The sequence below is a fragment of the Pseudoduganella sp. HUAS MS19 genome (assembly GCF_053615455.1).
Genome location: NZ_CM132133.1, coordinates 3,806,377 through 3,921,044 on the forward strand (window position 1 = coordinate 3,806,377; position 114,668 = coordinate 3,921,044).

General features: G+C 60.6%; 104 protein-coding genes and 1 pseudogene (2 of these 105 only partly in view). 47 read left to right on the plus strand and 58 right to left on the minus strand.

Annotated features, from left to right (window positions below; translation table 11 throughout):
- Positions 1-1,977, minus strand: the 5' portion of a protein-coding gene (locus ACWBU6_RS17190) for a sensor histidine kinase (RefSeq protein WP_452644634.1). Its footprint begins 969 nt before the window's first position; the window shows 1,977 of its 2,946 coding nt (coding positions 1-1,977); the start codon lies at positions 1,975-1,977; its stop codon lies off the left edge, out of view.
- A 401-nt stretch (positions 1,978-2,378) separates the two neighbouring features.
- Between ACWBU6_RS17190 and ACWBU6_RS17195 the strand changes: the two genes are divergently transcribed.
- Together ACWBU6_RS17195 and ACWBU6_RS17200 are read left to right on the plus strand one after the other, a co-directional pair.
- Complete coding sequence (locus ACWBU6_RS17195; RefSeq protein WP_452644635.1) at positions 2,379-3,260, plus strand: extracellular catalytic domain type 1 short-chain-length polyhydroxyalkanoate depolymerase; 882 nt, start codon at positions 2,379-2,381, stop codon at positions 3,258-3,260.
- Positions 3,261-3,403: 143 nt separating this feature from the next.
- Complete coding sequence (locus tag ACWBU6_RS17200) at positions 3,404-6,157, plus strand: TonB-dependent receptor (RefSeq protein WP_452644636.1); 2,754 nt, start codon at positions 3,404-3,406, stop codon at positions 6,155-6,157.
- 151 nt (positions 6,158-6,308) lie between these two features.
- On the opposite strand, the gene ACWBU6_RS17205 is transcribed toward ACWBU6_RS17200, so the two are convergent.
- On the minus strand, positions 6,309-6,449 hold the full coding sequence (locus ACWBU6_RS17205) for a hypothetical protein (protein ID WP_452644637.1): 141 nt from the start codon (positions 6,447-6,449) through the stop codon (positions 6,309-6,311).
- A 488-nt stretch (positions 6,450-6,937) separates the two neighbouring features.
- Between ACWBU6_RS17205 and ACWBU6_RS17210 the strand changes: the two genes are divergently transcribed.
- Positions 6,938-9,238 carry a hypothetical protein gene (locus tag ACWBU6_RS17210; RefSeq protein ID WP_452644638.1) on the plus strand — a complete coding sequence of 767 codons (2,301 nt, stop codon included), beginning with the start codon at positions 6,938-6,940 and terminating at the stop codon, positions 9,236-9,238.
- Positions 9,239-9,354: 116 nt separating this feature from the next.
- Positions 9,355-11,892 (plus strand): discoidin domain-containing protein, encoded by a 2,538-nt coding sequence (locus ACWBU6_RS17215; protein WP_452644639.1) that lies wholly within the window; start codon positions 9,355-9,357, stop codon positions 11,890-11,892.
- 23 nt (positions 11,893-11,915) lie between these two features.
- Here the strand turns inward: ACWBU6_RS17215 and ACWBU6_RS17220 are convergent, their stop codons facing one another.
- Together ACWBU6_RS17220 and ACWBU6_RS17225 are read right to left on the minus strand one after the other, a co-directional pair.
- Positions 11,916-12,647, minus strand: coding sequence for a substrate-binding periplasmic protein (locus tag ACWBU6_RS17220; RefSeq protein WP_452644640.1), 732 nt, complete (start codon positions 12,645-12,647; stop codon positions 11,916-11,918).
- A 159-nt stretch (positions 12,648-12,806) separates the two neighbouring features.
- A complete protein-coding gene (locus ACWBU6_RS17225) occupies positions 12,807-13,124 on the minus strand; it encodes a hypothetical protein (protein WP_452644641.1) in 318 nt (105 codons plus the stop codon).
- Between the two features lie 389 nt (positions 13,125-13,513).
- On the opposite strand from ACWBU6_RS17225, the gene ACWBU6_RS17230 reads away from it, so the two are divergent.
- Complete coding sequence (locus ACWBU6_RS17230) at positions 13,514-13,741, plus strand: hypothetical protein (RefSeq protein ID WP_452644642.1); 228 nt, start codon at positions 13,514-13,516, stop codon at positions 13,739-13,741.
- Between the two features lie 102 nt (positions 13,742-13,843).
- Here ACWBU6_RS17230 and ACWBU6_RS17235 read toward each other — a convergent pair whose 3' ends face one another.
- The 3 genes from ACWBU6_RS17235 to ACWBU6_RS17245 all read right to left on the minus strand — a co-directional run bounded on the left by ACWBU6_RS17235 (position 13,844) and on the right by ACWBU6_RS17245 (position 19,182).
- The gene (locus tag ACWBU6_RS17235; protein ID WP_452644643.1) at positions 13,844-14,530 is read right to left on the minus strand and encodes an alpha/beta hydrolase family esterase; all 687 of its coding nucleotides are present in this window, start codon (positions 14,528-14,530) and stop codon (positions 13,844-13,846) included.
- Positions 14,531-15,298: 768 nt separating this feature from the next.
- Positions 15,299-17,086: a thiamine pyrophosphate-requiring protein gene (locus ACWBU6_RS17240; RefSeq protein WP_452644644.1), complete on the minus strand. Its 1,788-nt coding sequence runs from the start codon at positions 17,084-17,086 to the stop codon at positions 15,299-15,301.
- A 365-nt stretch (positions 17,087-17,451) separates the two neighbouring features.
- Positions 17,452-19,182: a cation:proton antiporter domain-containing protein gene (locus ACWBU6_RS17245; RefSeq protein ID WP_452644645.1), complete on the minus strand. Its 1,731-nt coding sequence runs from the start codon at positions 19,180-19,182 to the stop codon at positions 17,452-17,454.
- 2 nt (positions 19,183-19,184) lie between these two features.
- Here ACWBU6_RS17245 and ACWBU6_RS17250 point away from each other — a divergent pair, with 2 nt between their 5' ends.
- Positions 19,185-19,778 carry a hypothetical protein gene (locus ACWBU6_RS17250; protein WP_452644646.1) on the plus strand — a complete coding sequence of 198 codons (594 nt, stop codon included), beginning with the start codon at positions 19,185-19,187 and terminating at the stop codon, positions 19,776-19,778.
- Positions 19,779-19,844: 66 nt separating this feature from the next.
- Here ACWBU6_RS17250 and ACWBU6_RS17255 read toward each other — a convergent pair whose 3' ends face one another.
- Entirely contained in the window at positions 19,845-21,098 is a 1,254-nt protein-coding gene (locus tag ACWBU6_RS17255; RefSeq protein WP_452644647.1) for a putative Na+/H+ antiporter, read from the minus strand.
- A gap of 286 nt (positions 21,099-21,384) precedes the next feature.
- Here ACWBU6_RS17255 and ACWBU6_RS17260 point away from each other — a divergent pair, with 286 nt between their 5' ends.
- The 8 genes from ACWBU6_RS17260 (at position 21,385) to ACWBU6_RS17295 (ending at position 29,411) form a co-directional block, all read left to right on the plus strand.
- Complete coding sequence (locus ACWBU6_RS17260; RefSeq protein WP_452644648.1) at positions 21,385-21,993, plus strand: thermostable hemolysin; 609 nt, start codon at positions 21,385-21,387, stop codon at positions 21,991-21,993.
- Positions 21,971-23,443 (plus strand): AMP-binding protein, encoded by a 1,473-nt coding sequence (locus ACWBU6_RS17265; RefSeq protein WP_452644649.1) that lies wholly within the window; start codon positions 21,971-21,973, stop codon positions 23,441-23,443. Before ACWBU6_RS17260 ends, ACWBU6_RS17265 begins: the two co-directional genes overlap by 23 nt.
- Positions 23,440-24,114, plus strand: a complete 675-nt coding sequence (locus ACWBU6_RS17270) for a TenA family transcriptional regulator (protein WP_452644650.1) — start codon at positions 23,440-23,442, stop codon at positions 24,112-24,114. The genes ACWBU6_RS17265 and ACWBU6_RS17270 overlap by 4 nt, the downstream gene beginning before the upstream one ends.
- Before the next feature lies 1 nt (position 24,115).
- The gene (locus ACWBU6_RS17275) at positions 24,116-24,910 is read left to right on the plus strand and encodes an SDR family oxidoreductase (RefSeq protein WP_452644651.1); all 795 of its coding nucleotides are present in this window, start codon (positions 24,116-24,118) and stop codon (positions 24,908-24,910) included.
- A 21-nt stretch (positions 24,911-24,931) separates the two neighbouring features.
- Positions 24,932-25,570 carry a tetratricopeptide repeat protein gene (locus tag ACWBU6_RS17280; protein ID WP_452644652.1) on the plus strand — a complete coding sequence of 213 codons (639 nt, stop codon included), beginning with the start codon at positions 24,932-24,934 and terminating at the stop codon, positions 25,568-25,570.
- A 16-nt stretch (positions 25,571-25,586) separates the two neighbouring features.
- Positions 25,587-26,252, plus strand: coding sequence for a response regulator transcription factor (locus ACWBU6_RS17285; RefSeq protein WP_452644653.1), 666 nt, complete (start codon positions 25,587-25,589; stop codon positions 26,250-26,252).
- Positions 26,249-27,643, plus strand: a complete 1,395-nt coding sequence (locus ACWBU6_RS17290) for a sensor histidine kinase (protein WP_452644654.1) — start codon at positions 26,249-26,251, stop codon at positions 27,641-27,643. The genes ACWBU6_RS17285 and ACWBU6_RS17290 overlap by 4 nt, the downstream gene beginning before the upstream one ends.
- 100 nt (positions 27,644-27,743) lie before the next feature.
- Complete coding sequence (locus tag ACWBU6_RS17295; protein WP_452644655.1) at positions 27,744-29,411, plus strand: L,D-transpeptidase family protein; 1,668 nt, start codon at positions 27,744-27,746, stop codon at positions 29,409-29,411.
- Positions 29,412-29,668: 257 nt separating this feature from the next.
- Here the strand turns inward: ACWBU6_RS17295 and ACWBU6_RS17300 are convergent, their stop codons facing one another.
- A complete protein-coding gene (locus tag ACWBU6_RS17300; protein ID WP_452644656.1) occupies positions 29,669-30,742 on the minus strand; it encodes a diguanylate cyclase domain-containing protein in 1,074 nt (357 codons plus the stop codon).
- 19 nt (positions 30,743-30,761) lie between these two features.
- On the minus strand, positions 30,762-31,010 hold the full coding sequence (locus ACWBU6_RS17305; protein WP_452644657.1) for a hypothetical protein: 249 nt from the start codon (positions 31,008-31,010) through the stop codon (positions 30,762-30,764).
- Between the two features lie 335 nt (positions 31,011-31,345).
- Between ACWBU6_RS17305 and ACWBU6_RS17310 the strand changes: the two genes are divergently transcribed.
- Both ACWBU6_RS17310 and ACWBU6_RS17315 read left to right on the plus strand, forming a co-directional pair.
- Positions 31,346-31,570: a hypothetical protein gene (locus ACWBU6_RS17310; RefSeq protein WP_452644658.1), complete on the plus strand. Its 225-nt coding sequence runs from the start codon at positions 31,346-31,348 to the stop codon at positions 31,568-31,570.
- A 275-nt stretch (positions 31,571-31,845) separates the two neighbouring features.
- Positions 31,846-32,055, plus strand: coding sequence for a cold-shock protein (locus tag ACWBU6_RS17315; RefSeq protein WP_452644659.1), 210 nt, complete (start codon positions 31,846-31,848; stop codon positions 32,053-32,055).
- Positions 32,056-32,461: 406 nt separating this feature from the next.
- Here the strand turns inward: ACWBU6_RS17315 and ACWBU6_RS17320 are convergent, their stop codons facing one another.
- The 3 genes from ACWBU6_RS17320 to ACWBU6_RS17330 all read right to left on the minus strand — a co-directional run bounded on the left by ACWBU6_RS17320 (position 32,462) and on the right by ACWBU6_RS17330 (position 34,979).
- Positions 32,462-33,646, minus strand: a complete 1,185-nt coding sequence (locus ACWBU6_RS17320) for a DesA family fatty acid desaturase (RefSeq protein WP_452644660.1) — start codon at positions 33,644-33,646, stop codon at positions 32,462-32,464.
- Positions 33,647-33,672: 26 nt separating this feature from the next.
- Entirely contained in the window at positions 33,673-34,311 is a 639-nt protein-coding gene (locus ACWBU6_RS17325) for a hypothetical protein (protein ID WP_452644661.1), read from the minus strand.
- A 350-nt stretch (positions 34,312-34,661) separates the two neighbouring features.
- On the minus strand, positions 34,662-34,979 hold the full coding sequence (locus ACWBU6_RS17330) for a hypothetical protein (RefSeq protein WP_452644662.1): 318 nt from the start codon (positions 34,977-34,979) through the stop codon (positions 34,662-34,664).
- A 492-nt stretch (positions 34,980-35,471) separates the two neighbouring features.
- On the opposite strand from ACWBU6_RS17330, the gene ACWBU6_RS17335 reads away from it, so the two are divergent.
- The gene (locus ACWBU6_RS17335; RefSeq protein WP_452644663.1) at positions 35,472-36,002 is read left to right on the plus strand and encodes a hypothetical protein; all 531 of its coding nucleotides are present in this window, start codon (positions 35,472-35,474) and stop codon (positions 36,000-36,002) included.
- Between the two features lie 196 nt (positions 36,003-36,198).
- On the opposite strand, the gene ACWBU6_RS17340 is transcribed toward ACWBU6_RS17335, so the two are convergent.
- Positions 36,199-37,500, minus strand: coding sequence for a cation:proton antiporter (locus ACWBU6_RS17340; RefSeq protein ID WP_452644664.1), 1,302 nt, complete (start codon positions 37,498-37,500; stop codon positions 36,199-36,201).
- 210 nt (positions 37,501-37,710) lie between these two features.
- On the opposite strand from ACWBU6_RS17340, the gene ACWBU6_RS17345 reads away from it, so the two are divergent.
- Positions 37,711-37,980, plus strand: a complete 270-nt coding sequence (locus ACWBU6_RS17345; protein WP_452644665.1) for a hypothetical protein — start codon at positions 37,711-37,713, stop codon at positions 37,978-37,980.
- A gap of 127 nt (positions 37,981-38,107) precedes the next feature.
- Positions 38,108-38,404 carry a transcriptional regulator gene (locus ACWBU6_RS17350; RefSeq protein ID WP_452644666.1) on the plus strand — a complete coding sequence of 99 codons (297 nt, stop codon included), beginning with the start codon at positions 38,108-38,110 and terminating at the stop codon, positions 38,402-38,404.
- Between the two features lie 456 nt (positions 38,405-38,860).
- Here the strand turns inward: ACWBU6_RS17350 and ACWBU6_RS17355 are convergent, their stop codons facing one another.
- Both ACWBU6_RS17355 and ACWBU6_RS17360 read right to left on the minus strand, forming a co-directional pair.
- On the minus strand, positions 38,861-39,070 hold the full coding sequence (locus ACWBU6_RS17355; RefSeq protein ID WP_452644667.1) for an ATP-binding protein: 210 nt from the start codon (positions 39,068-39,070) through the stop codon (positions 38,861-38,863).
- 107 nt (positions 39,071-39,177) lie between these two features.
- Positions 39,178-39,693 (minus strand): DAHL domain-containing protein, encoded by a 516-nt coding sequence (locus ACWBU6_RS17360; RefSeq protein ID WP_452649577.1) that lies wholly within the window; start codon positions 39,691-39,693, stop codon positions 39,178-39,180.
- A 363-nt stretch (positions 39,694-40,056) separates the two neighbouring features.
- Between ACWBU6_RS17360 and ACWBU6_RS17365 the strand changes: the two genes are divergently transcribed.
- From ACWBU6_RS17365 to ACWBU6_RS17395, 7 genes are read left to right on the plus strand one after another with little or no spacing between them, the layout of a single operon-like run.
- On the plus strand, positions 40,057-41,610 hold the full coding sequence (locus ACWBU6_RS17365) for a TolC family protein (RefSeq protein ID WP_452644668.1): 1,554 nt from the start codon (positions 40,057-40,059) through the stop codon (positions 41,608-41,610).
- A complete protein-coding gene (locus ACWBU6_RS17370) occupies positions 41,607-42,377 on the plus strand; it encodes an efflux RND transporter periplasmic adaptor subunit (protein ID WP_452644669.1) in 771 nt (256 codons plus the stop codon). The genes ACWBU6_RS17365 and ACWBU6_RS17370 overlap by 4 nt, the downstream gene beginning before the upstream one ends.
- A gap of 32 nt (positions 42,378-42,409) precedes the next feature.
- Positions 42,410-43,246 (plus strand): phage tail protein, encoded by an 837-nt coding sequence (locus ACWBU6_RS17375; protein WP_452644670.1) that lies wholly within the window; start codon positions 42,410-42,412, stop codon positions 43,244-43,246.
- A gap of 41 nt (positions 43,247-43,287) precedes the next feature.
- Positions 43,288-44,271 (plus strand): tetratricopeptide repeat protein, encoded by a 984-nt coding sequence (locus ACWBU6_RS17380; RefSeq protein WP_452644671.1) that lies wholly within the window; start codon positions 43,288-43,290, stop codon positions 44,269-44,271.
- Between the two features lie 45 nt (positions 44,272-44,316).
- Complete coding sequence (locus ACWBU6_RS17385) at positions 44,317-50,541, plus strand: Ig-like domain-containing protein (RefSeq protein ID WP_452644672.1); 6,225 nt, start codon at positions 44,317-44,319, stop codon at positions 50,539-50,541.
- On the plus strand, positions 50,538-51,896 hold the full coding sequence (locus tag ACWBU6_RS17390; RefSeq protein ID WP_452644673.1) for an efflux RND transporter periplasmic adaptor subunit: 1,359 nt from the start codon (positions 50,538-50,540) through the stop codon (positions 51,894-51,896). The genes ACWBU6_RS17385 and ACWBU6_RS17390 overlap by 4 nt, the downstream gene beginning before the upstream one ends.
- 9 nt (positions 51,897-51,905) lie before the next feature.
- The gene (locus tag ACWBU6_RS17395; RefSeq protein ID WP_452644674.1) at positions 51,906-54,008 is read left to right on the plus strand and encodes an HlyD family efflux transporter periplasmic adaptor subunit; all 2,103 of its coding nucleotides are present in this window, start codon (positions 51,906-51,908) and stop codon (positions 54,006-54,008) included.
- A gap of 47 nt (positions 54,009-54,055) precedes the next feature.
- On the opposite strand, the gene ACWBU6_RS17400 is transcribed toward ACWBU6_RS17395, so the two are convergent.
- Positions 54,056-55,090: a mechanosensitive ion channel family protein gene (locus ACWBU6_RS17400; RefSeq protein ID WP_452644675.1), complete on the minus strand. Its 1,035-nt coding sequence runs from the start codon at positions 55,088-55,090 to the stop codon at positions 54,056-54,058.
- A gap of 175 nt (positions 55,091-55,265) precedes the next feature.
- On the opposite strand from ACWBU6_RS17400, the gene ACWBU6_RS17405 reads away from it, so the two are divergent.
- On the plus strand, positions 55,266-57,497 hold the full coding sequence (locus ACWBU6_RS17405; RefSeq protein ID WP_452644676.1) for a family 1 glycosylhydrolase: 2,232 nt from the start codon (positions 55,266-55,268) through the stop codon (positions 57,495-57,497).
- Between the two features lie 523 nt (positions 57,498-58,020).
- On the opposite strand, the gene ACWBU6_RS17410 is transcribed toward ACWBU6_RS17405, so the two are convergent.
- The 4 genes and pseudogenes from ACWBU6_RS17410 to ACWBU6_RS17425 all read right to left on the minus strand — a co-directional run.
- Positions 58,021-58,398: a hypothetical protein gene (locus tag ACWBU6_RS17410; RefSeq protein WP_452644677.1), complete on the minus strand. Its 378-nt coding sequence runs from the start codon at positions 58,396-58,398 to the stop codon at positions 58,021-58,023.
- A 211-nt stretch (positions 58,399-58,609) separates the two neighbouring features.
- Entirely contained in the window at positions 58,610-58,741 is a 132-nt protein-coding gene (locus ACWBU6_RS17415; protein WP_452644678.1) for a hypothetical protein, read from the minus strand.
- Positions 58,742-58,847: 106 nt separating this feature from the next.
- On the minus strand, positions 58,848-59,648 hold the full coding sequence (locus tag ACWBU6_RS17420; protein WP_452644679.1) for a hypothetical protein: 801 nt from the start codon (positions 59,646-59,648) through the stop codon (positions 58,848-58,850).
- A 78-nt stretch (positions 59,649-59,726) separates the two neighbouring features.
- A pseudogene (locus ACWBU6_RS17425) lies at positions 59,727-60,035 on the minus strand (immunity protein Imm33 domain-containing protein); the annotation flags it as partial.
- Positions 60,036-60,141: 106 nt separating this feature from the next.
- Between ACWBU6_RS17425 and ACWBU6_RS17430 the strand changes: the two are divergent.
- From ACWBU6_RS17430 to ACWBU6_RS17440, 3 genes are all read left to right on the plus strand, one after another.
- Positions 60,142-60,399: a hypothetical protein gene (locus ACWBU6_RS17430; protein WP_452644680.1), complete on the plus strand. Its 258-nt coding sequence runs from the start codon at positions 60,142-60,144 to the stop codon at positions 60,397-60,399.
- 255 nt (positions 60,400-60,654) lie between these two features.
- A complete protein-coding gene (locus ACWBU6_RS17435) occupies positions 60,655-60,945 on the plus strand; it encodes an HU family DNA-binding protein (RefSeq protein WP_452644681.1) in 291 nt (96 codons plus the stop codon).
- Between the two features lie 128 nt (positions 60,946-61,073).
- Entirely contained in the window at positions 61,074-63,104 is a 2,031-nt protein-coding gene (locus tag ACWBU6_RS17440) for a TonB-dependent receptor plug domain-containing protein (protein WP_452644682.1), read from the plus strand.
- 223 nt (positions 63,105-63,327) lie between these two features.
- Here the strand turns inward: ACWBU6_RS17440 and ACWBU6_RS17445 are convergent, their stop codons facing one another.
- Positions 63,328-63,816, minus strand: coding sequence for a pyridoxamine 5'-phosphate oxidase family protein (locus tag ACWBU6_RS17445; protein WP_090437939.1), 489 nt, complete (start codon positions 63,814-63,816; stop codon positions 63,328-63,330).
- Positions 63,817-64,155: 339 nt separating this feature from the next.
- Here ACWBU6_RS17445 and ACWBU6_RS17450 point away from each other — a divergent pair, with 339 nt between their 5' ends.
- Complete coding sequence (locus ACWBU6_RS17450; RefSeq protein WP_452644683.1) at positions 64,156-65,295, plus strand: serine hydrolase domain-containing protein; 1,140 nt, start codon at positions 64,156-64,158, stop codon at positions 65,293-65,295.
- A 926-nt stretch (positions 65,296-66,221) separates the two neighbouring features.
- On the opposite strand, the gene ACWBU6_RS17455 is transcribed toward ACWBU6_RS17450, so the two are convergent.
- The 9 genes from ACWBU6_RS17455 to ACWBU6_RS17495 form a co-directional block, all read right to left on the minus strand.
- Positions 66,222-66,428: a hypothetical protein gene (locus ACWBU6_RS17455; RefSeq protein WP_452644684.1), complete on the minus strand. Its 207-nt coding sequence runs from the start codon at positions 66,426-66,428 to the stop codon at positions 66,222-66,224.
- 282 nt (positions 66,429-66,710) lie between these two features.
- A complete protein-coding gene (locus tag ACWBU6_RS17460) occupies positions 66,711-67,553 on the minus strand; it encodes a sensor histidine kinase (protein WP_452644685.1) in 843 nt (280 codons plus the stop codon).
- A 78-nt stretch (positions 67,554-67,631) separates the two neighbouring features.
- Complete coding sequence (locus tag ACWBU6_RS17465) at positions 67,632-69,200, minus strand: putative bifunctional diguanylate cyclase/phosphodiesterase (RefSeq protein ID WP_452644686.1); 1,569 nt, start codon at positions 69,198-69,200, stop codon at positions 67,632-67,634.
- 8 nt (positions 69,201-69,208) lie between these two features.
- Positions 69,209-70,690, minus strand: a complete 1,482-nt coding sequence (locus tag ACWBU6_RS17470; RefSeq protein ID WP_057262650.1) for an ATPase domain-containing protein — start codon at positions 70,688-70,690, stop codon at positions 69,209-69,211.
- Positions 70,687-71,148: a hypothetical protein gene (locus ACWBU6_RS17475; protein WP_452644687.1), complete on the minus strand. Its 462-nt coding sequence runs from the start codon at positions 71,146-71,148 to the stop codon at positions 70,687-70,689. Before ACWBU6_RS17475 ends, ACWBU6_RS17470 begins: the two co-directional genes overlap by 4 nt.
- 556 nt (positions 71,149-71,704) lie before the next feature.
- Complete coding sequence (locus ACWBU6_RS17480) at positions 71,705-72,508, minus strand: beta/gamma crystallin-related protein (protein ID WP_452644688.1); 804 nt, start codon at positions 72,506-72,508, stop codon at positions 71,705-71,707.
- Between the two features lie 225 nt (positions 72,509-72,733).
- Positions 72,734-72,955: a hypothetical protein gene (locus ACWBU6_RS17485; RefSeq protein ID WP_452644689.1), complete on the minus strand. Its 222-nt coding sequence runs from the start codon at positions 72,953-72,955 to the stop codon at positions 72,734-72,736.
- Positions 72,956-73,111: 156 nt separating this feature from the next.
- The gene (locus ACWBU6_RS17490; protein ID WP_452644690.1) at positions 73,112-73,291 is read right to left on the minus strand and encodes a hypothetical protein; all 180 of its coding nucleotides are present in this window, start codon (positions 73,289-73,291) and stop codon (positions 73,112-73,114) included.
- Positions 73,292-73,304: 13 nt separating this feature from the next.
- Positions 73,305-74,504, minus strand: coding sequence for a phospholipase D-like domain-containing protein (locus ACWBU6_RS17495; protein ID WP_452644691.1), 1,200 nt, complete (start codon positions 74,502-74,504; stop codon positions 73,305-73,307).
- Positions 74,505-74,753: 249 nt separating this feature from the next.
- On the opposite strand from ACWBU6_RS17495, the gene ACWBU6_RS17500 reads away from it, so the two are divergent.
- The 4 genes from ACWBU6_RS17500 to ACWBU6_RS17515 all read left to right on the plus strand — a co-directional run bounded on the left by ACWBU6_RS17500 (position 74,754) and on the right by ACWBU6_RS17515 (position 79,770).
- On the plus strand, positions 74,754-75,890 hold the full coding sequence (locus ACWBU6_RS17500; RefSeq protein ID WP_452644692.1) for a sensor histidine kinase: 1,137 nt from the start codon (positions 74,754-74,756) through the stop codon (positions 75,888-75,890).
- 38 nt (positions 75,891-75,928) lie between these two features.
- A complete protein-coding gene (locus ACWBU6_RS17505; RefSeq protein ID WP_452644693.1) occupies positions 75,929-76,375 on the plus strand; it encodes a hypothetical protein in 447 nt (148 codons plus the stop codon).
- Positions 76,376-76,703: 328 nt separating this feature from the next.
- On the plus strand, positions 76,704-78,020 hold the full coding sequence (locus tag ACWBU6_RS17510) for a hemolysin family protein (RefSeq protein WP_452644694.1): 1,317 nt from the start codon (positions 76,704-76,706) through the stop codon (positions 78,018-78,020).
- A gap of 271 nt (positions 78,021-78,291) precedes the next feature.
- Complete coding sequence (locus ACWBU6_RS17515) at positions 78,292-79,770, plus strand: RNB domain-containing ribonuclease (protein ID WP_452644695.1); 1,479 nt, start codon at positions 78,292-78,294, stop codon at positions 79,768-79,770.
- Positions 79,771-81,103: 1,333 nt separating this feature from the next.
- Here ACWBU6_RS17515 and ACWBU6_RS17520 read toward each other — a convergent pair.
- Positions 81,104-81,529: an SET domain-containing protein-lysine N-methyltransferase gene (locus ACWBU6_RS17520; RefSeq protein ID WP_452644696.1), complete on the minus strand. Its 426-nt coding sequence runs from the start codon at positions 81,527-81,529 to the stop codon at positions 81,104-81,106.
- A gap of 750 nt (positions 81,530-82,279) precedes the next feature.
- Here ACWBU6_RS17520 and ACWBU6_RS17525 point away from each other — a divergent pair.
- Positions 82,280-83,158, plus strand: a complete 879-nt coding sequence (locus tag ACWBU6_RS17525) for a slipin family protein (RefSeq protein ID WP_452644697.1) — start codon at positions 82,280-82,282, stop codon at positions 83,156-83,158.
- A 756-nt stretch (positions 83,159-83,914) separates the two neighbouring features.
- On the opposite strand, the gene ACWBU6_RS17530 is transcribed toward ACWBU6_RS17525, so the two are convergent.
- Positions 83,915-84,196 carry a hypothetical protein gene (locus tag ACWBU6_RS17530; protein WP_452644698.1) on the minus strand — a complete coding sequence of 94 codons (282 nt, stop codon included), beginning with the start codon at positions 84,194-84,196 and terminating at the stop codon, positions 83,915-83,917.
- Between the two features lie 778 nt (positions 84,197-84,974).
- On the opposite strand from ACWBU6_RS17530, the gene ACWBU6_RS17535 reads away from it, so the two are divergent.
- From ACWBU6_RS17535 to ACWBU6_RS17545, 3 genes are all read left to right on the plus strand, one after another.
- Entirely contained in the window at positions 84,975-85,490 is a 516-nt protein-coding gene (locus ACWBU6_RS17535) for an extracellular catalytic domain type 1 short-chain-length polyhydroxyalkanoate depolymerase (protein WP_452644699.1), read from the plus strand.
- Positions 85,491-85,523: 33 nt separating this feature from the next.
- Positions 85,524-85,853, plus strand: coding sequence for a hypothetical protein (locus tag ACWBU6_RS17540; protein WP_452644700.1), 330 nt, complete (start codon positions 85,524-85,526; stop codon positions 85,851-85,853).
- A 157-nt stretch (positions 85,854-86,010) separates the two neighbouring features.
- Positions 86,011-86,220 (plus strand): hypothetical protein, encoded by a 210-nt coding sequence (locus tag ACWBU6_RS17545; protein ID WP_452644701.1) that lies wholly within the window; start codon positions 86,011-86,013, stop codon positions 86,218-86,220.
- Between the two features lie 556 nt (positions 86,221-86,776).
- On the opposite strand, the gene istB is transcribed toward ACWBU6_RS17545, so the two are convergent.
- The 3 genes from istB to ACWBU6_RS17560 all read right to left on the minus strand — a co-directional run bounded on the left by istB (position 86,777) and on the right by ACWBU6_RS17560 (position 90,170).
- Positions 86,777-87,571: an IS21-like element helper ATPase IstB gene (istB, locus tag ACWBU6_RS17550; protein WP_452644064.1), complete on the minus strand. Its 795-nt coding sequence runs from the start codon at positions 87,569-87,571 to the stop codon at positions 86,777-86,779.
- Positions 87,564-89,075, minus strand: a complete 1,512-nt coding sequence (gene istA / locus ACWBU6_RS17555) for an IS21 family transposase (RefSeq protein ID WP_452644063.1) — start codon at positions 89,073-89,075, stop codon at positions 87,564-87,566. The genes istB and istA overlap by 8 nt, the downstream gene beginning before the upstream one ends.
- Before the next feature lie 75 nt (positions 89,076-89,150).
- Positions 89,151-90,170 carry a S49 family peptidase gene (locus ACWBU6_RS17560; protein ID WP_452644702.1) on the minus strand — a complete coding sequence of 340 codons (1,020 nt, stop codon included), beginning with the start codon at positions 90,168-90,170 and terminating at the stop codon, positions 89,151-89,153.
- 125 nt (positions 90,171-90,295) lie between these two features.
- Between ACWBU6_RS17560 and ACWBU6_RS17565 the strand changes: the two genes are divergently transcribed.
- Together ACWBU6_RS17565 and ACWBU6_RS17570 are read left to right on the plus strand one after the other, a co-directional pair.
- Positions 90,296-91,383, plus strand: a protein-coding gene (locus ACWBU6_RS17565) for an IS3 family transposase (RefSeq protein WP_452644703.1) whose coding sequence is annotated in 2 segments (ribosomal slippage) — positions 90,296-90,548 and positions 90,548-91,383 — 1,089 coding nt in all. Because the reading frame shifts where the segments join, the coding sequence is not laid out codon by codon here.
- A 386-nt stretch (positions 91,384-91,769) separates the two neighbouring features.
- Positions 91,770-92,024 carry a helix-turn-helix transcriptional regulator gene (locus ACWBU6_RS17570; protein WP_452644704.1) on the plus strand — a complete coding sequence of 85 codons (255 nt, stop codon included), beginning with the start codon at positions 91,770-91,772 and terminating at the stop codon, positions 92,022-92,024.
- Here the strand turns inward: ACWBU6_RS17570 and ACWBU6_RS17575 are convergent.
- Complete coding sequence (locus ACWBU6_RS17575) at positions 92,011-93,204, minus strand: tyrosine-type recombinase/integrase (RefSeq protein ID WP_452644705.1); 1,194 nt, start codon at positions 93,202-93,204, stop codon at positions 92,011-92,013. The two genes, ACWBU6_RS17570 and ACWBU6_RS17575, sit on opposite strands and share 14 nt — an antisense overlap.
- A gap of 93 nt (positions 93,205-93,297) precedes the next feature.
- Between ACWBU6_RS17575 and ACWBU6_RS17580 the strand changes: the two genes are divergently transcribed.
- Positions 93,298-93,591 carry a hypothetical protein gene (locus ACWBU6_RS17580; protein ID WP_452644706.1) on the plus strand — a complete coding sequence of 98 codons (294 nt, stop codon included), beginning with the start codon at positions 93,298-93,300 and terminating at the stop codon, positions 93,589-93,591.
- An 8-nt stretch (positions 93,592-93,599) separates the two neighbouring features.
- On the opposite strand, the gene guaA is transcribed toward ACWBU6_RS17580, so the two are convergent.
- Positions 93,600-95,201 carry a glutamine-hydrolyzing GMP synthase gene (gene guaA / locus ACWBU6_RS17585; protein WP_452644707.1) on the minus strand — a complete coding sequence of 534 codons (1,602 nt, stop codon included), beginning with the start codon at positions 95,199-95,201 and terminating at the stop codon, positions 93,600-93,602.
- Between the two features lie 54 nt (positions 95,202-95,255).
- Positions 95,256-96,716 (minus strand): IMP dehydrogenase, encoded by a 1,461-nt coding sequence (gene guaB, locus ACWBU6_RS17590; protein ID WP_452644708.1) that lies wholly within the window; start codon positions 96,714-96,716, stop codon positions 95,256-95,258.
- A gap of 150 nt (positions 96,717-96,866) precedes the next feature.
- Here guaB and ACWBU6_RS17595 point away from each other — a divergent pair, with 150 nt between their 5' ends.
- Together ACWBU6_RS17595 and ACWBU6_RS17600 are read left to right on the plus strand one after the other, a co-directional pair.
- The gene (locus tag ACWBU6_RS17595; protein ID WP_452644709.1) at positions 96,867-97,427 is read left to right on the plus strand and encodes a gluconokinase; all 561 of its coding nucleotides are present in this window, start codon (positions 96,867-96,869) and stop codon (positions 97,425-97,427) included.
- Positions 97,428-97,458: 31 nt separating this feature from the next.
- Positions 97,459-97,983, plus strand: a complete 525-nt coding sequence (locus ACWBU6_RS17600; protein WP_452644710.1) for a DUF4124 domain-containing protein — start codon at positions 97,459-97,461, stop codon at positions 97,981-97,983.
- On the opposite strand, the gene ACWBU6_RS17605 is transcribed toward ACWBU6_RS17600, so the two are convergent.
- The 3 genes from ACWBU6_RS17605 to ACWBU6_RS17615 all read right to left on the minus strand — a co-directional run bounded on the left by ACWBU6_RS17605 (position 97,964) and on the right by ACWBU6_RS17615 (position 99,045).
- A complete protein-coding gene (locus tag ACWBU6_RS17605) occupies positions 97,964-98,257 on the minus strand; it encodes a hypothetical protein (protein ID WP_452644711.1) in 294 nt (97 codons plus the stop codon). The genes ACWBU6_RS17600 and ACWBU6_RS17605 overlap by 20 nt on opposite strands.
- A gap of 82 nt (positions 98,258-98,339) precedes the next feature.
- Positions 98,340-98,621, minus strand: coding sequence for an RnfH family protein (locus ACWBU6_RS17610; RefSeq protein ID WP_452644712.1), 282 nt, complete (start codon positions 98,619-98,621; stop codon positions 98,340-98,342).
- Positions 98,614-99,045 carry a type II toxin-antitoxin system RatA family toxin gene (locus ACWBU6_RS17615; protein ID WP_452644713.1) on the minus strand — a complete coding sequence of 144 codons (432 nt, stop codon included), beginning with the start codon at positions 99,043-99,045 and terminating at the stop codon, positions 98,614-98,616. The genes ACWBU6_RS17610 and ACWBU6_RS17615 overlap by 8 nt, the downstream gene beginning before the upstream one ends.
- A gap of 67 nt (positions 99,046-99,112) precedes the next feature.
- On the opposite strand from ACWBU6_RS17615, the gene smpB reads away from it, so the two are divergent.
- Complete coding sequence (gene smpB, locus ACWBU6_RS17620) at positions 99,113-99,562, plus strand: SsrA-binding protein SmpB (RefSeq protein WP_130312176.1); 450 nt, start codon at positions 99,113-99,115, stop codon at positions 99,560-99,562.
- A gap of 66 nt (positions 99,563-99,628) precedes the next feature.
- Positions 99,629-100,171, plus strand: a complete 543-nt coding sequence (locus ACWBU6_RS17625) for a FlgO family outer membrane protein (protein WP_452644714.1) — start codon at positions 99,629-99,631, stop codon at positions 100,169-100,171.
- Here the strand turns inward: ACWBU6_RS17625 and ACWBU6_RS17630 are convergent.
- From ACWBU6_RS17630 to ppsA, 7 genes are all read right to left on the minus strand, one after another.
- Complete coding sequence (locus ACWBU6_RS17630; RefSeq protein WP_452644715.1) at positions 100,152-100,997, minus strand: NAD-dependent protein deacetylase; 846 nt, start codon at positions 100,995-100,997, stop codon at positions 100,152-100,154. The genes ACWBU6_RS17625 and ACWBU6_RS17630 overlap by 20 nt on opposite strands.
- On the minus strand, positions 100,975-101,223 hold the full coding sequence (locus tag ACWBU6_RS17635) for a DUF1272 domain-containing protein (RefSeq protein WP_452644716.1): 249 nt from the start codon (positions 101,221-101,223) through the stop codon (positions 100,975-100,977). The genes ACWBU6_RS17630 and ACWBU6_RS17635 overlap by 23 nt, the downstream gene beginning before the upstream one ends.
- A gap of 11 nt (positions 101,224-101,234) precedes the next feature.
- The gene (locus ACWBU6_RS17640; RefSeq protein ID WP_452644717.1) at positions 101,235-102,308 is read right to left on the minus strand and encodes a hypothetical protein; all 1,074 of its coding nucleotides are present in this window, start codon (positions 102,306-102,308) and stop codon (positions 101,235-101,237) included.
- Positions 102,305-102,727, minus strand: coding sequence for a DUF4259 domain-containing protein (locus ACWBU6_RS17645; RefSeq protein ID WP_452644718.1), 423 nt, complete (start codon positions 102,725-102,727; stop codon positions 102,305-102,307). Before ACWBU6_RS17645 ends, ACWBU6_RS17640 begins: the two co-directional genes overlap by 4 nt.
- A 135-nt stretch (positions 102,728-102,862) precedes the next feature.
- On the minus strand, positions 102,863-103,783 hold the full coding sequence (locus ACWBU6_RS17650; RefSeq protein WP_452644719.1) for an SPFH domain-containing protein: 921 nt from the start codon (positions 103,781-103,783) through the stop codon (positions 102,863-102,865).
- Between the two features lie 13 nt (positions 103,784-103,796).
- Entirely contained in the window at positions 103,797-104,216 is a 420-nt protein-coding gene (locus ACWBU6_RS17655; RefSeq protein WP_452644720.1) for an NfeD family protein, read from the minus strand.
- 75 nt (positions 104,217-104,291) lie between these two features.
- Positions 104,292-106,718, minus strand: coding sequence for a phosphoenolpyruvate synthase (ppsA, locus tag ACWBU6_RS17660; RefSeq protein ID WP_452644721.1), 2,427 nt, complete (start codon positions 106,716-106,718; stop codon positions 104,292-104,294).
- A gap of 153 nt (positions 106,719-106,871) precedes the next feature.
- Between ppsA and ppsR the strand changes: the two genes are divergently transcribed.
- Entirely contained in the window at positions 106,872-107,717 is an 846-nt protein-coding gene (gene ppsR / locus ACWBU6_RS17665; RefSeq protein ID WP_452644722.1) for a posphoenolpyruvate synthetase regulatory kinase/phosphorylase PpsR, read from the plus strand.
- Between the two features lie 8 nt (positions 107,718-107,725).
- On the opposite strand, the gene ACWBU6_RS17670 is transcribed toward ppsR, so the two are convergent.
- From ACWBU6_RS17670 to bamA, 9 genes are all read right to left on the minus strand, one after another.
- The gene (locus ACWBU6_RS17670; RefSeq protein WP_452644723.1) at positions 107,726-108,925 is read right to left on the minus strand and encodes an EAL domain-containing response regulator; all 1,200 of its coding nucleotides are present in this window, start codon (positions 108,923-108,925) and stop codon (positions 107,726-107,728) included.
- Between the two features lie 27 nt (positions 108,926-108,952).
- Positions 108,953-109,738, minus strand: a complete 786-nt coding sequence (locus tag ACWBU6_RS17675; protein ID WP_452644724.1) for a TrmH family RNA methyltransferase — start codon at positions 109,736-109,738, stop codon at positions 108,953-108,955.
- Positions 109,735-110,352 carry a ribonuclease HII gene (rnhB, locus tag ACWBU6_RS17680; RefSeq protein WP_452644725.1) on the minus strand — a complete coding sequence of 206 codons (618 nt, stop codon included), beginning with the start codon at positions 110,350-110,352 and terminating at the stop codon, positions 109,735-109,737. The genes ACWBU6_RS17675 and rnhB overlap by 4 nt, the downstream gene beginning before the upstream one ends.
- Before the next feature lie 66 nt (positions 110,353-110,418).
- Positions 110,419-111,573 carry a lipid-A-disaccharide synthase gene (gene lpxB, locus ACWBU6_RS17685; protein WP_452644726.1) on the minus strand — a complete coding sequence of 385 codons (1,155 nt, stop codon included), beginning with the start codon at positions 111,571-111,573 and terminating at the stop codon, positions 110,419-110,421.
- Positions 111,557-112,348, minus strand: coding sequence for an acyl-ACP--UDP-N-acetylglucosamine O-acyltransferase (gene lpxA, locus ACWBU6_RS17690; protein WP_452644727.1), 792 nt, complete (start codon positions 112,346-112,348; stop codon positions 111,557-111,559). The genes lpxB and lpxA overlap by 17 nt, the downstream gene beginning before the upstream one ends.
- 4 nt (positions 112,349-112,352) lie before the next feature.
- Positions 112,353-112,814 carry a 3-hydroxyacyl-ACP dehydratase FabZ gene (gene fabZ / locus ACWBU6_RS17695; RefSeq protein WP_055924214.1) on the minus strand — a complete coding sequence of 154 codons (462 nt, stop codon included), beginning with the start codon at positions 112,812-112,814 and terminating at the stop codon, positions 112,353-112,355.
- A complete protein-coding gene (lpxD, locus tag ACWBU6_RS17700; RefSeq protein ID WP_452644728.1) occupies positions 112,811-113,866 on the minus strand; it encodes a UDP-3-O-(3-hydroxymyristoyl)glucosamine N-acyltransferase in 1,056 nt (351 codons plus the stop codon). Before lpxD ends, fabZ begins: the two co-directional genes overlap by 4 nt.
- Positions 113,867-113,886: 20 nt before the next feature.
- The gene (locus tag ACWBU6_RS17705; RefSeq protein ID WP_452649578.1) at positions 113,887-114,342 is read right to left on the minus strand and encodes an OmpH family outer membrane protein; all 456 of its coding nucleotides are present in this window, start codon (positions 114,340-114,342) and stop codon (positions 113,887-113,889) included.
- Positions 114,343-114,443: 101 nt separating this feature from the next.
- Positions 114,444-114,668, minus strand: partial view of an outer membrane protein assembly factor BamA gene (gene bamA, locus ACWBU6_RS17710; RefSeq protein ID WP_452644729.1) — the 3' end only. 2,109 nt of this gene lie beyond the right edge of the window; the window shows 225 of its 2,334 coding nt (coding positions 2,110-2,334); its start codon lies beyond the right edge, outside the window; it ends in the stop codon at positions 114,444-114,446.

Below are 114,668 nucleotides of genomic sequence, written 5' to 3' on the forward strand. Positions count from 1 at the left end.
CCGGCCCGGGTTAGGCGGGATCGGGGGCACCGTATCCTTCGACCACTTGAAGGTAGCGCCGTCCACGTTAATAGCCCGGACATGAACTTCGGGCGGGGTCTTGTTTGTCATCGGCCTTTTGGCATCCAGCCAGAAAATGCCCGCAGCAGTGGAAAACCACAGCTTGCCATCGGCGCCGGCGACCGCGGTCGGTACCGGGAACGAGTTCGTTGCGGCACCGCGCAAGCCATCAAGATGGTTGACGCGCCTGAATCTTATGCGTCGATTCACGTCCGACCCGGCATGTTCCAGCTCAGCCTTGGCAATGACGGTAATACCTGCCGCTCCATTGAGCCAAAGCGATCCGTCGTAGTCAACGATTCCCGACACTCCGAGGAAGTGATCATCCCCTTCGCCGACAAGCCGGTGGAATCTGCTGCCGTCGAAATAATAGAAGCCGTCCGAGCCGCCAACCCACATACGCTTTCCATCGCCAAGAATCTGCAGGGTCGATCCAAGTGCCAGCCCGTCTTCCGGACCATACGATCGAACAGTGTTTTTGTCGAGCAGGCGGATGCCATTATTCGGGTATCCGAACCACATCCTTCCATGACGATCGCGCGAAATCGAACTCGCATACGTTTCCAGTTCCCGAAATCCGCCGCCCCGCTGCCAGGCACCATCCTTCAAACGTATGACGCCGGCCCCACGAACCGAAACCCACAATCCGCCCTCCGTATCCCGGGCAATTGCATGGAACTGCATCACGCTAACGTAATCGGGCAGAGGAACGCGCGTCCGGATACCAGCAGCGTAGTGCCAGATGCCATCGCGTCCACCCGTCCAGACATCTGCGCCATCCTTGTAGACGACACTCACCGCTGTCGCCGAATTCTGGGTCGGAAGTGCGCCCAATGTGCGAATATCGGGCGACTTCACCTCCACGCCGCCAACCCACAGGGCCCCGTCCTCTCCTGGAGCAATAGCTTCCGCATCCCAATAGGCCGGCGGCAAGGCCACTCCTGACAATGCAGTGCTCCTGAAGCGATCCAGGCCGTTTTCAGTGCCAACCCAGATATTTCCTTCGTCATCCTGATAAAAACAGTTGGCCAGACTTCCACTCAGACCATTCGCCACGCCAAACGGTACGCCTTTTTCGGCTGGCCCGTGACGGATTACGCCAACAGGCTGAGAAGACCAGACATGCTTTCCGTCGCGTTCAAAGAGCATGGGACCATTGCCACCTCTTGGGCGCGGCCATTCCGGAACTGGCTTGTCCTTACCGGGCCCGGCCAGCGGGATCAGTTCATTTGCCGAGCCTCCGGTCGCCCAAAGCGTTCCGTCGGGAGCCAGCGCCAAACGGCCGAAGCTCAGATGACGAATCCTTGCGCCAAACGCATCAGCGCCCTTCGCCAGCGCGTACACGCCCGTTTCACATCGAGCCCAAATGGTGCCACCGAAGTCCTTGGCCAGGAAACATGAACCGGTGCGGCCTGAAACGCTTTCATCCGCAGTAATCCAATGCTCCCCGTCGAAAACGCGGAAGCCGCGCGCCGTGGATGCCCATACGCGGCCACGTGTATCCTGCGCAAAGTCCAGGACACTTGTTCCGCTGAACCCCTCGGCTGCGCCAAAGCTTTGCAGGCGTCCATTGCGCAAAACGCTTGCTCCGCCAAAACGGTACCCAATCCATAGGTCGCCGTTCTCCAGGACCCTGATTCCCCAGATGTCGCTTCTCGGGCGCGCGCCGCTTCCCGTAGTGAAGCGTTCGAACTCGTTGCCATCAAAGCGGTACAAACCGCCCAATGACGCGACCCACATCCACCTATCGGGTGTTTGAGCAATGCCGATAATCGAGGAAGGCGCGCCGTCCTTGGCGGTCCAGCTCCTTTGGTGCAGATTGATCGGACTAAAACCTGCCGTGGCTGCGCCGGAGTGCAGCGGCGAAATCAACAGAAACAGAATGAGGCCATTCCGAATAAGATGCAATATCCGCATGGGGGGTAAATTCAGCTAAGGAACCCGCCATTTTACGTGGTGCAGTGCGATTGCGTGGCTTACCGAACTTCGTGAACGGCCGCCCCAAGGTAGCATTCCGCTGTGCATCCCCAATTCTTGCGGAGTTCCTTATGGCGAAGGCGGGTTCCATATCGCGATTGCTGCGCAGCATGGTGCGGGCCGGCAAAGCACAGCAGCGGCTAAGTTCGAGGCTCATCGCCGCAGCACTGCCCGGTTCGACTAAACGTCCCACCCGACCAGGCAGGAAGGCGCCGCCACGGACACGCAAGGCACCCGACGTCCGCCAACCCGATGGGCCGAATGCCTCCCCGCCGCCTGGCAAGTGGACTACCGGCCAGTTCCCCTACTCCCCGGAACCACATGGTGGCCAACGCCTGCGCATGCACTACTGGCTTTACCGTCCCGATCACATGCCCAATACGGTAGTGCGGCAGGGCTGGCCCCTGATCGTGATGCTGCACGGCTGCCACCAAAGCGCCACGCAGTTCGCCAAAGGCACCGGCATGAACCGTTTAGCTGAAAGCAAAGGATACGCCGTGCTCTATCCCCAGCAGCCGCTACGCGCGCATCCTCACCGTTGCTGGCGATGGTACGCCCCTCCTGTGCAGCATGGAGGCGGTGAGGCCGCGGCCCTGGTGGGGCTGATAGAACTGGTCTGCGCGGAACACCTGGTAAACCGTCGCCGCATCTACGTTTGCGGCATTTCGGCGGGTGCGGGAATGGCCGCCATACTGGCCCTGAACCGCCCCGATTTGTTCGCCGCGGTCGGCCTGCATTCCGCGCCCATCTTCGGAGCCGCCCGCAGTGCCCTCGACGGACTGCGTGTGATGCGGCATGGTTCGGCAAGAACGCTGCAAGTTGCCATCGACCAGATGGTGGATCTTCACGCAGCACGGGCGCCGCTCGCAGCAACGGTTCGCTTCCCGTCGATCCCGGCCATCCTGATCCACGGAGATGCCGACAAGGCGGTGCACCCGGTGAACCAGGAACAGCTCACGCAGCAATGGCTCAGCATCAACGGCATCTTTCCCGATGCGGCCAATCAGTGTGTGACGCGCAAGCCAGCTGGCCGCGGCGGCCGGAAGAATGCGCATGAAATTCACGACTATCTGGTTGGCGGTAAACCGGTCGTGCGCGTGGTGCGCATTAACGAACTTGGCCATGAATGGAGCGGCGGCGACCCTTCGGAACGCTTCAATGCACAAGCAGGTCCAGACGCTAGTCACATGATAGTAAATTTCTTCAGCAAGCACCGGCGCTAAGTGGCATGCGCCCGCCCCTTCCTTGCCGCCTAACTGCGCGCGCAAGCCGAAACGTTGCACAGACTGAAACTGATCCATAATCAAACCGGATCGGCGCAAGCATGTCGCTTGCATATCAATATAAACTTTAGAGGACTGATCGCATGAAGATACCTGGCACGCACAAGGCGTCGGCATTCCGCCGCTCCCACTGCACCCATGCTGTATTGCTCGCGCTTGGCAGCATGAGCCTGAATGCTTACGCGCAAACCATGCCGCGCGTGGAGATCACCGGCTCCAGTATCAAGCGCATTGAAGGCGAAGCAGCCCTGCCAGTCGAAGTCATCAAGAGGGAAGATATCGAAAAGACCGGCGTGACCACGGCTGCCGAACTGCTGCAAAAGATCTCCTCCAACGTGGGCGGCCTGACCGACGGCACCAGCGTCAGCGACGTCATGGGTGGCCAGCGCGGTTTTAATGGCGCCAACCTGCGCGGCCTGGGTGTCTCAAGCACGCTGGTGCTGCTGAACGGCCGTCGCATGGCCAACTTCGCCAGCCCTGGCGACAATTCCGGCGTCGACCTGAACAACATCCCCGCCGGCGCCATCCAGCGTGTGGAAGTCCTCAAGGATGGTGCATCGGCGATCTATGGTACCGATGCCATGGGCGGCGTGATCAACTTCATTACCCGCAAGGATTATCAGGGGGGCGATGCCGGCGTGTATGCGCTGGCCACGGACGAAGGTGGCGGCGGCAAAAAGTCGGCCTCCCTGTCCGGCGGCTTTGGCGCACTGAGCACCGACCGCTACAACGTGTTCGGCGCACTGGATGTGCAGGAAACCGCCCGCCTGGCCAGCTCGCAGCGCAAGTTCATGCAGGAGTACAGCCTGCCCGACCGCCTGTCTCCCCAGCTTTCGAGCTACGCTTTCCCAGCCAACGTCGACCTGACTTCCGCCCAGCTGGCGACCCTGAACCAATCGGGCTACCTGAAAGGCTCCGGCCCCGGCGGCACATGGGCGCCATCGCCGGGCCGGCGCATCAACTTCGGCAAGGACTCCTGCGTGAACGGCAGCCCGAACGTGGTGCGCCCGCTCGGCCCGGGGGGGACGGAAGGCTGCTCCTTCAACTACATGGGTGACTCGGAAGTCTATCCGGAATCCAGGAAGCAAAGCTTTATCGGCCGCGCCACTTTCCAGGTGGCGGAAGACCATCAGGTTTTTGCGGAAATCCTGTTGAGCAAGGCCAGGACCAGCTATGCCGCCTCGCCCGCAACTTCGGGTGCCATCAATGGTACCAGTACCGGCATTTTCCTGCCAGGCAGCCTGCAAGCCCAGACCGGCATCACGACCCCGGTCAATTTCCGCTTCCGCCTGTCGGACGCGGGCCGCCGTACGTCTGAAGTGACCAGCAAGGCGGCGCGCTTCGTGCTGGGCGCAAACGGCAAGGCCGGCGACTGGGAATACGATACCGCCTACAACCACAGCGTCAACAAGGCCACCGATCTGGATATCGATGGCTGGGTTTCGCGCACCAGGCTGCTCGCCGGTATTGCCAGTGGCCAGTACAATCCGTTTCTCCCGGCCACGAACGACTCGGGCCGCCAGTTCATGGACTCGATCAAGATCCATGGCGCAGCGCGTATTTCAAAAGGCACCAGCGACAGCGTGGACGGCAAGCTGACCCGCAAGATGATGGCCCTGGCGGGGGGCGATGCCATGCTGGCAGTAGGCGCCGAACTGCGGCGCGAGAAAACCGAGTTCAGCTCCACGGAAGCGCTGCGCAGCAACGATGTGCAAGGTGACCGTGCCAGCTCCGACGAATTACTGGCCGATTCCTCGAACTCGCGCGACATCGCCGGCATCTACGCGGAGCTCAATGCACCGTTCAGTAAGGAATGGGAAGTCCAGTTCGCCATCCGCCACGACCGCTACAAGGGCGTGCACGATCCGCTGACCAATGTCACCACGCCGAAACTGACGACCACCAATCCGAAGCTCGCTGTCAGCTACCGCCCGAACAAGGAGGTACTGGGCCGCGCTTCCTATGGTACCGGCTTTCGCGCACCTTCGATCGCCGAACTGTTCCTGCCGGTGCGTTCCGGTACCACGGCCAGCTTCGTCAATGACCCGGTCTCCGGTGAAATCGCCCAGTTCGATCTGGACCGTTATGGCAACCCTCAACTGAAACCAGAAAAATCAAAGCAGTTCTCGGCTGGCCTTGTATTGCAGCCTAATAAAAACTGGGATGGCAGTCTCGACTACTGGATCATTCGTAAAACCGACATCATCTCGGAGATCGGCGAGCAGACCGTGTTCGACAACCCGATCTACTACAACGATCCGGAGATCGTGGTGCGTGACGAAGATGGTTTTGTCTCCTTCCTGCAGTTCAAGAAAGAAAACCGGGGCAAGCTGAACACTTCCGGTTTCGATATCGCGCTGAACTGGCACGGCGATGCCAATTCGCTGGGCCGCTTCAGCGCCAACCTGAACGGCACGCTGATCACCAGGTACAAGTTCCAGTCCGATCCACATTCGCCCATGACGAATGGCCTGGGCGTATTCCGCGACGACAAGGCCGTGCAGCGCTGGCGCCACAAGCTCAATATCGACTGGGACCAAGGCCCGTTCAACGTAAGCCTGGGCCACACCTTCTTCTCCAGCTATCGCGATCAGAACATCGCGGGCCTGGCTGATCCGGGCTGGAACGACCGCGACGTCAAAGCCTATTCGCTGTGGGACCTGACGGGCAGCTATGCCTTCAGCAAGAACCTTAAGCTGCGCGCCGGCGTGATCAATGTGTTCGATACGCCGCCGCCATTCACCAACCAGTCGCGCTACTTCGAGGTGACCTGGGACCCAACCTACGGCGATCCGCGCGGCCGCTCAATGTTCGCCAACCTGCAGTACAAGTTCTAGGTGAATGGATCCCGCGCGCATGACAGGAAAACGCGGCTTTGGGCTCGAAGCGGAGTTCACAGCCGCGGAGCTCCGCTGCTCATTTTCAACAACGCGGCCCCTTCCTCCGCTCACCGCTGTTGCGCTGAAATTCGGGCTCTGCCAGCACGCATCAAGCAACGCCGTCAGCGACGCCGTGCTCATGCAAATATTCGATCGCGGTGCCGATACCTTCATGCGAGGCCATCCAGATTCCCTTTTCCACCGTCATCGCCTGGTTGAATGCGCTCCGCCTGTCTTTGATATGCGTCATCCGGAGTTCCTCCCTCAAATGGCAACGCGAAAAGTTGCGTTTGCCCGGTTGATGAATGAACGATACTGCGCCGGGCGCATTTTTCCTGTGCGCAAAGTAACTATTGTTCGCTCACCCCGCGGAGTGCGCAGCTGACGCTGCGCGCTGCCCTGGCAAGGCGCAGCCTACGAGCTGAAGGCAGGAATGCTCGCATACGCCCCGCCCCTTCAGATCAGAGAGGAGCCGGCCACAAGCCCGGCAGACCTGTCCACATAAGCGAGCCAATGCAACCGCGTTGGCAACCGGCGCAAGCATCGTGCCTGCCGCAGTTCTGCAAATGTCGGCGCAACGCTGCCACCATTCGGTCGCGTGAGTCCTGCCACGCCCCTTGCGTTTCACGAGCGCCCGCCCGCTCAGCAAAATCATAAAAGCCCTTGGCATTTTTCGTAATTGCCCAAAAGCAATACTACAAGCAAGATACCGGCCTTAACATTGCCAGCAACACAACAATGAACAAACCAGTACATCCTGCTTTCCTGAGCCTTTTTTTGCTGCCGCTCTTGCTGACTGCCTGTGGAGGCAGATCAGCAGGCAACCCTGCCGCTACTACGACAACGCCATCCAACCAGATGGCGCCACCGTCCAGCGGAAACGTGGTCCCGCCGACGGATGCGGCTACCGTCCCGCCACCGGCGGGAAATGCGGCGACGCCAGCCGCGCCAAAGACCTATGCCTGGTCGACGGCGCTGTTCGGCGCGGGCGGCTATATCACCGGTATCGTTTATCATCCTTCGGTACCGGGACTGGCGTACATCCGGACCGACGTCGGCGGCGTCTACCGCCGCAATCCCGGCAGCCTGGCATGGGAACCGCTCAATGACGACCTGAACCGCGACGATAACCAGTTGGCAGGCAGTCTATCCCTGGCAGTCGATCCTAACGATCCGCAAAAGCTGTATGTGGCGGCCGGCATGTACCTGCCAACGTGGGGACGCAATGCCGCCATCCTGCGCTCCAGCGACCAGGGCGCTAGCTGGGCGCGTACCGAACTGCCAATCCGCCTGGGCGGCAATTCGGACGGCCGCGGCACCGGCGAGCGCCTGCAGGTGGACCCCAACAAAGGTTCTATCCTGTTCCTCGGCACTAACGAAAACGGCTTGTACAAATCAAGCGATGGCGGCGTCAGCTGGTCGCAGGTACCGGGCTTCCCGACCTCCGCCGGCACCACTTTCGTCCTGTTTGACAAGTCCAGCAGCAGCGTCGGCACCGCCACCAAAACCTTGTACATTGGCGTGGCAGCGACAAACGGCGAAACGCTTTACCGTTCAAGCGATGGCGGCACGACCTGGGCGCCGGTGCCGGGCGGCCCGGCTGGACTGATGCCAGTGCAAGGGGCGCTGGACGGCAAAGGTCGCCTGGTGTTGACTTACGCTAATGGCCTGGGCCCCAATAACATCACCGCAGGTGCCGTCTACAGCCTGACGACGGCAAGCACAATCTGGAACAACATTACGCCGGCCACGCCGAGCGGCAGCTTGCCATTCGGTTACGGCGGCCTGGCTGTCGATTCCCGCAATCCCGACACAATCGTCGTATCGACAATCGACCGCTGGTCCACTGGTGACGACCTGTACAAATCGACCGACGGTGGCGCGACCTGGACCGGGCTAAAGGCCATCAGCACGCGCACAGCGCCCGGCAATCCATGGTTGACCGCGTATTACGGCGGTTCGCTGGCGGGCAAGATGGGGCACTGGATCAGCGACATCGACATTGATCCGTTCAACTCCGATAACATCATGTACAACACCGGCTACGGCCTGTGGGAGAGCAATAACCTGCGCAGCGCAAGCGTGGCCTGGCGCTTCAATGTCAGCGGCATCGAGGAAACCGTGCTCACGGCGCCGCTGGTTTCCCCCAGCACCGGGGCGCACTTGTTCACCGCGCTGGGCGACGTGGCCGGCGCACGTTACGACACGGACTTCAATAGCATCAGCGGCTATTTCAGCGCCCCGAATAGCACCAACTACAGTGTCGATGTAGCGGACCTGAACACCAGCGTGGTGGCACGCACCAGCAGCAATGCGCTCATGCTTTCATCCGACAATGGCGTCAGCTGGCGGCAGGCTGCCAGCATCGTCGGCCACGATGCCGGCCGTGTTGCGGTATCCGCTGCCGGAACCGCCCTGCTTTGGGTGCCGGGCGGAATGTCTGCTCTCTATTCGACCAATGGCGGCGCCAGCTGGACCGCCGCGACCGGCTATCCGGTAACGGGCGCTGTGCAATCGGGCGCCTTCTTCAACCCAGTCGCGGACAAGGTCGCGAACGGCTATTTCTACACCTACGACTTCTCAGCCGGCACGATCCTGGAAAGCGCCAACAGTGGCCAAAGCTTTGCACCGATCTATACCGGGCTCGACGTCCTGCCTTCCTGGTCATCGCATCACCAACTGGCGTCTGTCCCTGGCTCGGTACGCCGCGACCTGTGGCTGGCGACGCCGAACGGCCTCTGGCACATCAACGGCGCCGGTGCTGCGCCAGCGAAGATCGCCAACGTGCAATCGGCCTACGGGGTTGGCTTTGGCATGGCCGGCGCCGGCAAGACCTACCCTGCAGTGTACGTTTCGGCCAAGATCAACAACGTGTTGGGCATATACCAGTCACTCGACGCGGGAGCGACTTGGACCAGGATCAATGACGACCAACACCAGTGGGGCGGCGTCAATTATGTCACTGGCGACATGCGCGTCTTTGGCCGAGTCTATATCGGCGCAAGCCGGGGCGGTGTGATCGTCGGCGAACCCCGCTAAGGCCATGTCACGATGCCGATGGGCCGGCTGCCATTCTATGTGAGTGACATGCTCTGGCCACTTCGCGGCCGCCCTGACAATTATCTCAAAGAAACTCAACTCCTTGGAAGGTTGGCATGAAAACTAGTATGCGGGCGATCGCCCTGTCCGTCATCGCAGGGAGCCTCACTGTGGGCTGTGGCGGCAGCTTCGAAGGCAGCGGCAATACGGCTGCACCAGACAACACCAGCAATACACCAGCTCCAAACGGAACTGGCGCCAGTCCGGACACTGGCACACCCGACGCCGGTGGCACGGTTGCCCGCATTTTCAACCACCCTGGCGCCCCGCTCACCCGCTCGGACCTCAACACACTTAAGTCCTACGTCGATCAGGGCCGGGAACCATGGAAATCCGCCTACGACCTGCTGGCAAACGAAGGCCGCTCCAGGCTTACTTATGCCATGCTGGGGCCTTACGCAAAAGTCAGTCGCGCGCCCGATGAAAATCTCTGGGCATGGCGCAGCGACATGATGGCGGTCTGGAATCTCTCGCGCATGTGGCATTTCACCGGCAATCAGGAGTACGCAAAGAAGGCGCGCGAGATCCTCATGGCCTGGGCCACAACCCAGCTCGAATTTTCCGGCCGCGAGTCCATGCTCGACCTGGGCGACTATGCCTACATGTTCGTGGGCGGCGCCGATATCCTGCGCGGCACATGGTCGGGATGGACGGAAGACGACACTGCTACAGTGAAGAAGTACTTCAAGAACGTCCTGATGCCAGCATCGAACCCCTATGGCGAACATCAGTTCGGCGCAGCCAACAAGGGAGCATTGGCGCTGGTTGCCCTCGGTTTGATGGCTATCTTCAACGACGATGCCGAAGCGCTGGACAAGGTCGTTTACCAGGTTCGCACACTGGCCCACATCGGACTGCGCAATTCCAACGATATCGGCATGCTCGGCGACTCCCTGCGGGACCAGGGCCACTTCCATGGGCAGCTCAAATCGCTGACCATGCTCGCCGAGGCGCTCTGGAAGCAAGGCATCGACATCTACTCCGATCTGGACGACCGCCTCTTGGCGGCCGGTGAATATTTCGCACGGGTGAACGAGCTCGAGCCAACCGCTGCACTCCCGTTTGGCACCACCGATGCCTATTACACGGCTGACGTCACCAACCGCGGATGGGACGGCGGCGGGGGCGGGAACGTAGTGCTCAACCAGATCCATGCCGCCTACGTTTTGCGCAAGGGCGTGCAGGCTCCCTTTATCGCACAAAGGCGTCTCTGGATGCCGGTGGACGGCAATAGCTTCATGTTTGTGAAGGAGGCCGACGCCTCCCTCGCGGCGCCCGCGCCACAGCTCACCATACCATCCACCGCCTCGCTCACAGCAGGGTTGAGCGGCATTGATATCGGCGGCGCGACCCCAGCCGGCAGCGCCAGTTACGCCGACGGAAAGTGGACCGTGACGGGCGCCGGGAGCGAGATCTGGGGCACAAACGACAGCTGCCACTTTGCCTACAAGGCACTCGTCGGCGATGGCGCCATCGTCGCCAAGGTTGAATCCATCCAGGATACCGGTCCGTCTGCCAAGGCGGGCGTGATGATACGCACAAGCCTTGACCAAGGCGCCCCGCGTGCGTGGATGGCCGTCGCCAATCGCGTCGCAGCCGAGCAGAATATGCGGAATCTCACCGTGTATGGCGGCAGCTATTACGCGAACAAAGTTCTGCCTATTGCGAACACTGCGGCCTCGTATTGGCTGAAGCTCGAACGCATTGGCAACGTCATTACCGGCTACCTGTCTCCCGATGGCACCAACTGGGCTGCAACGGACGTCGGCCGCATCGACGGCCCTCTTCCGAACACGATCTATGTGGGTCTGCTTGTTGCTTCGACCGCCAACGGCACAGCAAACCGCTCGGTCTTCAGCAACGTCCAGATCACGGGAGGAGACGGCAAGGCACCGGCCTTGATCCCGGCAGCCCCGGCAGCACTGCTTGCCGCGCCAGGCGATGGCGCCGTTCCGCTGCGCTGGCAGCGCTCGTTCGGCGCCACGCGCTACGTCGTCAAGCGCGCCACATCCAAGGGCGGTCCATACGCAGCCATCGCGTCGGATGTCAGGGGCGGCAGTTACACGGACCGCTCGGTGATCAATGGCAAGACCTACTACTACACCGTTAGCGCGGCGAATTCCGCCGGCATGAGCGCCAATTCCCCTGAAGCCGAAACCACACCGGAACAAGCGCTGGTCAATGTCGCCACCGGTGGCACTGCCAACGACAGCGCGAACGATGCAGCCAACGCCAAGCGCGCCTTTGACCGCAATTCGGCGACGCAATGGTTCTTCAAGGGTGTGCAGGGCTGGTTGCAGTATGACCTCGGACACAAGGAGACAGTCCAGCGCTACAGCGTCATCAGTTCCAACGATAAGATTCCGCGCGATCCGAAAAGCTGGGAACTCCTGGGTTCCAACGACGGCTTGACCTGGCAAACACTCGACGCGCAGAATAATCAGCTGTTCTCCCGACGCTTCGCGCCGAAGAACTACCTGCTCCCGAGACCCGGCTCCTATCGCTACTATCGGCTCAACATCACGGCCAATAACGGCGACACCGCCTTTACCGACCTCGCCGAGTTCGGACTATTCGCTTCCAGGCCCCGATGAGTATTCGATGTTACCGAAACTGATCAGAGACTCACGCCGTACTTGGCGTAGATTCTGGCGATGGCTCCCGAACGTTTCATTGCGACGATGGCTTCGTCCAGCTCCGGCAACAAGGCTTTCTTGCTGGGGTGGACGCGCATCGATACATCAAACGAACCCAACACGTCGCCGAGCACCAATTCACGGTACTTGGGCACCAGAAGCATATTGTATTGCGCGACCGCCTTGTTGATCAAAATCTGATCGATCCGTCCGGCAGCGAGCATGGTCATGAGTTGCGTCTCGCTGACGGCATCGGCGCGATGCACTGCGCCACTGTCAAACAGCTCGCGTAAGTCCGGATAGGCGTACCCCCTTACCAATCCGAGCGTTCTGCCACTCAGATCCCTTGGTGTATGCACAGGAAAATGTTTGCCAGGGGCGAAGACGAGTACGTCGACCACCCTGCCAAACGGTACTGAAAACTTGCCGGGTACCCTTTGCTGCCTTACCCAGCCGGGAAACACACCTGGCTCGAGGTCGATCCGCCCCACGTCGAACTCTTTGGCTAGGCGTGCATAAGGAAAGTACTGGACTTGAAAACGATGCCCCGTAATCTTGCTCAGCTCATCGAGGAGTTCCTGATATATCCCCGTCCGTTCGCTCTCGATCATCATGGGCGGGTAATTGTAGAAGCCGACCTTGAAAGTGTCAGACCGCGCTTCCACACACCAAACGGCGAACATCAGGCAAGTCGCGCAGAGAAGGCTTTTCATGATTGGTCCAAGTAATGCGGAACCAGGGCAAACGCCGCATCACGACGATTGCGACGCGTTAGCATTCCGCATCAATAGCGCAGCCAATTAAGCCTGCTACCGGGCCTTCACGCCCGACGCTTCAACCGGCTTGCACATATCCAGCGCAATGCCGGCCCGTTAGAATGCACCGGTAGTGGCCACCGACTCGTAAGCGGTGCGGAAAGTATCGTCCGACCGTCCGGGTTCAATCAGCTTTGTTCCGGCCTTTGCAGAAGCAATCACGTGCGTCGCATTTCCCTGGTGGCGCAATACGAAAGGCCTGTCATAGGCCGGCGCACGCAGGAAGGCCAACGCTGCAAGCCGGGCATCACTGAACTCGATTCCACGCTGGCCACTCTTGCAAATTACGGTATACATCTCATGCCGAACACTATGTGACCCAAGCCCTTCCGTCGTCGAGCGCATCATCACCTCCTGCTGGTCATAACGATTCATCAACAATCTTGCGACTGGGAACCGCTGAGACCCATTATTCCATTTCAGATCGAAATCTCAAAGGCCACTGTCGTTTTCCAGGCAATGTATAGGCGTCTCGCTAAAATCGGACCTTGCTTCGAATGGTGGTCCCCCGGCGCATCTCGCCACCAACAGGTTTTGCCGGACAGTCGTGGTCCAACGTCGAGCTAGTGACGCAGGGGATACCTTATGCCCGGCCACGGGCGCCGGACAGACTACCGCGTCCTACTGTCCCGCATGCTATCGGGCTACTTCTGGCGCGCCCATCCTGCCCAATCCATCTAGCGCCATCATTATGTCGATGAAAGTTCGGTCTATCGGTGCTGCAATTAACGATGGTGCAAGCTATCAGAGGTTAGCCTGTCATTATGACTCGCAGAACCGACCTCGATACCTCTGAGAAAGTTTCCATTGCGCTGCTGACGCGGGCGGCGTTCGGGACAGATGCGGGTCTGCGCAACGCACTCTTTTCAGGCCTGGATGCCAACTTGATCGCCGGTATATTCGCACGGGACAAAGACAGCATCCGCAAGGATGTGCAAGGCGTGCACGTGTTGCCTGACCGGCGAGGCCTCAGACGGGACCCGGAACTGTAGGCATTAAGCTGCCCCGGAAACCGGATCCACTTCGTAGAGAATCAGCTTGGCCACCAGTGGAGCGGCCGGACCATCTTTCTGCGCGCCCTTCTGCGCGCGCAACTACTTGAACCGGTCAAAGAAGGCTTTAGACTCTTGCGCCGAAAAATTCGGGTACCAGTGCCCGCCCGTCTCCGTGCCGCACCAAGCCACGGGTTTGCCGCTCTCGCAGCCTTGGTACTCTACGCAGCCATTACTACCCAGGGGTACTGTGGTGGCGCTACAGCTATTGCGCTTAAGGAAAAGGTCGCGCGCCTCCATCCCCGCTGAGTAGGGCACGACGTTATCGTCCTTGGCGTGCACGAACAGGGCCGCCACCTTGTTGGTCGAATTGGCACAGCCACTCCAGAGCGAACCGGCCATGGGCGCGATCGCCCGCACGACGTCGCCCATCTGGCATCCGATGGCGTTGGACATCATGCCGCCAAAACTGAAGCCGGTAGCGAAAACACGCCGGGCGTCGGTGCACGCGCCCTGCTGTATTTCGCTGATCATGGCGCGCAAGAAGCGAATGTCGCGGTCACCAGTGTTGGCCCAACCCTTATCCAGGCCCTGCGGGGCAACGAAGATGGCATTGTCGCCGTACAGATTCTTCAGCCCGAAAAAGCCGCTCCAGCCATAGACATCGGCGGCGCTGCCATCGCGCCAGTGCAGTCCGATGATCACGGGATAGGCCTTGTTGCGGTCATAGGCGGCCGGCATCTCGATCCAGTAGCTGCGCTGGGTCCCGTCACTGGTGAGCGAACGCATGCCGGTGCTCATCTTGGAACCGCCACCACAGCCCGCGTTGCTGGTAACTGGCGGGGCGACGGGCGTTGGGGATGTTGATCCCAACGCAGGTGTTACCGCTGAACTATTGCCGGTACCTGCCCCACCTCCGCAAGCGACGAGCGTGGTGAAAAGTAGCGCGGGCCATATATGTCTCATAACTTCTCCTTGTAGGGATTCACTTCCGGAACACACCGAGCAAGCCATGGATCATCTGGAGGATCAGCTTCGGCTGCGGCAGAACGACGACAGTACGGCGTCATGCCAAAGCCTTGGGTCGAATCGATGGCCGGATGCGACTGATAGAACTGGTACAGTTCGAACTAGCGAAAGAGGAACAGGCCGGTCAGGGCTAAGCGGTGGCGCATCGAGTCCTTCGAGCCACGGAAAGAATTCGATGATCCGGTGCGCACATGCGCCTCGTCTGCTTTTTTTCGCGCTCGATTCTAATGGCCGCGATGGCTACCGTGTTTTATGTTTTTCGCCAATACGCGACATGATTTTGACCAGCATACGCGCGCTATTGCTGCGGCAATTGCCGCTTGGCGCTGTCGGGATCCGGTTTGGGCGGTTGAAACTTTGGACTAGCCCCTTCTACCAGCCCACCAGCGGCCTGACTTGGGATGGCAGTTCGCGTGTCATCTCAGCGTACTGCGGACCGGTCGAATGGGCATCGCTGGCATCACCCGGCTGATGAGCCGATGCCATTGCGCGCACTCGACCGTCGGCGACCCATTCGCCGATTGCAGCTCAACGGCCCGCCGGGAACAAGTCGTCCCAGGTTTCCCTGATGGTCGAGGTAATGATGCCCATGGCATCTGCATCGCCCTGCAGCAAGGCGCGGGCATAGGCAAGTGCCTGTTTGCCCGATACGTGCGGCGGCAGCGGGGCAATATCGGGGTCGGTGACCATTTCCACCAGCGTGGGTACGTCGGCGCTCAATGTCGAATCCCACGCAGCCGCGATATCCTGGGGCCGCTCGACACGCATCCCGCCCAATCCCAACAACTCGGCATAACGCGCGTACGGGAAGTCCGGCAGGGATTGCGAAGGCGGATAGCGCGGGTCGCCCGCCGTTGCGCGCTGCTCCCAGCTGACCAGATTGAGGTCGCGATTGTTGAGCACCATGATGGTCATGCGCGGATTGTTCCACTCGCGCCATACCTTGGCCACGGTGATCAGCGCGTTGATGCCGTTCATCTGCATCGCGCCATCGCCAACCAGCGCGATGACGTGCCGGTCGGGGTGCACATACTTGGCCGCCAGGGCGTACGGGATGGCCGAACCCATGGTGGCCAGGCCGCCAGAAAGCGATGCCTGCATGCCGCGCCTCAACTTCAGATCTCGCGCGTACCAGCCCGTGCTGGTGCCGCAATCGCAGGTGATCACGCAGTTCTCGGGCAGCCTCGGCGACAGCTCCCAGAACACGCGTTGCGGGTTGATGGGTTTCGCGCCATTCATGGCGCGCGCTTCGAGCACGCGCCACCAACGCGCCACTTGTTCCTCGATATGGCGGCGCCAGGTATCGTCGGGCTTGGGTTCCAGCAGCGGCAACAGCGCCTGCAATGTGGCAGCGCTGTCGCCGACCAAACCAACTTCGACGGGATAGCGCAAATTCAGCATGCGTCCATCAATATCGACCTGCACAGCGCGCGCCCGGCCTTCCTTGGGCAGGAACTCCGAATATGGGAAGCCCGTGCCGACCATCAGGAGGGTATCGCATTCATCCATCAGATCCCAGCTGGGTTTTGTTCCCAGCAAGCCGATGCTGCCCGTCACATAGGGCAGGCTGTCCGGCACGCAAGCTTTACCCAACAGGGCTTTGGCGATGCCCGCGCCAAGTCGCTCGGCGACGGCGATCAGTTCATCGGTCGCCTGCAGCGCCCCTGCACCAGCCAGAATGGCTACTTTCCCACCTGCATTGAGCACGGCCGCGGCGCGCTGCAATTCGCCTTCCGGGGGCACCAAGGCATGTCCGGTGAAGCCAATGCCGGTATGCACAGTCCCATGCTCATGGGGAGGCGTTTCGACCGCCTTGAGCTCCTGCAGGTCGTTGGGAACGATGATGCATGTGACCGTGCGCCGCTCCCGCGCGATGCGCATGGCCCGGTCGACCAAGTGCCGCACCTGCGCCGGATGCGTGGCCATATGCACAAAATCGCCGGCGACGTCTTTGAACAGGGACAGCAAGTCGACTTCCTGCTGGTAGTCCCCACCCAACGCCATGCGGCTCTGCTGGCCGACGATGGCAACTACAGGCTGGTGGTCAAGCTTGGCGTCATACAAACCGTTGAGCAGGTGGATGGCGCCTGGGCCGGATGTGGCCAGACAAACGCCCACCTCGCCACTGAACTTGGCATGAGCACATGCCATGAAGGCGGCCAGCTCTTCGTGCCGTACCTGAAAGAATTCAATGCCGGACTTGCCGCGCCCGAAAGCGCCGAGAATGCCGTTGATGCCGTCGCCCGGGTAGCCGTAGATACGTCGTACGCCCCATGCGGCAAGGCGCTTGAGCAGGAAATCGCTGACGGTACTCATGTGTTGCCCCATTGAGTGAGTGCAGTGCACAGACCCGCGTCATTATGGACGCACGCGCCAAGCGGGCGCGCACGGTCGGGGCCTGTCAGCGAACAGCTTTTGCGAATCGTGGTTGCGAGACAACCCCAGGCGATGCATCAGTTCACGCTGGAGGTATCATGCCGCGCGCGGCAAGTGCGCGGTGAAGACCACCGAGACGACCAGGCGCAGTACGAAATCTAAGATCGCGGCGGAAGTGGCTCGCCAGGAGCCGCTCTATGCCGAACTGGCCGCGGCCACACGGCCGGCACCGGCGTCAATCGGTAGGCCGGTGTGCACCAGGATGATCTTGTACGGCGTCATGCCGTTCCTTGGCCGTTATCGATTCATCGCGGGGCGTCGATCTTCGCGCGCAGTTCCTCGCGCTCGCGGTCCACGTGGAAATCCGCCGCGCCAATTGGCATCCCGGCCGCCGTCAGCGCGGAGCAGGCCAGTTGCAGGCCGGACTCCACTGCTTCTGACACCACCTCGGTCGCCCCGGCCGCTTTCAGCGCACGGGCATGGCGCTCATCGCGCGCCCGCGCCAGCAGACATAGCTCCGGGTAGTGGCGCCGCAGCACTCCAACGGCATGCAAGGCGGCGCGTGGATCGTCCATCGTCAGCACCACGCAGGCGGCGTGCGTGACGCCCAGTCGCTGCAGCATTTCAGGCAATGACGCATCGCCGGTGAACACGCATTCCTCGTGGCGCTCGCGCCGTGCCACTTCCACCAGGTGCCGGTCGCGCTCCACCGCGACGTATCCGAATCCCTGCTTCCGCAGCACGTCCGCAACCAACTGCCCGACACGGCCATAGCCGCCGATGATCACGTGATCGCTCAATCGCGCCACCGGATCGCCGGCCAGCGCGGACGCGCTGTCGTCGCCGCGCTCGCCACGCCGCACCAGCATGCTGCCCGCCGCCGCAGCCATGGGGGCCAGCAACATGCTCAAGCCCACCACCAGCAGCAGAAACTGGCTTCCCTCGCGCGTCAGTACCTGCGTGCTTACCGCGTAAGCGAGAATGATGAAGGCGAACTCGCCGCCCTGCCCCAGCAACAAACCGCCGTGCAGCGCCCGGCGCCAGCCCAGGCCGCGCAGCAGCAGCGCCACCACCGAGGCCTTCAGAGCCAGCAGCGCAAACACCGAGGCCGGGAGCAGCAGCGGATAGGCGGCTGCCACGCGCAGGTCGATCTCCATCCCGACCGACATGAAGAATAGGCCCAGCAGCAAACCCTTGAAAGGCTCGACGATGATTTCGACCTCGTACTGGAACTCGCTGTCGGCCAGCAGCAGCCCTGCCAGCAACGCGCCCAGCGCCAACGACAATCCACTCCACGCCGTGAGGGCGGCGATGCCAAGGGTCAGGAGCAGGATCAATGCCACAAACACTTCCGGTTGGCGCTGCACCGCTGGCGACGCAAACAGCGGTTTGGTCACGCGCTTGCCAAGGTAATACAGCACGCCGATGGTTGCCGCCGCCTGCAGCACGGCCAGCAGCAGCGTCAGCCACAAGGCCTGGCCCGTGTCTTTGCCCAGTCCCTCGACCAGGATCAGCGCGGGTACCACCGCCAGATCCTGCAGCATCAGGATGGCGAAGCACTTCTGGCCCAGCGTGGTGCGCAAGGTATGCTGGCGGCTCATCAGGTCCATCGCCACTGCGGTACTGGACATGGCCAGCGTGATGCCAATGGCGACGGACGCGGCGCCGCTGTTGCCGAAGGCGAGAGCGGACAGGGCGATCAGGGCGCCCGTCACCGCGACCTGGGCCAGGCCAGTGCCGAAGACATCGCGGCGCAGCGCCCACAGGCGAGCGGGGGAAAGCTCCAGCCCGATCATGAACATGAGAAATACGATACCAAGTTCCGCCACCGGCTTGATCGCTTCCACGTCCTGGAAACTGGCCCAGGCCAGCGTGGGTACCGCCGGCAACCAGCTGGCAAAGCCGTGCGGCCCAAACAGGATTCCCACCAGTAGGAAGCCGACGATCTGGTTGACGCGCAGGCGCTGCAAGAGCGGCACCAGGATGCCGGCCAAGCCCAGAAACAGCAACGCTTCACGCAAATGATGGACGGACATACGTGCCTTCAGCTAATGTAGAGTTCAATTATGCGCAACTTTCTGACGTCCTCCAACTCGGCGTGCTCGACGAACTGTTCAATTCCTTTGACCCTGCGCCGTTTTTTACGCAGGAACTGGACCACGCGGCCGAGCAGTACATCGAAAAATGGGCGATGCGCTATCCCGCCCACAGCCAATTGCACCTTTCCGTCCACCTCGACACAGCCCCGGCCGACGCCGGCGGACCTGCGCGCCTGTCCAAGGCGGTACATGACCATTTTTCGCTGCGCGCCCAAAGTGCGCGCGCCGACCTGTCCGACCTGCTGTGGCAGGGACGCCTCAGCCTCGTGATCGGCTGCTGCTTCGTCGCCGTCTGCATTCTCTTCGCCGACCTGCTGCGCACCTACGCCGCCGGACCGGTAGCGGCCATCTTCCGGGAAGGGCTCACCATCATCGGCTGGGTCGCCCTGTGGCGCCCGGTCCAGATTTTCCTATATGAGTGGTGGCCCATCTGGCGGCGCATCCAGGTGCTCACCAACCTGCAGCACATGCGCGTCGAGCTGCTGGTCAACCACGTTTCGCTATCCCATACCGCCGGCGCTGCCGGGCCATAAAGCTAGCTCACGCATATCCAGCCAGATCCGCGGCGTCGGAGCAAGTCCCTAAGGTAAATGCGACAGTCACAGCAAGCGGAATGCGCAAGCCGCGACGACTGTCGGCAGCAGCGCACCCAGCAACAGATATTCGGCGCGGATTGCGCCGTCGTCAAATCCCTCGCGCAAAATTGCCGCGCCGGCCGGATTCGGGGCATTGGCGATCACCGTCAGTCCGCCCCCCGTCACCGCACCGGCCACCAGCGCAGCCTGGAATTGCGGCGACAAGCCGTCTACCAGCGACGCAAGGTAGGTCAAAGCGGCGTTGTCGGTAATTGCCGTCAGCGCAGTGGTACCGTAGAACACCGCGTCCTCATTCAATCCCAGCAAGAGCGGCTCCAGCCACCAGGCCTGTTGGCCGCCGAGCACCACCAGACCGCCCAGGAAGAAAGCCACCAGCAGCGCTTCCTTCAGGATCAGCGGGTCCTGGTAGCGCCCGTAGGCCTGAGCAAAACCCAGGAAGAACAGGAATGCACCCATGAACACCGCAGGATGATGCGAGAACATCACCACCAGCACCAGGAAAGCAAGGTGCACCGCCACCATCGGGAACGGGACTGGATCCACACGCTCCGGCGCACTGGCGATGGCCGTGAGTTCGCGCCGGAACCAAAACGCCGCAATGCCCGTATTCAGGATAACGGCAACTGCGGCTTTCCAGCCAAAGGTAGTGAGCATGAACGGTACGTTCCAGCCCCAGACACCGGCCACCATCAGCACCGGCGGCGCGGCGAAGGTTGTCAGCGTACCACCAATGGAGACGTTCACGAACAGGGTGCCGAGTGTGACGTACTTCAGCTTTGCGGACAGCGGATGACGGTAGATATTCTCGCGCAACATCAATGCCGCCAGGGTCATCGCGGCAGGTTCGGTGATGAAGGAGCCCAGCAACGGCACCAGGGTCAGCACCACGATATACAGGGCAATATTGGGATTCAACGGCAGGCGGCGCGCCAGGAAAGCCACCACGCGCGCGGCAAACTGCAAGATGGGCCGCGTGCCGGCGATCACCATGATGGCAAACACGAACATCGGCTCGGTAAAGTTGCGCCCCTCAATGTAGCGCGTGGCATCCTCCTTGCCATCGATGACGAACATGAACAACACCAGCACCATGGCCCAAAAGCCGAACACCACTTCGACCTCGCCCAGCAGATGCCAGATACCGGCATGGCGCGGATGACGGTGAGCCATGCGTTCGAACCAGCCAGTGGAGAATGTGTGCAGGACGGCGACAGCGAACAGCGCAGCGCCAATGAGTTGGAGGGAAGTCGGATGCATCAGGGATACGCACGTGAATAGCCACGCGTGGCGGCCCGACCATCGCGAAATCCTGTCGTACGAGACCGTGCGATCACCCTTTTTCGCGATTATAGCAGTAGTCCCCGTATCGCGAAGTAAATATTGCAAGCACATCAAGTGGCCGAGCGTTTGGACGCGAACCCCGACGACTGGCTCGCACCACCCTGGCTCATACTCACTGCCAGCCGCAACTATCCGCCGCTTAATCTGGGGATAATCTTCCTTGCATACAGTCGTCCCCATCGGAAGTTCGTTGAGGGATATCATGTTGAGCGCCAACGCAGAATCGGCAACCGGCCCCGTCCGCCACCTAACGGCAGAAAGCAGAATTGAGCATTTCCCGCGCGGCGCGCCCAAGCGCCGTGAGCTGGAAGACTTCATTGCGAACTCATTTCGCACCAGTTACGGCGCCGAAGTGGACCACTTCGGCGAAGTGCTGCTTGGCGTGCGCGACAAGGACGGTAACTGGATTGCGGCTCTCGGTTATACGCCGGCAGCGCTGGGGCCGCTGTTCCTCGAGCATTATCTCGATGTGCCGGTCGAAGCGGCTATCGGCGCCCACGCACGCTGCGCCGTCGGTCGCGCCAGCATTGTCGAAGTAGGCAACCTGGCGGCGCACCACCCTGGCGCAGCGCGCGCCCTGATCGTCAGCACCACCCAGTTCCTGAACAGCCTTGGCCTGCGCTGGGTGGTGTTTACCGCTACCGTCAGCCTGCTCAATTCCTTCAGCCGCCTGCGGCTGCAACCGCATGTGCTGGCGCCGGCCGACCCGGCCCGCCTGCCCGATGGCGCCCAGCGCTGGGGCAGCTATTACGACACCCAACCCAAGGTCATGTTCGGCGATATCCACTATGGTCACACACAACTTTCATGAACTCTTTCCGGCCGGACGCCCTGTCCTGTATGACGGGAGAACCCTGCTCGATAGCACCGCCGTCGCGGCCCGCGTTTCCAGCCTGCGCAGCGCCCTGCAAGCTCGCCGCGCGCCGCGTGCGCCGGTTGCCATCCTTGCCGACAACAGCCCCGAATGGCTGGCGGCCGATCTGGCCACACAGGAGTTGGGCCTGACCCTGGTGCCGCTTCCGCTGTTCTTCACGCCCGCTCAATGGGCGCACGTATTGCGGGAAAGTGGCGCCAGCGCAGTGCTGGCCCCTCACGGAGCACCACTGGGCGCTCTCGGTTTCGGCGCCCCGATCGACTGCGGCGGTCTGCTACAGCTGTACCAGTCCGCCATAGCCCCTGATTGTTCGGGGCCGGCCGATACGCAAAAGATCACCTTCACTTCCGGCACCACGGCCGCCCCAAAAGGTGTCTGCCTGTCCACCGGCCAGCAATGGGAGCTGGCACGCACCCTGCAACAAGGCGTAGCGCCGCTTCGACTGGAACGCCATCTGTGCCTGCTGCCCTTCGCCGTCCTGCTCGAAAACATCGCCGGCCCCTACACCGCCATGTTGAGCGGCGCGATCACAATTTGCCCGCCGTTGGAGGAAGTCGGTCTGGCCGGGGCCAGCCGGTTTGACCCGCAGCGCTGCCTGGACGCCATCGAGCACTATCAGGCTCAAAGCGTCATCCTCTTGCCGCAAATGCTACAAGCCATGCTCGCAGTGATGACGCCTGCCGACACGCGCACCGCCAGCCTGCGCTTTATTGCCATCGGGGGCGCCAAGGTGCCTGCGCGCCTGCTGGCGGCGGCCCGCGCGCGTGGCTTGCCGGTCTTCGAAGGTTATGGCCTGTCGGAATGCTGCTCGGTCGTGGCGCTCAATCTGCCAGGCAGCGAACGCAGGGGCAGCGTCGGCAAGCCCTTGGCACACCGCCCGGTGCGCATCGCCGACGATGGTGAAATTGAGGTTGGCGGCGCATTGGCGCACTACCTCGGTATGGCCCCCACCACCTCGGGATGGTTCGCCACCGGCGACCTGGGTCACCTCGACCAGGACGGCTATCTCTACATCGATGGCCGCAAGAAGGACATCCTGATCACCGGTTTTGGCCGCAACGTCTCGCCCGAATGGCCGGAAGCGGCCCTGATGGGCACCGGCGCACTCGCCCAGGCGCTCGTTGTAGGCGACGGCCGGCCTTGGCTCTCGGCACTGCTGGTGCCAGCCAAGCCAGACGTCACGCCGCACCAGGTCCAGCAGGCTGTAGACCTGGCCAACCAGGAGCTGCCCGATTACGCCCAAGTGCGGCGCTGGACCCTCGTGCCGCCCTTCACAACAGACAACGGCCAAGCGACTCCCAATGGCCGCCCGCGCCGCGCCACTATCCAGCAACAGCATGCCGCGCTGATCACTTCACTGTATGACACCCAGGAGCAACCCGCATGAACTTTTTCGAAACACTGAAAGCCGGCAGCGAAACCGAGCACCAGCAAATGTTCGCCATCCCGATCATCCAGGACGCGCTGCACGGGCGAGCCACAACGGCGCAGTACATTGCCTTCCTGACGCAGGCCTATCACCACGTGCGTCACACCGTGCCACTGCTGATGGCATGTGGCAGCCGCCTCGGTCCCGAATACGAATGGTTGCGCTCAGCCATTGCAGAGTATATCGAGGAAGAGGTCGGCCATCAGGAATGGATCCTGTCGGATATAGCTGCCTGCGGCGGCGATCCGGAGGCGGTGCGGCACGGCCAGCCGCATCCCAGCACCGAACTGCTGGTGGCCTATGCCTACCACCAGATCGACCGCGGCAACCCGGTCGGCTTCCTTGGTATGGTGCACGTGCTCGAAGGCACCAGCACCGCCCTTGCGACGCACGCCGCCGATACCCTGCGTGGCGCCCTGGGCCTGCCAACGGAGGCGTTCAGCTACCTGAATTCGCACGGAACCCTCGATATCAGCCACGTAGCCTTCTTCGAAGGCCTGGTCAACCGCCTCGAGAGCGACGCGGACCAGCAAGCCGTACTGCACGTCGCGCGCATGATGTACAAGCTGTACGGTGACGTATTCCGCAGCCTGCCGCATGGTGCCGCCGTGTTCGAACAGGCGGCGTGATATGGGAAAACGCATACCGCAACGCTGGCGCGCCGTCCTGACAGGGGCTGGCGGCGGCATCGGCTCCGCCATCGCACGCCGCCTGGCGCCGCAAGCCGACGCTCTGATCCTGGTGGGACGGCAGCCGGCGCCGCTGGCCGCCCTGCGCGCCGAACTGGGCGATCACGTACAGGTGGTCTGCGGCGACCTGACCGCGCCCACCACGCTGACAGCCATCGAGCAAGCCGCCCACGCTTTGCATGGCATCAACCTTTTGGTCAATAATGCCGGCATCAGCCATTTCCACAGCTTTGAGACCCAGGCACCTGAGGCCATCCGCGCGATGCTGGAGACCAACCTGCTGGCGCCCATGCTGCTGACGCGCCAGTTGCTGCCGCTGCTGCACCGGGCGCCCTCGGCGCAGATAGTCAACATCGGCTCAGTACTCGGCCTGCTTGGCTATCCGGGCTTCGCGGCCTATGGCGCAAGCAAGGCCGGCCTGACAGGATTCTCCCAGGCGCTGCGGCGCGAACTTTCGGATAGCGCGATCGAGGTGCGCCATTTCGCACCGCGTGCTACACGAACCGCGATCAACAGCTGCGCGGTCAATGCCATGAACAGCGCGTTGGCAACGGCCGAGGACTCGCCGCAAGCCGTGGCAAACGCTTTCGCCGAGTTTTTGGACCGGGACACATGGCAAGCCACCATGGGCCGCAAGGAACGCTTCTTCGTCCTGCTGAACCGCCTGTTGCCATCCCTGCCGGACGACGCTATCCGCAAACAACTGGCCGTGATCCGCCAGTACCTGCCCAAGTAACCCCCCACCGGAGTCATCAACATGAATACTATCCTCAAAATTGCCACCGTCCTGCTGCTGCCCATCTCCCTTGCCGCTGCCGGCGTACCAGAGGACGTCGGTACCTTGCAGCAAAAGTGGGAACAGGTCCGCTACAAGACCCCTGCTCCAGCGCAGGAAGCGCAGTATGAGCAACTAGCGAATGAAGCGCAGAAAACCGTCGCCAGCAACCCCGGCAACGCCGATGTGCTGATCTGGTACGCTATCATTGAGTCAACTTATGCTGGCGCCAAGGGCGGCCTGGGTGCGCTGTCGCATGTAAAAAATGCCAAAAGGGCTTTGGAGCAGGCGATCGCGCTCAATCCCGACGCGCAATCCGGTTCGGCCTACACCAGCCTCGGTTCGCTGTATTACCAGGTCCCCGGCTGGCCGATCGGCTTTGGGGATGACAAGAAGGCATTGGAGTTTCTGAAGAAGGGGCTGGCGATCAACCCGGACGGCATTGATCCCAACTACTTCTACGGCGACTATCTGTTCCGCAAGGGCGACTACACGGAAGCGGAACGCGCCCTGAACAAGGCGCTCCAGGCCGCGCCGCGCCCGGGCCGCAAAGTGGCGGACGAAGGCCGGCGCGGGGAGATCGAGCAGTTGCTGGCGAAGATAGCCGCCAAGCGCAGGTAACAAGGAGGCAGCATCGTTGAAAGTCCTGTTAGTCGAAGACGATCCCCTATTGGCAAGCGGCTTGCTGACGGCGCTGCGGCGCGCAAGCTACAGCGTAGAACATGTCAACGATGGCGCCGCCGCTATCGGGGCCCTCACCCACACGCCGTTTGACATAGTGGTGCTTGACCTCGGCTTGCCAACCCTCGACGGCACCGAGGTGCTCAAGGCATTGCGCAGCAGCGACAACCCGATCCCGGTCCTGGTCTTGTCCGCGCGTGACTCCACGCGCGACCGGGTGCAGGGCCTGGACCTGGGGGCGGACGACTATCTGGTCAAGCCGTTCGAGCTGGACGAACTGCTGGCGCGCCTGCGCGTGCTGCTGCGTCGGCGCAGCGGCCGCCGGGTCAACCAGCTCACCCTGGGCCAGCTTACGCTCAACCCGGAAAGCCTGAGCGCGACCTGGCAAGGCCGTCCGGTCGCACTGCAACGGCTGGAATTCATGCTGCTGCTTCAGCTGGCAGAGAACCCGCAACGCGTCTTCAACCGCGCCCAGCTCGAAGAAATCCTGTATGGCTGGGGCGAAGGAGCGGAAAGCAACACCATTGACGTGCACGTGCACCACTTGCGGCGCAAAATCGTGCCATCTGTCATCAAGACGATCCGCGGAGTCGGCTATCGCATGGGCGACCTATCCATATGAAGACGCGCTCGTATTCGGTCCGCCAACGCCTGGTGGCCGCCACCTTGCTCTGCATGCTGCTGATCTTCCTCGGCATCGGCATCGGCGCACGGGCGGTGGCGCGGCATGAGTCCGACGAACTATTCAGCGCGCGCCTGGCCACGTCGGCGCGCGTGCTGGAGGCGCTGGTCGCGCGGCAACTGGAGCATGCCACGATCGCCCAGCCGATTGTCATCACCCTGCCGCACGAGCTGGAAACCACCCTCAGCGACGAACCGGAAGCCTTTGGCCACCGTTACGAGACCAAGATTGCATTCCAGGTCTGGAGCGCCGACGGCATGCTGCTCGCCAAGTCGGCATCAGCACCGAAAAAGGCGCTGGCGCCGCTCCGTGCCGGCTACTCCGAAAACCAGACGGACGGCGCCAACTGGCAAGTCTTTGCACTGCGGTCCGGCAATGTCTGGGTGCTGGCGGCGGAGAACGATGAGGTGCGGCAGGAACTCTCAAACGATATCGGCAAATCGATCCTGATTCCGCTGGCGATTGGCGGTTTGCTGATGCTGGGCACAGCCAACTTCCTGATCCTGCAGAATATGCGACCGTTGTACGAACTGGCGGCCCGCATTGCGGCGCGCGAGCCGGAATCGCTGGAGCCGGTTGTCCTGCCTCGGACACCGATGGAAATGGCGCCCATCGTCACCGAACTGAACCATCTGCTTGACCGCATCCGCGCCGCCTTTGAACGCGAACAACGCTTCCTCAATGCCGCCGCCCATGAAATCCGGACCCCGATCGCCGCACTGCAACTGCACCTCGAAAACGCCCTGCGCGCCAACACGCCCGGGCAACGCACGGCGTCCCTCGAACAGGCCATGGCCGGCGCGCGGCGCACCAGCAAACTGGCGGAACAACTGCTCACACTGAGCCGGATCGTGGCGGGTGGCGATCAAGTGCAAATGCAAAGCCTTTCCCTGCGGGCCCTGTGCCGCGACGTCATTGCCGGCATGGAGCCGCTGCTGGACCGGCGTGGCCAGAACATTGGCCTAGAGGTCGCAGAGGATGCCCGGGCCTGGGGCGATCCGACGCAGTTGCGGCGGCTACTGCAAAACCTGGTGGACAATGCTTCGCAACACGGGAAGCCGCATGGCGAGATCCAGGTCACATTGTCACGCGGTGATAACTGCGCTGTACTGGACGTCACTAATGATGGCGTGCCAATTCCTGAGCAAGAAATCGGCAAACTGTTTGTACCCTACTACCGCTTGCCAGGCGCGGTTCCGGAAGGCCACGGCCTGGGCTTGGCCATCGTGCAGGAAATCGTCGACCTGCATCACGGCAGGATCGAAATCCGGCGCAAGCCAGACGGCCAGGGAACGGTAGTACGCGTACAACTTCCTTTGTCCAGGACCTGAACGGTCCGATCCGGGGTCGCCCTTGACCCAGATCATGGTCCAAACGGCGGCGAGCCGCTACCTTCGGTCAGAATGCAGTCTCAACTGACCGGAGAAACCCATGTGCGACCGCCGAATCCTGGGCGCAGCCCTGCTGACAGCATCCCTGATCTTCCTGACGCCGCCGGCCTGTTTCGCTCAAGCCGGCCTTGCCGACCTGCGGGATAAGGGGGCAGTTGCCAGCCTGCTGGACGCCTATCGCACGCAACATCAAGGCGCCGGGCAGCGGGCTTGGAAGATTGCCGCCCTGCTTGACCGCTTCTACCGCCAGCACGATCACGCCCTGGCATGGCAAGGCGACGACCTCCGGCTGGCACGGCAAGCGTTGCAAATACTCGGCGGGGCTGCCGCTCAAGGCCTGGTGGCGGAGGACTATACGGTATCAGTTCCGCTGCCGGATGCCAACGCCCAAGCCGAGCAACAACAACGCTTTGACGTTGAGCTGTCCGCTGCCATGCTCAGCTTCCTGTCCGACCTTCATGCGGGCCGCACCGCCGCGGACTTCATCGCATTTACGCGGACAGTGGAAAGCGACAGCTTTGACGCCGCCGAGCTGCTTGGCACGGCGCTCAAGCAAGGCCAGCTTTCCGGCGCCGTCAGCGCAGCCGAACCACGTACTGCAGTTTACCAACGCGTCAAGCAGACTTTGGCACACTACCGCCTGCTTGAACCGCAATACCGGGTGCTCCCGCCGTTGCCGCCGCCACCTGCTGGCGTCAAACTCGTGCCGGGCATGCCCTACTCCGGCGCTGCCGGCCTGCGGCAACGCCTCATCTTGCTGGACGACTTAAGCGAAAACGAGGCGCCGCTCACCGATGGGGTATACAGCCCAGGCATCGAGACCGGTGTCAGGCGCTTCCAGCTGCGGCACGGCCTGGAACAGGACGGCATTCCCGGCAACGCCACCCTGTCTGCACTGCAGGTCCCGCTGGCGCAGCGCATCCTCCAGCTTGAACTGACGCTCGAGCGCCTGCGCTGGATGCCGCCGCTGCCGCGCGGCCCGCTCATCGTTGTCAACGTCCCATCCTTTCGCTTGTGGGCGCTTGACACGCGCATCGCGGCCAGCGCGCCACAACTTGAGATGCGCGTCATCGTTGGTACCGCCGGGCGCACGCCCACACCACTGCTCATTGGCGAATTGCGATACCTGGAATTCAACCCGGCGTGGAATGTGCCGCGCAGCATCGCGATGCAAGAGATCATGCCCAAGCTCAAGGATGACCCTTCTTACCTTGACAAGCAGGACATGGAACTGGTCGGCATCAATGGCCAGCCCATCGCTGCCGGGATGGCGCCGCTGGAAGCGCTGCGCTCCGGCACTGTGCGTGTGCGGCAGCGGCCGGGCACGCGCAATGTCCTCGGCGCCGTGAAGTTCGCCATGCCGAACCCTTTGAACATCTATCTGCACGCCACGTCAGCAACGCAGCTCTTTGCCAAGCAGCGGCGTGACCTCAGCCACGGATGCATCCGGCTGGAGCAGCCGGCGGCGCTTGCGCAGTTCGTCCTGCGCAATGAGGGAAGCTGGGATAGCGCCAGCGTCGAACAGGCAATGCAGCCAGGACCCACCAGGACAGTGACACTCCGGGCGCCGGTGCCGGTCGTCTTGCTGTACGCCACCGCCGTCACAGACCGCCAGGGGCGTGCCCTGTTCTTCCAGGATATCTACAAACTGGACCGGAAGCTGGCCCAAGAGCTTGCCCTGCCCCGCTCCGTCGGCGGCAAGGACTAATGCTCTGCATGACTCAAGCGCAAGGTGTTACCAATCACGTCGGTTCCGGTGCACTGCGCGCTATCGCAAGTTAATCGCAAAGTCATCATGCTTCGAGCGGAATGGCGATCCGTTCCACACCGCATAGCCGTGTGAACGGTCTTACTCCACTCGATGAATGCAGATAGAGCGCGCCTAGCGCCGCAGCCAGCGCAATTGCCGTGACCGAAAAATGGTTGCCATGACGCGGCGAAGTGTCGCCGCTGGAAGCCTTTGATTCAGTGCAGGCGGCTCCGCTTTTGCGCGTACATTTGTTCGTCTGCCAGGAGGACGTAGTGCGACAGCGTATTCTCGGCACTGGAATCGACCAGCACGACACCGGCGCTGATCGCAACGCAATACGGCCGCTCCTGCATCAAGTTGAAGGCGCGCAGATTGGCTTCAATACGGGCCAGGATGACCTCTGGCTGCTCGTCGTCCAGTGTATACGCGACAAATTCGTCGCCGCCAAGGCGTGCCACAACATCGGCATGACGAAACGACTGGCGGAACACAAGCGCTGCATCCCGGATCATGCCATCTCCGGCCTCATGACCCAGCTCATCGTTCACGCGCTTCAGGCCATCAATGTCGGCGAAGATCACGGCGCTCTTTGTGCGCTTGCGCCGCGCCAGCTTATAGATCTGTTCGGCCTGCAGGAAGAAGCCGCGCCGGTTGTATAGCCCCGTCAGCACGTCGGTCAGCGACAGCATCCGCATCTCGCTCACCGCCTCGTCCCTTTGCTTCAGTTCTTCGGCATGGGCCACTGACGTGTCAGCAATCTTCTGGCGCTGCTCGCGCAGAAGCTGCTCGAGTGAAGTCTGCGACTCGATTTTTCCCAGCGCTGCCCCAGCCAGCTGCAGAATGTATGAGAGTGCGCGTTTGTAGGCATCCTGCGTCGCTGAATCCACGTCATGATCCCAGCTGACTGCGAGTACCACCGCTGCGGCGTGCGCCGGCACGGCCAGCACCATCTGGCGCGCCCCTCCGTATTCAAGCTGCTGTTCGGCGTTGCGCTGCGCATCCACGCCGGCTACCGCGTCGGCAGTCATGCGCACGGCGGCGCGGTAGAGCGGATGGCCGGTACCTGCCGAATGCACAATACCGTGGCTGTCGAACTCAACGAGATCCATCCGATCGCTGCGCAGGAGCAGCAAGGCCGAGTCGAACCGCACCATTTCCGCCAGCGCGCGGCCGATCAGTGCCAACGAACCTTGCGCCTCGTCTGTCTGCAGCAGGTCGCGCGCCAATGTCAACAGTATGCGCAACTGGGCCGGCCCGAGCTGCCGCGTTTCCACCCGATGCTTTCTCATAGTGCGCCTCCCTATCGTGCTAGTCCTCTGCCGTGTCGGGCGTCGGCGAGGCGGAGGATGGCGTGATAGCCTCCGAGACCATCTGATCGGTACTGGGTGCCCGACGCAACAAAGGCATGTCAAGCACTCGCGCAATCACGCCCGGGGGAACGCGCCTGTATTCCATGTACTTCTGCGCCAGCGCCCGGTTGCGCACCGACTGGATGTTGACACCGCGCGCCACCGCCTTCGCGGTACCGGTGTCGGAGCGTCTTTGGCGTTCGTTCATTTCCGTCCCAGTTCGCTATGTTCGTTGATGCTTCATGGCGTCAGATTCCCCAGCCGCAAGGCGTTCTTTGCGTAGTGCGATCGGCCCGCCGCCGCTAACACCGTGCGGTAGCCCGAGCAAAGAAAGTTCCGGTCCAGCATTTCCATGCTGCTTCTCCTGATTTGCAGCCCTGCACTGAGTGTATGCCTATTCCCACGCACGCGTCGGCCTTCTTTCCTGGCCCGTATTGCCAACACCCGGCTCCGGGCCAGCCCACGATATGAAATCCCGATGGCCCGAGCATGCAGGACGTGCTACCGTCGTAGCTTGGAACTCTTCTTCTATGGGAGGAAATCATGGATAGCACCTGCGCCGACCGCCGGCTCGATCAAGTCCAGTTTCGCCATTTGCAGCACGCGCTCGACCTGCTGCGCACCCACGGCTGGCGCTATGCCGTCGTGTACTTGCGCAACCACCGGATCGCCGAATCCACGCTCCAGCGCGTGCTGTTTGGTGAATGGCAGCGCCATCGCGTATCGGACAACAAACTCATCATCCGGCAAAACGTCGCTGCCGGCTAAGCGCCTGCCCGACCATTCGGCACCGCTCGTCCCACAATGCCTCGGAGGCCGGGTTTTCGCCAGCAATCTGAGCGGCGTTCTGTAGAAATCGCTAGGGGTTCGCCGGAAAGGCATGTATATTAGCTTTACCGCGTTTCAAGCACTGCTAAAGAATTGCCGGTCTCGTACCTGTCTCGCCAACGCTGGCGACTCCCGTCTGATTCCCTCATTTGTTGACCCTGCTCGTTGCCGCGTATCGCCGGAAACGGCCGACCTACATCTTTCGAGGTACTATCATGACTATGCATACCGGAATCGTAAAATGGTTCAACGAAGCCAAAGGCTTCGGCTTCATCACCCCGGACTCAGGCGGACCAGACCTGTTCGTCCACTTCCAGGACATTCAGGCTACTGGTTTCAAATCGCTCGCCGAGAACCAGCGCGTCTCGTTCGAGCGCAGCCCGAGTCCCAAAGGCGAGAAGGCCACCAACGTCTGCCCTTCCTGACATCCGCAAGCCGAGGACTTGGCGCCCCCTCGTCTCGCCGGCTGGCGCAATGGTCCAGACCGCCCGATAAACCAAGCGCCAGCTCGAATGGCAATCTTGAAGAAGTCGAAGTCAAGGTGGGTTTCTGGAACGCGACTGCGGCGACACACCCGAGCGTGCCCGCATTGCCGTTTGCTTTCGACCGCGCGTGTGCTGGACCTTCAACCTTTTTTCCCACCAGCCATAGTCTGACAAGGTTTCCTTTGCCACTTCCACGCATCGCAGATAATCGGGAGAGGCCTTGGAGCATGGTGGGACCGGTGGTTCGATGCCCTGGGCCAGGCAATAGCGCACTGCGTCCTCCAGGTCTCCTTCGTTGAGCAATTCCCGGCACGCAGTCGAGTGTGTCAGTGCAAGGTTCATCTCGCTATCCAAAGCTCGCCAAATGCCTGGCAAAGCGCTGAAGGGGACGCGGACCGGAACGCTCAGCATTCACGCACCACGCCTGCAGGCCTGTCAAAAGCTCGTCCTGCGTTGCCGGCGAACGCTCCCATACCTTCTCCAGCGCCTGCCGCGCCATATGCATGGCATGGAGCCGGGCACTGTGCCCTATCACCTGCTCCAGCTCCGCCCTTTGCGCCTCCGTGAGCCGCCAGGGTGCATGGCGCAACAGACGCTTCGCCTGGATCAAGCTTGCATGCGGTACATGCCTCGCCAGGCCTGTGCGTTCAGCCCGGAATACATCCAGCGTCAGGACTGTCAGCTCGCGCGTCAATACCGCACGATTGCCCAGTACCAGCTTCAAAGTCGCCAAGGTCGGCACGAACTGTCCTGCGCAGCGCATCATGCGCTGTGGAGGGCACCGGAGCGATGCCAGCCGCAACCAGCGCAGTATGCTGATGTAGGTCCAGCCGATATCCAGTTCGAACCAGCGCACCGAAAACTTGGCCGAAGTGGGGAAAGTGTGATGGTTATTGTGCAGTTCCTCCCCGCCGATCAGCAGGCCAAACGGAACGATGTTGGTTGCAGCTTCCTTACAGTCGTAGTTGCGGTAGCCGGCAAAGTGCCCCAAGCCGTTCACAACACCGGCGGCCAGGAACGGAATCCACATCATCTGGCAAGCCCACAGCGTCAAGCCCGGCACCCCAAACAAGCCCAGTTCGATCAGCAACAGCAAACCCACGCCTTGCCATGTGTACCGGCCATAAATCCGCCGTTCCAGCCAATCTGCCGGTGCACCACGGCCGTAGCGGTCGACCAAAGCAGGGGCTCCTGTCGCGCGGCGGTACAGTTCGGCTCCGCGCCACAAGACCTGATTGATACCGAGCACGACCGGGCTGTGCGGATCCTTCGCCGTTTCGCAATGGGCGTGATGGCACCGATGCACCGCCACCCATTCCCGCGTCACCATTCCCGTCGTCAGCCACAGCCAGAAGCGGAAGCAATGTGCCACGATCGGGTGCAGTTGCAGGGAACGATGGGTCTGGCACCGATGCAGGTAGAGCGTTACCGTGACGATCGTCACATGCGTGCTCACCAGACCGAACAGCAATAGTTGCCACCAGCTTAACGCAAGCAGACCTTCAGCCGCCCACTGCAAATACTTCTCCATACTTGCGCTCCTTCCCGATCCTGGGCCTACAAGCTCGGATGGCTGGCGGCAAACGCGATCGCGTCACACAGCTGGTCATACCTGTAAGCGCCATAGAGAAAATGCCCTTCGACATAGGCGATGCCATGCAGTCTCATCACGCATTCTTCTTCTTCGCTTGGTTGATATGTAGCCGCCCAGCTCGGTTGGAACCCATCGTCGCGCAAAAAGCCTGCTTTGGCATATTCTGCGACTGCATATTCCAAGGCATCCCGGAAGACATCATAGTGGTGCTGTCGAAATGCGTACCGCCTCCCATCGAACGAGATCTCATATTGTGCCGCCAGGATTTCATCCGATTCCTGGTGCGCACTGGTGTCGCGCGTGCTTTCCATGACCTGTCCCCCTAACCTGTCCCTGTCCCCATTCATTCCGAGAATCTGACGCCGGGCTTTTGACATCGCATCGGTATTGGCGTCTTCCTGCGACTCGAATGCATCATCCGGAAAGACAATCGACCGCATCATCTTTTCCGGCCATTGAAGGCGGGTGCATTCCGATGATGTTGGCAAATGTTTGAGTATGGCGGTCGAGGCGTATTTCAGTGAGCCATCCTGACATCGGAACTCAGCACACCTGAGCAGGATATTCCACCCCTGGAACCACGTTGTTGAATGTTGGCGCATGGCGCACTCCTTCGCTCGTGTTCGGGGATAGGCTCGGGAAGGTGGCGACAACGAGCACGCCCGCCGTCCCGGCGCTGCACGTCAACGGCGTGCCAGACGCAAGTGCAATACCAGTTCACGACGATTATGGGCTGTGACACGATTGCGCTGCCACGCTGCAATGCTGAGGAAGACCGGCACAAACTCCGATGTTGGCTGGGTACCTGCTACCCCACTATACGCGCACAAGCCACATTAGCCTAATGAATTCGGCGTCGTGCGCAAGCGCTATCGCACGGCAGCCTCAATGCCGTCGTGCGTGCAGCGCAATGCCGATCCATCTCACACAGCGGAAGGCGGTGAACGAGCCCTTACGGCGTTGAATGCTTCATCGCTTCTGCCTCACGCGCAGCAGTGCGCTCTTCGCGCGCGGAGGTTGGATCGCCGCCGTTGTCGACCTGCCCGGCAGCGCGTTCCGCATCGCCGTGCGCGCTTTCGGCTTCTCCCCTCCCGCCAGGATTCTCGGTAGCGGGCGGCTCCAGCATATCCTGCACCATGGCGCGCAGCTCTTCAGCGTCGGGCGGCAAACCGCGCCTTTTCCGCATGTGGATATAGTGTTGAATTTCAGATTCCTGTTCGGCACTCAGAGGCAGGCCGCGGAAGGAGAATTCCGGTCCGTTATCTTTCATGACGGTTCTCCCGATTGTTGACTCATACTGAGTGTACGCCTAAATCTACGCGCGCATCGGCCTGCTGCAGTAATCGCTTGAGCCAGCCTCGACACACTGGAACGATGTCAAGGCTTATCGTGCGCCCGCTTAACCACCGGCGACTAGACTCACTGAAAGACCGACTTTGTCCGGTCGAAAACGGAACACCGGTTGGATAGAAGTTCTGTAGAGCATTGCTCAATCGCCAATAGTCAACTGGCTTAGCCCGCAACTGCGGGCACTTTTCCAACATGCACCGCACCTATCGTGGCAAATCGGCGAATCTGATGCGCTACCGCGCATCTGCTCGCACCATGTTTTCGCCAGCCATGTGCAGGCGCATTCCCACCTCGAAAGAAGCCAAGGCCTTCAAGCGGCAATGAGCGGTTCGGCGTACACTGAAACCACTGCTTCCTTTGCTACTGGCAGTTTAGGGACAGCGTATCAGAGATAACATACACGGGTATGGGCATGGCAAACTATCGCTACTATTGGCGCGCAGTAGGCACGTTTGGCTCGGGACCAAGTTCCATCTGGTTCAATGGGCGCAACTACCTATATCGGGGCTACGCATACGATAACTTTATCGATGCCTACAATTATGCGCAGCTCATGCTAATGCATCCTTCTCGCGCGCCGCCTGCCGCACTGACGTTGCTCGCAGGGCGGGTTCTGCCCCCTTCTGCCGACGAGTTTCAATCAATGCAGCGATTCGGGATCGAGTTCGTTGCAGGACATTACTTCTATGGCGTCTATCGTTACGATTGCCTGAAAGACGCCTGCGCCTTCGCAGCCCTTGCGCCCGGCCATGAAGTTTGTCGGCGCAACCTGCAGGTCGCGCACGCCGCGCATCACTTGAATCGTCTTCAAGAGCGCCACATGGTTGATGGGAGAAGTCAAGCCATGCAAGTCCGACCCGGCGGGAGAATCGGGCACTACGATATCTTTCCTGAAAATGGCCCCACCTTCCTCCGGTTCAGGCGCAGCCCGCTGAAAGCATGAACACCCCTAAGCCGGGGCCCATACCTCGTCGAGTGCTTCATAGCATCCGCCTCAGCGGCGGCAGTGCGTTCTTCGCACGCGGCGATCGGTTCGCCACCGTTTGCGGCCTGCCCAGCAGCGCGTTCCGCAACGCCGTGGGCACTTTCGGCTCCATATCCATTTCCCCTGCACGGAGGGCGCACCCGGAATTCCAAGCTCATTTCATTACACGCCGCTCATACCAGCTCATTAACGATGGCACCGTGATCCCATGGAACAGAATCGAGGCGACCACAGTCGCCAAGGTCAGACGCACCAACGCAGGCGCGAATTCCGCGGCGACGCCGTGGTTCAGTGCAAACATCAGGTAGTAAATCGAGCCAATCCCCCGGATGCCAAGCCAGCCGACCAGGACTTGTCTATACGGAGGACTGGCGGCGCCGATCATTCCGAACACCACCGAAGCCGGGCGCACCACAACGAACAGTGCCGGAACAAACCACCACAGGTCCATCGGGCTTCCGATAGCGGGTAACATGATGCCAATCATCATGACCATGCCGAGTTCGGCAATCCGTTCAAGCTGCTCATTGAAGCCAAGGACGGCCCGTGTCATGACACCACCGGCGTGGTGCGAATGGATGGCTGGATCCACAACGACGCGCTCGTGCGCACCGGGAATATGGGACAGTGGAGCGGTTCCCGCCAACGGAAAGTTGCGTGCCCGCCGCAACGCAAGTCCCGCGAAAAAAACCGACAAGAAGCCCGATGCCATACAGCTTTGTGCCGCGCCAAATGAAACGGCAATCACGCCTAGGGAGAGAAATTCATCCATGCCAATCGCACTTTGGTGCCTGGTGCGCAGATGGATGACCAGCTTCCCAAGCAACGCGCCGACCAGCGCACCGATCAGAACGCCACCGACTGTCGACCACACCACATCCACCACCCACCAGGACCACCCCCAATCGCCCAGGTCGTGCAATTGCAGAAGCCCTAGCCCCAACAACACCAACGGAAAGGCCGTTCCATCATTGAGCGCACCTTCTCCTGCAAGACTAAAGCGCAGGGGATTATGCCCCTCCCCTGGCCTTGACTGGATCGCCGAAGCCAATACCGGGTCAGTTGGTGCTAGGATTCCCCCGAGAAGAACCGCCACGCCAAGTGGCATCCCCAGCCCATAGACCGCAATCGCGGCAACCATCCCTACCGTGACCAACATCGACAGGAAGGCAAGCCGATACGGTGCGATCCATCGGCGGTCAGAGATAGGAAGCTCCAGTTTCAACCCAACAGAGAACAGGGAGATTAGCAGCGCAGCCTCTGCGACCAGCTCCAGTGATGGGGCATGTGCGATGGGGTCAAGCTCAATAACGCCGAAGCCGTATGGACTGAGCAAGACGCCGAGCCCCAGGTAAATCATCGCCCCACTGAGCGGCAAGCGCGCAACCAGCGTACCGATCAGCATCATCGCGATCAAGATCAGCCCGCCCAACAATACCCACGTTGCCATTGCCATCGTACCCTCCAGCGGAGCTTGCGCGCGCATCGCCCGTTCTCCCCGGTTCGGCCACTCCCCAGTCATCACACTCCGGGACGAGTCATTCAAATGGGCCATTCCTGGCTATACTGAAATGGCGGGTGCGGGCGCTGGGCTTGCACCATACTCCGATCCGGCCGCCTTTGCCAGCGCGCCGCTGACCACCAACCCTGGCTTCTGGAGGAATCGATGGAATGCATGCTTCAGTGGAAAGCCTCCTATCGCCGGTCAGATGGCAGCACCGGCCTGGTCTTCATCGGCTTGCCTGGCGAACCACTGTGTCCGGACTTGATGGATTCTATTCTTCGCTGGGATACAGATCACGAATTCCTTCGAATTGACGCGCCGCCGGAAACCGATCGGTTTGCACAAGCGATTGCGTTCTTTGAACTGAATCACATCACCAACATGCGTGTGAGGTCGCTCGATGATCAGATAGATGCTTCGTCGGACGCCTAGTGCACCGCCAACTGCGGCGCCGCTACTACGCGCCATGACGGTACAGGCTGGGCAGTGCGACCTGAGCCGACATGCCGCTTCGCTTAGGCATATACTGAAGGCGCAGCAACACTTTGGGGGAGGATGTATGGAACTGCTCGAAGCACAAGACATTGCCGAGTTTACGAAGATCTTACGCAGGAATCACTTGATCCGGGCCGACTTTTCTCTCAGCACTACGGACACAACGGATCCCAAGACCGATGAAGTGCCCGCATTGCAGGGCGAATTGACAGTGCGACGTAAATCGACGGGGCAATCCAAGCAATACCTGATCAGTGACAGCACCTCATGGCTCGACCTGTTCCGCAATGACATCAAAGGCGGAGCATTTGTTGCCCAGGACTCTTTGCAAGTGCGCTATCCGACAAGGCGGCCGCACTAAGAACAGGCATATACCGTAGGCTACTGCATGCCGCAGGCATCCCAGCTTCCAGTGCCCTGCGTGGCAAGTGACATGGTCCCGGACTTGGCGAGAACCGCCGGGTAGTAGAGCGTACCTACGACCGGGCCGATCATGGAAACCTCTTCCCTTGCTTCCGGCGATATCACAACCGGCTCGGTGAATTTGAAACACTATCAACTTCGCCGCTGAAGTGGAGCCGGCATGTTATAGGAAAGCCTGGGTTTGGCCTAATTGCGCACGGACCCGCTGCCCAGACTTCCTATCTGAATAAAGGCCAGTATTTCAGTTACCAACAGTCGCAGAGCGCACTTATGGCAAGACGCAGCCTTGCATTGCCACAATGATAGGCGGTATTGAATCCAGCATGCCCGCGCCGAACCCGGATTAGAGCTATGTATCGTAAGCTAAAGCTGGCGCTGAGGCAGTCTGCCCCATCTAGTGCCGCCCACCTCCTGGCGTAACGGAAGCATCACCCGGAACACACTGCCCCCCCCAAGCGTCGATGCAACTTCGATGGCTACGCACAATACCGTATGAGACGGACAGTTCCAAGCCTGTTCCTTCTCCGATTGGCTTGGTGGTAAAGAACGGGTCGAAAATGCGTGGCATATCGTCCGGCGCGATGCCGCGACCAGTGTTGGCCACTTCAACCCATGCCCGCTTGTCGGCGCTGCCACTGCGAATGGTGATTACGCCGGGGGGAGAGGAAGTGGCTTAGGCGGCATTGACAAGTAGATTGAGGAACACCTGGTTCAGTTCAGATTGGCGGCATTGCACCAACTATGGTAGGTGGCCAGAAGCGCAGCGGCCTGGTCAAGTTCAGCGGTGACTGGCACCGCGTCAAACTCTTGCAATATGTCCCTCACCGCCCGGTATTCACGCCCGACCGTCCGCACGTGGGCCAGGAAGATGGCAAGACGCTGCTGTGCGGACGCGGACAATGCCGCCCCAGCCGCCTTCAGCTGTGAAACACCTGCCTCGATCTCTTTTTCTTCGTTCACGTCACCGTTGACAGTAAATTCCAAACTATCCAGGAGCAGCTCGCGGCCAATTTCGCGAGTCGTGGGCGCCAGCAGCTTCTCCAGGTCATCGTGCGCCTGCGCCCAAGGAGTTCGAGCTGGCCGTCGGCGACCGTATCGTAGTTGAGCAGTGATCCAACGCGGGCACGGTAGATGTCGCGCTCCAAGTCCGCGCCAAATTGCCTTAGCTGGCGCTGCAACGACTGGCGCGCTCAGGGGTCCGTTGCCCCATTGAAGCGCACCACGGATCCCGACTTTGTTTGACGCGAGTGTGCCAAAAAAAAACTGGCGCTACACGTGGCCCTGAATTTTCAAATCAGATCAACATCTCGACAATCGCTGATAATCATTTTTAGAAATCAAAAGGAAGCATATTTTCACCTTTCTATTTAATACTCTCCAATAATCACGTATTGGATTATAAAAGTTTTATTTTCTTGCCTCCTGCCTCTCTCGAGAGTCGCAGAAATCCTACACTTTCGACTGACGCGCTGGGAGAAGTTTCTTTTATCGGAAGCAAATCCAAAATCCATGTAATGTAATCCCATACGCCGACAAGCAACCCTGGCTCCATCCGACAACCTGGCACCATTAACCCGAGAAATCAAATTAATGCGCTCCGTCGAAAACAAACTTCAGAATAAATACCTTCCCTTAAATAAAGTCGCACTCGGTGTCGCTAACCTGCTGCTCCTTTCAGGCTGCTCGACACTGAACGTCGACAGCGCCAGGCTGACGCTGCCGGAAGTGCGCGCCGCCCTGCAGGAGGACAAAACTGCCCTGACCAGCGGCGTCGAACCGCTGAACGGCCCGCTAACCTTGGACAACGCCATCGCCCGCGCCATCAAGTACAACGCTGAGCGCCGTTTGCGCGCCATGGAACAAGCAGTGGCGCAGGACAGCTTTGAAGCCGGGAAGTACGATATGCTGCCCAAGCTGGTAGCCGCGGCGGGCTACCGCGACCGCAACAACGACCTGATCACCCGCAGCACCGATTCGGTCACCGGTGCGCCGTCGCTGGCCCACCCGTATATCTCCTCCGAGCGACAGGTACTCAATACCGAGATTGGCATCTCCTGGAGCCTGCTCGACTTCGGCCAAAGCTACTACGCCGCGCGCCAGAACGCCGATCGCGTGTTGATCGCCGCCGAGCGTCATCGTAAGGCACTGAACAACCTGGCGCAGGATGTTCGCTCGGCCTACTGGCGCGTGGTGGCGGCGCAAAAGCTGTTGCCGCAGCTGCGCGCGACTATCGCCGATTCCGAGGCGGCGCTCAAGGATGCACGTAAGGCTGAGGACGACCGCATCCGCTCTCCGCTGGAACCGCTGCGTTACCAACGCCAATTGCTGGAAAACCTGCGCCTGTTGGAAACCATCGAACAGGAACTGTCGACCGGTAAGGTCGAGTTGGCCTCCTTGGCCCACTTGCCGCTCACGGCTGACTACACCGTAGTCGAGCCTGCCAATGAAGTCAGCACCGCCTGGCTGGATCAAGCGGTCGACCGTATGGAAGAATATGCGCTGTTGCGCAATCCCGACCTGCGCGAAGGCATCTACAACGCCCGCATCGCACAGCAGGAAACCCGGCGTGCAATGTTGCGTATCTTCCCCGGCCTGTCGTTCAACTATGGCGTCAAGCACAGTAACGACGACTACCTGATACACAAGACCTGGCATGAGGCAGGCGCGCAGATCTCGTTCAACCTGCTGGGCCTGCTCTCGGCCCCAGCTCAGATGCGTCTGGCAGATGATGGCGTTGCGCTGGCCAGCCAGCGCCGCATGGCGACGCAAATGGCGGTGCTGAGCCAGCTGCACATCGCCCGCCTGCAATATGCCAACACAATCCGCCAATATGAGCGCGCAGACACCATTGCCGGTGTCGACCACCGCATTGCGCAGCACATCGCCAACCAGGCCGAAGTCCAGAAGCAATCGGCGCTGGACCGCATTTCGCAGCAAAGCAGCGCCGTGCTGTCGCAGCTGCGCCGTTACCAGGCGCTATCCAACGCCCAGGCCGCTGCCTCGCGCCTGCAGGCGACACTGGGCATGGAGCCGGCAATCGCCGGCGCCGCCACCATGCCATTGGACCAGTTGACCGCCGCCGTCGGCCAGTCGCTGCAACGCTGGAACCAGGGCCAGTTGCCACCGCTTGAGGAAAGTAAATGAACGCTGTACGCGCTGCCCTGCCCAATCTGCTGGTACTCGCGCTGCCCCTGCTGAGCGCCCAGGCAGCAGCGCCGCCAGCGGCCAGCGCCACACTGGACAGTCGTGAGATCCGTGCCCAGCTGATGCCACGCCGCTATACCACACTGGCTGCCGAGATCGGCGCCAAGATCAATCGCTTGCCGCTGGCCGAAGGCGCATCCTTCAAGCAGGGCCAGTTGCTGGTCCAGTTCGACTGCTCGCTGCAGCAGGCCCAGCAGGCCAAGGCCCAGGCGGCGCTGATGGCGGCCGACACCAACTGGAAGGGCAACCAGAAGCTGGCGCAACTGAACTCGGTCGGACAGGTCGAGCTGGACGTGTCCAAGGCGGAAGTGCTCAAAGCCCAGGCGGAAGTGGCGGCCGCCCGCACGCTGCTGGGCAAGTGCCAGATCAGCGCGCCGTTTGCCGGCCGCATCGCCGAACAAAAGACCCGTGAGCAGCAGTACGTGCAGCCCGGCCAGCCATTGATGGAGATACTCGACGATAGCGGGCTGGAACTGGAATTCATTGTGCCGTCGCGCTGGCTCATCTGGGTGCGCAGCGGCAGCGCCTTCCAGGTCAACATCGATGAAACCGGCAAGACCTACCCTGCCAAGGTCCAGCGCATCGGCGCCAGGGTGGACCCGATCAGCCAGTCGGTCAAATTGACGGCAGTGATCGATGGCCGTTACGGCGAGCTGATCGCCGGCATGAGCGGCAAAGTGCTGATGACGCCGCCAGCGCAGAAGTGATTTTTTACCACAGCGAACAGAAAGGGGATCTAATGAAGCCGCGTTCTCACCGCATCACCCGTTGCCTCACCCTGGCTGCGAGCTTGGCTGCTGCCGCTGGCTGGAACAGCACGGCCTATGCCTGCTCGTCGGAACCTTATTTGTCGGCAGTCTGCATCATGGCTTGGAACAGTAATGACTTCCGCGATTTTATGCCAGCCGCCGGTCAGCTGATCAACGTCTCGCAAAACGCCGCGTTGTTCGCCCTGCTTGGCACTACCTATGGCGGCAACGGCCAGAGCAATTTCGCCCTGCCCGACCTGCGCGGCCGCGTCGTGGTAGGCGCGGGCACCGGCACCGACGGCATTACCTACAACGTCGGCCAGTTCGGTGGCGCTGCCAATACCACCCTGACGTCGGCACAAATGCCTAGCCACGTCCATACCGCCGGCGCAGTGAGCCTGAACGGCGTCGTGGTGGCGCTCGACCTGAGCAAAGTCACCGGCGCCACCGCCGCGCTGGGCAGCGCGACATTCACGGCAAACACCAGCGCGCTGACGCTGAAGGCGGTCAATGCCAATGGAACAGTCGCCGCCCCTACCGGTGCTTCACTGGCGATTGCGGCCGCCCCTGCCGGCCGTATTTACGCGACCGCCGCGCCTAATGTCGACATGGCGGCTGGCACCTTCGGCGGCAGCATCGCAGTGAGCTCCACCAGCACGGTTCCCGTTACCCTGCCGGCATCGGCCAGCGCCACGCTGAGCGGCTCCGCGCCCGGCAGCGGCAACACCGGACCGGCCGGCGGCAGCACGCCGTTCAGCAACATGCAACCTTACCTGGCGATGAATTACTTTATTGCCGTGCAGGGCGTTTTCCCTAGCCGTAACTAAAGCGATGCGGCCGCTCCGCAGGGAGCGGCCTTTGGAACGATATGCAGTCCATATGGATCTTTTTCCTGCTGCTGGCCGCCACGCTGTTGCCGCCGCCTGCAGCTGCCAAAACGGCAGCCGACTATGCCAAGCCGCTGCGTTCCGCCTATGCCTTGCTGGACAAGGGCGACTATGCGCACGCCTACCCGGCTTTCCGGCGCCACAGCGGCAAGAATCCACTGGCTCAGTTCACGCTCGGCCTGTTCCACCAGGTTGGCTGGGGCCGCCCTGTCGACCAGGATGCCGCCTGTGCCTGGTTTGCCAAGGCTGCCAAGGGCAAGATTCCGACCGCCCAGCACTACGCCGGCGACTGCCTGATGCGGTCGCCCGATGCGCCTGGGCACGCGCGTGCCGCCCTGGCCAATTATCTGGCCGCTGCCGAGGGCGGTCACAAGATCTCCCTGTGTTCGGCCGCCGAGTTCTACATCCGTGGCCGGTACGTGGCCCAGGATGTGGCGCGCGGCCTGAATCTCTGCAGCGAGGCCGCGATGGCCAATTCGCCGCCGGCCATGCTGTTGCTGGCCAATTATCTGCAGAACGATCCCGCCGTTTCGCGCGATCTTTCCGGTGCGCGCCACTGGTACCAACTAGCCGCCGGGCATGGCGTGCCGGAGGCACGGTATCAACTGGCCATCATGCAGTCCCAGGGTGACGGTGGCCCTGTCGATAGCAGCGCGGCGCTGGCCAACATGGAAGCCCTGGCCGCCGCCGGCTATGCTCCTGCCTACCTCCCTGCCGCCGTCCTGTATGCCCATCAGCCGGTGCAAGCCGATACCGGCGGGCCCAGTGCAGAAAACCTGGCCAAGGTCTACCTGTGGGCCAGCGCGGCCAAAGCTCGGCTTGCCGACCCGGGTCCAGCTGAAAAACTGCTGGCCAGTGTGCTGGCCGTCATGCCGGCCGAATGGCTCCCCGAACTGGATCGGAAAGTCGCCGACCATCTAGCCAAATTTGCCTCTCGCGCCACCGGCGCGCCCCCTGGAGTCTGACTTGACGCCCCGCCCTGAAGGTCGGGATTTCTCGGAGCACATCTGATGAACCATCCTTACTTCCCTGCCGATAAGCGCCGCCATACGCTGCGCCGTAGTTCCCAACTGCTGCCGCTGGAGCAGCGCTTCATGTTCGATGGGGCCGTTGCCGATGCAACGCATACCGCCCAAGCGCATGAAGTACCGCCGGCTCCGCCCGCAGTCACGGTGCGAGCGGCCGAACCGGCCAAGGATGGCGGCAAGAAGGAAGTGGCGATCGTCGACACCTCACTGGCCGGTTACAAGACGCTGGAAGCCGGCGTGCGCGCCGGCGTCGGCATCGTCGAATTCGATGGCAGCAAGGACGGCCTGGCGCAGATCGCGCAATGGGCTGCCACCCAAAGCAATTACGACGCGATTCACATCCTGTCGCACGGTGCGCAAGGCGTGGTGAACCTCGGCACCATGCACCTGAGCGAGAGCGCGCTGGCGTCGGCCCGGACCCGGCAGGACCTGGCGCAACTGGGCAAGGCGCTGACCAGCGACGGCGACCTGATGTTATACGGCTGCGATGTCGGCGCTGGTGCGCAAGGCACTGCACTGCTGCATGGCCTGGCACGTGCGACCGGCGCCGATGTCGCGGCCTCGACCGACGCTAGCGGCGCCGCCGCCAAGGGTGGCAACTGGACGCTGGAAGCAAATAGCGGCAAGATCGACACCCGGGCGCTGGGCATCGGCGATTACCAGGACTTGCTGACGGTGGTCACCATCACCAGCAGCGACGCCGACTATTCGAACTATCAGTTCACCAAGAGCGTCAATGGCGTGACCTTTACCTTTACCGGCGACCCTAACGCCGGGCTTGGCATGGATTCCACCTTCAGTGGGATGGATGGATTGTTTGCATACGATTCCACGACCGCGAACGGCGTCAAGCTGACCATCACCGCCCAGTCTGGTTATATGTTCGACCTCAGCGGCCTTGATGTCGGTACCTATTCGACAAACGGCATCACCATCCAATATACCGATGCCAGCAACAATACCGGCTCGGTATCACCGGCCGTGGCAAACGGAAGCTGGCAAACCCTCTCAGGTCTGGGCAGCACGGTCAAGAACGTTGTCAGCATCGTGCTTACTGCGGATGACTTTACCGATTTCCAGAATTTTGATTTCATTAACATCACAACGATCGCGCCGGCCGCCGTGGTCAATAGCGCCTCGCTGTCGTCCGATACCGGCACCAGCAACAGCGACTTCATCACCAACGTCGCCGGCCAGACGATTACCGGTACGCTGAGCAGCGCGCTGGGCACGGGTGAAAAGGTGCAGGTCTCTTACGACAATGGCAATACCTGGAGCGATGCGACCGGCTATACGGTCGGCTCCAGCAGCTGGAGCACCAGCACCACCCTATCCGGCAGCAATACCTTCCAAGCTCGCGTCACCAATGCCCTTGCCTCCAGCACCGCCTACTCGCACACTTACACGCTGGACACTACAGCGCCCAGCACCGTCTTCAGCAATACGGCGCTGTCGTCCGATACCGGGGACAGCAACACCGACTTCATCACCAACAGCGCCAGCCAGACCATCAGCGCCACCCTCAGCAGCACGCTGGGCGCGGGCGAAGTACTCAAGGGTTCGCTGGACGGTGGCAGCACCTGGACCGATATCACCGCAAAGGTCTCCGGTACCACGCTGACGTGGAACGGCGCCACGCTGGGCAGCGGCAGCAATACGCTGATGCTGAAGGTGACCGACGCCGCCGGCAATGACAGCAGCGTCTACAGCAGGAACTACACGCTGGATACCTCCGCGCCGTCCACCAGCATCAGCAGCATCGGCTTCTCCAGCGACAGCGGCAGCTCCGCCAGCGACTTCATCACCAACGTCGCGGCCCAAACCATCAGTGGCACGCTGTCGGCCAACCTGCAATCGGGCGAGACGGTGTACGTCTCCATGGACAACGGGGCCACCTGGACCGCCGCCGCCGCGACGGTCGGCACGAACACCTGGTCGCTGTCCGGCGTCACGCTCACCGGCAGCAATACCATGCGCATCAGGGTTTCCGACACTGCCGGAAACGGCGGCACCGTACGCACACAGGCCTATATCTACGACTCCACGGCGCCAGCGACCAGCTTCAGCGGCTTGGCATTCTCGAACGACAGCGGCATCGCCGGCGACTTCACCACCAACGCCGCGAGCCAGACCATCAGTGCCACCTTGAGCGGCGGCCTGGCGGCGGGCGAAATCTTATACGGCTCGCTCGATGGCGGCGCCACTTGGTCGGACATCACCAGCCAGGTCAGCGGCACCACACTGAGCTGGACTGGCGTTACTTTAGCCGGTAGCAACACCCTGCAGTTGAAGGTTGTCGACGCAGCCGGCAACCAGGGGGCAATCAGCAGCCAGGCGTATGCGCTGGACACCTCCGCTCCCGCCGGGCCGTCCACGCCAGTGCTGGTCAACGATAGCGGTCTCTCCGGCAGCGACCTGGTCACCAATGACAATACCCCTACTTTCACTGGAAGCGCGGAAAGTGGCAGCACGGTCAAGATCTACGATGGCGCTACCCTGCTGGGCAGCGTGACCGCCACTGGCGGTGTCTGGAGCTACACCTCCAGCACGCTCGCCGACGGCAACCATAACATCTCCGCGACAGCCACTGACGTTGCCGGTAATGTCTCGGCTTCCTCGAGTGCCATTGCGGTGACAATAGACACTGCAGCTCCCGTGGTCAATTCGGTATCCGTGCCGGCGAACGGAACCTACTACTCCGGCAATACAATGGACTTCACGGTCAACTTCAGCGAAGCCGTATACGTGGACTCCAGTGGTGGTACTCCCCGCATCGCGCTAGTGATAGGCGTCAGCACGCGCTACGCCAATTACGTTTCGGGTTCCGGCACCAGCGCGCTGGTATTCCGCTACAGTGTTGTCAATGGCGACAGCGACAGCGATGGCATCACGATTGGTGCCTTGACATCCAACGGCGGCACACTGTCCGACCTGGCAGGCAATATCGGCGTCAACACGCTTAACAGTGTCGGCAGCACGGCTGCTGTGCTGGTCGACGGCTCGCAGCCTAGTGTCACGAACATCAGTTCGAGCACCGCTGACGGCGCCTACCGTGCCGGCAGCACCATCACCATCACCGTCGATTTCAGCGGCGCCGTCAACGTCGACACCACCGGCGGCACACCAACCATGGCACTCAGTTCCGGCGGCACTGCTACCTATAGCGGCGGCAGCGGAACCAGCACCCTGACCTTCAGTTATACCGTGGGTGCGGGAGAAAATAGCGCTGATCTCGATTACATCAGCAGCAGCGCCCTAGCGCTTAACGGCGCGGTCATCATCGATGCGGGTGGAAGCGGCCAGAATGCTTCGTTGACGCTGGCCGCTCCAGGCGCTGCCGGTTCGCTCGGTGCCAACAAAAACATCGGTATCGACACCATTGCGCCTGCGATCACTAGCAGCACGGCCAGCTTCTCGGCCGACACCGGCATTTCCAGCGCTGACCTGATCACCAACGTGGCGGCGCAGAACATCAGCGGTACGCTCACCGGCAACTTGTCCGCCGGGGACAGCGTGCAGGTTTCACTGGACAACGGTAGCACCTGGACTGCGGCTACCGCAGCAGGCAGCAGTTGGTCGCTGGCAGCACCCGTCACCCTCACCGCCAGCAATACTTTGCAAGTGCGCGTCGTTGATAGCGCGGGCAACATCGGCAACGCCGCGTCCTATGCCTATGCCTTGGACACCTCTGCCCCTACTACCTCGTTCAGCAATATCGCCCTCTCCAACGACAGCGGCATCAGCAATAGCGACCTGATCACGAGCGTCAGCGCGCAAACCATCAGCGCAAATCTGGGCGGCGCGATGGCGAGCGGTGATCGGCTGTTTGGCTCGCTGGACAACGGCACCACCTGGACCGACATCACCGCCAAAGTCAGCGGCACTACGCTGAACTGGGATGGCGTCACCCTCGCCGGCAGCAATGTTTTGCAGCTGCGGATGGTCGATGCTGCGGGCAACGATGGCGCTATCACCAGCAAGGCCTATGTCCTCGACACCACAGCGCCAACCAACACGATTGCCAGCGCTTCCTTCTCCAACGATAGCGGTAGCAGCGCTAGCGATTTCATCACCAACGTGGCGGCGCAAACCGTCAGCGGAACGCAGTCCGCCAACCTGGCGGCAGGCGAAACCGTTTACGTCTCACTGGATAATGGGGCCAGCTGGCAAGCTGCCACAGCCAGCGTTGGCCAGAATAGCTGGTCGCTCGTTGGCACGACGCTCAGTGCCAGCAACACCCTGCTGGTGAAAGTCAGCGACATCTCCGGTAACGCTGGCCCGGTTTACTCGCAAGCCTACGTTTACGACGCCGCAGCACCTGCAATTACTGGCAGCACGGTCAGCTTCTCGGCCGATACCGGCATTTCCAGTACAGACCTGGTCACCAGCGTGACGACGCAAAACATCAGCGGTACCCTGCCTGCCAATCTGGCGGCAGGTGAAACTGTCTACGTCTCGCTGGACAATGGCGCCAGCTGGCACGCTGCCACAGCTGGCGTTGGCCAGAATAGCTGGTCGCTCGGCGGCCAGACGCTCGGTGGCAGCAATACCCTGCTAGTGAAAGTCGGCGACATAGCCGGCAATGAAAGCGCGATGCATGCGCAGGCTTACGCGTACGACACGACGGCGCCCGTTACGCCGTCCGCAGACACGCTGTTCAGTAGTGCATTGACGCCGGTACTGTCAGGCAGCGCCACGCTCGCAAACGGAGAAATGCTGACAGTCACTGTCGGCGGTGCACAGTACGCTGTCAGCGCCATTGCTGGCCACTGGACCCTGGACCTGTCCAGCGCCACGCCTGTCAGCGGAAGCCTGGCGCTTACTGCCAACAGTAGCTACGACATCATCGCCACTGCGATCGACCTGGCCGGCAACAGCAGCAGTGGCACTGGCCGCTTGACCATCAGCTCCATGCCACTGGTGACTGGCGTCAAGCTGTCGGATGACAGTGGCATCAGTAACAGCGATTTCATCACCAACATCGCTGCACAGACCGTTAGCGGCACCTTGTCTGAACCACTCGGCGACGGCCAAAAGGTGGAAGTGTCAGTGGACGGCGGCAGCACCTGGAGTCCGGCGACCGCCAGCGGCGAGACCTGGAGTGCCAATGTGACGCTCAGTGGCAGCAACACCTTGATGGCGCGCGTGGCCAGCGTCAACGGCAGCGGGAGCGGAACGCCACTACAGCAAGCATACGTGCTGGACACCACCGCACCAACTGCCATACCAACGCTCATCTCGATGAGCGCCAACGGTAACATCGACGGCGCGCTGTCGGCCCCCTTGAGTGCAGGTGAAACGCTGCTTGCTTCGTTGGATGGTGGAAGCAGCTGGTCCGCCATTGACGCCAATGGCCGAGCCTGGTCGTTGACCAGCAATGGCGCAGCCAGTGTACAAGTGGCCGTGCGCGATAGTGCGGGCAATCGCAGCGCCACGCTGGTGCTCAACACCACGCTTCCGCCCCCCATTCCATTGCCTGCAACCCCAATTGCGCCCGCTATCGCTCCCGCTACACCGTTCGCCGCCGTTCCCGAAGACCAGCCGGGGCGGGATCGCCCGGACATAACGGCGCCCCTGGTGTTGCCGCTGACCAGCGTGGGCGGCGACGTCGCCACGGGTTGGCCGGACGCCGCGCCTAAAGCAATGCTGGACATTCTGCCGGCTGCCGTCAACCTGCCACCGGTTCCAGGGTACGATCCGGGCCGTCAGGTAAGGGCCTTGACCGATGTACAAGGATCGGCCGGTGTCACTTTCCAGATCGTCACATTGCCGGAACTGCCGGCTGGCGACATATTGGTCGCATACCGGCCTATCCCGGACATCAGCAGCGCTAGTGGTCAACGCATCTCCGTGCAGGTGAGCAGAGACGCCTTTGCCCATTCCAGCAAAAACGCAAGTGTCGAGCTGAGCGCGCAATCGGCAGATGGTTCGCCGCTACCGGGCTGGATCAAGTTTGATGGCCGCACCGGGCGCTTCGAAGGCACGCCGCCGCAGTTCTTTGAAGGCACGCTGAGCTTCAAGGTGACAGCACGCGACAACCAAGGACACGTCGCAACACAGGTGTTCAAGATTGTCGTTTCAAAGGATGGCCAAGCCGGTAAGCGCAGTGAATCGCATGCAGAACCGGCCGGACGCTCCAGCCTGGGTGAACAGCTGCGCGCCGCGCGCAGCGCGGGCACGGCCCGTCTGATGGTGCTGTCAACATGAACGACGGCGCACTGCAGAACCCCTTGCTGCTCCTGCTGGAACTGGCCCAGGGAGCACGCGCCGCGGCGAGTGCCAACGAGCTGGCCTTCCTGGCGGTTAACGACAGCCGTGCTCTGGCGCCTTATCGCCAGGCTGCACTATGGTTCCAGTCCAGCGGCGTGCATACATTATCCGGCGTGGTCACGGTGGAAGCCAACGCGCCCTATGCGCAGTGGCTGGACCAGCTATGCCGCACGCTCGCCGAACAGCACAAGATGCCGACGCCGTTCGACGTCGATCCAGCCCAGCTCCCACCTGCCATCAAAGCCGAATGGGACGAATGGCTGCCGGCGCATGCTACCTGGCTGCCGCTGCCTGGCCTGCCCAATCCAGGCGGCCTGCTCCTGGCTGGTGATGCCGCCCTGCCGCCCCATCAACTCGCGCTGTTGAGCGAATGGATAGATATCTGGCAGCATGCCTGGCGTGCCGCGCATCCGCCGCCGCGCTGGTCGCTGGCGCGCATGCCGACGCTGCTGCGCAACTGGTGGCGTGGCGGTGCGCATGACAAGCGCTGGCGTCGCCGGCTGGCGACCATTACCGTGCTCCTGGCCGTGCTGCTGCTTCCGGTTCGGCTGACGGTACTCGCGCCGGGTGAACTGGTGCCGGCCAATCCGGCCACCATACGCGCGCCGCTCGATGGCGTGATCGCCGCATTCTCGGTACGTCCGAACCAGGTGGTGGCGGCTGGCCAGCCGCTGTTCTCGTTCGACCAGGCCCCTATTGGAAGCCGGCTGGATGTTGCGCGCGAGGCGCTGGCCACCGCGCAGGCAGAGTACCGCCAGAACGCCCAGCTGATGCTCAACGATCCGCGCGCCCGCGGCCAGTTGGCCGGCGCGCTCGGCAAGGTCGCGGAGAAGCAGGCGCAGGCCACCTTCCTTGAAGGCCAGGAGCAGCGTTCGCGGGTGCTTGCACCGAAGGCCGGTATCGTCTTGTTCGACGATCCATCCGAATGGATAGGCCGTCCGGTTCAAACCGGCGAACGCATCATGCAGGTGGCGGCGCCGGATGATATTGAGATCGAAGCCTGGGTGCCCATTGGCGACGCCATACCCTTAGCTGAAAACGCCCCACTGCAGCTCTACTTGGCCACGACGCCATTATCGCCACTTGGCGGTACGCTTCGCTACATGAGCCACCGCGCCGTGGCGCGTCCGGACGGAACCTACGCCTATCGTGTGCGCGCCAGGCTGGACGCCACTTCCGGCCAACGCATCGGCCTCAAAGGCACAGCCAAGCTGGGTGGAGAGCGTGTCCCGCTGATCTACTGGATGCTGCGCCGGCCGTTGGCCAGCATTCGCCAGTTCATCGCACTATAGGGGCGGACCATGTCGTTACGCCTGCCCCCCCTGCGCCAGGAACTATCGATCGCGGTCGGGCCGCGTCTGGCCGACGGCCAGCCCAGCTGGACGTTGCACGACCCGGTGCGCAACCTGTTCTTCCAACTGGACTGGCCCAGCTTTGAAATGCTGAGCCGCTGGGGCCTGCAAGAGCCGCAAGCCTTGCTCGAACAGATCAACCGCGATACCACCTTGCAGCTGGAAGCCGGGGACCTCGAACGCCTGTTGACCTTCCTCGGAAATCAGCAGCTTCTGCAGCCAGCGCGCGGCGCGGCTACGGAGTTGGCCGCCATGCGTGACCACCAGCGCGGGAGTTGGCACGAATGGCTGCTGCATAACTACCTGTTCTTCCGCATCCCGTTGGTCAAGCCGGATCGCTGGTTGGACAACATCACACCGCAGTTGGCTTTTCTTTTCTCGCCGCTGTTTCGTTGGTTGACGCTGGCCGCAGGCTTGTTCGGCCTGGCCGGCGCCTACCGCGAGTGGGACCGCTTTACCGCCACGCTGTTGGACACCCTGAGCTGGCAAGGTGCGCTTCTGTATGGCTGCGCCGTTACCTTCGCAAAGGTATGCCACGAACTTGGACACGCACTGACGGCCAAACGTTACGGCTGCCGCGTGCCGACGATGGGCGTTGCCTTCCTGGTCATGTGGCCGGTGGCCTACACCGACACCAACGAAGTATGGAAATTGCCTCGCCGTGGACAGCGCCTGGCTGTCGCCGGTGCCGGCATCGTGACGGAACTGACGATCGCCGCATGGGCCACCCTGGCATGGGTGTGGTTGCCGGATGGAGCACCGAAACAAGTAGCCTTCCTGCTCTCCACTACCACCTGGATTTCGACCCTGGCCATCAACGCCAGCCCATTCATGCGCTTCGACGGCTATTTCCTGCTGTCGGATTACCTTGGCATACCCAATCTACACCACCGGGCATTTGCGTTGGCACGCTGGGATCTGCGCGAGCGCCTGTTCGCGCTGGGCGAACCGGTTCCCGAAACCTTCTCGCCGCGCCTGCAGAGAGGGCTGATTCTGTTTGCCTGGCTGGTGTGGATTTACCGCCTGGTGGTGTTCTTCGGGATTGCCGTGCTTGTTTATCATTTCTTCATTAAGGCCGTGGGCATTCTTCTGTTCCTGGTGGAGATCAGCTGGTTCGTGGCGCTGCCAGTTTGGCGGGAGCTGCAGGCATGGCGCACACGCTGGCGCGTCCTGCGCCATAGCCGCCGCGCCAGACGCAGTGCGGTCATCTTCGGGCTAATGGCAGCCCTGTTCCTCATACCATGGCCGAACCGCGTGCAGACTTCAGGGTTGTTGCAACCGAGCCAGCGCCTGGCGCTGTATGCACCGCGAAACGCAGCCATCGAGGCGCTACCGGTAAAAAATGGAGAACAAGTCATGGCAGGCATGCCGCTGCTACGTTTGTCCACGCCAGAACTGGCGCTGCGCGAAGTTGAGACCAGTGCACGCCAGGATACGTTGTCCTGGCAGTCAGCAGCGGCAGGCCTCGACTCGGCAAGTCGCAAGGACTGGCAGATTCTGCATGACCAGCTGGTTTATGCCAATGCGGAAAGCGCGACTGTCAGCGCAGACCTGCAGCGCTACCGTCCGGTGGCGCCAAATGCCGGCGTGCTGGTCGATATCGACCCCGACCTGCGCCCTGGCGACTGGCTGAAGGGCCAGGAGTATCTGGGATCGCTGGTGGCGCCAGGACGCTGGCAAGTTGTCACCTATGTCGACGAAGAGTCCGTGCGACGCATTGCCAAGGGCGATCGTGCGCTGTTCATTGCCGAAGGGATGTCCGGGCCGATAGTGCAGCTGAGCGTGTCCAGCATTGACCGCGATGCCAGCCGTACGTTGGGCGAGCCAGAGTTGGCCGCCCTGTTTGGTGGCGACGTTCTGGTGCGGGAGAAGAACGGCGCGCTGTACCCTGAGCAAGCGGTGTACCGCGTGCTGCTCGATGCGGATGCCAAGCTGCCGCCAACGAGTCCGGAATGGCGCGGCCATGTTGCCATTGCCGGACAATGGGAAACGCCTGCCCTGCGCTTTCTGCGCACCGCAGCCTCCGTCGCTTGGCGCGAGGCGGGCTTTTGATTGGGCCTAGCCCGGTCTTGCCGGGACCAAGGCGAACACGCGTTGTGCTAGCGAGCAGCATTTGCGATGCGTGGTTGCGGGACTACCCCATCTGACGCATCAGCAGCCGGCGGTGGCATCATCAGCCGCATGGGAACCGCCAGCTCAATGCCCCGCGCAGCCAATGCGCCTACCACCCGCAGGTAGATCGCTTGCTGGGTGTCCATGAATACGAAATAGTCGGGCGACTTAATCCAATACACGGTTTCGAAATCAAACGACCACTCGCCCAGGCCAGAGAAATGCGAACGCTCAAAAGTCGCCGTTTCCTCCTGGGTCAGCACGGCCTCTTTCAATATCTGCGGGATCTCCCGCAACTGCTCTTCGCTGGTCCCCTGGCGCACCCGCAGAATGAAGGCGGCGCGGCGCATCTGCATGCGCGTCTGGTTCAGGATGCGTGCCTTCAGGATATCGCCATTGGAGAAGATGATCTGATCGCCGCCCAAGCCACGCAGGCGCGTGGTCTTCAAGCCAATGTATTCGACGCTGCCCATCTTGTCGTCCACGATGATGAAGTCGCCCACCACGAAGGGCTTGTCGAGCACGATCGAGAGCGACGCAAACAGGTCGCCCAGGATATTCTGCACCGCCAGCGCCACCGCAATGCCGCTGATGCCCAGGCTGGCCACGAGCGTGGTGATGTTAAAGCCCAGATTGTCCAGCACCATGAGGGTGAAAACGATCCAGACAGCCATGCGCAACACAAAGTCGATGATCGCGGCAGAGGTAGCAGAAGCGCCATTCTCATTGCGGGCACGGTAATGACCCCGCCACGAGCGTATCAGGCTGTCGCCCCAGACAGCGCCCTGGAACAGCAGCGTGGTGGCAGTGATGCGCCACATCCACGTCTGTTGTTTCGGCGGCAGGTCCAATATCTGGCAGCCCAGCCATGCACCGCCCACCACGATAGTCAGCAGCCACGTCTTGCGCAGCGCCCGCACCAGCCAGTCGTCGATGGCCGTATGGGTACGATCGGCGATCACCGCCAGCCGCCGCACGGCCAGGCATTTCACCAGGTACAGGACCACGACCGCCGCAGTCATGACAACCGCCGCCGTCCCCCATTCTTCAACTGAGTTTCCCAGAAAGGAATAACGCATCCGCGCAGTGTAGCGAAGGGGGAATGGCGGGTGCGCACGTATGCTTACAGGCAAAGTTGCGCCACCTGCGCGAAAACTTCGGGATACTTTTGCCACCTCGACTCGCAAGCCCAGAACAATGTCAACAAACACGCCAGGCACCTTGGAACTGTGGGGCGGGCTGGAAGGCACCGTCAACCGTGTATCCGATCAATACTTCAGCCAAATAGAACAGAATGGGCATGACAGACGGGAAGATGACCTGGACCGCTTTGCAGCGCTGGGCATCCGCTCCCTGCGCTATCCCGTACTTTGGGAACGGGTGGCACCGAATGGATTGGCCAATGCCGACTGGACCCAGCCGGACAAGCGCCTGCCGGCCTTGCAGGCGCTGGGTGTCACGCCCATCGTGGGCTTGGTACACCATGGCAGCGGCCCTTTGCATACCAGTCTGGTCGACCCGGCCTTCCCTGAGCAACTGGCGGGATACGCGGGCGCGGTGGCGCAGCGCTATCCCTGGGTGGAGTACTACACGCCAGTCAACGAACCATTAACGACGGCACGCTTCTGCGGCCTGTATGGCCTGTGGTACCCGCACGGCCGCGACGATCAGACATTCTTGCGCGCCCTGCTCCATCAATGCAAGGGCAGCGTGCTGGCCATGCGCGCCATCCGCGCTGTCAATCCGCATGCGAAACTGGTGCAGACGGATGACCTGGGCAAGACCTACAGCACGCCCGAGCTATCCGACTGGGCGGACTTCTACAATGACCGCCGCTGGCTGGCATGGGACCTGCTCTGCGGGCGAGTGAACCGCGAACATGCACTATGGTCCTACCTCACGGAACGCGGCGGGCTAACGCCGGAAGAGCTGCTGTGGTTCAGCGATAATCCCTGCCCGCCAGACATCATCGGCTTGAACTACTACATCACCAGCGAGCGCTGGCTCGATCACCGCGCCGAACGCTATCCGCAGCGTTATGTGGGCGTGGACGGCTTCGCCGACATTGAAACGGCGCGCGCACTGGCCGTTCCCACGCCCGGCATCGGCCCACTGCTCGAAGAAGTCTGGGAACGCTACAACCTGCCCATGGCGGTCACCGAGGCCCATATCGACGCCAACCGCGAAGACCAATTGCGCTGGTTGCTGGAAGTGTGGAACGCCGCGCAGGAGGTACGGCGGCGCGGCGCAGATGTGCGGGCGGTAACCGTATGGTCACTGCTCGGCTCCTTCGACTGGAACTGCCTGGTTACCGAGTGCAAGGGTTATTATGAGACAGGCGCCTTTGACTTGCGTTCACCTGTGCCACGCCCGACCGCCCTTGCGACGATGATGCGCGAACTGGCCACGGGGCGACCGCTATCGAGCCCCGTGCTGCAGGGCGCCGGCTGGTGGCGCCGTCCCGGGCGTTTCCTGTGTCCCCCTGCGGCCAGCAGCACCAGCCTGGCGGCGCTGCCGCCAGAGCGCCAGCTCCCGCCCCGCCGCGTGCAACCGATCCTGATTAGCGGGGCTACCGGCACCCTGGGCTCTGCCTTCGCGCGGATTTGCAAAGAGCGCAACCTGGCCCACCACGTACTGACGCGGCAGGAAATGGACATTGCCGATCCGGCTTCCGTCGTCGCGGCCATCCAGCGCTACCAGCCGTGGGCCATCATCAATGCCAGCGGGTATGTGCGGGTGCATCAGGCAGAGCAAGACGAGGCTTGCTGCCTGCGCGAGAACACGCATGGCCCGGCTGTGCTGGCCATCGCCTGCGCCCGTTACGCGCTGCGCCTGCTCAGCTTCTCGAGCGACCTGGTGTTCGATGGCAGCAAGGGTGCGCCATATCTAGAGAGCGACCGCACGGCTCCCCTTAACGTCTACGGCCGCAGCAAGGCGCAGGCCGAGCAGCGCATGCTGGCCGTCCACCCGGAAACCCTGCTAGTACGCACCAGTGCCTTCTTCGGCCCTTGGGACAGCCACAATTTCCTAACAATCGCGTTGCAGGCGCTAGCCGCCGGCGAGCGCTTCGCCGCTGCCGACGACCTGGTCGTCTCGCCAACCTATGTGCCGGACCTTGTGCAGACTTGCCTCGATCTCCTGATCGACCGGGAAAGCGGCATCTGGCACTTGTCGAACGGAGAAGCGCTCAGCTGGCACCAGTTGGCCCAACGCGCCTGCCTCCTGGCAGGCATCGACGCGCAAGGACTCGAAGCATGCCTGGCCACCGCCTATGACGGCCACGCAGCGCAGCCGCGCTTCTCGGCTCTCGGCAGCGAACGCGGCATTCTGATGCCGACGCTGGACGACGCCCTCTCCCGTTACCTCCAGCTGTTCAACGGATTGGACTCGTCGGGTGCCGCGCAACAGAAGCACTACGGCGGCAACTAGCCCGCCATCCGCTCGCTTGTACTTGCCAATTGTTGCCAGATTTAGCCGCCAGAAAAAGAAGAAGCCCCTGAAAATCAGAGGCTTAATCTTCGTTTAATGCCGAGTGCTGCGCGCTGCAGCGAGACGGGAAATTATTCCCACTCTATTATTTACGGCAGACCGAAGTCCTTGATTTGGCACTGCTTTTCGGATTCTTTCACAATCGATACCACCAGAAGTACCATCACCTATTGTTCGTTTAGAGCGCCCACTTGATCACAATTCACCGCAATTATATTGGACCTGCAAGATAATGTGATCCATGTCGCCAAGCGGAGCCAGAGTCGAGGCATCCATTATGCTATACCGGCATCGTCGCATACGCACGAACCGCGGCGCGGTACAGCAAGCAGCGTCAACACCGAATCTTCAAGCTACGTCGTCAAACTGATCTGTGCCCGCTCCTCGCAATGACACCTAGCCCGACACGCTCGGTGGCCGTCGGCTTCCGCCCCATTGCGGACGGTGGATCTTGCTGCGTGAATTAATCGCTGCCTAGCCCGGTATCCCATTCTGTCTTGCAATGAGCGCATATTGCGCTTTGATTGCCGGTGGATAGAAAAGACGATTTACATTTGCGTTTGCAATTAGGGCAGAGAATGTTTGTTGCGCACACATAAGTGGCAATCATAGCGGCTGGGACTGCGACAAACATTGCTAAGACTGCCAAAGAAAAAGCCTTTGGGTAGTCTGAACGATCAATAAGCAAGCAAGCGCCAACGGCTATTGCGCTGATGACGAACAACGGCGAAGCTGGCTTGAAAATTTCGAACAACGGCCGTGGATATTGTTTGATCTCATACCTATTAGCAGTGTCGACACCTTCCTGAGATTCCGGAACACTCACGTCCTTCTTTTCCATTTTTCAAGCTATTCCAAAATGCGCCGATCAAGGTGGCCGCACTTGGCCGCCCCCTGCACCACCAAGCGGGCCATCATTTAGCCCATGCTGTCACAAGACGAGCCGCCTCATTGACATGCAGAATGCTATCGATCGCGGACACTTTTCGAAGCGCAACACGAATGTCAAAGCTGCTGCCTTCCGTAACGGGCAACGCTTCATTATGCAATGCCTATGCGAGATGGGCGGCCATACGAACCTCCATAGGAGCATCGACTTCACTGCCTAGATAAGGGGTCAACAGCTGGCGTATCTCATAAAGCGCATTGGCAAGGAGTTTAGCTTGAGCGCTATCGATATTCATTCTTTTCTTTCTATCCGGTGACAGCTTTTGGCCGGTTAGAGCCGGAGTCATGACTACCGATTCCGCACTCAAAGGCGGACCGTCGATCCTGCCATGACGAATGGTGTTAGTGAGTTGGGCTCTCAACAAACTCAATGCGATATTGAACGTTAAGGACCGATGCTAATTGGCGAAGCTCGCTGGATAGATCGGCATCTTTACCTACAACAAATTCATACTTAGTATCGCTTTCGCGCATCAAACGTCTTGCCGCAGCCTTAAATGCAATACTTCTTTGATTGTGGGTCAGAGCGCGAAAATCAACTGATAACAGATTATATGGCCTCTTCTCTTTAATCCGCTGCACTCCCGCCGCTGCGACCTTAGTCTGAAAAACTTCATCATCAACCAACACGAACCAACGGTCCTCGATTCGTTTCAATCTCACGACGCTGCTCGTTTGATACTCTTCGCCCCGAATCCGAGCGCGTTCCCGAACGACAACGTTGGCAAGATCGGGGGCTTCCATGAAGGAATTGAGGATTTCGAAGCCAAGAAACTCAGTTAGGCCTGCGCGCCCCGATCTAGTTAGGTGCAGCACCGCCAAATAATCACCGATCAATTCACTTTTTGAAATTGAAAGTAATGTATCCGTAGTCACATCAGGGCCCACAAAATACTTTCGAAAGATATTCTTATTTGGCCCCTCGTCTTTGAACATAGTCACCACGTACGGATACAGCTTCGAGATGTGATCCGGGTATATGCTTCTAGCTGCCGCCTTCCAGTCTTCACTTTGCCGAGCTTGTAAATAAGTCGCTACAACCTCGCTTGGTCGTTGGGCCTCTTCGATGGGTTGCGCACTGACCTGACAAGCAGACTGCGCGGATACGATGAGCAAAAAGCAGATTGTTTTCTTGTAGATCATGGCGAAATATACTTGTGCAGGGTGACATTTTTGCAGTTTAAAGCACTGCTGAACCGATCGAGCGGCAGCTCCTGGCCGTTACGACCCGTCCGCTTCACTTTTCAGCAATTCGCCATCGAACCAAACATCTTCATAGTCTGGGGCAAGCAATATGCGCCAGCCTGGCGGCAATGCCAAATAGGGTACGATCTCCGGGCAAAGTTCAGGTAAGTGGTCAACGTGAAGTGCCTGGTAAAAATCAGTATCCGTTGAATGCTCGCCGCCGTAAATATACCAGCCGCACGTACGGCCTTTCGGGTGAAGCCGCACCGCGTGAAGCGGTATATTTCCAAGCGATCCTAGTGCAATCCCTACCTTCAGACCAGCATCGGGAGGCATGTATGTCGTGCCGAATCGACGTCAAATTTCGCTTGGATAGCCGCGCCATCATCGCGCCAATTCATGCGAGTACGGTGGTCCGGACATGACTCCCCGCGCACTGTTTCAGGCCCCCATGACAAAGACCGCACCGACAACCAAACCAACGCGGCATCACCAGACGAAGCGCGCTTCATTTCTGACGCCGTCGAACAGCCCTGATTCGTCGGTGAGTATCGGCTGCGGACAGCGGTCGCCGACAAGCAGCACGATTTCGCTGGGCAGCAACCTCGCCTGCGTTGGCAATCATCGCGGCGCGATGGCGGGTCCGTTCGGCATGGCCGCCGGAGCGGAGCCTAGCGTACGAGCCATTCTGCTGCAACACATGGGGTGAAGCGTGCACGATTGCAATTAGGGCGCAAAGCGATTTCCTCCATGACCGAACGGCGTGGCACGTCTTCCCCCTTGCGTGCCTTGGCGGCCCCTGGGATTCAGTTCCCTGTTGCGTTTCGAGCAGCTACGGCGCATAGTCCTCAGCGACAAACTTGTATTTCGCACTGCAGTTGCACTCGCAGTCGCCTAGTTGAAATGGCACCAGCACATCCTACGATCTAAGTCTCTCCGTAACGCGAACTCATTTGGGGGCGGCATGCATACGCTTACACGTGCCGAACTGTCTGCGTGTGTGCAGTCCACACCTGGCTTCGCGATCGCCAACGATGCACACGAATTTCTCGCGTGCTTCTTCGATGAGATTGCGTTCGCCCTTGAGCGGGGCGAAGAGGTCTCACTCCCAGGATTTGGCAAGTTCAAGGTCCTCGCCAAACATGCGCGGCCGGCCAGAAACCCGCGAACGATGGAGCCCTGCACCATATGTGCCAGGTGGGTGGTGACGTTTCATCCAGATCCCAGATTGATCAAGCAGTGCCAACCTGCTTAGTCAGGGTAACTCGCCATAGGGGAATAGACGCTTCTAACCGGACCTGGCCAGTGATAATTGGATAGAATTCCCATTACCAAATTGAGATAACGTAGTCGAAGCCCATCCTGTCACGCCTATCAGCCACCATGGCGATAACTCGCGCGTTGCCGATTGCTATCGCTGTTCTCGCTGCCTACACCGCTTGCGGACCGGCTTTGGCTGGCACATTGCCGGGAAATTTGCTGTCGATGTCGCTCGAGGACCTGGGCAACATCGACGTCAGCGCCAGTTCGTTGCTCCCTTCGACCTTGTTGTCCACGGCCTCGTCAATCCGCACAGTTTCCCGGGGCGAATGGGAGCGCAACGGCGCCAGGCGCCCTTTGGAAGCATTTGATGGCACGCCTGGCGTCTTCGTCATGCCGCATTCTAATGGCAATCAAGTGCTGGCCATTCGCGGCTATGCGCGCCTGACCTCCTTTACCGGGGTCGCAGTCACCCTCGATGGGGTGCCGCTCACAGACCTGTATCGATCATCCCCTCAGTACAATTTCCCGGGCATCAATCTTGGCGTCATGTCGCAGATGCAGTTGATTCAGGGGCCAGGATCCGCGCTCTACGGCAGTGATGCCTTCCATGGCGTATTGGCACTTCGTACTGCCGAGAGCGACGAGCCAGGTCAGCAGGTAGCAGCGACGGCGGGAAGCAAAGGATATGTCGAGGCGGCCGCACGCCACGCACAAGCGTTCGGCGAAGACAGCCACTGGAGCCTGGCATTCTCGGCGAATGGCCAGGGCGACCAGGCACGTACCGCAAGCCGTCCTGGCCCGACAGCTAGCACACCGATCTCGGTGACGCGCGAGAACCGCTTCCTGGCCCAGACTGCGGTACTCAAGGTATCAAGCGGCGCCGGGGCGGGATGGAAATTCAGTGGCGGACTCTACCTACATCGCTACGGTGCGGACAATTTCCAGGGCCTGGGTTCGCGCCTGGCCGGCGCGCAAGACCTGGGAGGCCTCGACACCCGCTTTGCCATGTTGCAGGCTGGCATCAAGAAGCAATACAGCGACCAGGGTTCACTCGAACTGAAGGCCTATGGCTGGTGGGTCGACAATGACCTCGCCGGCCGACTGCAACTGCCAACCGGCCCCGTGCAACGCGACCAGTATAGCCGGCAGGACCGCCTTGGCCTGCAGGCCATCTATCGCGATGCCGCCCCGGGATGGCGCACCGAATGGGCCTTGGCCTTAGCAACGGAACAGTTGAACGTGCGCGATGTCCATGTCGTGATGCATACGTTGACGGGGGCTTTGTTGAGTGACAAGCCCAATGCCGCGTCGGATGCGCGCCGCGACATCCACAGTGCGACCCTGGAATTGAACTCGCGCCTCGGACAGCATTGGAGCGCAGTGTACGGCGGACGGGTCGACCAATATTCTGATTTCGGTCGTCATGCATCACCTCGGCTTGGGCTTATCTACCGCCCCAATGATGACGCGGCACTGAAGCTGTTATATGGCCAGGCGTTCCGCGCGCCATCGGCGGCGGAGCGCAATGGCACGGCCAACACGGTGCTCGGCAATCCTGACCTGAAGCCTGAAGTGATCGACAGCGTGGAGTTGGTGGCAATCCAACAGCTATCCACGCTGCATTGGCAGGCCAGTCTTTTCAAGACCGCCTGGCGTGATGGTATTGCGATCGTTTTCCGACCGGAGATGCGCATCAATCAATTCCAGAACGTCGAGCGCAATCGTGCTCACGGTGCGACGGCCAGCGTCACATGGCATCACAACGACTGGCAGGTCGAAGCCGGCGGCGCATGGGTGGCAAGCCGAAACGCCAGCACCGGTGCACCGTATAGTATTTATCCTCAACGCTCCGTGAACCTTTCCGTCGCGAGAAGTCTGTTTGACGGCACAGCCCGCATCAGCCTGGCACAGAGATGGATGAACGGATTCAACGATATTCCCGCTGGTGACGTCTTTGCGCCAGAGCGCCTCCCGACATACGGGCGCATGGATCTGTCATACCGTCACGCTGTCTCGAGGTCACTGACGCTTACGGCGGTGGTGCGAAACCTGCTGGACCGCGATAGTCGCGTCCCATCGCCCCTCGGTTCAGTCGGCGGCATTCCAGATGACCGCATCAACGCCACTGTGCGTGCGGCCTGGAGTTTTTGACCTCTGGCCTTATCGGCTTTCGACCATCTCCTGCCCGCAGGGTTCAGAACGCCCAGCGGGGCTTGTTCACGCGCACGGAGACAGGGCACTGGTACGCTACGATGGTCACTTTTGTTGTGCAGTCACCAGGTCCGACAAGCGCTGCCCACTGCCAGACCAGCCTCCTTGCGGCACGACGGCGCGTTACCGAACAAGCATCCTGGTCGCGCGAGCTCATTTCGCGTCAATGCGATGCCGCGAATGGCCCTATTCCAAAGAGTTCGGTATGACCAAAGCAGGCCCTGTAGTCGATCAATGAAATGACGGAGGGATCGACGCGCAGAAACAGTACGCCTTGCCAGGGAGTCCGCCCCGTGCCCGTGAAAAACTCCTCCACTTCAGGAAACCGGTGCAGCAAGAGTTGGGCGACATGATCGATCTGCTCAATCCCCTGCACGAAAGTCGCCGTGCCGGCAAGCGATAGGCCCTGGATGTCTTTCCAGTCCGCATACGGTAAATTGATGGTGGCAGACACTTTGTCATTGTGTTGAATATTGTCTGCCTTCTGACTTCCCAGGCCGACCACTGCGTAGATCTTCAGCCCGTCATGCACATAGTTGACAGTAGTCGCTTGCGGATATCCGTCCGGGCGGATCGTCGCCAGTGTCATATCGCGGCCCTGCCGTAGGATGTCGAGCACGCGTTCGCGCGCTTCTGAAGTAAGTTGCTCCATATTGCCCTCCCGATGGTGTCTTGCCTGAAACACGAGGCACATGCATACCATGACGTTCTCTCCTCGCGTCTTTCATGCTACGCCTAATGCCACAAGGGCGTGGTAATCCCTGGCAACAAGGCGGGCGAAGCGAGATGTGCGTCGCCCGACAAGCCCGCCCACAGGAAGTCGGAAAGCGATCGTGCTTGCGCACCAGGTCTTGCCAAAGCACGCCCCGGGGCACCGGATTCTCAACGACGAGAATCATGAAGGCAGCCCTCATTGCAACAGACGTGTCTCTTCTTCGCCCCGGGGATTCGCGTGCGACAATAGCATTCGTACAAACCAAAGACACTGCTGATGATCAAACTTTTTGTCGCAATGACTGGAATCGGGCTCCTGCTGGCTGCCTGCAAACCTGCAGCCTCCACATCAGCACGCGATGTTCCCGCGGCGATCGAGCAAACTGCAACGACCTTGCTCCAATCAACATTGCTGCACGCCACCTCGATCGCAGTCGTCTATCGCGGCAAAGAATTCATCCTGCACGCTGGCGAACTGGAAACCGGCAAAGGGAACCGGCCCAATGACTCGACACTGTATGAGATCGGCTCGGTCAGTAAGACCTTCGCCGGGTTGATGCTGGCCAATGCAGTTACCGAGGGTAAGGTGACCATCGACGATCCACTCCAACGGTACCTGCCGTCCGACTATTCAAATTTACAGTACCGCGGCGAACCGATCCGCATACGCCACCTGATCACGCACACCAGTGGCCTGCCGGGAATGTTGCCGCTGCATGTGAATACGATATTGAGGGATTTCACGGAGCATTCGGCACCCGGGAAGCTCAATCTTGCTTACGCAAACTACGGGAAGCCGCAATTCTGGAACGACCTGCACGAGGTTCATGTCGAGGGCCCGCTCGGCAAGAACTATGCATATTCGAGTGCAGCGACTGAATTGATTGCACACACGCTTGAACGAATCTACGGCGAACCGTACGAATTACTGCTCGCGAAATTCCTGGCACGCGAAGCCAACATGCACGAAGTCTGGCTGCGCTTACCTGCTGATGCTGACCGTCGGCTGGCGCCTGGCTACCACAGCGACAACCCTGTCGCGACGACGCCGATGCCCCAACTTCCCTGGGGCGCGGCCGGTAACCTCAAGGCAACGATCCCGGACATGCTGAAATACCTGCGCCTGCAGTTGAGTTCACAACCAGCGGTTATCGAGTCGCACAAACCGCTCGTGCACTTCAAAGATGATTTCAGCATCGGCTACTTCTGGAACATCGGCCAGAATCGCCAACTGGGCACCCATTACGTCCACCACGGCGGCGTGCCGCGCGCCCAATGCTACATTTACCTCGTGCCCAAGTACGATCTGGGCGTCTTCATCATCACCAACCAAAGCGGCGACGCTACCGCGGATGCCATGGAAGGCGCGCTTGCCTACATCTTCGATACGGTGGAGTCATTAGAACGCAGCAAATAGTCGGCATTCAACCCGATCCTGCCCACAGTTTCACGACTTTTCGCGCTTCGCTGGACTCGTCCAGGCGCCTTCGCAGGTTGAGAATGCTCGTCGTTGTCCCCCGATAGAACTGGGGTATCTCCCTCAATCCGCTGGTGCAAGTTCGGTCGTCTGAACCAGGCCATCGTCAGCAACTGAAATGTCCAGCACGCGCGACCTGGCGTTTGCCCGTTGAACCATCTCGACCAGGACCACCTTGTTCGGGCCGCCCTCCACCAACCGGCGGATCGCACGTTGCGTCTCGACGTACTGACCACAGCTACCAGATCGACAGGTTACCCTCTGCCTGTTTCCATCGTCCGCGGTCGCGCCCTGCGCGCCCGGCGTCTCGCACAAATAACAATTCACTCTAGCCATTCCTTTACTGAAAACTTCTTCTGCATGCGGGTTCTCTTGCTCGCAACAACACGGCGTGACGGCGCAAAAGCGAGCTCAACCTTACAGCATCAGGCGCTAGGATACCTGACAAACCAAAACTTAAGGGAGCCGCTGCTGATGACGCTAACGCGACCGGTTCCCCGCATCAAAGCGGCATAATCGAAGGCATCCTTCTTCTGAATCACATTGAACCGGCTGCCAAACGCCGCGTCGGTCGTTACCTACGATCGACGCTGCCCTTTTACGGGATTCGTCGCATGATTGGCGAACTAGCAATATGGCGCCAATCCGAATGCGCAGCGCATTAAGCCGCGCTTAGCAAAAGCTGATGGACGCGCTCGATCAACCGAAGCTCACTGCACACGGCATCGCAGGACCCAGCCCCCCAGGCCAATGAACTCCCAGCAGGCAGACCGAATAGCTTCCTTGCCACGTCCACCAGCAAATAGCCGGCGCTTATGCAGCCGCTCCGAAACAGTCAAGGCTGAACACTGCAACCCGAAAGGAAGTTATTGCCTGAAGCACTCGATAGTCGCGTAGGCTGCTAGCATCTTCTCGTGCGCGATTTTCACGCGATCAAAAAGGTCACTGGCCACCAGGTTGTATACGTCGATCTTGGCACATTGAGCCAGTTCATGGACCACCTGGTGCTCCTCGGCAAGCGCTGCTTCGAATTCGGCATACGCGCGCAATCCTTCAGCGCGATAGATTGGCATATCACCTCCGTAGTAAACACCTGACTTCTGACACTCAACCAGCTTCGCTATTGCTCCCGATCCGACGTTCGACGCGGTCCGTAGTTAATCACGCGTACGACCACCTTCGGGGGAACACGATACGTCCGTAAGAACTCTCCACTGATCCGAAAGCCTCGGCTGAAGTTCAGCTCAAAGCCCTTTCTCACGACCTCGGCAAGCGGGAGGTCAATCCGGCGCTCAATGTCCATCTCGGATACACTTCGACGGGTGTTTGGTCATCGCTGCGGTTATTTTCATTATTTACGTGCCGCCTGATCGAGAGGATATGAGCGGCAGCAGGACGGTGGCAGTACAGCCTGCGCCGGGTGTTGGGCTGTCAATTCTCACTGTGCCGCCATGCATTTCCACCAGAGAACGGACCAGTGAAAGACCAATACCCGAACCCGCCCGCGAATGATTCTGCGGTGCGCCACTCTGCGCAAACATATCGAACATGAAGGGAAGAAACGCGGATGCGATGCCAGGGCCGTTATCCTGGATCGCAATACTGGCGCAATCGCCACTACGCTTGACGAGCACCGAAATCAGTCCCTGCGAGGGCGTGAATTTGACGGCGTTCGATAAGAGATTAAAGAACACCTGAACCAGTCGTTCATGGTCGCCGCATACCAGCAGTGGATCCTGCGGCACTTGGGCAGTCAGTTGTTGCTGCCGGGCTTCGGTCAACGGTCGCACCATTTCCAGTGCTGTCACCAGCGCGTCGGACACCCTAACATCATGCAGGTCGAGCGCCAGTTTCCCATTCCTGATGCGCGTGACATCATCCAGTCCGTTGACCATGTGTACCAGGTAGTCAAGCTGCCGGGTCAGTGTCCGGCGCAGCCGCGGTAAGCTATCGTCGCTTGCCGCCAGCGCACCTAGAGCCGTGGCGACCAGCTTGATCGGGGCCAACGGGGCACGCAGTTCATGGGCCAGCACGGCAAAAAAGTGGTCCTGATTCGTCAGGGCAACTTCCGCCTCGGCCTGCAAATCACGTGCGCTCAACGCGGCACACAGGAGATGCAGGTTTGCCTCGCGCAGACTCGCGATCAGTGCGCTGTCGCTGGGTAGTCCAGTACCAGGCTCACCATCACGCGGTTCCATCCGAGTCCCCGATTGGCGCTAGCGAACTAGCATCCTGCCACGATATTCCTCCCACAGTGGAAGTCAAGCGCTATTCCCTTACCTGTTGCCAGCCAGCGCCTGCGCGAACTCCGCTGCTGGCAACGGGGGCGACAGGTGAAATCCCTGACCGGTGTCACAAGCGTGCTCCCTCAGGAAGTCCAGTTGCTCCACCGTTTCAATGCCCTCGGCAACGACATGATGGCGCAACCGGTTGCCAATACTGATCACCGTATCGACCAGCACATCGTCGGAACCGGGATGGATGTCCGCGACGAACGTCTGGTCGATCTTGAGGGTGTCGATCGGAAAGCGCCGCAAGTAACCCAAACTGGAATAGCCGGTGCCGAAATCGTCGATGGCAATGCGGATCCCGGCCGCACGCAAGGTCTCGAGTTTCTGGATCGTCGCAGCACTATCGCGCATCAAGGTGCCTTCCGTGAGTTCCAGTTCGAGCGATTGAGGAGGTAACCCGCTCTGGTTCAAGGTCGAAAAGACCGTCTGCAGAAAGTCGGCGGATTCGAATTCCTGCCCCGAGATATTGACACTGATGGTCTCCAGCGCATAGCCGGCGTCCTGCCACGACTTGGCTTGCAGGCAGGCTTCACGCAGCGCCCAGCGATCGATCTGCTTGATGATGCCGCACTCCTCGGCAATACCGATGAATGCCTTGGGCAGCAGCAGCCCCTTGGTTGGATGGTGCCAGCGAATCAAGGCTTCTGCGCCGGCCGTACGGCTGCTGGCCAGATTGACCTGTGCCTGGTAATACAACACGAATTCGTGTCGCTCCAGGGCATTGCGCAGGCTGACCTCCATGTGATGCCGCGCCATGGCACGCACATCCATGGGGGGCTCGAAGAACGCAAAACTGTTGCGGCCATGTTCCTTGACGCTATACATCGCAATGTCGGCACTGCGCATCAGCGCCTCAAGATCCGCGACGTCGTCCGGATAGATGCTGATGCCAATGCTGGCGCCAATGTATAGCACGTGCTGCGCAATGGTGTACGGTGCAGTCAACAGGTGATGGATATGGGCGACGCGGGCCGAAACATCCTCCGCGTGCGCCACATCGGCCAACATGGCGACAAACTCGTCACCGCCTTCGCGGCATACGGCGTCCGTGCCGCGCACGCTGGCAGCCAGGCGCTGTGCAACGGCTTGCAGCAACAGGTCACCCACGCCATGGCCGAGGGAATCGTTGACCACCTTGAACCGGTCAAGGTCAATAAAGAGCAAGGCCAGCTTACAGCCATGCGCCCCAGCATGTGCAATGCGATCGGCAAGCTGCTTCTTGAACTGTCGGCGATTGGGCAGGGTGGTGAGGTGATCGTGATGCGCGAGATGCACCATCTCGGCCTGGGCGGCGTGCAATTGCTCCGCCAACTCTCGCGCATTGACACTCGAGATGACCAACTGTCGATTGGCTTCCTGCAGTCGGCCAATATGGTCGCGCAATTCATCTTGCAGGCGCGCGTTCTCGATCGCGATCAGGTCAGGCTTGGGAGATGCCTTGGATCGCCGTTGACGGCGTCCGGCCTGGGGTGGTGCTTGCGCGGCGACAACTGGCTCGCCGGTGTCTAAGCGCCGGTCTCGCCTGGTCTTCCGCCGTTCCTCCCAGTAGTCCATACCTCCTCCTATGGTTCGGAGGTATCAGTCCGCTGCGCCTTGATCGGGCAACCCGACAAGATGCCCTCGTATTCACTGAGCCCCGGACCGATCACAATCTTGTCGTCCGCAATATCAAACAGGCGTATGGCCTTGCTATGACCGCTTCCGCGCACCTTCACGACCGAGATCACGCGCCTGAATTCGCCCGCCATTTCAATATAGCGCTGCATGATGATCGCGTCCGCCAGGAACGCGTTGCCGTAGGGGCTGAAGCGCAGGTCCGTATAGCGGTCCTCCAATTCCGTGGTCATCAATACCGTCACGCCCATGCTGGTCAAGACAGCCACCAGGCGGTACAGCGATTCGCGGAAATCATCCTGGAATGCCGGCGCCAACGCGAGTTCGAACCCCGACAGCGAATCGATTACCACGCGCTTGGCGTCGAGCGCGCGGATCATGGTCACCATCTCGTACAATGTTTCATCGATCGAGAGGTCGAGCGAATGCGTATCGATGACGCCGATTCTACCTGCCTGGACCAGATCATCGAGTTTCTGGCTCAGCAACTGGCTGGGGCTTTTCTCGAAGGCAGCAATGACGCCGGTCTCGCCGTTGCGCACGCCCTCCGCCAGGAACTCGGTCGCCAGCACGGTCTTGCCAGAGCCCGACGGGCCCACCAGCAACGCCGAATAGCCGACCGGAATGCCACCGCCCAGCATCTGGTCCAAGTCGGCGACACCGGTCGACAGGCGCCGCTGTGCAGCAGGCGCATGGCGATCGCTTCTTGGCGCCAAGCTGCGCGAGACCACGGCGCGCGGGAAGATGTGCAGGCCGTCCTTACTGATTCGGAACGTGTGCGAACCTGGACTATTGGCCTGGCCCCGCATCTTGACGATCTGTATCTTGCGCACGACCGAGTTGCGCTGTGCACTTTGCGACAGCCAGAATATGCCGTCAGCAATGGTGTATACCGGGCCAGTCTGTGACTCGTTTTCGACGTACTCGCCAATCAGGAAGGTCGTCGCATGCCAACTGGTCATCTGCATCGACAGGCGCTGGACAAAATGCTGCAAATCGGCCGGCCCTTTGTCGTTGTAATCACTGGCCTGGACGATGGAGCGGAAGGAGTCCACGAAGATCAGGCTGGGCATAAAGGCCTTGGTTTCCTCCGCAATACGCGCCAGCACCAGGTCATAGTCGCCAGTCAGGATTTCATCTGCGAGGTTCACAAACTTGACGGCTTGCCCGGCCTTCTTCAGGTCAAAGAAGGAAAATTGCTGCTGGTAACGCAGCATCTTCATCGTAGGTTCCCCCAACACGGTGAAGAATATGGCGCGGCAATCCGGTCCCGCCAAGGAAAACATGAGTTGGTGCGCCAGCGTCGTTTTCCCGCATCCAGGTGCGCCTGCGATGAGGTTGAACGAGAATTCCGGGATACCACCTCCGAGCAATTCGTCCAGGCCGGGGATACCCGTTGCCAGGCGTTTGATGATTACCTTATTGCTCATGTTTGCTTATCCTCGCCCAAGGTGCCTAGGGCATCGCCCCCCCACGCCGCACGCAAAATGCCATCGGTCAGGGAGTCGCCAATTAAAGAAGCCACGAGGTCAACAAAACTCGACAGCAGGAACGTGCTCGCCGCCAGTGCGTCCTCGTGGGTACGGGTTGCCAGCTTCGCCCGTAAGGTGTCCAGTTCTCTCTCCGCGCTGGCGGCAGGTTCCGCGTTGATCCATTGAAATGATTGGCCAGTCAGGAAGACGGTTCGCTCAAAGAGGAAATTGAAGCCATCTTCGCTAACCAGCGACGCGACCTGTAGGCGCAGGGGGCGCAACAATGTGACAAGCGCACTGCCCGGCTCGCCCGCCGGCAGTGAAGAAAGTAAATCCTTGATCTGTTGGCGCCGAGCCCCAGGGTTTTCCATATCAATCTGAATACACAGCGAATTTGATCCAATCGGACATTGCATGCATTCAGGCAGGACAGCGCCAAATCAGTCCTGTGCAATTGGCTGGAAGTCATTCGAGAACGGTTGCAATGTTCAATCATATACCAATACCCACTGGACGCGATAGAGCAGGCTTGCGCGACGCCAGTTTGTGGTGGTGGCGAAGGTGCTGACCTACTTAACGATGGCACGGCCAATTTGCTTTCCTGTCGGTAAAATCCCCTCCGGTTAAGTACCGCATGGATAGTGCAATTTCCTCCGGGCACACTGACATCGGCGTGAATGTCGTCAAGCAGTGCCAAGCGCACCCCTGCTGCGCTGCCTGGACTCGCGCGGCATTCGCCGTACCACCAAGGCCCGCGCCACCGTGCCGCCCATGGAATCGCGGTCTTTGCGAGACCAACACGGCAGTATGCATCCTGGGCGACTAGAGCACCGCCAGCGATTGACCAACCAACAGACTGGTCGCCTGGCCCAGTTCATAGGATTCTGCCAGCACAGCGGCCAGGGCCGATGGTCGTGCCTGACGAATCATCCGCGGCTGCCATCTCATACCACTAGCCCCATCGTCCCGTCGCTACATGCGCGGCAGGCCGTCCTCGTTGACCTGAATGAACTCGCCCGGTTCCGTCGCCAACTGCACGCGATGATTGATGCCGCGATGCTGGTACGTGACATCCCAATATGCCGGCGTCGTGCTGGCGACTTCTTCGCAACGGCGCACATCTTGGCCATAGTTACCGCGGCCATCGCCTCCCATGTTCGATCCGATCGCTGCGCCGGCCAATGCACCGCCGACCGTCGCGATGTCGCGGCCCGTTCCTCCGCCAACCTGATGCCCCAAGACGCCACCAAGCAAGGCTCCCACGATGGCACCGCCGGCATTATTCATATCGTTTGACCTTGCAACCTGGCGCCGCTCTATCCAGCAACGTTGCTCAGGTGGCCCTACCACCGCACGTACTGAGGTGACTCGGGCGTCATACCTCCGCTCGTGCGGGCGCTGGCGGTACGCATAGTAAGGCTGCTGCAATGGTGTGGGCGCCATGCGGTCATCATGCGCGTAGCCCCGCACCGGCCGAACTGAAGAAATACGATCATTCAATCCCATGCCAGCAAGTGAATCATAGCTCCCTTGCTGCAAAACTCTACATAGCCCATGGAAGTCGGCATCTTCACAGACTTCCCAACGCCCGCGCTCAATCACGGCGGATGAAGCGCGATCATTGAAACCGACGCGACGCAAGTCGTCGGCAATGTTGGAAATGGAGACGGCGCGACCACGCCAGCCTTCGCCTTGATATAGCGTGATTTGCGCCACTGCTTGCGCGCAGATCATCAACCCGCAAGTTGCGAGTACGGTGTTAAGTAGGATGTTCATTGTCCTCTCCGGTTCAACGAAGCGAACGCCTTCGCTGTGGTCCATTTTGCCCAGCCAAGCAAGTCGACTGACCAAGCCAGATCGCGGCCCGCCTGCCTGCATGCAGTCAGCACCACGGAGCCGGTTGGCAAAGGCCAGCATGCATGTGCCTGGTAGCCCAAACCCTTGCAGTGATGGGTGACCGGGCCTGGCGCCCCATCGGCGGACCGCCCATACCGACGAAGATCATCCGATGCCAAATGCAGCGTCAATATGCTCACGCGCATACAGCAATCCAAGCATGCGTGCCGAGTCAATTGTCCACGTCGTCACCGTGACCTCATAGTGCTTGACCCGCTCTTCATCGACACGCCTGATGCTCAAATAGCACCGCCACCTTGCAGTGGGCTTTCCCAATGAAGATCGCTTGGCGGCACAGTTGATTTCATGGCTGCGATAGAGTTCCATGGCTGGCTCCCTTGTGGCGCTGCATTGCATTGCTTCTGGTATCTTTATGATAGTGGCGCGCCGATCGATCGTTGTAGGCGCACATGCCCTGCGCGTGTCAGCGAAGCAGCCCACGGTGCACGAGCTGGACGAAGCGCGGCTTGCCCCACGGGTCACCTAGAGCCAATACTTCAGCAGCTCTGCCAACCACTCCTGCGCCCGCTCCACAAGGGGACGCTGCTGCCATTGGCTAAGCGTCACTTCCTTGGAATTGCGCAGGTCTTCCTGGAAGGCGCTGGCCATCTCAGCACCAAGGGTATCGCCGATCACGATCACGTTCAATTCGTAGTTGTGCACGAAACTACGCTGGTCAGTATTGGTCGACCCCACCGTTGACCAGACGCCATCCACCCACTGCAGTCTTCGCATGCAGCACCGAGCGTTTCAGCTCGTGGATTCGCACCCCTGCTTCCAAGAGTTGTGTGTAGCTGGACCTGCCGGCGTGGCGCACGAGGCCGGCGTCTGAAATGCTGGGAAGCACGAGTTGCACATCCACACCCCGCCGTGCTGCGTTCGTCAATGCCGACAGCGTCTGCTTATCCGGCACAAAATAGGCGCTCGTGATGTGGATTGACTGCTTCGCCTCCTGCAACGCGAGCAGTAGCGCTTTGTAGATCTCAAAATGTCCATGCGGCGCGCTGGCGAGCACCCTGACGACCTTATCCCCCATCACGACCTGCTTCGGGAAATAATCCGCCCCCCTCAGCTCGTCAGCATCCTGTTCCAACCATGCTTGAACAAATGCCCACTGCAAGGCAGGTACGGCGGGTCCCTCGATCTTTAAATGGGTATCGCGCCAGCCTGAATCGTCCCTGTCGTTGGCACGCTGATCGAAGCGCGCACGAAATGGCGAGCTGTTGGCATAGGTGTCACTGATGTTGACCCCGCCGGTAAAAGCCACCTTGCCATCGATGATCAATAGCTTGCGATGACCGCGGTTATTCAGCTTCCAGCCACTGCCGCGCAGCTTCGCGGGATTGACGGGATTGAAGGCCAGTAAATGAATGCCGGAAGAGCGCATGCGCTCAAAGAACGCCTGCGGCACATTGATCGTTCCCACGCTGTCGTAGATCACGTTGACGACGACTCCTTCGCGCTGCTTCAGTATCAACAGATCGGCAAATCGTTCACCTTGCTCATCCTGATCAAAGACATAGGTTTCGAAATTGATGCTGTTCCTGGCAACCGCAATGGACTTTGCCATTTCGGCCATGGTCAGTGGCCCATCGAACAGAAGCTCAACTTTATTGCCAGCGATCAAAGGAACACCTGTGGCCGCCTCTTCCAGGATGGCCAGTGCCTTGCTGTCCAGTGTTGAAGACCAGCGCTTTTTCAGCAACCGCTCCGTGCCAGGACCGGGCAATCTGCCATGTGCGTCCCTGACCAGAGCCGCCTGGGCCGCCACCGCCTTGGCGTCGTCTAGTGAGACCGTGGGGAGTCCGGCACAAGCGGCCAGAGTCGCGCCCGCCAGCAGGGCCGGCAGGGCAATCCTTAGCGCATCGTTTTTCACATCCCCCCCTCTCCTGCAAGCAGGCTATTGTGTATCGCATCCATCCACTTCTCTGTTCGATTACCAACATATATCCGAAGGCTGGGATCATCGGCGAAGACGTCAATGCCATATCCGGATTTCTTCTCTATACTGGTAGAAGTAGGGATCACCTTTGAACGCTTGGCCATGGTCGTACCTGGCCAACTTGCGGCGACTCCGGGTAAGCATTGTCTCCAGTGCTCCAATGGCACGGTGAGGAAGGCCGCTATGTTGCATGAATTCCTGACGAACAATCGTACTGAGCTCATCGCCCGCTGCCGAGCAAAGGTTGCCATGCGAGAGCACTCCGCAACGGCCGAGCAGTTGCAAAACGGCGTGCCGATGTTTCTCGATCAACTGACGTGTACACTGCGGACGGAACAGGCGCACTGCGCACTCGAAGGCCAGGCTATGTCGGCCATCCCCGAGTGCGGCGTGGCCCGGGGAGAACTGGGTGCATCGGCGGCATTGCACGGGCAGGACATGCTTGCACTGGGTTTCACGATCGATGAAGTCGTCCACAACTATGGCGACTTGTGCCAGGCCATCACCGACCTTGCTGTCGAGCGCGACGCGCCGTTTTCCGTCGATGAATTCAGGACATTGAATCGTTGCCTCGACAATGCGATTGCCTACGCGGTGAGTGCCTTTAGCTCCCAACATGATTTCATTGAATCAGATCGCCACAATGCCGAAGAAAACAAGCGGATGGGTTTCTTTGTCCACGAGCTACGCAACTTGCTGGGCACCGCCAAACTCGCCTATACCGCCTGCCGGACGGGGAACCTCAACCTGGGCGGTGCCACTGGCGCTGTCCTGGGACGCAGCCTGGACGGCTTAACCAGCCTGATTCAGAACGCCGTTTCACTCGTGCGTCATGAACACATTGAAGGGGTGCGGGATATCTTCTCCCTGGCCGACTTTGTTGTGGAGATCGAAGCGGCAACGGCATTGGCGGCGGTGGCAAAACAATGCCAGCTGAAGATCTTGCCTGTCGACCCGCAATTGGCGATACGGGCCAATCGGCCGATGCTGCTCGCTGCAGTGGTGAACCTCCTGCAGAATGCCTTCAAGTTCACGCATCTACACACCGAGGTGACATTGGCGTGCCATGCTGTCGATGACAGTGTCCTGATCGAAGTCGCCGACCAGTGCGGCGGGCTAGGCGCCGACCTGGCTGCACGCATGTTCCAGCCCTTTGAGCAAGGCGGTGCCGACCGCTCGGGATTGGGACTGGGCCTGACCATCGCCCGGCAGTTTGTTGTCGCGAACGGAGGGCATCTGAGCGTACGCGATCTGCCTGAAGTTGGCTGCGTGTTTACGATTACGCTGCCTCGCCTTGCCATCCCTTCCATCCCCGAATAAGTAAAGAGCCACTACGCGAGCCGCGTTATTGCCTGAACATGAAACAGTACATTCGTTTAAGCAGTCCCATCGCCGAAGTCGTGGCCACGGGATTAGATGTCGACATGCTGTGGGGCAGCGTCAACGCCTGGGCACATTTGCGTCGGCACCATGTACCACCTGACGTTGCGTTGCGCATCCTCTCGAAAGCAGGCGCCCGGCGGGACTCAGATGCCTCACACCCGGCCCAGCCCAGCGAGCAACTCAGGGCTTTGAAGCAGATGGCGAATTCGCGCACAACCGGCACGACAACTCGCCGCAACAAGGCCATGTCCCAAGTTGTGGATGGAGCCATCCACTTATCCATCACCCGGGGCATCCAATATGCGGAGGCGCTTCTGAAACTCTATCCGGTCTCGTCCCATCTGATCATGCGCGTGCTGTTTGATGCCGAACACCGTCGCCGGCTCGCACCCCAGCCGCCGCCGGCGCCCGGAAAACCGTAACCGTCTAGACGCCGCGATCCCTGGTCTGCTCACGCGGCCCGTTCCCTGCTCCGGATGCCACCACGTCTCGTCAGGGCACCATTTGAAAGATCGTCAAGGACATCGCGTCGTGCTGGGACTTGCCAAACTCTGGGTGTGCCCAGCAATGCCACATCCATGTCGTGATGTCGAACACTCCGAAGCCCGGCGCGGATGATGGGAAGCTTGCGTGCCAAACGCGCTAAAATATCTCGTCAGAACGGAACCGGTAGATCTGACGTTGGTCCGGGCCGCGTTTCGTGCACCAGCAGGCTGGCTCAGTGCACGCATGGGCATGAAAGGGTTAACAATGGAAATTGCTGTCCTTTTCGGCCTCATCCTGCTCAACGGTTTGTTCGCGATGTCCGAGGTCGCCTTAATGACGGCCCGCAAGGCCCGGCTCGGCAAGCTTGCGGACAACGGTGACAGCGCAGCGGAGATAGCCCTGCAACTCGGCGCCGATCCCAACAAATTCATGTCCACCGTACAGATCGGTATTACGTCGATCGGTGTCCTGAACGGCATTGTCGGCGAAGCGACCCTTGCACGGCCGTTTGGCCAATGGCTGATATCCCTTGGCATTCCCCTTGGCTGGTCCCACAATGTATCAACGGCCCTGGTCGTCCTCACGATTACTTACTTTTCGATCGTGCTAGGCGAACTGGTTCCCAAGCGCTTAGGCCAACTGCATCCAGAATCGTTGGCGCGCATCGTTTCGCGTCCCATGGTGATTCTGGCAGGGCTTGCCAAGCCATTCGTCAAACTGCTGTCAGCGTCCACACAATTGGTGCTGCGCGCCCTTGGTGTGCGACAGACCGGAGCACAGCCGATCACCGAAGAGGACCTGCACATGATGCTGGAAGAGGGTTCCGAAACCGGCGTCATCGAGGTCCACGAACACCAGATGGTACGCAACGTGTTCCGGTTAGATGAACGGCAACTGGCGTCCTTCATGGTGCCGCGCAACGATGTCATCTACTTTGACCTGGACGACGAGCTGGCCACCAATATGGCGCGCTTCGACAATTGCGAGCACTCCCGCTTCCCTGTGCTTAGTGGTGGCTGGCATCAGGTAAAGGGTATCGCCAGCGCGCGCCAAATGCTGTCGCAAGCATTGCATGGTACCCCACTGGACTTGGGCACCCAGCTTCAGCAGCCCGTCTTTGTGCCGGAGACCTTGACCGGCATGGAGTTGCTGGAACACTTCAAGCAGACAGGGACTCATCTGGTCTTCATTGTCGACGAGTACGGCGAAGTACAAGGTATCGTCACACTGCAGGACGTGCTGGAGGCCATCACTGGTGAATTCAAGCCCTCGCGCGCCGAAGACGGCTGGGCGGTGATGCGAAAGGACGGCAGTTGGCTTCTTGATGGATTAATTCCGGTTCCCGAGCTCAAGGACCATCTGTCACTTCTGAGCGTTCCCGAAGAGGAAAAGAGCCGGTATAACACCCTCAGCGGCATGGTCATGCTGTTGCTCGGAACGCTTCCTCGAACGGGCGACATCTGTCACTGGCAGGGGTGGGATTTCGAAGTAGTCGACCTGGACGGTCTGCGGATCGATAAAGTACTGGCGACACGACACCCGCTCGAGTTCCGCGAAAGAACGGCTCAGACTAACGCTTGACTCAGCGCAAACGTTAGTGAGATTCGATCGTCGTGACGGGGCGACTCAGTAACTCAACAGCATGCCTCGCAGGGTGCAGCGTCCAGTGCCACCGACCGAGGCCGGCACACCGGTCGCTCCGCTGCTGCAAAAATCGGACTATGCTGGAGCCATGTAATCAGAGCGTCCTTGGGGCACATCCAGGTCCATCGAGACCATGGTCATACGGTGTACTGCCGCACACGCCTAATTCCCCAAGGCTGCCGGTTCGATCGACCGTCCGGGAGCGACCATGCGCAGTGCATTAAAGAATCAACGGGCCAATCTGGCAACGATCGCGGCGCTGGCGATGTTCAGCCGGGGACTGGAACCCGAGTTCCCTCCCCCTGTTCTCCAGCAGCTAGCCCACATTCCATTGGCGCCGCTCGAAGTCACCACCGGTATCGTCGACCTCTCAGACCTGCCTTGGTTCTCCATCGACAATGACGATTCACATGACCTCGATCAGCTGACGGTCAGCGCATCACTGCCACATGGTGTCATGCGCGTGTCCGTCGCCATCGCCGATGTCGACGCCCTTGTTGCCAAAGGGACGCCGATTGACCAGCATGCCCGTCACAACACCACTTCCGTCTATACGTCGGCCAGGATTTTCCCCATGCTGCCGGAGCTGCTCTGCACCAACCTGACCTCACTCAATCCGGACGTGAACCGGCTCGCGATCGTCAATCAAATGGACTTCAGTGCCGATGGCGTCCTGCTCGGATCAACAATCTTCCGAGCGACAGTGCGCAACAAGGCACAGCTTGCTTACGACGCTGTATCGGCGTGGCTGGAAGGGACCGAGGCCCTACCCGTGGCAGCACAACGTGTTCCAGCTGTCGCCAGCCTGCTGCGGCAGCAGGATGCTCTGGCACAAAAGCTGCGCCTGCTGCGGCACACCCAGGGTGCACTCGAGTTCGAGGGATTTCAACCGCATGCACTGTTTCATGGCGACCGGATCGCCGATATCCGCCTGCAACCTCACAACCGTGCACGACAGTTGATCGAAGAGTTCATGATCGCCACCAACGAATGCACTGCGCATTATCTCGCAGCCCAGGGTGGCGCCTCACTGCGGCGCGTGGTACGCTCGCCCGAACGCTGGGCACGCATCATCGAGGTGGCGCAAGGCTACGGGGCAACACTGCCGGCGCTCCCCGACGGCAAGGCACTGCAAACGTTTCTAGCGCGCCAGCATCAACGTGATCCCCTGCACTTTCCGGACTTGTCACTGATCATCGTCAAGCTGATGGGCTCGGGTGAATATGTCGTCGAGAAACAGCATGGCGCACCCATAGGTCACTTTGGACTGGCCGTGCAGGACTATATGCATTCGACGGCGCCAAACAGGCGCTTTCCCGATTTGATCACACTGCGCCTGGTGAAAGCGGCATTGGCGGGAATCCCCGCTCCGTACTCGGATGCTGAACTAGCCGAATTGGCCGCGCATTGTACGGCCCAGGAAGACGCCGCCAGAAAAGTGGAGCGGCAGGTACGTAAATCCGAGGCGGCCCTCTTGCTCCACTCCAGCGTTGGACAGCACTACAGTGGGATTGTCACAGGACTCAATAGCCAAGGTGCCTGGGTGCGGATCCTGGCCCCACCAGCCGAAGGCCGGCTGACGGGCGCATTACCCGAACTGAAGATGGGCCAAACAATTCGTGTGCAACTGGTGTCAACGTCGGTTGAACGTGGTTTCATCGACTTCGCCGTTGCCCACACGATGTAACCATGCTCTTCGGTAGGTGCTGCTTCGAATTGGGCACCTGCACGCAATCCGCTGGAACAATCAATCGGCAGCTCATCTCCACAGCAAGACAAGCAACTGCCAGTGTTGCCTGCTCGCGCGCGCTCGTCGAGCCCATTTGCGTGAGCAACATCTGCCGCACGCCCATCCTGATGCCAGGGCTGGCGTCGATTCCACGTGCTGTCGAGTTCAGTTGGCATTCATTCTAGTGGTCAATGCCGGGCTTGAACAAGGATTCCTATAATCCATCGCAAACCCGCTAAGATGAAAGTATGTCCGGTCATTCTCGTTGAAGAGGCTCCGATGATTCACCATAGCCCACTTGCACTGGTAGACCAGACCAGCATCATCGATGGCTATTCCTATCGCGTATCCACGAAAGCAGTGCTGGGTGGGGTTCGGGCACAGCTGGTCTGGATCGGTGTCCCCAAAAATCGACAACGCCCACCCGACGAAACCATCTGTACGCCCACGCTGCGCAACGCACGAGCAGCGATCCTTGAAGCGCACGCCCTGGCACTGGAGTATATCTTGGCATGGCGGCCTCCAGGTCCTGCATCGTGACAGGGATTCGCCACCGCACGAGCTTTCACGCCCCTCCCGCGACCGGCATAGCAGGAACAGGCACGGTGCATCCACCATCGCCGCGCGAACTAAGGCTCGCCAGTACCCCGACCGTGCCCCCCCCCAATTCAACGTGGCCAATCCGCGGCGCCAACTGGAGGCGGCGTCGGGAAGTTGCCGTCTCATCGCGGACATCCATTCTCTGTCACGATTGTCGATGTGGGCGATTGCCATGGGATGCCTTCGGAATGTCCGACGTTCGCCAAGCGGACTCTGGCGAGCGAAGAAGCCGCGTGCGCCAGGCGTGCCTGGGAATCTCCAGGGCGCTACCAGGCAAAATCCGGTTCGATGCCCCGGTCCAATTCGGGGGAGCGATCGTGCAAGGAAGCGATTCGTGCTATCGTGATGGTGTTGAAACCATCTGGGGCAGCGCCATGTCATTCTCTCCAGAACGCCGACAGCAGTGCGCGAAGGCAACGGCCATTGATCATGCCATTGACCTGGCCTGCACGCATGGCTTGTCTTTTGCCTCAGCGTACCTGCGTAACCAGAGGCTACGCAACGACACGATCGCTCGTGTCCTGTCTGGTCCCCGGGACCAGCATCGCCAGCATGAATGTGCCAGCATACCGCCCGAATTACCATATACATCAGAAGCCGGGGACACCAGCGAGACGCCTGTCCGACAGCTAAGTTACAGTTCGCGCCAAGAATTTGGGCACCTGCGTTGATGCGACGACCGCATGGCTGACTAAGAAATCAATGCCACACCATGCTTGCGAAACCATACGTCATCCGTCGAGCTGACATTGCCGCCAGTATGATTGTAATTAATGGTCAGTTCTTCATGGATTTCGATGTCTCGGGCGGCAATGAAATGGAGCTGCTGCTGTTCAGCAAGCGCAACGTACCTCAGATTTGCGGGATTGGCGTGGTTGTACATACTGCCCCAACCAAGGGCTAAGCAACCCGCGGGTTCCCCCTTTGTCAAATGTCCCCAATTGAACAACAAACGCTTTAGCTCCTCGGGAAACTGAGCCCAGTACGGGGAAAGCAGCACAACAGGGCAAGCTTCCACGAGTTCACCAGTCGATATCCGCCGACTAGCGAACACGCCCCTGCCTTTTGAAGAGCCCGTTTCCTTGATGTAGCCGAGACACGCCTTGATGTTCGTCATACCTGCATGACCTCCCGCTTTTCGTGAATCGCGCATGGACCGACAAGCCTCCGCCATAGAAAAAGTTCGGCGGTGACTCTGCTGCATCATGGCGCGTCGGCCTCGCAGTGATCTTGAAATCGAACCCCTATTATGGGCCTTTCGATCGGCGGCGCGTTGTCCACATCTCTTGAAGAATCAGTCTCCTTCGCTGCATCGCGCCAACCTGACCGCAATGCTGCACGCCAGGAAAGCGGAGCGTAATGAGCCATCCCGTTGATGAAACACTCGTCGAGCCGCTTCCAGGCGAACTCCCCTACTTGCGTGTCACCACCTCCCGGAAAAATCGAGATGTTCAGGTTCAAGAGGTTTGCGCCCTACGACATCAGGCACAGAATTCCAGTGTGATGCGTGAATTTCGATGACATGGGTACGCTTGCGTACCGACGACTTCGAACATTCGGCGCATAGTGAATTCATTGCATCTGACCGAAGTATTCGCCCTGTTGAATACACAGCCCGATTGGCTCTGCATATTCTTTGAAGGGAGTTTCGTATGGACGAATATTTGTCAGCGCCAGCTTGTGGCGACGCCGCTTTGCACAGCAATGATAGGGACGTGTCCGAACAGGTTCGTCTTGATGCAGCGCTGGACGAGGCATTGTGTTGTACTTTCCCGGCCAGCGACCCCGTTGCCCTGGACTTTGCCATGACCTCGCATGTCTCAGCACGAGCCGAACTCATTAGGCGGGCATTCCCACGGAGGCCATCATGAACCCGGTCACATCATTCTTAGTCGGCGTCTTCCTGCTGGCGAGCACCGGCGCCATTTACTTGGGGGCGCCATACGTTGCCTTGCTCTTCTTCGTTCTCGGCGTTCTCATCGCACTCTCACTGAAAATGGCGAATGTGTGGGAAAAGTATGTCATCTTGAGGCTGGGTAAGCTGCAGAGCGTCAAAGGCGCGGGCCTGTTTGCCATCATTCCGATCATCGATAGCGTGGTCGCGATCATCGACGTGCGTATTCAGACCACTGCCTTTAACGCCGCCGAAGCGCTCACCCGAGACACCGTTCCCGTCAATGTCGACGCGATCATTTTCTGGCATGTACACGACGCGGAAAAGGCGGCGTTGGCGATCACGCATTATCGGGAAGCAATCGATCGCGTCGCACAAACGTCGTTGCGCGAAATGATCGGTGCATCGATGCTGGCGTCACTGTTGTCTGAACGCAAAGAGGCTGATGCGCTGCTAAAGGATGTCATTGCGCGGAAGACGGCAGCATGGGGTATATCGGTCAGCTCCGTCGAGATCCGCGACGTAGCAATTCCCGTCGCTTTGCAAGACGCAATGTCTCGTCAGGCGCAGGCAGAGCGCGAAAAGCAGGCTCGTGTCATTCTCGGCTCTGCCGAAGTAGCGATTGCCGGCAAGTTTGTCGAGGCGGCAGACATGTATGCAGGGCATCCTGCAGCATTGCAGCTGAGGGCGATGAATATCATCTATGAGACAACAAAAGAGCGCGGCGCCACAGTCCTGATTCCGAGCACGATGATCGATAGCTTGAATCCGCCCGCAACCATGGAGCGGCCAGCAAGGGTTGAACGAAGGGCATCGGGTCCAGAGGTAGCTATGAGCAAAGTTGCGGCCTGATTCTAATGATCCCAGGCACACTCAGTACAAGTTCCTGAAGGAGCATGGCTCGGTGAATGGGCGCCAACTGCCCTCCGCCCCGAAAGTATCGACCAAGGATCGTTGCGCGGCCTGGCATCGGCAAGCCCGCTTACCGCGCACGTTGCTGCCGCCTCTGCCAAGTAAGCGCCGATTCTTTCGTCAACCGGATCGAAGTGATGACGGCGACATCTACCGCGCTTTGGAAGTCCTGCATCAAGCGGCGCCACAACCTCGCTACCCCGCCGTCCCGACCGTGGCCGCACATGCTGGTATGGCCTGGGGTTCTGCGCGCCGCATACCGTCTTGCCTTAAGCATCTGCGACCAGAAAATTCGTCCAAAGGAAGTACGGCAAGCATCGAATCGCCACATCGACGCCAACCCGTGCTCGCTGGCGTCGTGCCAATGCTATTTTCTGGCCTGTGATGCAGGGGGCACCGAATGCGGCCGCACGAGCGCCATGGCCAAGCATTCGACGACCGCGCCAGCCGACGGTCGCGCTATGCTCAGCATTCCGAAGGGAGGTGCACATGTGGATCTGCAAGCGATGCGCGGGCAAACTGCATCATTCGGAATACCAACCCGCCATTGACCACCTTGGCGCATACTTTCTTTGTCCGCGATGCGGATACCGCAATAGCATTGCAGCCATTCGTAGGCCTGGTGGGCCACTCAAGTTGGTCCTGGTGGGTGATTAGCCATCGCACTATTGCGCAGGAGCCCATCCTGACGCCGCGCTAGGTTCCTGTAGGCATGTCCTGATGCGCACTTGATGGTTCGCGCCATGCAAGGATGCGTTCCAGCGCCAGCGAGTGCGCCTCAACGATCGCTGCTCTCGCGCTGTGAAAGGTCGTGGTCGTCATGGCTTCGTCCAAGTGCTCCATTCGCTCGGCGGGCATGCTGATCCACACCAATTGCGCTTGAAATCCGTCAGGGACTTCCTTGACCGACACGTTATATACATAGCCATCGGTCGTCCTGGTCTCGTCCGCCGTCGCAAGTGAATATTGCTCTTGCATCTCAACCTCATGCTCGAAGATGACTGACCACTTATTCATCTTAGCGCGTTTGGGGCGGGCGCATTGGGCACCGAGGGCAAATGGCATCGCATGGCAACGGCCTGCTGCACGTTGAGAACGACATATCACTGAAAGTAATGCGCCAGAGTGTGAAATTCAGCACGGTTCGTCTCACATATCCGGTGTAAGCTCCATACAAAGATTACCGACTATTGTCTGGTTCAGAAGGAGCTTTACCTCCACATACCCAGCATTTGAAAATCCCGCTGGGATTCTTGACATGTTGCCCATCTTCGGGTTTGGCCAGCATTTGCGGGCCATTTTCCCGGCTAAGATTGGGTCCGACCGCTTTCAGAGTGCGAAGCCGCCGCAGTTTCGACGGCCGACCACATTCAGTGCACAATAATTGCCCCACTGATGCCCATCGCCTCCCCGCTTGTGTACCATCGCACGGGACGGGTTCACTAACACCGATAGATTACATTGCACCATCCAATACGGAGAGTGTCATGCCAAGCTTGCACCAGGCATACGATTGCTGCGCAGCCTGACCCGCATCGGCAAGTCGCAACGCTCCCTACTCACCAAACTTCTGGCCGCAACCGCGTCCCTACCTGCGAAGGCTCGGCGCAAGCCGGCCCCACAGCGCTTGGCCGCACCAATTTCGCCATTCGCCATCCGCCAGCATACGCGGCCAGATATTCAGCCGGCGCCTGGCAGATGGCTGGCTGGGCAGTTTCCGCTTTCGGGTCTCCTCGAAGCCACCAGCAGCCAGCGCATGGGCTACTGGCTATACCTGCCGGAACGCGTACCGGAAACAGTCGTGTGCGATGGCTGGCCGCTGATTGTCATGCTGCACGGTTGCCACCAGAGCGCCACCCAATTTGCCCCGTGCACCCGCATGAACCGACTCGCGGAAGACAAGGGTTATGCCGTGCTGTATCCGCAGCAGATGATCAGGGTACAGGCGCAGCGTTGCTGGCGCTGGTATGAACAATCCGTCCAGCACGACAACGGCGAAACAGCAGTCCTGGCGGCGCTGATCGGGACAGTCTGCAGCCAGTACGCGATCGACTCCCAACGCATCTATGCGTGTGGCATCTCCGCCGGCGCCGGCATGGCGGCAGTGTTCGCCTTAAACCACCCGGAACTGATTGCCGCTGTCGCCCTTCACTCGGCGCCGGTATATGGGGCAGGACGCAGCGCCGTGTCAGCGCTACGCGTCATGCGCCATGGTGCCGCCGCCCAGGCGGATGGTGCGATCCACGACTTGCTGCAGCGCTGCGCCCACTAGACCTTGCGCGCGACCACAGCCCGTACGCCGTACATGCCGACGCTCCTGATCCAGAGTGACGATGATCGCGCGGTGCACCCCGTGAACCAGCAGCAGTTGGTACGCCAGTGGCTGCTTGTCCATGGCTTGGCACCCGATGTTGAGGTCCGCGTGATGACAAAGCCCGCGGACAGGACGGGACGACGCAACGCCCATGAAATCCGCGACTATCTGGCCGGACGCAAGGTACTGCTGCGCGTCGCCCGCATCGCGGGACTGGGCCATGCGTGGAGCGGTGGCGATCCAGCGTTACGCTTCAACGCACATCCGGGACCCGACGCGAGTAGTATGGTGCTGGACTTCTTCGGGAGGCACCGTCGCTGACATTGGCAGCAAGGTGCAGCGCCGGTGCGGGTCAGCGATGCCGTTGGTGCCTCGACCCGACCTCCATTGCCCGAAGAAGTCAGCACAGGCGGTCTTCCAGTGCCAACCGTCGACAAGGCCCGTCTTTGCGCGAGAACAGAGTTTCAGGAGGAACACGATGTCTTATATTTCAACGCTGATCACGATGCGTCGCACGGGCAGGGAGATTTCGGTCATCTTCAACCATGTCATGTCCGAAGATGAAAAATCCCGCATTGCCACACTCTTGCTCGCGCTCATGCGCTCCACCGCCACCGACCACCCATCCCGCCTGATGGTGCTGGGCGCCCTCGCCGCCGTTGGGCGGGAAACCCAAGAAGCTGACTGAGCGACGTCTCTGACAGCCACCAGGTCTTGCAGTTGCCTGCGCAGTACCACGCAATGCCCCAGGCTCGTCGCGCACCGAACCTCCACATCCACGATTATGCAGCCGACCATCGGTGTATCTGCATACGCTCTCTTTCCGCTGATCTCACCACCCACAGGTGACAACTGGCGAAAGCTCCCTCACTCACTGATCAGTCGCAGTCCTTGCAGGGATGAAGATGGTAGCACCGCACGATTGACCAACTGTTGCGCAGTCATTACGCTCGCTCTATGCTGTCAATGCGAACCTGGTCGCACCCTAGCGCTGGCGTCTTCGCTAGCCAGAACCCCGACGATGAGAGGCGAATGTTGGCGCCGACTGAATTTTGACCCACCCTGCCGATTGAATTTTGACCCAGGGCGGGACGCTGCTTTGGGAGCCGGCGTCTGTGGATAAGTGTACCAAAGACAGGGGGGATTCGCGGTGGGCGCAGCCCGCCGTGAATCCCCCCTTAGTCAGTTCAATAGTTAATTAACGGAGTAAACGATTTATATCGTTATACATCCTGTCTTCAAAGCTACACCGGAAAGTCCGCCTTCCCGGCCTTCTGTTTTTGCTCCCGCGCCTTGATCCGCCCCTTGGCCGCCATACTGCTGTGCTGGAAGCGGTAGGAGTCGTTGCCAGTCTCCACGATGTGGCAGTGGTGCGTCAGCCGGTCTAGCAGCGCCGTGGTCATCTTAGCGTCGCCGAACACGGCGGACCATTCAGCAAAGCTCAGATTCGTCGTGATGGCCACGCTGGTATGTTCGTACAGCTTCGAGAGCAGGTGGAACAGCAGCGCGCCGCCGGCCTGGCTGAACGGCAGATACCCCAGTTCGTCGAGGATGACCAGGTCGATCCGCATCAACGACTGTGTCAGCCGACCGGCCTTGCCTTCCCGCTTCTCGCGCTCCAACGCATTGACCAGATCGACCGTCGAGTAGAAGCGCACCCGCTTGCCCATTGAGGCAATGCCCGCCACCGCGATGGCCGTCGCCAAATGCGTCTTGCCGGTGCCGGGGCCACCGATGAACACTGCGTTCTGCGCCGTATCGGTGAAGGCCAGCGTGGCCAGTTGCCGCACCAGGGCCTCATCGACCCTGGATGCCGCGAAGTCGAAGCCGGCCAAGTCGCGGTGCACGGGGAATTTGGCGGCGTTCATCTGATGGTTCACCGAACGCATGGCGCGGTCCGTGTGCTCGGCGCGCAGCAGGTGCTCAATCAGCCATTTGGACGACGACACGGCGTGCTCTCCTTGCGCCACCAGATCGGTCCAAGCGTCGGCCATGCCGTGCAGGCGCAGGCCCTTCAATTCCTTGATCAGGTCACGCATGGTTCACCTCCGCGCTGCTGCCAGCCGTCTCGCGCAGGCTGTCATAGCGGCTGGTGTTGGCTACCGGCGCCTCCTTCAATACCAGGCTGGTCTCGGCATGTGCCGGCGGCGGGGCGGCACTCAGGCGGGCCAGCACATTCTCGACGTGCTCGACACTGAGCACGCCGGACTCGATCACCAGCTCCACCGCCACCAGCACTGCCGGCAGGCCGGCGCCGGGCACGGCCGCCAGCACCTGCGCCATGAGCCGGTCGCCGCCGGCGTGGCGCAGCAAGCCTTGCCGCAGCCGCTGCAGCGGCGCGGGCATGTCGGCAAAGGGGGCGCCGTTGCGCAACGCACCGGGCTTGCGCTGCACTAGCGGGATGTAGTGCTGCCAGTCGTAGCACACCTGCTTGCGATCGACGATGCGTTCATGGGTGGCGACCAGCGCATCGCCGGCCACCACGCACACGCGGGTCGGGTACAGCCTTGTGCTCACCATCTGCCCGGCCAGCTCGCACGGCACTGAATAACGGTTGCGGTGCACGGTGACCAGGCAGGTGGACGACACCCGCGCCGCCTTTTCCACGTAGCCGTCGAACGGCGTGGGCATGGGCATCAGGTGGGCCTGCTCCTGTTCCAGCATGTCGGCCACGCTCAGCGCCTCGTACTCCGGGTGCTGCAATTCTCCCCACAGCGTCCGGCAGCGCTCTCCGAGCCAAGCGTTCAATTCAGCGAGGGAAGCGAACTGGCGGTCTTGGGCTTCGATCCAGATCCGGCGCCGGCTATCCTGCACGTTCTTCTCCACTACGCCCTTTTCCCAGCCTGAGGCCACGTTGCAGAAATCGGGCTCAAACAGGTAGTGCGCGCACATGACGGTGAAGCGCGTGTTGACCACGCGGCCCTTGCCTTTCTGGACCTTGTCGACCGCCGTCTTCATGTTGTCGTAGATGCCGCGCCGGGCCACGCCGCCCAGCGCTGTGAACGAGCGGGTGTGGGCGTCGAAGAGCATCTCGTGTCCCTGACTGGGGTAGGCCACCAGCCAGAAGGCGCGGCTGGCGCACAGCTTCATGTGCGACACCTGCAGACGCCGGTAGATGCCGCCGACCACCATGCCTTCCTCGCTCCAGTCGAACTGAAACGCTTCGCCCAGCTCGAAGCTGAGCGGGACGAAAGCCTCTGCCGCCTTGCCTTCGCGGCCACGCCATTCCCGGATGAAGTCGGTAACCCGGCTGTAACTGCCGACGTAGCCTTCGGCCCTGAGTTGGGCGAACAGCGCTTTCCCGGTACGCCGGTTCTGCTTGTTGCGGTGGGTGTCAGCTTTGAGCGCCTGCTCCAGTGTGGCGTGGAACTCGCTCAGCTTGGTGGGTGCCGATTCTCGCCGATAGCGCGGCGGTGGCGCGTCTTCCGGCTTGCGTAGCCATTTGCGCAGCGTGTTGCGGGACAGGCCCGTGCGCTTCGCGATCTCGTGCAGCGACAGCTTGTCGCGCAGGTACATCCGTCGAACTTTACCTAACATTTCCATGGTGATCACCTTATTATCTCCTGCCCAAAAAATAGGCGGGAGTAGTAGAACACCTGGGTCAATTTTCAGTCGGCATCAGCCCTCAAAGTGGGTCAATTTTCGGTCGGCGGCAACAGCTGAACGAGCCTGAAAGTCGCTTAATGAAGAAAAGATCGATGTCATTGCTCGACTGCCTAAACTGGAGAAAGCATCCTCGCGCGGTCCAAAATTGAACTCCCTGAGGTTGCTAGTACCACCCACGACTGTTTCCATTGTTCCGATCTCGTCGACGAGGCCAAGCGCCTTCGCTTCCATGCCGCTCCAGACTTCACCGGTTCCATAGTCCACACCCGACTTCAGATGGCTCCCTCTTTGCCGCTGTAGGTCCTGCACAAAAGCGCCTCCGACCTTGCTCACAAGCTCCCTTGCCTTCGCATCCGATTCTTCTGTCAGCGGAGTAAACGGATTCAAGAATGCCTTCAATCGACCCGACGTATAAACGCGCTGTGATACCTTGATCTGCCCTATCGCCTTATCCAACTGCCACGGAGCGAGGATGGCGCCGATAGATCCGACCAGGCTATACCTGCCAGCCACAATACGATCGGCGTGCATGGCCGCCATGTATGCAGCAGAAGCGCCGAGATTCCCGATGACCGCCGTTACAGGCTTCGGATACTTCTGCTTATAGGTGACAAGGGCGGAAATGATTCGCTCTGCTTCAACTGGCGCACCGCCAGGACTGTCAATCTTCAACACTATTTGCTTGACGCGACTACTCTTGAAAGCCGCTTCAATCGCCGGCACTATTCTATCGGCCGACGCCAAGGTCCCATCCTTGATCTCGCCTTTTATCTCTATTACGCCTACAACGTCACTAAATGGCCCCAAGGTAAAGCCTGTCGCCGACGAAACGTAGATAGCGGCGCCTGCAAATGGCCCTACGATTAGCAATGCCTTTAAGGCCAGGTTCCAACGATGTACAGAGCGCCGCTCTTTCGCCGCTAAAAGAAGCTCCTCCCTGTAAGCACTTCGTTGCACACGCATCTCTACTAAAAGCTGCATAGCCAAGGCATCACAGCTCAACTCGCATTCATGAGAATCATTCTTATCCATTTTGCTCTCCGCAAGATTCAGTTCTCATTGAGTGCAACGGCCGCCCATTCCAAGGGTAATCCCCCCACCAAATGATCGCCGCAGGAAGTAGAATTTTCTAACTTTGAAATTGAAGGTTCTACCGCATGAAGACGTCCCGTTTTACTGAAAGCCAGATCATCGCCATCCTGAAGCAGGCCGAGGCCGGTGCCCCAGTTCCTGAGCTGTGCCGCGAGCATGGCATGAGCAGTGCCACGTTCTACAAATGGCGTTCCAAGTTCGGCGGCATGGACGCCTCCCTGATGGCCCGAATGAAGGAGCTGGAGGAGGAAAATCGTCGGTTGAAGAAGATGTACGCGGAGGAGCGCCTGAAGGCGGAGATTGTTGCGGAGGCGCTGGCAAAAAAGTGGTGAAGCCATCTCGCCGACGTGAGATGGCACGACACTACGTCGAAGCCGGCCGCATGACCGTCAAGAGCGCCTGTGTGGCCTTCGGCATCAGCCAGACTTGCTACCGTTATCAAGCAAAGCTCAATGCCGAGAATGAGGTCATAGCCGATTGGCTGGTTCGCCTGACGAACAACCAGCGCAACTGGGGCTTCGGTTTGTGCTTCCTGTTCCTGCGCAACGTGAAGGGCTTCGGCTGGAACCACAAGCGTGTGTATCGAATCTATCGCGAGCTGGAGCTGAATCTGCGCATCAAGCCACGACAGCGCATCATGAGGGAAAAGCCAGTGCCGTTGTCCGTGCCGACGGCCATCAACCAGACCTGGTCGATGGACTTCATGCATGACCAACTTGCCGACGGTCGCAGTATCAGATTGTTCAACGTGATCGACGATTACAACCGAGAAGGACTGGCTATCGACGTGGACTTCTCGCTGCCATCGGAACGCGTTGTGCGGGCGCTGGACCAAGTCATTGAGTGGCGTGGCAAGCCTCGAGCGATACGCTGTGATAACGGCCCGGAGTACATAAGCGGCGTTACGGCGCAATGGGCAAAGAAGCATGGCATTGAGATTGCGTTTATCCAGCCTGGACAGCCGCAGCAGAACGCTTACATCGAGCGCTATAACCGCACCGTACGCTACGACTGGCTTGCGCAGCACCTGTTTGAATCGCTCGACGAGATCCAGGACTTTGCCACCGGCTGGCTCTGGACTTACAATCACGAGCGCCCCAACATGGGCCTGGGCGGGATAACACCAAAACAGAAGCTCGCTCTCGCCGACTAACCCCTACTTCTGGCGCGCATCAAAAATGGGGGGATTACCGAAGTCCAAATCGGCTTTGCTTGCTTTGGCTGATCGCATGTCTGCGCGTCAGCGGCCAAATGAAATGCATGCAAATACGGTGTACAAAGTTTTGACGTGCATCGCATACCAGCCTAAATTTACCTTGCAGTAGCTGGCCCTGCGGAATCAGGCGAGCCACCATTGAATGCCACGGCACCGGCTTTAAGCCTTAGCCCGCCAATCCTTCGCATCCCTCCTTTTTGAGCGATGCATATCTCCCGGTTGTTATCAGCAATGCGTGTGCAAATATGGCCCATGCATCGAACTGCCACGGACTGAATCCCAGTCGGCGACACCTTCTAACTTGAAGACCGAAGGAGATCGGAATGAACGAACGCCCCCTTACCACCGATGAAATGCTGGCGCCCGGCCGCGTCCTCATCAAACGCAAGCAGTTGCTACAAAAGGTGCCGCTCGGCGAGCGCACCATCCTTGAACTGGAACGCCGCGGCCTGTTCCCCAAGCGCTTTTCCATCACGACGCGATCCGTGGCATGGGACCTGAAAGAAGTCGACGCCTGGATCGCGCAACAGCAGGCTGCCGCGGTGGCACAACCAGCGCCAGCGCTCAGGAAGCTTTGATCCATTTGTCGATCATGTCCGCCCAGTCCTGCATCATGGACCGACGCTGCTCTGAGTATTCGGCCTTGTTGTAGACCGCGCGCACACCCTTCTGCTCGTGCGCCAGGCACTTCTCGATCCAATCAGTGTTGTAGCCGGCTTCGTGCAGCAAGGTCGAAGCAGTCCGGCGCAGGTCGTGTGGCGAGAATTCGGCCAATGGCCTGCCGGCCTCACGCGCCACCCGCGACACTGACGTGGTGACCTGGTTCAGCGTGGCATTCGAGATCGGCAGGTCCGCGTCATAGCGCGACGGCAGCACATACTTCGAGCCGGCGGCACACGTGCGTAAGGCGACGAACATGTCGATCGCTTGCCGCGACAAATAGACGTTGTGTGGGTTCCGTCGCTTCATGCGCTGCGCCGGGATGGTCCAGACGCCGCTGGTGAAATTGATCTCGTCCCAGGTGGCATCCGTCAGCTCGGATTTGCGCACCATGGTCAGAAGCAGGAGCTTGACCGCCAGACGCAATGTCGGCGCACTTTGCACCCTGTCCAGGAATTCGTACAGCCAAGGAATCTCGGTGCTGCTTAACGCCCGGTCGCGCGGTTGGAATGTGGCAATCGCACAGGGTGGCACCTTGTCGGCCGGATTTGGATGCTCGTGACCACGCTGGCCGGCATAACGAAACACCAGCATCACGATCTCCCGCGCGTGCACCGCTGTCGCAGGCGCGCCGCGCGCCACGATCTTGTCGCACAGGACGCGCAGTTCATCGTGCGTGATTTCGTGGAGCTGCAGCTTCCCAAACGGGCGTGCCAGGTCCCGTTCGTAGACAGACCGCCGCATATCGCGCGTCGATTCCGCCATGCGGTAACTGGTGAGCCAACGTTCGGCCCACTCGCCGAACGACTCCTCCCCCTCCTTGCGCAGCTTCTGGCGCCGCTTTTGCTGGGTTGGGGACAAGCCATCGGCAACCAGCTTGCGTGCCGCCCCTAGCTTCTCGCGCGCCTCTGCCAGTGTCAGTCCCCCTGCCCCATAACGACCTAGCACCAGTGTTTCCTGGCGTCCGTTGACGGTGTAGTTGTAGCGGAATGAAATGACGCCAGACACCAGCACCATGGCATACATGCCATCCCGATCTACTACCTTATAGGCGCGCTCCTTCGGCCTCAAACTTCGCAGCTTCGTATCTGACAGCATTCCGCCCTCCTTTTCAATACCACGATCATCCCCATTTCCCTCATCAAATCAACAAGTTAGCGGCATCAAAAATGCCCCCTTTCGTGGCAAAAAATGGCCAAAATCGCGTTGAAATACCATGTTCAAAAAAGTCATGGTATTGAGCCATTTTTCTCTTTTGTTTCAATGACTTACACGCCTTTCGATACCATAACCCGCGTTACCCCCGTTTATGGTATTGACCCGGAGCCAACAGAACGCTCCGGCGATACCATCGCCAGCACCATCCGAAAGACCTGCTTGCGGTTGCCAGACCTTGCCAGCTTTCGCCACCAGAAAAAGAAAAAGCCCCTGAAAAATCAGGGGCTTAGTCTTGGTTTAATGCCGAGTGCTGCGCGCTGCAGCTAGATCGGGAATCACTCCCACTCGATCGTCGCTGGTGGTTTGCCGCTGATGTCGTACACCACGCGGTTCAGGCCACGCACTTCATTGATGATGCGATTCGAGACCTTGCCCAGCAGCGAGTGCGGCAGGTGCGCCCAGTGCGCAGTCATGAAGTCCTGGGTTTGCACGGCGCGCAGGGCCACGACGTAGTCGTAAGTGCGGCCATCGCCCATGACGCCCACCGATTTCACCGGCAGGAACACTGCGAAGGCTTGCGAGGTGGCGTCGTACCAGTTCTGCGGTGCATCCTCGCCCGCCATGACAGCGCCTTCGTATGGGGTGTTGCGCAGTTCTTCAATGAAGATGGCGTCGGCGCGGCGCAGCAGGTCGGCGTATTCTTTCTTCACTTCACCCAGGATGCGTACACCCAGGCCTGGACCAGGGAATGGGTGGCGGTACACCATCTCATGCGGCAGGCCCAGGGCCACGCCCAGCTTGCGCACTTCATCCTTGAACAGTTCGCGCAGCGGCTCGAGCAGCTGCAGCTTCATGGTTTCCGGCAGGCCGCCCACGTTGTGGTGCGACTTGATGGTCTGGCCTTTCTTGCCCTTGCCTGCGGATTCGATCACGTCAGGGTAAATGGTGCCTTGTGCCAGCCACTTGGCGTTGACCAGCTTGGCCGATTCGGCCTGGAACACTTCGACGAACTCGCGGCCGATGATCTTGCGCTTCTGCTCAGGGTCGGTGACGCCGGCCAGGTGGCCCATGAACTGCTCGGTCGCATCAACCTGGATTACCTTCACGCCCAGGTTCTTGGAGAACATGTCCATCACCATCTTGCCTTCGTTCAGGCGCAGCAGGCCATGGTCGACGAAGACGCAGGTCAGCTGGTCGCCGATGGCACGATGGATCAGGGCTGCAGCCACGGAGGAGTCGACACCGCCGGACAGGCCGAGAATCACTTCGTCGCTGCCGACTTGGGCGCGGATCTTCTCCACTGCTTCGGAGATGTAGTCCGGCATATTCCAGTCTGCCTTGCAGCCGCAGATCTCGTGCACGAAGCGGCCCAGCATGGCCTTGCCTTGCACGGTGTGGGTGACTTCAGGATGCCACTGAACGGCGTAGAACTTGCGGTCTTCATCGGCCATGCCCGCGATCGGGCAAGACTCGGTGGAAGCCATCAGCTTGAAGCCGGCCGGCATTTCCAGGACCTTGTCGCCGTGGCTCATCCACACCTTCAGCATGCCGTGGCCTTCATCGGTGACGAAGTCGTTGATTCCGTTCAGCAGCGCGGTGTGGTTGCGGGCACGCACTTCAGCGTAGCCGAATTCGCGTACCAGGCCATTCTCGACCTTGCCGCCCAGTTGCGCAGCCATGGTCTGCATGCCGTAGCAGATACCCAGCACAGGCACGCCGACTTCGAACACGGCTTGCGGTGCGCGCGGGGAATCGCCTTCCAGCGTGGAGTTGTGGGAGCCGGAGAGAATGATGCCCGAGGCGCCGTAATTGCGAATGAATTCGTCGTCTACGTCGTACGGATAAACCTCGGAGAACACGCCCGCGTCGCGCACGCGGCGTGCGATCAGCTGGGTAACCTGGGAACCGAAATCAAGGATGAGGATTTTAGAGTGCATAGCGGGGGCAAAAAAAAATCGCGGCGCCACTTGGACGCCGCTTTGCGGAGTATCTTATTCGGAGCGGTAGTTCGGCGCTTCTTTGGTGATCTGGACGTCGTGCACGTGCGATTCGCGCATGCCGGCCGACGTGATCTCGACGAATTCAGCCTTCTCTTTCAGCTCATCGATGGTGGCGCAACCGCAGTAGCCCATGGACTGGCGCACGCCGCCCACCAGCTGGAACAGGATCGCCAGCACGGAGCCCTTGTAGGCGACGCGGCCTTCAATGCCTTCCGGTACGAACTTGTCCTGCTTGGCGCTGGCGTCCTGGAAGTAGCGGTCAGCCGAACCGTCGGCCATCGCGCCCAGGGAACCCATGCCGCGGTAGGATTTGTACGAACGGCCCTGGTACAGGATCACTTCGCCCGGTGCTTCTTCGGTACCGGCGAACATGGAGCCCATCATCACGGTGGATGCGCCGGCTGCCAGCGCTTTCGAGATGTCGCCGGAGAAGCGGATGCCGCCGTCGGCGATACATGGCACGCCGGTGCCCTTCAGCGCTTCAGCCACGTTGGAGATCGCGGTGATCTGCGGCACGCCAACGCCTGCGACGATACGGGTGGTGCAGATGGAGCCGGGGCCGATGCCGACCTTGACCGCGTCCGCGCCGTATTCAACCAGCGCTTTCGCTGCAGCCGCGGTGGCGATGTTGCCGCCGATGACGTCAACGTGCGGGTACTTGGTCTTGATGTATTTCACGCGGTCCAGGATGCCCTGGGAGTGGCCGTGTGCGGTGTCGACCACCAGCACGTCCACGCCTGCCGCTACCAGCAGGTCGATACGCTCTTCATCTTTCGCGCCGACGCCGACTGCCGCACCAACCAGCAGCTTGCCATGCTGGTCTTTCGATGCGTTCGGGTGTTCGGTCGATTTCTGGATGTCTTTAACGGTGATCAGGCCGCGCAGCTCAAACGCTTCGTTCACCACCAGCACGCGCTCCAGGCGGTGCTTGTTCATCAGGCGCTTGGCTTCTTCGGTGTTGGCGTCTTCGTTGACGGTGACCAGCTTTTCACGCGGCGTCATCTTGGCGCGTACTTCCGCGTCCAGCTCTTTCTCGAAGCGCAGGTCACGGTTGGTGATGATGCCGACCACTTCCTTGCCCTGGACCACAGGGAAACCGGAAATACCATATTGCTCGGTCAGCTTGATCACGTCGCGGATCTTCATGTCCGGCGGAATGGTGATCGGATCGCGCAGCACGCCAGCCTCGAAACGCTTGACCTTTGACACTTCACGCGCCTGGTCTTTCGGCTTCAGGTTCTTGTGAATGATGCCGATGCCGCCTTCCTGCGCCATGGCGATCGCCAGACGGCTTTCGGTCACGGTATCCATTGCTGCGGACAGCAGCGGAATATTCAGGGAGATGTTACGGGTCAGGCGAGTCTTGAGAGACGTATCCGCAGGCAGAATGTTGGAATACGCGGGGACGAGGAGCACGTCATCGAAAGTGAGTGCTTTTTGGAGCAGACGCATAGTATTTCCTATAGGCGCAAAAGCAGATTATACAGGAAACATTCGCTTTCGTCTCGGCAATCCTCAAATCACACGAGCCAAAGTGCTTTACAAATTCTTGCATTCGACTAAACTTGCGCTGATGGTAGCGCTATCGTAAAATGGGGCACGATGGAGAACAATACGAATCCGCGCTGGGTCGTCATGGGTGTCAGCGGGGCTGGAAAAAGCGAGATAGGCATCCTCCTGGCCACCGAACTGGGCGTGCCTTTCCTGGAGGGCGACAGCATTCACCCGCCGGAGAACATAAGCAAGATGTCGGCAGGCGTGCCCTTGAACGACGCCGACCGCGCGATTTGGCTGCAAAAGCTGGGCGCGCATATCGGCGCGGCCCGAAACCGCGGCGAGGGCCTGGTGCTCTCCTGCTCATCCCTCAAGCGCCGCTACCGCGACTTGCTGCGCAGCGCCGACCCCGAATTGCGTTTCGCCCACCTGCACGGCGAACGCGAAGTCCTTGAGCAGCGCATGCGCACCCGGCCAGGCCATTACATGCCAGCCTCCCTGCTCGATAGCCAACTGCGCGACCTGGAACCGCTGCAAGCCGATGAAGCCGGCGTGTGCCTTGACCTGACCCAATCGCCACAGCAACTGGTCCGCGCAATCCTGGATACCCTGGGACGGCAAGAGATTCTTTTGGGAAATAAATTTGACAACAGAGGGATTTCGGGGTGAAATGTGCATTCTCACCCAAGGAAATCTCCCTATGAATCAACGTATTACCCGCCTGGCGCTGGCAACGGCGCTGATTGCCTGCACTTCCCTTGCTCAAGCGCAGTGGATGTGGGTGAATGATAAAGGCGTGAAACAATTTACCGACCAGCCTCCTCCGCCTGGCACGCCGGCCAACCGCATCCTGAAAGCGCCACGCGGCGCGGCTGCGGCCGAACTGCGCAAGGAAGTCACTGCGACGCCGGCCGATGGCGAAGAAGCGCCTGCAGGAGAAGAGAAAGGCGCGCCAGCCAAACCCAGTTTGGCGGAACGCAACGCGGACTTCAAGAAACGTCAGCAAGAAACGGCCGAAAAGACCGCCAAGGCTGCTGAAGAAGCCAAGCGCGAAGCCGAGAAGAAGAAATACTGTGCGGAAGCCAAGAGCAATATCGGCATGCTGGAGAGTGGCATGCGCGTTTCCGAGATGGGCCCGAACGGCGAGCGCAACTACATGTCTGACGAAGCCCGGGCGCAGAAGATCAAGGAACAGCGCGAATCCGTCAACAGCGTGTGCAAATAAAGCGGGAACTCACATTGCCGGGCATGGTCGAAGGGGGCGTGGAGAGGGATAAACGCACCGGAGACGACCATGAACGGCAATGAACCTGCAAATCGTCCCCTTTGACCATGCAGTGCGCATTACCCGGCTTGAGGGGGCAGTCAAGCACCTTCAGCAACTGATCGAGGGCGGCTTTGCAGACCTCGATCGTGAACTCGGCGAACTCCGCACCGATCAAAAGGCGCTGCGCGAAAGTATCGACCGAAACTTTGAAGCATTGCGGCAAGAATTTCACGGCGACCGCCGCTTCTCTGCGATGGGATTCCTGACGACCCAACTGGCTGTCATAGCGCCCTGTTGCGCCTGGCGGGTGTTCTTTAAGTCTTCTTCGCCCGGCGACGCCGGGCGTCTTTTGGGTCGGCGATCAACGGACGGTAGATTTCGATCCGGTCGCGCGCCCGCACCACGGTATCGAGCGTTTTCTTCTTGCCGTAAATTCCAACCGGCATTGTCACCAGGTTGATTTCAGGCGCTTGCTGCAGGATGCCGCTGATCTCGATGGCCTGGCCGATAGTCGTGCCCTCATCGACTTCCAAGGCATACAGCAGCGGCTGCGAGGCCGGCGCGTAGCAAACAGTAATCTTGATCCGCTCAGCCATAGACAGTCTCAGCACGCTTGCAGAAGGAATCGACCAAGCTGTTGGCAATCATGCCGAACACCGAGCCAATGACCTGCTCCAGCAATTTGCTGGAAAACTCGTAATGCAAATCGAGTTCGACCTTGCAGGCGTCCTCGCGCAGAGCCTTGAAGGTCCAGGTGCCATCGAGGGTCTTGAACGGGCCATCGACCAGCTTCATGCGGATTTCACTGAACGGGGTGTTGGTGTTGGACGTGGTGAAATGCTGCTTCACACCATGGAAATTGATCCCAACGCTGGCCACAACATGGTTCTCACCCCGTTCGCGGACATCAACTCCGCCACACCAGGGCAAAAATTTGGGATAATCGTCGACCTTTGCCACTAAATCAAACATTTGCTCGGCGCTGTATCCCAGGAATACCGACTTGTGTACTACTGCCATTGAGTAACCGTTTGCTATGATGTTGTCCAAAGAACCCGTAGTTTAACCGACCCACGCATTTTTACCCATGTCCATTGCCGATAATCGCAAAGCCTTCCACGACTACTTCATTGAAGACAAGTATGAAGCCGGAATCGCGCTCGAAGGCTGGGAAGTCAAGGCGATCCGCGATGGGCGCGTTCAGATCAAGGAAGCTTACGTTACCATCCGCGATAACGAACTGTACCTGTTTGGCGCGCACATCAGCGCCCTGCCCACCGCTTCCACTCACATCCACCCGCAAGCGGTGCGCACCCGCAAGCTGCTGCTGCATCGCGCCGAGATCGACAAGCTGGTCGGCAAGGTCGAGCGCGCCGGCTACACGCTGGTGCCGCTGAACCTGCACTTCAAGGGCGGCCGCATCAAGTGCGAGATCGGCCTGGCCAAGGGCAAGAAGCAACACGACAAGCGCGCTTCCGAAAAAGACCGCGACGCCAGCCGGGAAGTGGCGCAAGCTATGAAGCAACACCGGCGATAATCGGAAGGCCATAGACGTTTCCAAGCAGCAACGCCAGTGCTACACTCAGGTAAAAGGAGATCGTTCATGCGTGCTTTGGCTGCCCTACTTCTTCCACTCGCGCTGGCAGGTTGCGCCTGGTTCTCCGACAAGCCCCAGGAAAACAACTATGCGGCAACGTCGCAGAACCAGTTTGTCGGCGCCAGTTACAAGGCCGCGGACGCCCTGCTCTCGCAGCTGAACGGCCGCCTGTCACCAGACAAGCCCTTGATCGTGGCGACCGTGGTCAACATCGACGCGCTGGACCAGAGCTCTACCCTGGGCCGGCTGGTGTCCGAGCAGGTATCGAGCCGCCTTGCCCAAAGCGGCCTGCGCATGCTCGAAATGAAGTTGCGCCATTCGCTGTACATGAAGCGCCAGCAAGGCGAAATGATGCTGACCCGCGAAGTCGGCGAAATGGCGCACAACCACAATGCCCAGGCGGTGGTGGTCGGTTCCTACGGCGAAACGAACGATGCCGTCTTCGTCAACATCAAGGTAGTGCAGCCGCAGACCAACCAGGTCATGGCCGCGACCGACTACGTGCTGGCCAAGGACAGCGTGGTGCGTTCTATGCTGCTGGGGCGCTGAGCAAGTCCAGCAGCCGCGGCAGGGCTTGCTGCGCGGGCAGCTCCAGTTTCAGGGAAAGCAGGTCGTCGGCGCGGGTCTTGCCCGTGTTGATGGCCGCGATCGGCTTGCCCGCAGCCGCCGCCATACGGCAGAAGCGGTAGCCTGAAAACACCATCAGGGACGAACCGACCACGAGCAATGCATCCGCGCCCTCCATTTCGGCCAGCGCATGTGCTGTGCGCGCGGGCGGCACGTTATCGCCGAAGAACACCACATCGGGCATCAGCACGCCGCCGCAGGCAATGCATGCCGGCGCGCGAAAATCCTCCAGCGCATCCGGCTCGACGGATGCATCGCCATCGGGCAGCGGCTGGGCGAGCAGGTTCGCCAGCTCCGGATTGTCGCGCTCGAGCTGCGGCTGCAGGCTGGCGCGCGAATAGCGCGCCTGGCACCCCAGGCAGAGCACATGATGCAGGTTGCCGTGCAATTCGATCAGGCGCTTGCTGCCGGCACGCTGGTGCAGGCCATCCACGTTCTGCGTGATGACACTCTGTACGTGGCCGCTGGCTTCCAGTTCGGCGATGGCGCGGTGGCCGGCATTCGGCTCAGCGCGCGAGACTGTGGGCCAGCCAACCATGCTACGGGCCCAGTAGCGGCGCCTGGTCGCCTCGTTACGGCGGAACTCCGGGCCCTGGATCGGCATCCGGCCGCGCCGCACGCCATCCTTGTCGCGGTAACCGGGAATGCCCGATGCGGTGCTTAACCCCGCGCCCGTCAGCACCAGCACGCGGCAGTGGCGCGCCAGGAAGCGCGCCAGTTCCGCCTCATTCTGCCGCGATGCATCCATTGGGCTTGAAAATGCGTTCGGTCGAAGCCGGGTACTTTTCCAGCTTCGATGCCGCCCGGGTCGGACGCGGCGCAAAATCGCCGCCGCAATTCGGGCATTTGCCGTGCAGTTTGTCGTCAACGCAATCGGCGCAGAAGGTGCATTCGAAGGAACAGATCAAGGCATCCTGGGCACCGGGTGGCAAGTCCTTGTTACAGCATTCGCAATTGGGTCGCATTTGCAGCATATCGGGGTCCTTTATTGTGTTCGGTAGCTGATCGCGTTCAGCAAAGCGCTGGTGGTGTCGATATCGGCCAGTGCCTCATTCGTGGCGCGTGCAAAGCTGCGCTCGCGGATACGGGCCAGGCGCTCCATCAGTTCCTGCCTTGGCAGGCGGGATTGCACGATGGCGGAAGGATCGATGCCCTCGTAGCGGCCACCTCTTTCTTCCAGCCTATCGAGCAGGCGCCGCACCTCGGCGTCCGGCAACGTGCCCTTGCCTGCTTGCGGCGTCGGCTGCTGCGCGAGTTGCTGGCGCATCGGCGCGAAGAACGCCACCGCCTCTTTCGATAGGCCTTGCAGCTTGAACGCCAGCAGCACCTGGCGGCCTTGCGGCCCGCCGGCGCGCACCATGAAGTTCACCGCGCGCGCGAACAGTTCCATGTCCGGGCTTTGCAGCAGAGGTTCAACGGCGGGCACGCTGGCCGGCGAACCGACAACCTGCAGCACATCCAGCACTGGCTTGGCCAGCGACGGATCGCGCACGAGAGCAGCGAGGTGTCGCTCCCCTGCCGGGCCAAAGCGGCCGTATAGCAAGGCACGCACACCGGTTTCGTCGATCGTCGAGCCCTGCTGCGGCAGCGGAATACTCACCGGCTTGCGCAGGAAGGCGCGGTCGATCAGCGGCAGCAGGCGTACATCCTGGCTCGCCGCCGCGCCGTGCATCAGGCGGAATCGCTGCGGGCCGTCCAGCGCCGCATCCGGATTGATGGCCAGCGCGGCTTGCGCGGCAAGCGCCTTATCCGATTCCGTGCCATAAGCAAGCAGGAAACAGGCGGCATCCAGCAACAGCTGCTGGCTGGGGCGCGGAGCGTGCAACTCGGTGGACAGTTCGCGGCGCAGCAAAGGGATTGCATCCTCGCGATAATCGCCGAAGAAGCGCCAGACAGCATCGAGCTCGCGCCGCTGGGCTCCGGCTGCGGCAGCGTTGGCAGCTGCCGGCATGGCACGGATCTGGGCGATGCGGGCGCTGATGGCGGCATCGGTAGCGGCATCGCCCGCCTGCGCGGCGAAAGCAGCAGATACCAGGACGGCTGCGAGCAAGCGCTTCATGCCGACAACCTGCGCTGCAAATCGGCGACGCTGGCGTGCCAATCCTCGTAATGCTCGCTGTCTTCCCACAGTTCGCGCAATTCGGAAGCTTCGGACAGCACCAGCGCCAGCACGCGCCGGGCCTTGTCCGCGATATCGGCACGCGGCTTGCTCAGCTTGGCCTGCACCTCCGTCACCCACGCATCGACGCGCGCGGAATCCTCATCCTTCGCCCCGCCCCGGCCCTGCAGGCGCGCCCAGGTTTCGACCGCCGCCAGCGCCTCCGCGCCAAAAGGCGCCTCGAGGTACTCGGTGGTCTCGGCCTGCAACACGTTGTTCAGCGTGTCCTCGATAAAGTAAAGATCCCTAGATTCCTGCAGATCCTCCGCCCAATCCTGCGCGAAATCATTGCCAAACGGCCCAACAGCCCAGGTACCCACATGCGCCTCCTGTTCGATATAAGGCCGCATTGTACGCAATTACGGCCCAGCCCGTGTCAACCTTGGGGTCAGACCCTTTGCTTGCCATGGCAAGCAAAGGGTCTGACCCCAAGGTTGACACGGGCTCGAGCGTGGCTATTTCTGGGTTTTGACCACTTGCAGGGCGGTGGCGATCAGGCTGCTCATGTCGCCGACGTTGGCGGGGACGATCAGGCTGTTGTTGGTCTTGGCCAGCTCGCCGAAGGCGCCGACGTATTGCTCCGCCACTTTCAGGTTCATGGCGGCCTCGCCGCCGGGCTGCTGGATCGCTTGGCCGACCTGCTTCAGGGCGCCGGATGTCGCTTCGGCAATCGCGAGGATGGCGGCGGCTTCGCCCTGGGCGCGGTTGATGGCGGCCTGCTTGTCGCCTTCGGAGCGGGCAATCGCGGCTTCCCGTTCGCCGGTGGCGATATTGATCTGCTCCTGCTTGCGCCCTTCGGAGGCGGCAATCAGCGCGCGCTTGCCGCGTTCCGCGGTGATCTGGGCCTGCATGGCGTGCAGGATCTCCTGCGGCGGCGTCAGGTCCTTGATCTCGTAGCGCAGCACCTTTACGCCCCAGTTGGCGGCCGATTCGTCGATCGCGTTCACCACGGTGGTGTTGATGTGGTCGCGCTCTTCAAAGGTCTTGTCGAGTTCCATGCGGCCGATCACCGAGCGCAGCGTGGTCTGCGCCAGCTGCGTGATCGCGGCTACGTAGTTGGTCGAGCCGTAGGACGCGCGCATGGCATCGGTCACCTGGAAGTACAGGATGCCATCCACTTGCAACTGCGTGTTGTCCTTGGTGATGCACACCTGCGATGGCACGTCCAGCGGAATCTCTTTGAGCACGTGCTTGTAGGCGATGCGGTCGATGAAGGGCACCACGATGTTCAGGCCAGGCCCCAGGGTCGCGTGGTATTTGCCAAGCCGCTCCACCACCCACGCATGCTGCTGCGGCACGACGTTGATGGTCTTGAAGACAAACACCAATGCGACGATGAAAATAACCAGCGTGACCGTGCCAAAACTAATATCCATTCACTTCTCCTTGTTATGCGCCGACGATCAGCCGGCTGCCGCGAACTTCGCGAATCCTGAATACACCTGGTGCCGCAGCTTCGCCCGGCGCCAGTTCGACATCCCACATGGCGCCGCGGTACATCACGCGCGCCGCACCGTCCTGCCAGGCCGGCACGTTGACGCTCTGGCCGATGTCCAGGTTGATGTCCGGGTTGGACGAGGCCGGCGGCTGCCTGGTCTTGCCAAACCGGCTGCGGCGCAGCAGCAGCGTTGCAATCGCCGCCACGATGGCGGCCACCAGCATCTGGCCCGGCATATCGATGCGAGCCAGTGATGTCAGCGCGCCAGCCCCCATGCCGATGGCGATCATCAGCAGGTAAAAGGTGCCGCTAAACAGTTCGAGGGTGACCAGCACGCCTGCGCCAATCGCCCAAAACATCCAATCAGCCATCACAACCTCCAATAGAAAAAAACCCCCGTCGCCGACACGGCCACGGGGGTTTGCGCAACGAGGCTTATCGTTGGTTTATTGTTGCATTTCTGCCAGTTTCTGCCAAGTGTCGATGACCGAGTCCGGGTTCAGCGACATGGTCTCGATACCCTGCTGCATCAGCCAGACGGCCAGCTCCGGATGGTCGGAAGGCCCCTGGCCGCAGATGCCGATGTACTTGTCCAGCTTGCGGCAGGCCGAGATGGCCATGCCCAGCAGCGCACGCACGGCAGGATCGCGCTCGTCGAAGTCTGCCGCCAGCAGCTCCATGCCGGAGTCGCGGTCCAGGCCCAGGGTGAGCTGGGTCAGGTCGTTGGAGCCGATCGAGAAGCCGTCGAAATGCTGCAGGAACTGCTCCGCCAGCACGGCGTTGGAAGGCACTTCGCACATCATGATCACGCGCAGGCCGTTTTCGCCGCGTTTCAGGCCGTTCTTGGCCAGCAGGCCGACAACCTTTTCCGCCTGGCCCAGGGTACGCACGAATGGCACCATGATCTCGACGTTGGTCAGGCCCATTTCTTCGCGCACGCGCTTCATTGCGACGCATTCCATTTCGAATGCGGCCGCGAAGTCTTCGGACAGGTAGCGCGCAGCGCCGCGGAAGCCCAGCATCGGGTTCTCTTCGTCCGGCTCGTAGCGCGAACCGCCGATCAGCTTCTTGTACTCGTTGGACTTGAAGTCGGACAGGCGCACGATCACTTTCTTCGGCCAGAAGGCCGCGGCGATGGTGGCGATGCCTTCGGCCAGCTTGTCGATGTAGAACTGCTTCGGCGACGCGTGGCCGCGTGCGACCGATTCCACCGCCTTCTTCAGGTCGGCGTCGATGTTCGGGTATTCCAGGATCGCTTTCGGGTGCACACCAATATTGTTATTGATGATGAACTCGAGGCGGGCCAGGCCCACGCCGTTGTTCGGCACCGACTGGAAGTCGAAGGCCAGCTGCGGATTGCCCACGTTCAGCATGATCTTGGTCTTGATCGGAGGCAGTTCGCCGCGCGACACTTCGGAAATCTCGGTTTCCAGCAGGCCATCGTAAATCTTGCCTTCATCGCCTTCGGCACAGGACACGGTCACGAAGTTGCCGTCTTTGAGCACGTCGGTTGCGTCGCCGCAGCCCACCACTGCCGGCACGCCCAGTTCACGCGCGATGATCGCTGCGTGGCAGGTGCGGCCGCCGCGGTTGGTGACGATGGCGGAGGCGCGCTTCATCACCGGTTCCCAGTTAGGATCGGTCATGTCGGCAACCAGGACGTCGCCCGGCTGCACGCGTTCCATTTCGCTTGGATCGCGGATCACGCGCACCGGACCGGCGCCGATCTTCTGGCCGATTGCGCGGCCGGAGGTCAGCACGGTGCCGCTGGACTTCAGCTTGAAGCGCTGCTGCGAGTCGGTGGCTTTCTGCTGCGATTTCACGGTTTCTGGACGGGCCTGCAGGATATACAGCTTGCCGTCGCGGCCATCTTTACCCCACTCGATGTCCATCGGGCGGCCGTAGTGCTTCTCGATGATCATGGCGTACTTGGCCAGTTCGACGATTTCGGCGTCGACCAGGGAGTAGCGGTTGCGCATCTCGATCGGCACGTCGACGGTCTTCACGGAACGGCCAGCCTTGGCTTCGTTGGTGAATTCCATCTTGATCAGCTTGGAGCCGATGTTACGGCGGATCACGGCGGATTTGCCCTGCTCCAGCATCGGCTTGTGGACATAGAATTCGTCCGGGTTCACCGCGCCCTGCACCACGGTTTCGCCCAGGCCGTACGAGGAGGTGATGAAGACCACATCCTTGAAGCCCGATTCGGTATCGATGGTAAACATCACGCCCGAAGCGCCCGTGTCGGAGCGCACCATGCGCTGCACGCCGGCCGACAGCGCCACTTCGGCGTGGGTAAAGCCTTTGTGCACGCGGTAGGAAATGGCGCGGTCGTTATACAGGGATGCGAACACGTGCTTCATCGCTTCCAGCACGTTGTCGATGCCGACCACGTTCAGGAAGGATTCCTGCTGGCCCGCGAAGGATGCGTCAGGCAGGTCTTCCGCAGTGGCTGAGGAGCGCACGGCGAACGATACTTCGGTGCTGGAATCGGCGACGAGTTTGTCGTAGAAGGCGCGGATCTCGGCTTCCAGGCGTGGCTGGAATGGGGTGTCGATGATCCATTGGCGGATTTCTGCGCCCGATGCTGCCAGGGCGCGGACGTCGTCGACGTCCAGGTGTTCGAGGCGGTCGGCGATGCGCTGGGCCAGCGATGGGCCACCGTCAACGCTGTGCGACAGGAAGTCGCGGAAGGCCTGGGCGGTGGTTGCGAAGCCGCCAGGGACCCGCACGCCGGCGCCGGCCAGCTGGGAGATCATCTCGCCCAGCGACGCGTTCTTGCCGCCGACGGATTCGACATCCGTCATTCGCAAATTCTCGAACGAGGCAACGTACACCCCGTCGGATTGCTCCTTCAATGCTGCGTTAGTCATAAAGACACCTTTTTGATGATAAAAATCTTTACGCAGGTGCGCTTGGCATCGTTCTTGTCATTCTTGGCGCCGTGCAGCACAATCTTACCGTTGGCAAGCATTTTACAGCCTGCGCAGCAAATTGACGATTCATCCATTGGAAAAGCACTTTTGATGCCACAAGATCAACGTTTATTGCCGGCTTCGAGCCGTACCGTCTTTTTTGTCTCTGACGGCACGGGCATCACCGCCGAAACTTTCGGCCATTCGGTGCTGACGCAGTTCGACCTGCGCTTTCGCCAGGTGCGCCTGCCCTTCATCGATACCTGCGACAAGGCTCATGATGCAGTGCGCAAAATTAACGAGGTTGCAGCCGAGGATGGCACCAAGCCGATCGTGTTTTCGACCCTGGTGAAGGCCGAGCTGTCGGAGGTGATCCAGCGCGCCAATGCCATGCACATGGACCTGATCCAGACCTTCGTGGCGCCGCTGGAGCAGGAACTGGGCGTGAAATCGACCCATACCATCGGCCGTTCCCACAATGTGGTGGACAGCGAGGAATACAAGAACCGTATCGAGGCGATCAACTTCTCGCTGGCGCACGATGATGGCCAATCGAACAAGAACCTGTCCTCCGCGGACGTGATCCTGGTCGGCGTTTCGCGTTCGGGCAAAACCCCCACTTCGCTGTACCTGGCCATGCAGTACGGGGTAAAGGCGGCCAATTACCCCCTGATTCCGGACGATTTCGAACGCGGCAAGCTGCCGTCGGCCCTGTATGCCTTCAAATCGAAAATTTTCGGCCTGAGCATCGAGCCGCAGCGCCTGTCGGAGATCCGTAACGAGCGCCGTGCCGGCTCCAAGTACGCTTCGCTGGAGAACTGCCGCTACGAGGTGAACGAGGCGGAAGCCATGATGCGCCGCGAAGGCATCCGCTGGCTGTCGTCCACCACCAAGTCGATCGAAGAGATTTCGACCACCATCCTGCAGGAAATCAAGCCCAATCGCTCGGTCTACTGACCGGGAGGTCAGAAGAAGCTCTTCCAGTCGTGGAGCCAGCCCGGAATGCCTTGCACCGGCATCGGGTTGGCGATATAAAAGCCCTGGGCGTAGGCGCAGCCCAGCCCTTGCAGGAAGTCCCAATCCGCCCTGGTTTCGACGCCGACCGCGCATGCGTCCCGCGACAGGCTGCGCGCCAGCCCGATGAACGATTTCAGTACGGTGCCGATGGGGCGCTTGCGCGAGGCCCCGTCCACAAAGCTGGGATCGATCTTCAGTTCCGAAAACGGGATTGCCGCCAACAGCTGCAAATTGGAGCGCCCGGTGCCGTAGTCGTCGATCGCCAGCCCGAATCCCATCATGCGCAGGCGCAGCAGGCGTTCCAGGAAATGCGGATTGGTGGTCAGCACCGAAGCTTCCGTGATCTCGAACGTGACGTAATCCGACAGGACGCGGTGGCGCGCGAGGCAGGCCGTCATCTGGGCGATGAACTGTGGATGCGCCAGCGTGCTCGGGGCGACATTAAATGAGAATGAAATCGGAATGCCCTGGTCGTGCAGGCTGCGGCAGGCGGCCACCGACTGTTCGATCATGCACCAGTCGAGGAAATCGACACGCCGTACGCTTTCCAGTACCGGCACGAAGGCTGACGGCCCTAGCACGCCATACTCCGGGTGGTGCCAGCGGGCGAACATTTCGAGCCCTTTGACGGCGCCGGTCTCGAGTTCGATCTTGGGCTGGAAATAGGGGCCGAACTGGCGCCCCTGCAGTCCGCCTTCGACTTCGGTGAACGTGAATTGCGGATGCTGGGGGCCGGCTTCCGGTTCGGCGGCGGGCTCCCTGTAGTTGGCAATCAGTTCCTGCAGCCGGGCCGAGGTCAGGGGTTTGCCTGAACTGCCAAGCACATCGAGCCCGTAGGCTTCGGCCATGGTTTCGACCGAAAACAGCACGTCCGCGCTTTCCGCCGCGAGGATGATGATGCCCGCACGGCAGTCGATTTCGGCCAGGCGGCGGATCACTTCCAGTCCGTCCATGCCGGGCAGCGTCAGGTCCATCAAGGCGATGTTGGCCGGGGGATCGAGGCCGATTTCCAGCAGGCGCAGTGCGCCTACGCCATCGGATGCGGGCGTGACGTGCACGGCGCCCAGGTGGCGCAGCATGCCGGCCAATTGCTCACGCTGGACGGGTTCGCCCTCGGCGATCAGGAAGTGCAAGCTTGCAATTTCCATAACGCCCCACCAAGTTGCTTAGTTTTACTAAGTCAGATTCTGCCTTACTTGCTCGAAAAAGCATACTGCCGCGCACGCGGCGACATTCAGCGATTCGACCTGGCCCAAGTGCGGCACGATCACGCGGTGGCTGGCGTTGCTCAAAAGCGAATCGGATACGCCCTGCCCTTCGTGGCCGAAGATCCAGGCCACCGGGCGCTTCAGGTCGAGCCGGTAGAGTTGCTCGGCCGCGTAGCCGCTGGTGGCCAGGGTGGCGATTGCGGCGCCCTGCACCAATTGCGGCAGGTCGACGTTTTCGTAAATATCCAGCACGAAGTGGGCGCCCATGGCGGCGCGCAGCACTTTCGGCGACCAGCAGAAGGCGGTGCCGGGGGCGCAATACACTTCCTTCACGCCCGCCGCGGCGGCGCTGCGCAGGATGGAGCCGACGTTGCCCGGGTCCTGCACGTTGTCCAGCAGGACTGCGTTGACGGTCAGGGCCGGCGGCACGTCCTTTTGCGGTGTGGCGATCAGGAACATCAGGCCTACGCCGTGTTCCACCTGGCTCACTGCGTGGTAAAGCTGGTCGGTCAGGCACAGGACGTGGGCGTGCTGCGCCTCCAGGCCGGCGATGATCGCAGCCACTTCGGGATTTTGCAGCGCGCCTTCGGCCACGATGGCCTGTTCCGGATGGCCGCGCAGCTCGAGCCACGTCTCGCACAGGTGCACGCCATCGAGCAGGCTGCGGCCTGCCTTGCGGCGCGCCTGCGAATTGGTGGCCAGCTTGGCGAGTTCCTTGTATTGCGCGTTGTCGCGCGAGGTGATGTGCTTCACAGGTCGCGCTCCAGTACTTCGCGCACCGGCGCAAAACTGCGGCGGTGCACCGGCGATGCGCCGTGCTCGCGCAGGCGCTCCAGGTGCAGCGCGGTGCCATAGCCTTTGTGCTGGTCGAAGCCGTACTGCGGGTACTTCCTGTGCAGCTTGACCAGGGCGGCGTCGCGCGCGGTCTTGGCCAGGATGGAGGCGGCCGAGATGGATTCGATCTTGTCGTCGCCTTCCACGATGGCGATGCTCTGGATGCGCATGACCGGGCACTTGTTGCCGTCGATCAGGGCCAGCGTCGGCACGGTTTGCAGCGCGTACACGGCGCGCTTCATCGCCAGCAGGCTGGCTTGCAGGATGTTCAGGCGGTCGATTTCCTCTTCCGACGCCTTGGCCACGGCCCAGGCGATGGCGTGTTCGCGGATCAACGGCGCCAGCTCGTCGCGGCGCGCTTCGTTGAGCTTTTTCGAGTCGCGCAGGCCCTCGATCGGGCGATTGCGGTCAAGGATCACGGCGGCGGCAAACACCGGGCCGGCCAGCGGCCCGCGCCCCGCCTCATCGACGCCGCAGATGATCTCGTCAAGCGAGTAAGGAAGGTCATCGAAAAGACCGGATTGATGGGCCATGACCCTGTTCTTTCTATTGCTGACTTCGTGGCAACCGTGGGGTCTGACCCCACGGTTGACACGGGCTTATCTGTTAATGAGCTTCAGGACGGCGGCGGCGCCTTCCTGGGCGCTGTTACGCAGCAGGCTGTAATGCATGTCGGTGAAGCGCTGCGCCAGCCGCAGGCGGTGCGGCGCGTCACTCAGCTGTTTCCACATGGCCTCGGCCAGCGTCTCGGCCGTGGCTGAATTCTGCAGCATTTCCGGCACCAGGAATTCACGTGCCAGGATGTTCGGCAGGCCGATCCACGGCTGGTAGCCCATATGCCTCATGATATGCCAGGATGCGGCCATCATCTTGTAGGCAATGACCATCGGCTTCTTGAACAGCGCCACTTCCAGCGAGGCGGTGCCGGAAGCAACCAGCACGGCGTCGGCGGCGCAGATCGCGGTGTGCGACTGGCCGTCCAGCAGCATCAGCTCGATGTCCTGCAGGCCGGCTTCGGCGATCAGCTCGAGGAAATATTTGCGCTGCTTTTCGCCGGCCATCGGCACTACGAACTTCAGCGTGCGGTCGCGCTGCAGCAGCAGCTTGCAGGCGCCGATGAAGGCGGCCGTGTTGTACTTCAGTTCAGCCATGCGGCTGCCTGGCATCACGCACACCACGTTGGCGTCTTCCGCGATGCCAAGCTGGCGGCGCGCGCCTGCTTCGTCGGGCTGCACCGGGATCACCTCGGCCAACGGGTGGCCGACGTAGGTGACTGGTACGCCGGCCTTCTTGTAGATCTCTTCCTCGAACGGGAAGATCACCAGCATGTGCGAGACCGATTTGATGATCTTCTTGATGCGCCCGCCGCGCCAGGCCCAGATCTGGGGCCCGATGTAGTGCACGGTCGGGATGCCGGCGTCGCGCAACTGCGCTTCCAGGCCCAGGTTGAAGCCGGGGTAGTCGGCGCCGATGAAGCAGGCCGGCCGCTCGGCCAGCAACTGGTCGCGCAGCGTGTTCTGGATGCCTTTCAGTTCGCGGTAGCGGGGAATGATCTCGAACAGGCCGCGCACGGTCATCTTCTCGATTGGCCACTGCGACTCGAAGCCGTGTTCCATCATGGCCGGGCCGCCGATGCCGTGGAAGCGCGCTTCGGGCAGGTGCGGGCGCAGGCCGCCCAGCAGGCGGCCCGCCAGCAGGTCGCCGGACGGTTCGCCGGCGACCACTGCAATCGATACGTCAGCGGACGATGCCACGGGTGGTCGTATCGAGGAATTCGCGCATCGAGCGCGCGGCGCCTGCGCAGTCTTCCGGCAGCGCGGCTTCGGCGGCGAGCATGGCTGCCTTGGCTTCGTCCAGCGTCAGGCCGGAACGGTACAGGATCTTGTATGCGTTGCGGATGGCGTTGATCTGCTCGCGGGTGAAACCGCGGCGCTTCAAGCCTTCAATGTTGACGCCGTGGGCTGCGGCCGGGTTGCCGTTCAGCAGTACGAACGGTGGCACGTCCTGGGTCAGGCTGGTGCTCATGCCGACGAAAGCGTGGGCGCCGATCTTGCAGAACTGGTGCACATTGGCGAAGCCGGACATGATCACCCAGTCGCCGATCTCCACGTGGCCCGCCATCTGAGCGTTGTTGGAGAAGATGGTGTTGTTGCCGACCACGCAATCATGCGCCAGGTGGACGTAGGCCGAAATCCAGTTGTTGTTGCCGAGCCTGGTCACGCCCTTGTCCTGCACCGTACCGAGGTTAAAGGTGCAGAATTCGCGGATGGTGTTGCCGTCGCCGATTTCGAGGCGGGTCGGCTCGCCGTTCCATTTCTTGTCCTGCGGCGCGGCGCCGATGGACGAGAACTGGAAGAACCTGTTGTTCTTGCCGATCGTGGTATGGCCCTCGATCACGACGTGCGGGCCCACCACGGTGTTCTCGCCAATCACCACGTTGGGGCCAACAATCGTGTACGCGCCGATCTCGACGCCGGCAGCCAGTTCGGCCTTCGGGTCGACGATGGCGCTTGGGTGGATGGTTGCCATGGTTTTACTCCACGGAGCGGATGGTGCACATCAGCTCAGCTTCCAGCGCTACCTGGCCGTCGACCGAGCCGACCGCCTTGTACTTCCAGATGCCGCGCGCGTTGCGCAGGATTTCCACGTCCATCTTCAGCTGGTCGCCAGGACCTACCGGGCGCTTGAAGCGCGCATTGTCGATACCGACGAAGTACACCACCGAATTCTCGTCCGGCTTGATGCCCATGGACTTGAACGACAGCAGGGCTGCGGTCTGCGCCATCGCTTCGATCATCAGCACGCCGGGCATGACCGGCTTGTGCGGGAAGTGGCCGTTGAAGAACTCTTCATTCACGGTCACGTTCTTGATCGCGGTGATGGACTTGTTCTCTTCATACGAGATCACCCGGTCGACCAGCAGCAGCGGGTAGCGGTGCGGCAGGTAGGCCTTGATCTCGCAGATGTCCATCGTTTTGTTTTCGGTAGTCGTCATGATTCTTCGTCTTCGGTTTTAGTTTTAATGGTTTTTTCCAGCGCGCGCATTTTATCGCGCATCGACGGCAGGTTGCGGACAATCGCAGCCGACTTCTCCCAGTCGCTGTTCTTGGCCAGCGGGTAGAAGCCCGTGTACTGGCCCGGTTCGGTGATCGAGCGCGATACCAGGCTGCCCGACGAGATATGGACATGGTCAGCAATCGTCAGGTGGCCCAGGATCATCGCCGCCCCGCCGAAGGTGCAATGCTTGCCGATTTTCGCGCTGCCTGCCACGCCGACGCAGCCGGCCATTGCCGTATGCGCGCCGATATGGCAGTTGTGGCCGATCTGGATCTGGTTGTCCAGCTTCACGCCGTCTTCAATAATGGTGTCCGCCAGTGCGCCCCGGTCCACCGTCGTGTTGGCGCCGATATCGACGTCGTCGCCGATCAGCACACGGCCCACCTGCGGGATGCGCACGTAGACGCCGCCGTCGTTGGCAAAGCCGAAGCCGTCGGTACCGATCACGGCGCCCGAGTGGACGATGCCGCGCTTGCCGATCACGCACTTCGCATGGAAAGTCACATTGGCGAAGAAATGCGTGCCCTCGCCCACCTGAGCCTCGCGGCCGATATAGCAGCCGGCATCGAGCACCACGCCCGCCCCGATCAGCGCGCCCGCCTCGACCACCACCTTGGGGCCGATGTGGGCCGTCGCGTCGACCGTGGCGGCCGGATCGACGTAAGCCGTCGGGTGCACGCCGGCCGGGCGCACGTATGCCGTCTGCGCTTCAAACACCTGCGCGGCGCGGGCAAAGTACACATAGGGATTCTTGACGACGATGCGGGCACCCTTATAGGTTTCTGCCACGGTGGCATCGTCATTGGCGCTGACAATCAGGGCTGCCGCCTGGCTTTGCCCCGCCTGAGAGCGGAATTTGCTGTTACTGAGGAAGCTGATATGCGAAGCGCCTGCATCGGTCAACGGCGCGATCCCGGCAACATAAAGTTCCGGGTCCCCCACCAGTTGGCCGCCCAGGCGCTCGACCAGTTCTCCTAGTCGAAGGCCCATCTGAAATCCAATCTTGTCTGTTATTTGTCCAGCGCTTCCAGCACCTTGGTGGTGATGTCGATGCGCGGGCTGGCCCACACCGCGTCCTGGAAGACGATGTCGTAGCCCTCGGTCGTTGCCAGCTGCTTGATGATCTTCGTCGCCTTTTCGGCAATCGCAGCACGCTCTTCGTTGGTGCGCTGGTTCAGGTCTTCGCGGAACTCGCGCTGGCGGCGCTGAAAGTTCAGGTCCGCCTCGTAGGCTTCGCGCTGCAGCTTGCTGCGCTCAGGCTCGGGCTTGGCGGCGCCCTCCTTCTCCCATTTCTCGCTGGCGGCCTTGGAGCGTGCGGCCAGTTCCTGCAGCGCCTTTTCGCGGCTGGAGAATTCCTCGCGCAGCTTGGCGTCGGCCAGCTTGGCCAGCTTCGATTCGTTGTAGATGCGCTCGGCGCTCAGCCAGGCAATGCGGGAGGACTGCGCCAGCGCCGGTGCCGTGGCCATCATGCCCAGCGCCAGTACGGCAGCGATTTTGCCCAAGGTAGCGGTTGCAGTCTTCAACTCGATTCTCCGTCCAAATAAGTTGCTTTGGTGCACTAAATGCATCAGAAACCAGTACCCATCTGGAACTGGAAGCGTTCCAGGCGGTCACCCAGTTTGTCGTTCAGAGGCAAAGCATAACTCAACTTCAGCGGGCCTACCGGGGAAATCCAGCTCAAACCCAGGCCGGCCGAGAAGCGCAGCTCGGACAGGCGCATCTTCTGCCGCTCCTGGTACACCTGGCCGCCATCGAGGAAGCCGAACCAGCGCAGTGAGCGGTCCTGGCCCTG

Excerpts from the sequence above, each read along its gene's own strand:
- ACWBU6_RS17520 (WP_452644696.1), bottom strand. The coding sequence starts at position 81,529 with ATGACGAACATCAAGGCGTGTCTCGGCTACATCAAGGAAACGGGCTCT.
- ACWBU6_RS17275 (WP_452644651.1), top strand. The coding sequence starts at position 24,116 with ATGGGAAAACGCATACCGCAACGCTGGCGCGCCGTCCTGACAGGGGCT.
- ACWBU6_RS17315 (WP_452644659.1), top strand. The coding sequence starts at position 31,846 with ATGACTATGCATACCGGAATCGTAAAATGGTTCAACGAAGCCAAAGGC.
- ACWBU6_RS17610 (WP_452644712.1), bottom strand. The coding sequence starts at position 98,621 with ATGGCTGAGCGGATCAAGATTACTGTTTGCTACGCGCCGGCCTCGCAG.
- ACWBU6_RS17300 (WP_452644656.1), bottom strand. The coding sequence starts at position 30,742 with ATGAGAAAGCATCGGGTGGAAACGCGGCAGCTCGGGCCGGCCCAGTTG.
- ACWBU6_RS17380 (WP_452644671.1), top strand. The coding sequence starts at position 43,288 with ATGCAGTCCATATGGATCTTTTTCCTGCTGCTGGCCGCCACGCTGTTG.
- ACWBU6_RS17630 (WP_452644715.1), bottom strand. The coding sequence starts at position 100,997 with ATGGATGCATCGCGGCAGAATGAGGCGGAACTGGCGCGCTTCCTGGCG.
- ACWBU6_RS17295 (WP_452644655.1), top strand. The coding sequence starts at position 27,744 with ATGTGCGACCGCCGAATCCTGGGCGCAGCCCTGCTGACAGCATCCCTG.
- ACWBU6_RS17225 (WP_452644641.1), bottom strand. The coding sequence starts at position 13,124 with ATGAATCGTTATGACCAGCAGGAGGTGATGATGCGCTCGACGACGGAA.
- ACWBU6_RS17670 (WP_452644723.1), bottom strand. The coding sequence starts at position 108,925 with ATGGAAATTGCAAGCTTGCACTTCCTGATCGCCGAGGGCGAACCCGTC.
- smpB (WP_130312176.1), top strand. The coding sequence starts at position 99,113 with ATGTCCATTGCCGATAATCGCAAAGCCTTCCACGACTACTTCATTGAA.
- ACWBU6_RS17405 (WP_452644676.1), top strand. The coding sequence starts at position 55,266 with ATGTCAACAAACACGCCAGGCACCTTGGAACTGTGGGGCGGGCTGGAA.
- ACWBU6_RS17595 (WP_452644709.1), top strand. The coding sequence starts at position 96,867 with ATGGAGAACAATACGAATCCGCGCTGGGTCGTCATGGGTGTCAGCGGG.
- ACWBU6_RS17195 (WP_452644635.1), top strand. The coding sequence starts at position 2,379 with ATGCACTACTGGCTTTACCGTCCCGATCACATGCCCAATACGGTAGTG.
- ACWBU6_RS17560 (WP_452644702.1), bottom strand. The coding sequence starts at position 90,170 with ATGGATAAGAATGATTCTCATGAATGCGAGTTGAGCTGTGATGCCTTG.
- ACWBU6_RS17440 (WP_452644682.1), top strand. The coding sequence starts at position 61,074 with ATGGCGATAACTCGCGCGTTGCCGATTGCTATCGCTGTTCTCGCTGCC.
- ACWBU6_RS17385 (WP_452644672.1), top strand. The coding sequence starts at position 44,317 with ATGAACCATCCTTACTTCCCTGCCGATAAGCGCCGCCATACGCTGCGC.
- ACWBU6_RS17330 (WP_452644662.1), bottom strand. The coding sequence starts at position 34,979 with ATGAAAGATAACGGACCGGAATTCTCCTTCCGCGGCCTGCCTCTGAGT.
- ACWBU6_RS17500 (WP_452644692.1), top strand. The coding sequence starts at position 74,754 with ATGTTGCATGAATTCCTGACGAACAATCGTACTGAGCTCATCGCCCGC.
- ACWBU6_RS17420 (WP_452644679.1), bottom strand. The coding sequence starts at position 59,648 with ATGATCTACAAGAAAACAATCTGCTTTTTGCTCATCGTATCCGCGCAG.
- ACWBU6_RS17625 (WP_452644714.1), top strand. The coding sequence starts at position 99,629 with ATGCGTGCTTTGGCTGCCCTACTTCTTCCACTCGCGCTGGCAGGTTGC.
- ACWBU6_RS17615 (WP_452644713.1), bottom strand. The coding sequence starts at position 99,045 with ATGGCAGTAGTACACAAGTCGGTATTCCTGGGATACAGCGCCGAGCAA.
- lpxA (WP_452644727.1), bottom strand. The coding sequence starts at position 112,348 with ATGGCAACCATCCACCCAAGCGCCATCGTCGACCCGAAGGCCGAACTG.
- ACWBU6_RS17255 (WP_452644647.1), bottom strand. The coding sequence starts at position 21,098 with ATGCATCCGACTTCCCTCCAACTCATTGGCGCTGCGCTGTTCGCTGTC.
- ACWBU6_RS17530 (WP_452644698.1), bottom strand. The coding sequence starts at position 84,196 with ATGCAAGAGCAATATTCACTTGCGACGGCGGACGAGACCAGGACGACC.
- ACWBU6_RS17655 (WP_452644720.1), bottom strand. The coding sequence starts at position 104,216 with ATGGCTGATTGGATGTTTTGGGCGATTGGCGCAGGCGTGCTGGTCACC.
- istB (WP_452644064.1), bottom strand. The coding sequence starts at position 87,571 with ATGCGTGACCTGATCAAGGAATTGAAGGGCCTGCGCCTGCACGGCATG.
- ACWBU6_RS17450 (WP_452644683.1), top strand. The coding sequence starts at position 64,156 with ATGATCAAACTTTTTGTCGCAATGACTGGAATCGGGCTCCTGCTGGCT.
- istA (WP_452644063.1), bottom strand. The coding sequence starts at position 89,075 with ATGGAAATGTTAGGTAAAGTTCGACGGATGTACCTGCGCGACAAGCTG.
- lpxD (WP_452644728.1), bottom strand. The coding sequence starts at position 113,866 with ATGGGCCTTCGACTAGGAGAACTGGTCGAGCGCCTGGGCGGCCAACTG.
- ACWBU6_RS17345 (WP_452644665.1), top strand. The coding sequence starts at position 37,711 with ATGGAATGCATGCTTCAGTGGAAAGCCTCCTATCGCCGGTCAGATGGC.
- ACWBU6_RS17290 (WP_452644654.1), top strand. The coding sequence starts at position 26,249 with ATGAAGACGCGCTCGTATTCGGTCCGCCAACGCCTGGTGGCCGCCACC.
- ACWBU6_RS17515 (WP_452644695.1), top strand. The coding sequence starts at position 78,292 with ATGCGCAGTGCATTAAAGAATCAACGGGCCAATCTGGCAACGATCGCG.
- guaB (WP_452644708.1), bottom strand. The coding sequence starts at position 96,716 with ATGCGTCTGCTCCAAAAAGCACTCACTTTCGATGACGTGCTCCTCGTC.
- ACWBU6_RS17435 (WP_452644681.1), top strand. The coding sequence starts at position 60,655 with ATGCATACGCTTACACGTGCCGAACTGTCTGCGTGTGTGCAGTCCACA.
- ACWBU6_RS17525 (WP_452644697.1), top strand. The coding sequence starts at position 82,280 with ATGAACCCGGTCACATCATTCTTAGTCGGCGTCTTCCTGCTGGCGAGC.
- ppsA (WP_452644721.1), bottom strand. The coding sequence starts at position 106,718 with ATGACTAACGCAGCATTGAAGGAGCAATCCGACGGGGTGTACGTTGCC.
- ACWBU6_RS17350 (WP_452644666.1), top strand. The coding sequence starts at position 38,108 with ATGGAACTGCTCGAAGCACAAGACATTGCCGAGTTTACGAAGATCTTA.
- ACWBU6_RS17400 (WP_452644675.1), bottom strand. The coding sequence starts at position 55,090 with ATGACTGCGGCGGTCGTGGTCCTGTACCTGGTGAAATGCCTGGCCGTG.
- ACWBU6_RS17575 (WP_452644705.1), bottom strand. The coding sequence starts at position 93,204 with ATGCTGTCAGATACGAAGCTGCGAAGTTTGAGGCCGAAGGAGCGCGCC.
- ACWBU6_RS17705 (WP_452649578.1), bottom strand. The coding sequence starts at position 114,342 with ATGGCCACGGCACCGGCGCTGGCGCAGTCCTCCCGCATTGCCTGGCTG.
- ACWBU6_RS17640 (WP_452644717.1), bottom strand. The coding sequence starts at position 102,308 with ATGAAGCGCTTGCTCGCAGCCGTCCTGGTATCTGCTGCTTTCGCCGCG.
- ACWBU6_RS17445 (WP_090437939.1), bottom strand. The coding sequence starts at position 63,816 with ATGGAGCAACTTACTTCAGAAGCGCGCGAACGCGTGCTCGACATCCTA.
- ACWBU6_RS17340 (WP_452644664.1), bottom strand. The coding sequence starts at position 37,500 with ATGGCAATGGCAACGTGGGTATTGTTGGGCGGGCTGATCTTGATCGCG.
- ACWBU6_RS17540 (WP_452644700.1), top strand. The coding sequence starts at position 85,524 with ATGCCGACGCTCCTGATCCAGAGTGACGATGATCGCGCGGTGCACCCC.
- ACWBU6_RS17570 (WP_452644704.1), top strand. The coding sequence starts at position 91,770 with ATGAACGAACGCCCCCTTACCACCGATGAAATGCTGGCGCCCGGCCGC.
- ACWBU6_RS17480 (WP_452644688.1), bottom strand. The coding sequence starts at position 72,508 with ATGAACATCCTACTTAACACCGTACTCGCAACTTGCGGGTTGATGATC.
- ACWBU6_RS17375 (WP_452644670.1), top strand. The coding sequence starts at position 42,410 with ATGAAGCCGCGTTCTCACCGCATCACCCGTTGCCTCACCCTGGCTGCG.
- ACWBU6_RS17310 (WP_452644658.1), top strand. The coding sequence starts at position 31,346 with ATGGATAGCACCTGCGCCGACCGCCGGCTCGATCAAGTCCAGTTTCGC.
- ACWBU6_RS17600 (WP_452644710.1), top strand. The coding sequence starts at position 97,459 with ATGAATCAACGTATTACCCGCCTGGCGCTGGCAACGGCGCTGATTGCC.
- guaA (WP_452644707.1), bottom strand. The coding sequence starts at position 95,201 with ATGCACTCTAAAATCCTCATCCTTGATTTCGGTTCCCAGGTTACCCAG.
- ACWBU6_RS17455 (WP_452644684.1), bottom strand. The coding sequence starts at position 66,428 with ATGCCAATCTATCGCGCTGAAGGATTGCGCGCGTATGCCGAATTCGAA.
- ACWBU6_RS17390 (WP_452644673.1), top strand. The coding sequence starts at position 50,538 with ATGAACGACGGCGCACTGCAGAACCCCTTGCTGCTCCTGCTGGAACTG.
- rnhB (WP_452644725.1), bottom strand. The coding sequence starts at position 110,352 with ATGGCCCATCAATCCGGTCTTTTCGATGACCTTCCTTACTCGCTTGAC.
- ACWBU6_RS17230 (WP_452644642.1), top strand. The coding sequence starts at position 13,514 with ATGACTCGCAGAACCGACCTCGATACCTCTGAGAAAGTTTCCATTGCG.
- ppsR (WP_452644722.1), top strand. The coding sequence starts at position 106,872 with ATGCCACAAGATCAACGTTTATTGCCGGCTTCGAGCCGTACCGTCTTT.
- ACWBU6_RS17535 (WP_452644699.1), top strand. The coding sequence starts at position 84,975 with ATGGGCTACTGGCTATACCTGCCGGAACGCGTACCGGAAACAGTCGTG.
- ACWBU6_RS17580 (WP_452644706.1), top strand. The coding sequence starts at position 93,298 with ATGGCCAAAATCGCGTTGAAATACCATGTTCAAAAAAGTCATGGTATT.
- ACWBU6_RS17410 (WP_452644677.1), bottom strand. The coding sequence starts at position 58,398 with ATGGAAAAGAAGGACGTGAGTGTTCCGGAATCTCAGGAAGGTGTCGAC.
- ACWBU6_RS17505 (WP_452644693.1), top strand. The coding sequence starts at position 75,929 with ATGAAACAGTACATTCGTTTAAGCAGTCCCATCGCCGAAGTCGTGGCC.
- ACWBU6_RS17200 (WP_452644636.1), top strand. The coding sequence starts at position 3,404 with ATGAAGATACCTGGCACGCACAAGGCGTCGGCATTCCGCCGCTCCCAC.
- ACWBU6_RS17305 (WP_452644657.1), bottom strand. The coding sequence starts at position 31,010 with ATGAACGAACGCCAAAGACGCTCCGACACCGGTACCGCGAAGGCGGTG.
- ACWBU6_RS17510 (WP_452644694.1), top strand. The coding sequence starts at position 76,704 with ATGGAAATTGCTGTCCTTTTCGGCCTCATCCTGCTCAACGGTTTGTTC.
- ACWBU6_RS17465 (WP_452644686.1), bottom strand. The coding sequence starts at position 69,200 with ATGGACTACTGGGAGGAACGGCGGAAGACCAGGCGAGACCGGCGCTTA.
- ACWBU6_RS17240 (WP_452644644.1), bottom strand. The coding sequence starts at position 17,086 with ATGAGTACCGTCAGCGATTTCCTGCTCAAGCGCCTTGCCGCATGGGGC.
- ACWBU6_RS17325 (WP_452644661.1), bottom strand. The coding sequence starts at position 34,311 with ATGCGCCAACATTCAACAACGTGGTTCCAGGGGTGGAATATCCTGCTC.
- ACWBU6_RS17485 (WP_452644689.1), bottom strand. The coding sequence starts at position 72,955 with ATGGAACTCTATCGCAGCCATGAAATCAACTGTGCCGCCAAGCGATCT.
- ACWBU6_RS17430 (WP_452644680.1), top strand. The coding sequence starts at position 60,142 with ATGACAAAGACCGCACCGACAACCAAACCAACGCGGCATCACCAGACG.
- ACWBU6_RS17635 (WP_452644716.1), bottom strand. The coding sequence starts at position 101,223 with ATGCTGCAAATGCGACCCAATTGCGAATGCTGTAACAAGGACTTGCCA.
- ACWBU6_RS17215 (WP_452644639.1), top strand. The coding sequence starts at position 9,355 with ATGAAAACTAGTATGCGGGCGATCGCCCTGTCCGTCATCGCAGGGAGC.
- ACWBU6_RS17220 (WP_452644640.1), bottom strand. The coding sequence starts at position 12,647 with ATGAAAAGCCTTCTCTGCGCGACTTGCCTGATGTTCGCCGTTTGGTGT.
- ACWBU6_RS17270 (WP_452644650.1), top strand. The coding sequence starts at position 23,440 with ATGAACTTTTTCGAAACACTGAAAGCCGGCAGCGAAACCGAGCACCAG.
- ACWBU6_RS17650 (WP_452644719.1), bottom strand. The coding sequence starts at position 103,783 with ATGGATATTAGTTTTGGCACGGTCACGCTGGTTATTTTCATCGTCGCA.
- ACWBU6_RS17210 (WP_452644638.1), top strand. The coding sequence starts at position 6,938 with ATGAACAAACCAGTACATCCTGCTTTCCTGAGCCTTTTTTTGCTGCCG.
- ACWBU6_RS17395 (WP_452644674.1), top strand. The coding sequence starts at position 51,906 with ATGTCGTTACGCCTGCCCCCCCTGCGCCAGGAACTATCGATCGCGGTC.
- ACWBU6_RS17415 (WP_452644678.1), bottom strand. The coding sequence starts at position 58,741 with ATGAATATCGATAGCGCTCAAGCTAAACTCCTTGCCAATGCGCTTTAT.
- fabZ (WP_055924214.1), bottom strand. The coding sequence starts at position 112,814 with ATGACGACTACCGAAAACAAAACGATGGACATCTGCGAGATCAAGGCC.
- ACWBU6_RS17475 (WP_452644687.1), bottom strand. The coding sequence starts at position 71,148 with ATGCAATGTCCGATTGGATCAAATTCGCTGTGTATTCAGATTGATATG.
- ACWBU6_RS17320 (WP_452644660.1), bottom strand. The coding sequence starts at position 33,646 with ATGGAGAAGTATTTGCAGTGGGCGGCTGAAGGTCTGCTTGCGTTAAGC.
- ACWBU6_RS17245 (WP_452644645.1), bottom strand. The coding sequence starts at position 19,182 with ATGTCCGTCCATCATTTGCGTGAAGCGTTGCTGTTTCTGGGCTTGGCC.
- ACWBU6_RS17265 (WP_452644649.1), top strand. The coding sequence starts at position 21,971 with ATGGTCACACACAACTTTCATGAACTCTTTCCGGCCGGACGCCCTGTC.
- ACWBU6_RS17370 (WP_452644669.1), top strand. The coding sequence starts at position 41,607 with ATGAACGCTGTACGCGCTGCCCTGCCCAATCTGCTGGTACTCGCGCTG.
- ACWBU6_RS17460 (WP_452644685.1), bottom strand. The coding sequence starts at position 67,553 with ATGGAACCGCGTGATGGTGAGCCTGGTACTGGACTACCCAGCGACAGC.
- ACWBU6_RS17470 (WP_057262650.1), bottom strand. The coding sequence starts at position 70,690 with ATGAGCAATAAGGTAATCATCAAACGCCTGGCAACGGGTATCCCCGGC.
- ACWBU6_RS17365 (WP_452644668.1), top strand. The coding sequence starts at position 40,057 with ATGCGCTCCGTCGAAAACAAACTTCAGAATAAATACCTTCCCTTAAAT.
- ACWBU6_RS17335 (WP_452644663.1), top strand. The coding sequence starts at position 35,472 with ATGGCAAACTATCGCTACTATTGGCGCGCAGTAGGCACGTTTGGCTCG.
- ACWBU6_RS17235 (WP_452644643.1), bottom strand. The coding sequence starts at position 14,530 with ATGCGTTCGCTCACCAGTGACGGGACCCAGCGCAGCTACTGGATCGAG.
- ACWBU6_RS17280 (WP_452644652.1), top strand. The coding sequence starts at position 24,932 with ATGAATACTATCCTCAAAATTGCCACCGTCCTGCTGCTGCCCATCTCC.
- ACWBU6_RS17260 (WP_452644648.1), top strand. The coding sequence starts at position 21,385 with ATGTTGAGCGCCAACGCAGAATCGGCAACCGGCCCCGTCCGCCACCTA.
- ACWBU6_RS17545 (WP_452644701.1), top strand. The coding sequence starts at position 86,011 with ATGTCTTATATTTCAACGCTGATCACGATGCGTCGCACGGGCAGGGAG.
- ACWBU6_RS17205 (WP_452644637.1), bottom strand. The coding sequence starts at position 6,449 with ATGACGCATATCAAAGACAGGCGGAGCGCATTCAACCAGGCGATGACG.